Below are 113759 nucleotides of genomic sequence, written 5' to 3'. Positions count from 1 at the left end.
GATGCGGGCAGCCCGCACGAACGATTCGTCGAACACGACGGACCGGAATTCGTCCTCGTTGCCGGAACCGTCCCCGGGCGTGCCCTCAGGAGGCTCTCGCGGGTCACCCACACCACCAGGGTAGGCGGACACCAGCGCCGCCACGAGGGCCCGGACGCACATTCCCGGGAACGCTCCGTGACCACCGTCCCGGGGCGCCCGTGCCGGGACACGCGCTAACCCGCGGGCGCCGTGACCACCAGCGGGGGCTCGGCCGGGGCCTGCCCCGGTTCGACCCCGGCACTGCTGCTGCCGGACTCGGGGCGCCGGGGCGTGCCCGGGGAACCGCCCACGCCCTGGTAGACCGCCGCGACCGCGACCGCCACCAGGCTCACCCCCATGATCACGGCGAGCACCCAGGCCACCGGCCGGTGCCAGCGCTGCTGGGCCACGTACCGTCCGCAGGCGCGCACCGGATCGTAGCCGCGCCGCCGGCGCCGCCGGCCCCTGCGGTCGGCCGCCCGGCCCGGCCCCGACCAGGGATCGGGGTAGAGGTGGTCCGCGTCGAGTCCGGTCGGGTACGGGCGCAGCTCCAGCGGCAGCCCGTCTCCGGCCGGAACGTCACAGCCCCAGCCCGGACCCGCGGTCTCCGGCTCGAACCTGGCCTCGGCGGCGGCGAGTTGCCGCTCCTTGGCGGTCGGCTCGTGCACGGCGGCGGACCGGACGAAGGCCTCATCGAAGACCACGGTGGCGAACTCGTCGTCCGCACCACCGTGGTCGGCGCCGTCGGGGTACGGAAAGCCCCCCACATCCTCAGCCACGGATTCAGCGTATTACCGGCCGGGCGATTTGTCTGTGGCTCCCGGCAGTTGGTCCGTCGCACGTGTGACGGCCGGCCCCCGCCGGCGCGGTCAGCGGCCGTCCGCGTCCCCGCCCACGGTCTGCGTCGCCTCGCCCCGCACGTGCCCGTCACCAGTGACGATGTACTTGGTGCTGGTCAGCTCGGGCAGGCCCATCGGGCCGCGGGCGTGCAGCTTCTGGGTGGAGATGCCGATCTCCGCGCCGAAGCCGAACTCACCGCCGTCGGTGAAGCGGGTGGAGGCGTTGACGGCCACCGTGGTGGAGTCGACCAACCGGGTGAACCGGCGGGCGGCGGCCTGCGAGGTGGTGACGATCGCCTCGGTGTGGCCGGAGGACCAGCGGCGGATGTGCTCCACGGCGGCGTCCAGCGAGGGCACCACGGCGGCGGCCAGGTCGAGCGAGAGGTACTCGGCGCCCCAGTCCTCGTCGGTGGCCGGCACCACGGTGTCCGCGCCGCCCTCGGCGGCCTTCAGCACCGCCTCGTCGCCGTGCACGGTCACGCCGGCCTCGGCGAGCGCTGCCAGCGCGAGCGGCAGGAAGGCGTCCGCGACGTCCTGGTGGACCAGCAGCGTCTCGGCCGCGTTGCAGACGCTGACCCGCTGCGCCTTGGAGTTGAGCAGGATGCCGACGGCCATCGCCAGGTCGGTCTCGGCGTCCACGTAGACGTGGCAGTTGCCGGTGCCGGTCTCGATCACCGGGACGGTCGAGCCCTCCACCACGGTGCGGATCAGCGAGGCGCCGCCGCGCGGGATCAGCACGTCCACGTGGCCGCGGGCGCGCATCAGCTCCCGCACCGAGTCGCGGCTCTCCCCCGGCACCAGCTGGACCGCGTCGGCGGGCAGCCCGGCCCCGGCGACGGCGTCGCGCACCACGGCGACCAGCGCGGTGTTGGAGCGGTAGGCCGAGGCGGAGCCGCGCAGCAGCACCGCGTTGCCGGACTTGAGGCAGAGCGCGGCGGCGTCCGCGGTGACGTTCGGGCGGGCCTCGTAGATGATGCCGACCACGCCGAGCGGCACCCGGACCTGCCGCACGTCCAGGCCGTTGGGCAGGGTGTAGCCGCGCACCACCTCGCCGACCGGGTCGGGCAGCCCGGCCACGTCGCGCACGTCGGAGGCGATCGCGGCGATCCGCTCGGCGGTCAGGGTCAGCCGGTCGATCACCGACTCGGCCGTCCCGGCCGCGCGGGCCCGCGCCACGTCCTCGGCGTTGGCCGCGACGATCTCGGCGCCGCGGGCCACCAGGGCGTCCGCGACCGCCAGCAGCGCGGCGTCCTTCACGCCGCGCGGCAGCGGGGCGAGCGCGGCGGCGGCCTCCCTGGCTCGGCGCGCTACGGCGAGGACGGGGCTGTCGGCGGTGGCGAGGTCGCTGGTCATGCCGCCAAGGGTAGCGACTGGGTCCGTCCCGCCCGGGCGGCATTTCGCCCGGTGAGACGGCGCTCGCCAGGTCACGCCCGACGCCGCTCGCGCGAGCCCCCGGCGGCGCTCGCGCGATCGCCCTCGACGCCGCTCGCGCGGCCCTGGCCCGACGGGGCTGCCCGACCCGTCAGGACGGCTCAGTACGGGTACACCCCGCCCAGGTGCGACGGCGGATCGCCGAAGCCCTCCGCCACCCGTTTGTGGTACGTCGCCCGGTCGACGACCTCCAGCCCGACGATCTCCCAGGGCGGCAGGTTCGAGGTGACCTTGTGCTCGCCCCACAGCCGCAGCGCGATGGCCGCCGCGTCGTGCAGGTCCCTGGCCTGCTCCCAGTAGCGGATCTCGGCGTGGTCGGCCGCGTAGCGGGCGGTCAGGAAGAACGCGTGGTCGTGCGCCAGCTGCTCCAGTGAGGTGCGCAGCGAGGTCAGCGGGGTGACCTGCCCGGCCACGCTCAGCACCACGTGCCACAGCCGCGCCTGCTCGGGCACGGTGGGCGGCTGGTCCGCCCGGGTGCGTTCGGGCCGCAGCCTGCGCACCCCGCCGGGCCCCTGCGGCGGACCGGCCGGCTCGGCGGGCCCGTCCCCGCGTCCGCCGTCGATGCTGGTCAGCCGCCGGCCCGCCGTCCCTGCGGTCAGCGCTGCCTCGCGCCTGCGTTCCACCGGCGGCCTCCTGTTCGGCGATGTCGTGTCGTCCCCACCGGCCCCGTCGGCCCTCGGCCGACCGGTACGGCTGCGCCCCTCCCCGCCCGCGGCCGGACCGCTCCCGGTGCGGGGCGACCCGTCGGGCGCACTGCGCCGATCGGCCGGGCGGCCGGTGCCGGCCCGCCGGGCCGGTCAGCCGCGCAGAAGGACCAGGTCGTCGCGGTGGACGACCTCGCGCTCGTACGCGGCGCCGAACTCCTGGGCCAGGTCGCGGGTGGACCGGCCGAGCAGGCGGGGCAACTCCCTCGCATCAAAGTTGACCAGTCCGCGAGCCACGATGTGGCCGTTTTCGGCAAGAAGGTCCACCGGATCACCCGCGGCGAACTCCCCGTCGACCTTGGTGACCCCGGCGGGCAGCAGCGAGGCGCCGCCGGAGACGACCGCCGTGACGGCGCCCGCGTCCAGGTGCAGGGCCCCGCGCGGGCTGCTGGCGTGGGCCAGCCAGAGCATCCGGTCGGAGGTCCGGCTGCCGGTGCGCAGGAAGAGCGTGCCGGTGGGCCGGCCGGCCAGCGCGTCGGCGGCCTGGCTGGCGGCGGTGAGCACCACGGGGATGCCCGCGCCGGTGGCGATCCTGGCCGCCTCGACCTTGGTGACCATGCCGCCGGTGCCGACCCCGGCCTTGCCGGCGCTGCCGATCTCGACGCCGTCGAGGTCCTGCGGGCCGCGCACCTCGGTGATCCGGCTGGTGCCGGGGCGGGACGGGTCGCCGTCGTACAGGCCGTCCACGTCGGAGAGCAGCACCAGCAGGTCGGCCCGGACCAGGTGGGCGACCAGCGCGGCGAGCCGGTCGTTGTCGCCGAACTTGATTTCGGCGGTGGCGACGGTGTCGTTCTCGTTGACGATCGGCATCGCGCCCATCGCCAGCAGCTGGTCCAGGGTGCGGTAGGCGTTGCGGTAGTGGGCGCGCCGGCTGGCGTCCTCGGCGGTGAGCAGCACCTGGCCGACCCGGATGCCGTACCGGGCGAAGGAGGCGGTGTACCGGGCGACCAGCAGGCCCTGGCCGACGCTGGCGGCGGCCTGCTGGCGGGCCAGGTCCTTGGGCCGCCCGTCCAGACCGAGCGGGGCGAGGCCGGCGGCGATGGCCCCGGAGGAGACGAGCACGACCTCCGGCGGCTCCGGGCGGGCCCGGAGCTTGGCGAGCGCGTCCACCAGGGCGTCGACGCGGTCGGCGTCCAGGCCGCCGGCCGCCGTGGTCAGCGAGGAGGAGCCGACCTTGACGACGATCCGCCGCGCGGTCAGCACCTCCTCCCGCAGGGAGTCCTCGCTCATCTCGCTGTTCGCCCTTCCGGTGTGGTGCGGGTGCGGCGGGCCGGGACCGGCCGTCACCCCCGAAATCTACGCGATCCGCGCAGGTCGCCCGCAGGGTGTTTCACCGGCTGGACCCGGGCCGGTCACCGGCTCGTCACGGCCCGTCCACCACTTCGGATGGCTGGTATGGTCCCTGACCGCAAGCCAGATCGGGGGACGGCTTCTTGCCCGCTGTACCCATGTCGTCATCGACTCTTCCTGTCACGACGGGCGGCGCCGCACCGGGCAATGGCCGGCAACGGCCGCGGCCGCGCGCCCAGGAGAAATGCGCACCACGCGTTCGTACACCACCAAGCTGACCGTCGCCGCGCTCGCGGCGGCCACCGCCCTCTCGCTCGCGGCCTGCGGGCCGGAGAACACGGACACCCCGGCCGGCACCGGCGCGGCCCCGGACTCGAAGTTCGTCGTCTTCGACGCCACCGGCAAGAAGGCCCTCGACGTCCTGAGCGCCGCCACCCCGCTGCCCAAGTGCACCAGCGCGAAGTTCCAGGGCGTCGCCAAGGGCACCGAGGCCAAGGGCTGCACCATCATCTCCACCACCGGCTGAAGCTCCAGGCCTCCTGGACGAAGTGACGCCCCGTCACCGCCGAGCGCGCGAACGGCCCCCGCCACCTCGACGGGTGGCGGGGGCCGTTCGGCGCGGAGCACTCAGTGCTCCTCGTCGTCCTCGCTCTCGATGGCGGCCTGCCGGCTGCTGGAGAGCGCCTCGAAGGCGAGGAACTCGGCCTCGGCCGCGTCCCGGCCCTTCTGCTTCTCGCGGCGGCGGTCGACGGCCGGACGCGGGCTGTCCATGCGGTGGTCCTCACCGCGACGGCCGAGCATCTCGGCACCGGCGGCCATGGTCGGCTCCCAGTCGAAGACGACGGCGTTCTCCTCCGGGCCGATGATGACGGTGTCGCCCTCCTGCGCCCCGACCTTCCACAGCTTCTCCTCGACACCGAGGCGGGCCAGCCGGTCGGCGAGGTAGCCGACGGCCTCGTCGTTGCTGAAGTCGGTCTGCCGGACCCAGCGCTCCGGCTTGGTGCCGCGGATGTGGTAGGCGCCGTCCTCCTCGGTGATGGTGAAGCCCTCGTCGTCGACGGCCTTGGGCCGCAGCACGATCCGGGTGGACTCCTCGACCGGCTTGGCGGCGCGCGCCTCGGAGACGATCCCGGCCATCGCGAAGCTCAGCTCGCGCAGGCCCTTGCGGGAGGCCGCGGAGACCTCGAACACCCGGTAGCCGCGCTCCTCCAGGGAGGTGCGGGTCAGGTCGGCGATGTCCTGGCCGTCCGGGACGTCCACCTTGTTGAGCGCGACCAGGCGCGGGCGGTCTTCCAGGCCGCCGTACTCGGCGAGCTCGGCCTCGATCGTCTCCAGGTCGCTCAGCGGGTCGCGGCCGGGCTCCAGGGTGGCGCAGTCCAGCACGTGCACCAGCACCGAACAGCGCTCGACGTGCCGCAGGAACTCCAGGCCCAGGCCGCGGCCCTGGCTGGCGCCCGGGATCAGGCCGGGCACGTCGGCGATGGTGTAGACGGTCTCGCCCGCGGTGACCACGCCGAGGTTGGGGATCAGGGTGGTGAACGGGTAGTCCGCGATCTTCGGTTTGGCGGCGGAGAGCACCGAGATCAGCGAGGACTTGCCCGCGCTCGGGTAGCCCACCAGGGCCACGTCGGCGACGGACTTGAGCTCCATGACGATGTCGCCGGCCTCGCCGGGCTCGCCGAGCAGCGCGAAGCCGGGCGCCTTGCGGCGGGCCGAGGACAGCGCGGCGTTGCCGAGGCCGCCGCGGCCGCCCTGGGCGGCGACGAAGCTGGTGCCGTGCCCGACCAGGTCGGCCAGCACGTTGCCCTGGCGGTCCAGCACCACGGTGCCGTCCGGCACCATCAGGACGAGGTCCTCGCCGATCGCGCCGGTGCGGTTGCCGCCCGCGCCCGGCTTGCCGTTGGTGGCCTTGCGCTTGGGCGAGTGGTGGTACTCCAGCAGGGTGGTGACCTGCGCGTCCACGGTGAGGATGACGCTGCCGCCCTCACCGCCGTTGCCGCCGTCCGGGCCGCCGAGCGGCTTGAACTTCTCGCGGTGCACGGAGGCGCAGCCGTGGCCCCCGTTACCCGCGGCGACGTGAAGTTCGACGCGGTCCACGAAGGTGGTCATGGGTGTGCCTCCAGTGCGCGAGAGTCTGCATTGCTGCCTGAGTAAAACGTGAAGGGTGGACCGGAGAATTCCGGCCCACCCTTCACTGTGGGTCTTCTCAGACCCGGTGAGTCTTCTCAGACCCGGGAGTCCGCGGGGACTCAGGCCTCGACGGCCACGATGTTGACGACCTTGCGGCCGCGACGGTTGCCGAACTGCACCGCACCGGCGGTCAGCGCGAACAGGGTGTCGTCGCCACCGCGGCCGACACCGGCACCCGGGTGGAAGTGGGTGCCGCGCTGGCGGACGATGATCTCGCCGGCGGAGACGACCTGGCCACCGAAGCGCTTCACGCCGAGGCGCTGGGCGTTCGAGTCACGGCCGTTACGAGTAGAGCTTGCGCCCTTCTTGTGTGCCATTTTCCGCTATCCCCTTACTTGCTGACCGAGTCGATGCTGGTGATGCGCACCGCGGTGTGCTGCTGACGGTGACCCTGACGGCGGCGGTAGCCGGTCTTGTTCTTGTAGCGCAGGATGATGATCTTGTCACCCTTGGTCTGGTCGACCACCTCGGCGTGAGCCTTCACGCCGGCCAGGACCCACGGGTCGGAGGTGACAGCGTCACCGTCGACGACGAGGAGGGTCGAGAGCTCGACCGAGTCACCCGGCTTGGCCTCGATACGGTCGATCTCCAGCACGTCGCCGACGGCGACCTTGTGCTGGCGGCCGCCTGCGCGAACGATCGCGTACATGCGGTACCTGCTTTCCTTGCTCGGTCGGAACCCCCGACGCCAGCCACCTGGGTACGGACACAGGAGCCTCTCCCCGGCTCTCCGCGCGAACGCGGCGACCTCGGGAAGGTGATGTGCTCGGGAGCATGGCGTAGACACGCCGATGGTCAAGAATACGGACCGGCCGCCCGGGGGGCAAACCGGCCCGTACGGCCCGGGGCGGGATCGCTCCCGCCCCGGGCGTGGGCACTACTCGGCCGCCGTATCACCCTCGGCGGCCGCGGCCTTCTTGGCCGCCGCGCTCGTCCGCTTGGTGGCGGTCTTGCGGGCGGTGGTCTTCTTGGCCACCGTGGTGGTCTTCTTCGCGGCGGTCTTCCGGGCGGCCCGCTTCTTCGGCGCCGGCGCCTCCTCGGCCGGAGCCTCGGTGACGGCCTCGGCGGCCTCGGGGGCCTCCTCGACGACCGCGGCCTCGACGGCCACGACCGGCTCGCCCGGCGCCTCGGCGACGGCCTCGGCAGCGGCTTCCGCGGCAGCCGGGGCGGCGGCCTCCAGGGCCGCCTCCAGCGCCGCCTCGGCCTTGGCCTGGAGCACCACGATCTCGGCGGTGTCCGGGGACCCTGCCGGAGCGGTCGCCTTGCGCACCGCCCGGCGGCGCGGACGGCCCGCCGGAGCGGCCACCGGGGCCTCGACGGCCGGAGCGGCGGCGACCGGAGCCGTGACGACGGCCTCCTCGGCCGCGGCCTCGACGCCGGGGACCTCCAGGGCCAGCTGGCCCTCGATCTCCTCGCGCACCGGCTCGGCCGGCTCGGCGACGGCCTCGGTCACCGGCTCGGCCACCGCGGCCTCGACGGCCGGCAGCTCCTCGTGGGCCGCGCCGCCCTTGCCCCGGCGACGGCGCTTGCCGCCGGCCGAGCCGGCCTCGCCCACCGACACGGGGGCGTGGACGTGGGCGCTCGGCTGCTCCATGTGGACGATCACACCGCGGCCGTTGCAGTGCACGCACGGCTCGGAGAAGGACTCCAGCAGGCCCTGGCCGACCCGCTTGCGGGTCATCTGGACCAGGCCCAGCGAGGTGACCTCCGCCACCTGGTGCTTGGTCCGGTCCCGGCCCAGGCACTCCAGCAGACGGCGCAGTACCAGGTCGCGGTTGGACTCCAGCACCATGTCGATGAAGTCGATCACGATGATGCCGCCGAGGTCGCGCAGCCGCAGCTGGCGCACGATCTCCTCGGCCGCCTCGATGTTGTTCCGGGTGACCGTCTCCTCCAGGTTGCCGCCCTGGCCGACGAACTTCCCGGTGTTGACGTCGATGACGACCATCGCCTCGGTGCGGTCGATCACCAGCGAACCGCCGCTGGGCAGCCAGACCTTGCGGTCCAGCGCCTTCATCAGCTGCTCGTCGATCCGGTAGGTGGCGAACACGTCCACCTCGGAGGTCCACCGCTGGAGCCGCTCGGCGAGGTCGGGCGCCACGTTGGAGACGTACTCGTGGATGGTCTTCCACGCCTCGTCGCCGGAGACGATGACCTTGGTGAAGTCCTCGTTGAAGATGTCGCGGACGACCCGGACGGTCATGTCCGGCTCGCCGTACAGCAGCGCCGGGGCGTTGCCGGTCGCGGCCTTCTTCTGGATGTCCTCCCACTGCTGCTGGAGGCGCTGGACGTCGCGGGTCAGCTCCTCCTCGGAGGCGCCCTCGGCGGCGGTGCGCACGATGACGCCCGCGTCGTCCGGGACGATCTTCTTGAGGATCTGCTTCAGGCGCGCGCGCTCGTTCTCGGGGAGCTTGCGCGAGATGCCGGTCATCGAGCCCTCGGGCACGTACACCAGGTAGCGGCCGGGCAGCGAGATCTGGCTGGTCAGGCGGGCGCCCTTGTGGCCGATCGGGTCCTTGGAGACCTGCACCAGCACGGACTGGCCGGACTTCAGCACCGACTCGATCCGGCGCGGGCCGCCGTGGCCGCCCAGCGCGCCGAAGTTGACCTCACCGGCGTACAGCACCGCGTTGCGGCCCTTGCCGATGTCGACGAAGGCGGCCTCCATCGACGGCAGCACGTTCTGGACCTTGCCCAGGTAGACGTTGCCGACGTACGAGGTGGCCTGCTCCTTGTTGACGTAGTGCTCGACCAGCACGCCGTCCTCGAGGACACCGATCTGGGTCCGCTGGCCGCTCTGGCGCACCACCATGACGCGCTCGACCGACTCGCGGCGGGCCAGGAACTCGGCCTCGGTGATGATCGGCACCCGGCGGCGGCCCAGCTCGCGGCCCTCGCGGCGGCGCTGCTTCTTCGCCTCCAGACGGGTCGAGCCCTTGATGGACTGCACCTCGTCCGGGTCGAAGGACGGCTCGGTGGAACGGCGGCGCGGCTCGCGCACCTTCACCACCGTGCGGACGCCGTCCTCGGTGGTCTCGGCGGTCTCGACCGCACCGGTCTCACCGCTGCGGCGGCGACGGCGGCGACGACGGCGCGAGGAGGACAGGCCGGCGGCCAGCTCGTCGTCGTCCTCGTCCTCGTCCTCGACGGCCTCGGCCGGCTGCTGGGCGGCGGGCTGCTCGGCGGCGGGCTGCTCGGTCTCGACGGCCTCGGCGGCCTCGAACTCCTCGGCCTCGCCACGACGGCGGCGACGACCGCCCCGGCGGCGACGGCGCGACGGACGGCCGTCCTCCCACTCGTCCTCGGCCTCGGGACCGGCGGCGGGGGCCTCCACGACAGGGGCCTCGACAGCGGGGGCGGGGGCGGGGGCCTCGACGACGGGCGCGGCAACCGGCGCGGCGGCCTGTGCCTTGGCCTGCGCCCTCGCCTGGGCCTTCGTCTGGGCGGCCGACTTGCGACGGGTCGGCTCGACCCGGGTGCGGACCCGGCGGCGGCGGCCGACACCGCTGTACTCGAACTCGTCCTCCTCGCGCTCGGCCGCGGCCGGGGCCTCGGCCTGCGCCGGGGCGGCGGCGGGCTGCTGCGGTGCGGACGGCGCGGAAGGTGCGGACACCGCGGACGGCGCGGAGGCCGCGGACGGCGCGACGAAGGGGGCCGGCTCCTGGAACACGGGAGCCTGGAACACCGCGGTGGCCGGGCGGACCGCGCGGCGGCGCACCCGGTGGGGCGGCTCGGCCTCGGCGGGCGCAGGGGCGGCAGCCGGAGCGGCGGCGGGGGCCTCGGCAGCGGCCTCGGCGGCCTCCTCCTCGGGCTCCTCGGGCTCCTCGGCCTGCGGCTCCTCGGCGGCGGGCTCCTCGACCGGCGTCTCGACGACCGGCGCGGCCTCGACCACACGACGGCGGCGGGGGCGACGGGCCGGAGCGGCGGGAGCCTCCTCGGCCGCCGGCTCTGCGACGGCGACGGGGGCGGGGGCCTCGACGGCCGGCACCTCGACGGCCGGAGCGGCCTCGGCCTCGGCGGCGGGGGCACCGGCGGGCGCCTCGGCACGCTTGCGGGTACGGCGGGCCCGGGCGGGCTTCTCGGCGACCGGCTCGGCCGGTTCGGCCGGTTCGGCCTGCTCAGCCTTCTCAGCCTTCTCGGCCTTGGCGGTCTGCTCGGCCTTGGCGGTCTTGTCGGCCTTCGCGGCCCTGGGAGCCTTCGCGGGGGCCTTCCCGGCGACCGGCGCGGCCGGCTCGGCCTGCTCGGCCTGCTCGGCGGCCTGGGCCGCGGCGGCGTCCGGCGCGGTCACCACGATCGAGGTGGCCTCCGGCGCCCCGGCCGGGGCCTCGGCACGCTTGCGGGTACGGCGGGCCCGGACGGGCTTCTCGGCGACCGGCTCGGCCACCGGCTCAGCGGCCGGGGCCTCGGCCTTCGGCGTCTCGGCCGGCAGGACCGTCTCGGCCGCCTCGGCGGCCGCGCCCTGCGGGGTGCCCGCGGGGCGGGACACCGCGCGGCGACGACGGCGCGGCGGCGCGGCGGACGCGCCCTCGCCACCGGTCACGGCGGTCTCGTTCTGCTCCGTGGCCGCAGTCTGCTGCGGATCGGTGTTATCGAGCATGCGGGTGGATCTCCCGTCAGGCCCCCGGGCTCCGCATCCGGGCACGGCGCGGCACCGATGGGCGGCCGGCATCGAGACGATGCCAGGGCCTGACCCTTTGACGGTGCCGCCGCGCGGACGCGAGGCCGCACAGGGGCTCGTAGTCTCGCTCGGCGCCCCGCACTCGGCGGGGTGTCGAAAGTCTTCTGGTCTGACCAGTCTTCTGAGGTTTTCCCAAGCTGCGCCGTTCCCCAACCCCGGGTGGCTCCCGGAGGGGGTCCCGGACCGGCCGACCTTCCTGGTCGGCAGGCCCCGGGTGACAGGCCTGTGCTGCGACGACGCTCGCTCCCCTGGGGAGCCGCGGGAACCCTGGAGGACCTTCGGGCCCAGTGAGGCACTGGGCCCGGCCTCCCCCCGCTAGGCGGACGCGGTAGCGTGCGGCCCTGCGGCCGGCTCCGAGCCGGCAGGGGCCGCGGCGCGGTCGAGCGCCAGCGGGTCGGTCACCGTGCCGGCCTCCTCGTCTAGCGGCCCCTGCGCCAGCCTGGTCACCTCTGCGGGGACCGGCGGCGCCAGGTCGGCCGTCACACGGAGACCGGACAATACGTCGTCGGGTCGTACGGCGGGTGTGGCGTGTCGTACTACCAGGCGCAGTATCGCACAGGGACGGCCGGTCCGAACATCGCGGGCGGTTCCGGCCTCGGTGTCCTCACCTGCCTCGACCTGGGCGGGGACGGCTTCCAGCGCCGCCACCGCGCCCCGCGCGTCGAAGACCCGCAGGCCGTTCTTGGTACGGCGCTCGACCTCGACCCGCTCCTCGGCGAGGAAACGCGCGACCGCCTCGGCGGCCACGCCGGGCTCGACGCCGTCGAGCCGGAGCAGCCATTCGGAGGCCTCCAGGCGCTCCACGAAGTTCGACGTCCGCACCTCGACCGCGTCGATCACGTCGAGGCCCGGCGGCAGCGAACCGTCCAGCTGCGCCCGCAGCTCCTCGGGATCGCGGACGGCGGCCAAGCCGATCTCCAGGTACTCCGCCTCGCTCGCCACCCCGGTCGGGGCCGCGTTGGCGTAGGAGACCTTCGGGTGCGGGGTGAAGCCGGCCGAGTAGGCCATCGGAACGGCGGACCGGCGCAGAGCGCGCTCGAAGGCGCGCTGGAAGTCACGGTGGCTGGTGAAACGGAGCCGGCCGCGCTTGGTGTAGCGGAGACGAATCCGCTGCACCGTCGGCGCGGGCGGCGGACCGTCGGGCGTACGGCGTGCCAGGGTCGCTCAGTCCTTAGTCAGTTGTCCCCGTCCGGCGTGGCGTCTTCCCGCCACTGTCCGGACTCTGTCACCTCAAAGGGTACGCGCCCCGCCACCGCCCTCGCTCCGCCCCTGGTCAGCGCTGGTCCTCAGTCCAGCGACCCGGGCTCGGCCAGCCACCTGGCCTTCAGGTCGGCGTGCTTGGCGATCGTCTCGAAGTCCCGGTCGTAGTGCAGCACGGTCAGCCCGTGGTGCATCGCGGTGACGGCGACCATGAGATCGACCACGCCTGCGGACCGATGACAGCCGGATTCGGCGAGCCCGATCTGCAGGGACGAGACCTGAGGCCAGACGTCGTCCGGCACGACCCACCATGTGTACAACCGCTGGAACTGGGCCCTCATGGCCCGCAGTTCAGCCGCCGACCGAGCGGAATAGAGCACCTCCCCCTCGGTCGGGGCGCACATGCCGATCCTTCCGGCCGCGAGGGCCTCACCCCAGAGCGACAGCGCCGCAGGCCTGGTGATCAGCCGTGCCACCGCCGAGGTGTCGATCAGGAAGCCTTCCCAAGCTCCCATTCAGCCCCACCTTGCTCTCCGCGCCGGACCTCGTCCTTGAATCCCGGCTCCAGCAACTTGTCGAACGCGCCGTCCTCAGCGAGCCGCATCAGTTCCTGCAATGCGAGTTCCCTGCGTCGCCGCGCCCCTATCTCAGCGAGCGCAGCGTTGACGGTGTCCTTCTTCGTCGTGGTCCCGAGCACCTCGGCAGCCAGTGCCAGCGCCTCGTCATCAATATCGATCATCGTCTTTGACATACCCTAGGCCACCTCCCACGTATATATCAAAGTGCCATAAACAACCTCCAGATTGCAAGTTGTTTATGATGCAAAACGCCCTCGCCGGACACATCCGACGAGGGCTCTAGCGTTTATATGATTACTTGTTGACGACCGTCAGGGGGAGCATCTTCTTGCCGGTTGGGCCGATCTGGATCTGGGTGTCCATCTGGGGGCAGACGCCGCAGTCGAAGCACGGGGTCCAGCGGCAGTCGTCGACCTCGACCTCCTCCAGGGCGTCCTGCCAGTCCTCCCAGAGCCAGTCCTTGTCGAGGCCGCTGTCCAGGTGGTCCCAGGGCAGCACCTCCTCGTAGGAGCGCTCGCGGGTGGTGTACCAGTCGACGTCGACGCCGGTGCCGGCCAGGCCCTTCTCGGCGCAGGCCATCCAGCGGTCGTACGAGAAGTACTCGCGCCAGCCGTCGAAGCGGCCGCCGTCCTCGTAGACCGCGCGGATGACCGCGCCGACCCGGCGGTCGCCGCGGGAGAGCAGGCCCTCGACGATGCCCGGCTTGCCGTCGTGGTAGCGGTAGCCGATGTTCTTGCCGTACTTGCGGTCGCCGCGGATCGAGTCGCGCAGCTTGGCCAGGCGGGCGTCGGTGGCCTCGGCGGACAGCTGCGGGGCCCACTGGAACGGGGTGTGCGGCTTGGGCACGAACCCGCCGATGGAGACGGTGCAGCGGATGTCGTTCTGGCCGGTGACCTCGCGGCCCTTCTGGATGACGTTCTTCGCCATCTCGCCGATCTGGAGCACGTCCTCGTCGGTCTCGGTGGGCAGGCCGCACATGAAGTACAGCTTCACCTGGCGCCAACCGTTGCCGTAGGCGGTGGCGACGGTGCGGATCAGGTCCTCCTCCGACACCATCTTGTTGATCACCTTGCGCATGCGCTCGCTGCCGCCCTCGGGGGCGAAGGTGAGGCCCGAGCGGCGTCCGTTGCGGGACAGCTCGTTGGCGAGGTCGATGTTGAAGGCGTCGACCCGGGTGGACGGCAGCGACAGGCCGATCTTGTCCTCGGTGTAGCGGTCCGCCAGGCCCTTGGCGATGTCACCGATCTCGGTGTGGTCGGCGCTGGACAGCGACAGCAGGCCGACCTCCTCGAAGCCGGTCGCCTTCAGCCCGCGCTCCACCATCTCGCCGATGCCGGTGATGCTTCGCTCCCGCACGGGGCGCGTGATCATGCCGGCCTGGCAGAAGCGGCAGCCGCGGGTGCAGCCGCGGAAGATCTCCACGGACATCCGCTCGTGCACGGTCTCCGCGAGCGGGACCAGCGGCTGCTTCGGGTACGGCCACTCGTCCAGGTCCATCACGGTGTGCTTGGACACCCGCCACGGCACGCCGGGGGCGTTCGGCACGACGCGGCCGATCCGGCCGTCGGCCAGGTACTCCACGTCGTAGAACCGCGGGACGTACACCCCGCCGGTGCGCGCCAGGCGCAGCAGCACCTCGTCGCGGCCGCCCGGGCGGCCCTCGGCCTTCCAGGCGCGGATGATCTCGGTGATGTCGAGCACGGCCTGTTCGCCGTCGCCGACCACCGCGCAGTCGATGAAGTCCGCGATCGGTTCCGGGTTGAAGGCGGCGTGGCCGCCGGCCAGGACGATCGGGTCCTCGTCGGTGCGGTCCCCGGCCTCCAGCGGGATGCCGGCCAGGTCGAGCGCGGTCAGCATGTTGGTGTAGCCGAGCTCGGTGGAGAACGACAGGCCGAACACGTCGAAGGCCTTCACCGGGCGGTGGGCGTCCACCGTGAACTGCGGGACGTCGTGCTCGCGCATCAGCGCCTCGAGGTCCGGCCAGACGCTGTAGGTGCGCTCGGCGAGCACGCCCTCGCGCTCGTTCAGCACCTCGTAGAGGATCATGACGCCCTGGTTGGGCAGGCCCACCTCGTAGGCGTCGGGGTACATCAGCGCCCAGCGGACGTCGCAGGCGTCCCAGTCCTTGACGGTCGAGTTCAGCTCGCCGCCGACGTACTGGATCGGCTTCTGGACGTGCGGGAGGAGGGCCTCCAGGCGTGGGAAGACCGATTCGACAGTCATGTACTAGGAACCCTTACGACGTGATTCGGTGCCGCGGACCGGCACGGGAGGGGTGACCCTCAGCGGGGTGACCCTCAGGTGACCCTCAAGGGTAGCCCAATCCGGGGAACGGACCGGGTGCCCCGGATCACGGCCCCGGATCACGGCCCCGCGCTCGGCGCCTCCGCGCTCCGGCGCGACCCGGACGGCCGGTGCTCTCCCTTTCCCGCCCGCGCCCGCTGGGGCCCGCCCCGGCACGCGCGGTGCGCGCCCGCCGGCGGGCGCCGTCCGCCGTTGACACGCCAGGACGGGCCGTGCGGTACTGACAGGGCTCCGCCAAAGACATCTGCACCCCTTCCGGACACGGGAGTTGAGTCGTACGCTCGGCCCTCGTCGGTTTTCCGGCCGGCGCGCCCCTCCCTCCGCTCCACCACGGCTCCTCCCGCCCTGTCACGGCCCGGTCCGCCCCACCGGGCCCCTCCCGTCTCCGCACCGCCGCCGTCCCCGGCCCGCGGTGCCCGCCCCCGTCCCCCGCCCGCACGCCGTGCCCGGCGGCGCACCCGCACGCCTGCGCCCCGGCGGCCGTACGACCGGCGCAAGGAGAACCATGACCGACACCGGTCGGCGGATCCGTCCCCTCCGGCCCCTCGACACCCGGCCGGCCCGCTACCCCACGCCGGCCCAGGCCGAGTCCGCCGCACGGCGGCTCGCACTGCGGCACCCGGACCGCTGCCGGCTGCGCGAGGTGGGCCGTTCCAGGGCCGGGCGCCCGCTGCTGCTGCTCTCCGTGGACCGCGGGCCGCGCGCGGTGCTGGTGGTCGGCGGCCCGCACCCCAACGAGCCGATCGGCACCGCCGGGACCGTCCGGCTGGCCGAGGTGCTGCTGGACCGCCCCGCCTGCCCCGGGCTCTCCTGGCACCTGCTGCTCTGCCTGGACCCGGACGGCGCCGCGCTCAACGCCGGCTGGCTGGACGGCCCGCTCACCATGCGCCGCCACTACGAGCACTTCTTCCGCCCCTCCTTCGAGGAGCAGCCCGAACTGCTGCCCGCCCCCGGCTCCGGCCGCCCGCCGATGCCGGAGAGCCTGGCGCTGACCGAGCTGATCGACGAGCTGCGCCCCTTCCTCCAGTGCTCGCTGCACGGGGTGGACTTCGGCGGCGCGTTCGTCCAGCTCACCCGCCCGGTGCTGGGCCTGGCCGGGCGCTTCGCCCGGTCCGCGCAACGGGCCGGCGTCCCGCTCGACGTGGACTCCTACGACGCGATCGGCTGGGCCAGCCCTGACCCCGGCACCTATCTGATGCCGGCCCCGGGCGCCGGCGGCTCCCGGGCCCTGCCGGACGAGCCCGAGCTGTCCACCTGGTCGTACGCGGCCCGGTACGGCGCGGTCACCGCGGTACTGGAGGTCCCGATGTGGGCGGTCGACGCGGTCGGCGACGGCCGCCCCCACCCGGCCGGGGCCGGGGCCCTCGCGGCCGCCGCCCACGACCTCACCGCGCGTGCCGAGGAGCTCACCGCCCTGCTTCCGAGCGTCCCCGCGCACCGGCACGAGGCGTACGGCCACGAGGCGTACCGCTCGCTGCTGCGCACCGCCGAGTTCAGCCTGGCGGTCGCCCCGCGGGTGGCCGAGGAGTGGCTGGACCGCTGGGGCGCCGAGCCGCTCACCGCCTCCCGGGTGACCACCGCCGGGCTGGTCGCGGCGCGCGTGCCGCTGCGGGTCGCGTCGATCCTGCTGCGGCTGCTCGCCGACGTCCGCGGCCCCGGTGCGGAGGCCGCCCGTGACCGCGCCCGCGCCGTCGTCACCGACAGCCTGGACCGGCTGCGCCACCGCTTCGGTGCCCGCTGGGTGCCGGTGCAGGAGCAACTGGCCCACCAGACCCGGGCCGTGCTCACCACCGCCGACTGCCTCCTCTGACCCGCCCGCCCCCGCACGCGGCGGGGCACCCGTCGGGCGGTGTTCGCCGCGCGACGGGCCACCGGCGGAATCCGGCCGCCGGGTACCGGCGTTGGGGCCGGGGACGGGATACCGCGGTGAAGGGTGGGGCCGGTGGCGGGCAATTCGGGGGAGGCCGGGGGCCGTTCGGTGGCCGGGCGGGTGTTCGCGGTGCTGGAGGCCTTCGACGGGGAGCGGGAGTCGCTGCGGCTGGCCGAGATCGCGCGGCAGGCCGGGCTGCCGGCGCCCACCGCGCTGCGGATGGTGCGTGAGCTGGTCGCCTGGGGCGCGCTGGAGCGGCAGCGGGACGGCGGGTACCGGCTGGGGCGACGGCTGTGGGCGCTGGGGTCGCTGGCGCCGTGCCTGCGGCGGGTCAGGGAGTTGGCGCAGCCGGCCCTGCGGGACCTGCACGAGCGGACCGGGCAGACCGCGCTGGTGGCGGCGCTGGACGGCCGTTCGGCGCTGCTGCTGGACCGGTTGCCGGGTGCGGCCGCGCCGTCCTCGCCGTTCCGGGTGCGGGTGGGCGGGCGGATGGACCTGCATGCCACGGCGGTGGGCCGGGTGCTGCTGGCGCACGCGCCGGAGGCGCTGGTCAGGGAGGTGACGGCGGGTCTGTCCGCGGCGGGCGCGCGGCACACCAGGGACACGGTGGTGGCGCCCGGCCGGCTGGCCAGGGAGCTGGCGGCGGTGCGGCGCGGGGGCGTCGGGTACGCGCGCCGGGAGATGCAGCCGGTGTACGGGGCGGCGGCCGTGCCGGTGTTCCATCCGGACGGCTCGCTGCTGGCCGCGCTGGGCCTGGTGGTGGCCGCGCCCGTCGATCCGGCCCGGTTCGAGGCGCGGTTGCGCGAGGCGGGGCGGCTGATGACGGCCGGGGTGGCGCGTTCGGTGGCCGAGGAGGCCGGGCAGGCCGGGCAGGCCACGGGAAGCGCGAAGGGGACGGAGGGGACGGACCGCGCGCGTTCCACTGGGTGAAACCCCGTGGTGGCCAGGAACCGCCGCTACCGGGCACCCTGGTGCGCGATACGGGCGAACGCGCAGGCATCGGAGGCCGCAGTGCACAGCAGCGGTGGCAGGACCCCGGCCGTGCGGGGCGTCGCCCCGTCGGCGGGCGGTCCCGGCGGCCGCGGCCGATGTCGCGCCCTCGAAAGCGCTCTCGAAAGCGCCCTCGGCGGCGCCCGCGCCCCTGGCACCGCTGTGCCCGGTGCCCTGAGCCGCGCCTCGGTCTGACCCCGGCCCGGCAGCCGGGCCGAAGCCCGAGCCGACGCCCGTCCGGCCCCTGACCCGGATCCCGATCCAGCCCGGCCGACCGTCGGCCGACCGTCCGGCCGTCCGGCCGAAGGCCCGAACCCCGGCGCCCCCTCCCCCGCCCCGCCGCGCACACCCGTGCCCGGCGGCGGCCCCGTACGCCCTCCACCGGCACCACCAAGGAGTTCACGCATGCCCAGCAGACCCGTGCCCGCCACCCGTCCCACCCCCCGCCGCACCGCCCGCCGCACCGCCCGACCGTTCGCCGTCCCGACCGCCCTGCCCGCCGCCGGACTGGCGGCGGTGCTGCTCGCGGGCTGCTCCTCCGCCGGCCCGGCCGGGTCGGGGGCGGGCGCCGAAGGGGTTCCGGTGCGCGGCGGCACCCTGAAGTACGCGGTGGCGGTCGGCACGTCCTGCCTGGACCCGCACGTCAGCCCGGGCGACGTGACGGCGGTGATCCAGCGCAACGTCTTCGACTCGCTGGTGTACCTGGACGACAAGGGCGCCTTCCACCCGTGGCTGGCGAAGTCCTGGGAGGTCTCGCCGGACGCCAGGACGTACACCTTCCGGCTGCGCGAGGGCGTCACCTTCCACGACGGCACCGCCTTCGACGCCGCCGCGGTGAAGGCCAACCTGGACCACGTCAAGGACCCGAAGACCAAGTCGCTGTACGCGGCCAGCCTGCTCGGCCCCTACACCGGCGCCGAGGTGGTGGACCCGCTCACCGTCCGGGTCTCCTTCGCGGATCCGTACGTGCCGTTCCTCCAGGCGGCCGCCACCCCGTACCTGGGCATCGCCTCGCCCAGGTCGCTGGCGGAGAAGGCGGACCGGCTGTGCGCGGGCGGCGCGGACTCGGTGGGCACCGGGCCGTTCAAGGAGACCGAGTACGTCAAGAACGACCACGTCGAGTTCCGGCGCAACGACGCCTACGCCTGGGCGCCGGAGGGCGCCGCGAACCAGGGCGCGCCGTACCTGGACGGTCTGACGATCCGCTTCCTGCCCGAGGACTCGGTCCGGGCCGGCGCGCTGACCAGCCGCCAGGTGGACGCGGCCACGCTGCCGGTCACCGCGGTGCGCACCGCCCGGGCGGCCGACGGCATCGAGGTGAGCCGCACCCAGAACCCTGGCGTGGTCTACTCGCTGTTCCTGAACTCGACCCGCGGCGCGCTGCGGGACGAGCGGGTGCGCCAGGCCGTCCAGCGGGCGGTGGACGTGGAGGCGCTGGTCAGGAGCATCTACTTCGGCGAGTACGAGCGCGCCTGGAGCCCGCTCAGCCCGACCACCCCGGCGGCGTACGAGGCCGGGCTGAAGGACGCGCTCCCGCACGACGCCGCGGCGGCCGGCCGGCTGCTGGACGAGGCGGGCTGGAGCGCCAGGGACGGCGACGGCTACCGGGTGAAGGACGGCAAGCGGCTCACCCTGCACTGGCCGTACATCGCCTCGCTGGTGCGGGACCAGCGCGACACCCTGGCGGCGGGCATCCAGGCCGACCTGAAGAAGGCCGGGATCGAGCTGGTGCGCGACTCCATCGACAACGGCACCTACTTCAGGATCTACGCGAGCGGCGACTACGACCTGTGGGACAACTCCTGGGTGCGGGCCGACCCAGCGATCCTGGCGGGCTTCTACCTCTCCTCCAACACCCCGGCCGCGGGCGGCCAGAACGTCTCGCTGAGCAGCGACCCGGCGCTGGACGGCTGGCTGACGGCGGGCGCGGCGACCACCGATCCGGCCGCCCGCAAGGCGAACTACACCAAGGCCGAGCGGTGGGCGGTGGAGCACGGCACGGTGCTGCCGCTGTACGTGACCACCAATCTGATCGGGCACACCCAGGCCGTCCGGGGCCTGGCGTTCGACGCGAACGCGTGGCCGCAGTTCGCCGGCGTCTGGAAGACCAGGTGACACGGGTCGCGCGCGCGGTGCTGAACCGCCTGGGCGGCGCGGTCCTGGTGCTCTGGGGCGCCGCCACCCTGGGGTTCCTGGCACTGCACCTGGTGCCCGGCGACCCGGTGTCGACCCTGCTCGGCGGTTCGGTGACCACCGGCTCGGCGGCCGTCCGGGCCGAGATCACCCGGGAGTTCGGGCTGGACCGCCCGCTGTTCTCGCAGTACCTGACCTTCCTCGGCCGGCTGCTGGGCGGCGACCTCGGCCGCTCCTACCAGCAGCAGCAACCGGTGAGCCGGATCATCGGCGAGCAGCTCGGCCCCACCGCGGCGCTGGCGCTGACGGCGTTCGGGCTGATCCTGCTGTTCGCCCTGGTCTCCGCGGTGACCACGGCAGGGCGGGGGCGGGCGGTGCGCGGCGCGGCCTCCGGGGCGGAGCTGCTGGCGGTCTCCACCCCGCCGTTCTGGCTGGGTGTCCTGCTGCTCACGCTGTTCTCCTTCCACCTGCGGCTGTTCCCGGTCGCCGGGGCGGAGGGCTGGCAGTCGCTGGTGCTGCCGGCGGTCACCCTGGCGGTGCCGTTCGGCTCGCTGCTCTCGCAGGTGCTGCGGGAGGGGCTGGAGTCGGCGCTGCACGAGCCGTTCGCGCTGACCGCCCGTTCGCGCGGGATCGGTCCGCTGGCGCTGCGCGGCCGGCACGCGCTGCGGCACGCGCTGGTGCCTGCGGTCACGCTGGGCGGCTGGCTGGTGGGCGGGCTGCTGGGCGGGACGGTCCTGGTGGAGACGGTGTTCGCCCGGCCGGGTCTGGGCCGGGTGGCGCTGGACGCGGTCAGCGGGCACGACCTGCCGGTGGTGACCGGGCTGATCCTGCTGTCCGCGGCGGTCTACCTGGTGGTGAACACCGCGGTGGACGCGCTCTACCTGCTGATCGATCCCCGGCTGCGCGGTGCCGGTGCGGTGCGGGAGGTGGCGGCATGACCGGCTCCGTCGTGCCCGCCGCCGGGCCGGCCGCCCGGAAGGTCCGCTCGGCCGGCCGGCGGGCCGCCCGGGTGCGCCCCGGGGTGCTGCTCGCCGCCCTGGTCCTGGCGGCGGCGGTGCTCGCCTGCGCCTGGCCGGGGCTGCTCGCGCACGCCGACCCGACGGCGGCCGAGCCGGTCGCCGCGCTCACCCCGCCCGGCTCCGAACACTGGCTGGGCACCGACCAGTTGGGCCGGGACGTGTACGCCAGGGTGGTGCACGGCGCCCGCTACTCGCTGCTGATCGGGCTCGGCGCGACCGCACTGTCGGTGCTGGCCGGCCTGCTGGTCGGGCTGTCGGCCGCGCTGTCCGGCCGGATCGGCGACCAGGTCGCGATGCGCGCGGTGGACGTCCTGCTGGCCCTGCCGGAACTGCTGCTCGCGCTGCTGGTGATCGCGGTGGTGGGCCCGGGCACCGGCAACGCGCTGCTGGCCATCGCGATCGCGGCCACCCCCGGCTTCGCCCGGCTGGTGCGGGGGCGGGCGATGGTGGTGCGCGGTTCGGAGTACGTGCGCGCCGCGACGGCGCTCGGGGTGCCCAGGACGGCCGTGGTGCTGCGGCACGTGCTGCCGAACACGCTGGGGCCGCTGACCGTGCCCGCCACGCTGGCCGTCGGCAGCGCCGTGGTGTCGGGCTCGGCGCTCAGCTTCCTCGGGCTCGGCCCCAGGGCGCCCGCCCCCGAGTGGGGGGCGATGCTCTCGCAGGGCCGCGACTTCCTGTCCACCGCCTGGTGGATCGCGGTGTTCCCAGGGGCCGCCATCACCGCCGTGGTGGTCGCGATCACCGTGCTCGGCCGACAGTTGCACCGCCGCCTGGAAGGACGGACGCCATGAGCCCGATCGTCGAACTGGAGGGCCTGAACGTCGAGTTCGGCCACGGCAGACGGCGCACCACGGTGGTGGCCGGGGTGTCGCTGACACTGTCGGCGGGCGAGTGCCTGGCGCTGGTCGGCGAGTCCGGCTCGGGCAAGAGCGTCACGGCCAGGACGCTGGTCGGGCTGACCGCGCCCGGTGCCGCCGTACGGGCCGAGCGGTTCCTGGTCGAGGGCCGGGACGCCGCGGCCTTCGGCGAGCGGGAGTGGCGCCGGGTGCGCGGCCGGACGGTCGGGCTGGTGCTCCAGGACGCGCTGTCCGCGCTGGACCCGCTGCGCCGGGTGGGCGCCGAGGTGGCTGAGCCGCTGCTCGCCCACCGCGTCCTGCCGAAGGCCGACGTGCCCGGCCGGGTCGAGGAGTTGCTGGCCGCCGTCGGGGTGCCGGAGCCGGCCGAGCGGGCCCGGCAGTACCCGCACCAGCTGTCCGGCGGGCTGCGCCAGCGGGCGCTGATCGCCTCCGCGCTGGCGGCCGGTCCGCGGGTGCTGGTCGCGGACGAGCCGACCACCGCGCTGGACGTCACCGTGCAGGCCCAGGTGCTGGACCTGCTGGGCCGGTTGAAGGCCGAGGGGACGGCGCTGCTGCTGATCAGCCACGACCTGGCGGTGGTGGCCAGGCTGGCGGACCGGATCGCGGTGATGAAGGACGGCCGGATCGTGGAGAGCGGTCCGGCCGGGCGGGTGCTGGGCGCGCCGGAGCACCCGTACACCCGGATGCTGCTGGCGGCCGCCCCCGATCCGGACCGCCCGGCCCCGGCCCCGGCCCACTCCCCCGCCGAAGTCGCCGCCACCGCCACCGCCACGAAGGACGAACTCCTCACCGTCCGCGGCCTGGTGAAGCGCTACCGCACCCCGGACGGCGGCCTGCGGGAGGCGGTCGCCGAGGTGTCGTTCGGGCTCGCGCCCGGCGAGACCCTGGGCATCGTCGGCGAGTCGGGATCCGGCAAGAGCACCACCGCCCGGCTGGTGATGGGCATGCTGGCCCCGGACGCCGGCGAGGTGCTGCTGGACGGCCGGCCGTGGAGCGCGCTGCCCGAGCGCGAGCGCCGCCCGGCCAGGCCCGCGGTGCAGCTGGTCCACCAGGACCCGCTGGCCTCCTTCGATCCGCGCTTCACCGTCCGGCGGATCCTGGCCGAGGCGCTGGCGGTCGCCGGGGTGCCCCGCGGCGCGGCCAGGCGGGAGCGGGCGGTCGGACTGCTGACCCAGGTGGGCCTCGGCGAGCAGCACCTGGAGCGGCGGCCGCACGGGCTGTCCGGCGGGCAGCGCCAGCGGGTGGCGATCGCCCGGGCGCTGGCCACCGGGCCGCGGCTGCTGGTCTGCGACGAGCCGGTGTCCGCGCTGGACGTCTCGGTGCAGGCGCAGGTGCTGGAGCTGCTGGCCCGGCTGCGGGCCGAGCTGGGCCTGGCGATGCTGTTCATCTCGCACGACCTCGCGGTGGTGCGGCAGGTCAGTGACCGGGTGCTGGTGATGAAGGACGGCAGGGCGGTCGAGTACGGCCCGGTTGAACGGGTGTTCCGGTCGCCCGTACACCCGTACACCCGGCAGCTGCTGGCGGCGGTGCCCAGGCTGCCCGCGCGGGCCGCGGCGGCCTGACGGCCACCGGCACACGGCGGTGCCCCGACGGGAACGTCCCGTCGGGGCACCGCCGTACGCCCGGGGTTCAGCCGGGCAGCAGCCGCCGCAGGATCGGCGCGGCCCGGTCGGCCAGGTCGTGCTCGCCGTCCGGGGTCGGGTGCAGGCCGTCCGCGTACACCCGGTCGGCCTCGGCGACGGGCAGCACGTCCCGGCCGTCGATCAGGTGCAGCCGTCGGTCGCCGAGCCCCTGGAGCACCCGGACCGCCTCGCCGGTCAGCTCGCGGATGCCCTCCAGGGTGAGTCCGGCGGCGTTGACCGCCTTCTCCCGCTCCACCGAGGGCAGCGCGGTGATCACCGCGATCGGGGTGTCCGGGTGGCCGTCGCGGACGGTCTCGACGAACCCGCACACCGCCGAGCCCCAGCTGCGCGCGGTGAACACGCTGCGGATGTACGCGTTGGTGCCGATCTCCAGGGTGATCAGCTCGGCCGGGCTGTCCCTGAGCACCCGGGCGACCAGCGGGTCCAGGTACGCCTCCCCGGCGAAGCCGAGGTTGCGCAGCCGCCAGCCGTGCCGGACGGCCACCAGGGAGACCCAGCTCTCGGACGGGCCGTGCGGGAACATCGCGTGGGTGAGCGAGCTGCCGTAGGCGATCCAGCGCGGCCCCGGCCGTTCGACGGGCTCCAGCACCCGGTGGCCGCGCAGCGAGAGCCGGCCGATCCGGGTGCGGCTGAGGTGCGGCAGCCAGACCTCCACCTCGGCCGGGCCGTCCGCTCCCGCGGGCAGTGGCAGGGCCAGCCGGTGGCGCCCGGACACCGGGTGCCAGCGGTGGGCGACGACGCCGTCCACCACCACGTCCAGCGGTGCGCTGCCGGATTCGGCGTCCAGTTCCAGGACCAGTTCGACGGCGTCGGTGCGCAGGCCGAAGCGGGCGCCGGCCGGGAGCCGGGCGAGGCGGGCGAAGTCGGCGGAGAGCGTGGTCGCCACCCGGTCCAGCGGCAGGCGCAGCGGGATCCAGCGGTCCTCGTGGCGGGCCAGGCCGCTGATGCCGTCCCAGGAGATCCTGGGGTCGTCCGGGGTGAGCCGTTCGACGGCGGTGGCGGCGGGCCTGGTGGTGGTCACGCCCGCCCCTCCCGGAGGTTCGCGGCCAGGGTCTGCGCCTCTGCGGGCGCCGTGTCCGCGGCGGTGCCATCCGCCGGCGCCCCGTCAACTGCCGTTTCGTCCGGCGCTGCCCCGTCCGCCCCGCCCTTCGGCGCACCGAGCCCGAGGGCGGCGGCGACCAGTCCGACGGCCGAGAAGACTGCGGCCACCAGGAAGGCCCAGTGGTAGGCGGAGAGCGACGGCGAGGCGCCGCCGACGCCGGTGAGCACGGCCGCGCCGACCGCGACGCCGATGCCGCCGCCGAGCTGGAGGGCCGCGGTGACCAGCGCGGTGGCCAGGCCCTGGTCCTCGTTCTTCACGCCGCTGACGGCGGCGATGTTGAAGGCGAGGAAGCTGGTGCCGTTGCCGAGCCCGTGCACGATCAGCGCGGGCAGCAGGACGGCCGGGTAGCTGCTGTCGGTGCCGGTGCGCAGGAACAGCAGGATGCCGCCGCCCTGGAGGAGCAGGCCGAGGACCGCTGCCGGGCGCAGCCCGGAGCGGTTGATCAGCTTGGGCGCGAGGTTGACGGCGAGCAGGATCGCGGCGGCCATCGGGACGATCGCCAGGCCCGCCTGGAGGGCGCTGTAGCCGCGCACCTGCTGGAGGTAGAGCAGGGCGATGAACTGCCAGCCGATGGTGGCGCAGGCCCAGACCAGTCCGACGGTGTTGGCGGTGGACAGGGTGCGGGAGCGGAAGATCCGCAGTGGCAGCAGCGGGTCGGTGCGGCGCTGCTGGATGACCACGAAGGCGGCCAGCAGGACGACGGCGGCGATCAGTGAGCCGAGGGTGGCGGTGGAGCCCCAGCCGACCTCGGGGGCGCGGACGAGTCCGAGGACGAGCAGCAGGACGCCGGCGGTGGCGGTGAGCGCGCCGGCCGCGTCGAAGCCCGGCCGCTCGCCGGTGCGCGGCAGGTCGGGGGCGACGGCGCGGTTGGTGACGGCGAGGACGAGTGCGGCGACCACGAAGGGGACGAAGAAGACGAGCCGCCAGTGCAGTTCGGTCAGGACGCCGGAGAAGACCAGGCCGGCCGCGTAGCCGCTGGCGCCGGTGAGGGAGAAGATGCCCATCGCGCGGGTGCGCTCGGGGCCCTCCTTGAACGTGGTGGTGATGATCGACATCGCGGCGGGGGCGATGAAGGCCGCCGCGACGCCCTTGATGACGCGGCTGACGACCAGCAGGGTGCCGTCGGAGACGAGCCCGCCGCCGAGGCTGGCCAGGGCGAACACGGCGGTGGCCCAGAAGAACAGCCGGCGGCGGCCGAAGAGGTCGGCGGCGCGGCCGCCGAGCAGCAGGAAGCCGCCGTAGGCGACGGCGTAGCCGGAGATGATCCATTGCAGTGTCTGCGGCCCGAGGCCGAGGTCCTGCCTGATCTCCGGGAGGGCGACACCCATCAGGGAGACGTCCATCGAGTCGAGGAAGAGCTGGGCGCAGAGCACCAGGAGTGCCAACCCCTTGTGCGCGCCGAGGGTGCGGGGCGCCGTGTCCGGCATCGGCCCTCTCCCTATCCGTCTGGCAGACAATCGTCTGCATCTCAATCAAGTGGACCGAAAGTAGCAGCCAAATCATCTAGCGTCAAACAATCTCGGCACTACACGAACACCAACACCCCTTGCATCGCGCTGAGTTGACTTCCTATTGTTTGATAATTGCCGAACCTTAGAAATTTCGGCCCTTCGTACGGGGGAGTTGCCCACCCATGCCCGAATCCGTCAGACGTCCCCGCCTGCCCTCCCTCACCGGCATCAGGTTCCTGATCGTGGTCCCGGTCTTCGCCTTCCACGCCGACATGGAGAAGCCGTTCGGCGACGCGGGGGTCGCCGACGCCTACGCCTGGCTCGTCGCCAACGGCGCCTGGACGGCGATCAGCTGCTTCTTCGTCCTCAGCGGCTTCGTGATCACCTGGGGCTCCCGCCCAGGCCACGGCGCCCGCGGCTTCTGGCGCCGCCGGGCCGCGAAGATCTACCCGCTGCACGTGCTCACCTGGGCCGCCGCGCTGGTGCTGCTCGCCGCCGCGGGCACGGCCGCCACTGCCCGCCAGGCCGTTCCCAACCTGTTCCTGGTGCACACCTGGAACCCGGACCGCGAGGTCTTCTCCAGCCTCGACGACGTCAGCTGGTCGATCTCCTGCGAGATCTTCTTCTACGCCGCGTTCCCGCTGCTGGTGCGCTGGATCCGGCGGATCCGCCCCGAGCGGCTCTGGGCCTGGACGGCCGGGGTGATCGCCGCGGTCCTGCTCGTCCCGGCCGCCGCCGCCCTGCTGCCGGACCACCCTCCGCTGCCCTTCGGCTCCGGCTCGGTGTGGCAGTTCTGGTTCGTCTACGTGTTCCCGCCGGTGCGGCTGCTGGAGTTCGTGCTGGGCATCCTGCTCGCCCGGATCGTCCTCACCGGCCGACGGCTGCCGATCGGGGCGCTGCCCGCCGCGCTGCTCCTCGTACCGGCCCAACTCCTCGCCAAGCAGCTGCCGTTCCTGTGGGGCCTGACCACCCCCGCGATCCTCCCGATCGCCCTGCTGCTGCCCGCGCTCGCCGCCCGGGACGTGGCCGGCCGCCGCTCCTTCCTGACCTCCCGGCCGATGGTCACCCTCGGCAGCTGGACCTTCGCCTTCTACCTGGTCCACCGGCTGATCCTGGACCACGGCCACCGCGCCCTCGGCGCCGGACGAGCCTTCACCACCCCGGTCGCCGCCGCGCTGCTGCTCGGCGTGTTCACCGCCGCCTGGCTGCTCGCCGGGCTGCTGCACCGGTACGTCGAACTCCCGGCGGTACGGCTGCTCGGCACGCCCCGACGGCAGCGCCCCGGCAGCCGCACACCCCCCGACCCCGCCGCGGACCCGGCACCCGAGCCCGCGCCCTCGACCTCGACCTCATCCGACCTGGCCGCCACCACCTGAGCCGCCACCACCTGAGCCGCCACCGACCGCGACCACCACGACCACCACTGCGACCACCACGACCACCACCACTGCGACCACGACCCGACCCGACCCGACCGAGAGGCAGACCGATGACCGATCAGGACCTCACCGCCTACCCCCTCCCGCTCTCCCCCTACGGCGAGCCGCCCGCCGAGTTCGCCGAGCTGCGCGCCCAGTGCCCGGTCAGCCGGGTCCGGCTGCCCAGCGGCGACCAGGCCTGGCTGGTCACCGGCTACGACGAGGTCGTCTCCGCGCTCTCCGACCAGCGGCTCTCCCGGGCCGCGCTGCGCGAGCCGGGCGCGGTGCGCACCGTCTCCGGCGAGGACTTCTCCGACAACCCGTACAACCTGCTCAACCAGGAGGGCCCCGACCACGCCAGGCTGCGCCGGCTGATCTCCCCCGCCTTCACCCCGCGCAAGGCCGAGCGCTGGCGCTCCCGGGTGGTCGAGATCGCCGACGAGCTGATCGACCGCCTGCTCGAAGGTCCCCGGCCGGCCGACCTGCACCACGACTTCGCCGCCGTGCTGCCGGTCTGGGTGATCTGCGAGATGGTCGGCGCCCCGGTCGAGGACCGCCCGCTGCTCCAGCAGTGGACCGACCGGCTGGTCTCCATCACCGCCCACACCCCCGAGGAACGGCTCGCCGCCCGGCAGGAGTCCGCCGCGTACGTGGCCGGGCTGGTCGCCGAACGCCGCGCGAACCCCGGCGACGACCTGCTCTCCACCCTCATCTCGGCCCGCGACGACGAGGACCGCCTCGACGAGCGCGAACTGGTCTGGCTCGGCATCAACCTGCTGGTCGCCGGGCACGACACCACCGTCAGCGCGGTCTCCAGGGCGCTCTACCAGCTGCTGCGCCACCCCGACCAGTGGCGGCTGCTCACCGAGCGCCCCGAGCTGCTGGAGAACGCGACCGAGGAACTGCTGCGCTACGCCCCGCCGTCCGAGATCGGCTTCATGCGGATCGCCACCGAGGACCTGGAGCTGGCCGGCACCCCGGTCGCCAGGGGCGAGGGCGTCATCCCGGTGATGCACGCGGCCGGCCGCGACGTCCGCCGGGTGGACGACCCGGAGCGGCTCGACCTCACCCGCACCGACCCCAGGCACGTCGCCTTCGGCCACGGCGCCCACTACTGCCCCGGCGCGGGCGTCGCCCGGATGGAGCTCCAGGTGGCCTTCGGCACCCTGGCCCGCCGGCTGCCCTCGCTGCGGCTCGCGGTGCCGGCCGACGAGGTCGAGTGGCTCGGCGGCCTGCTGACGCTGCGTCCGAAGGCGCTGCCCGTCGAGTGGTGACCGCGTCCGGCACCCACGACCCGGCCCGACGGCCCGTCCGTTGGGCCGGGTCCCCGGTCGCCGCCCGGCCGTTGGGACGGGCTCCGGTCCGTACCGATGCCCGAAGACGGAACACCCGTGCGATCCCGAGACTTGGGGCCAGCCGGTACACCGTCCCGCACCGACCGGACCGACCGGACCGCCCGCTCCGCCCAGGAACGAGGACCCCATGCCCGCCACGCCCGCCCTGGCCCTGACCGGCCACGACCTGACCCTCACCGACATCGTCTCCGTCGCCCGGGCCCGCCCCAACGCCCCCGGACCGGTCCTCGCCCCCGCCGCCACCGGTCGGATGACCGCCTCCGTCGCCCTCAAGGAGGACTGGCTGGCGCGCGGCATCCCGCTCTACGGCATCACCACCGGCTTCGGCGACTCGGTCGCGCACCAGATCTCCGCCGACCGGGCCGCCGCGCTCCAGCGGAACCTGGTCACCTACCACCTCAACGGCACCGGCCCGACCGCCGCGCCCGAAGTCGCCCGCGCCGCCCAGCTGATCCGCGCCAACTGCCTGGGCCGCGGCCCCTCCGCGATCCGCCCCGCCGTCGTCGACACCCTGCTGCGCCACCTGGCCGCCGACCTCCTGCCGCTCATCCCCGAACGCGGCTCGCTCGGCGCCAGCGGCGACCTCGTCCCGCTCTGCTACCTGGCGCACGCCCTGCTCGGCGAGGGCGAGGTGCTGCACCGCGGCCGGGTCCGCCCGGCCGCCGAGGCACTCGCCGAGGAGGGCATCGAACCGGTCGTGCTCACCGCCAAGGAGGGGCTGGCGCTGATCAACGGCACCGCCTTCACCTCCGCCTTCGCCGTCCTGGCCGCGCACGACGCGGCCGAACTCGCCGCCGCCGCCGACATCGCCACCGCCCTCGCCGTGGAGGCGCTGCACGGCAACGCCTCGCACTTCCACCCGTTCCCGCACCGCCAGAAGCCGCACGCCGGCCAGCTCACCTCCGCCGCCACGATCCGCGCCCTGCTCGACGGCTCCGAACTCGCCACCGACTACCAGGGCATCCTCGACCGCCAGGAGCGCCTGGGCGACCGCGGCTTCCTCACCCACGAGCACCGCATCCAGGACCCGTACTCGCTGCGCTGCGCCCCGCACGTCACCGGCGTGCTGCGGGACACCCTGGACTGGGTGCGGCCCTGGCTGGAGACCGAGGTCAACTCCTCCACCGACAACCCGCTGTTCGACACCGAGGAGGGACTGCTGCACCACGGCGGCAACTTCTACGCCGGCCACGTCGGCCAGGCCATGGACAGCCTCAAGACCGCCGTCGCCAACATCGCCGACCTGCTCGACCGCCAGCTCGCCCTGGTGGTCGACCCCAGGTTCAGCCGCGGCCTGCCGCCCAACCTGACCGCCCCCGCCGCCGACACCGACACCCACGCCGGACTGCACCACGGCTTCAAGGGCATGCAGATCGCCGCCTCCGCGATCACCGCGGAGGCGCTCAAGACCGCCGCCCCCGCCTCGCTGTTCTCCCGCTCCACCGAGGCGCACAACCAGGACAAGGTGAGCATGGGCACGATCGCCGCCCGCGACGCCCGTACGGTCGTCGAGCTCGCCCGCGACGTCACCGCGATCCACCTGCTCGCCGTCGCCCAGGCGGTCGAGCTGCGCGGCCTGCCCAAGGCCTCGCCCACCCTCCAGAAGGTGCACGGCCTGATCCGCGAGCACGCCCCCTTCACCGACCGCGACCGGCGGATGGACGGCGACATCGCCGCCGTGGCCGGCCTCGTCCTGGACGGCTCGCTGCGCCGCGCCGCCGGGCTCCCCGAGCCCTTCGCCGCACGCTGAGCCCTGCCCCCCCGGGCCTGCTCCCCCGCGCGTCCCCACATCCCGTCCGGCATTCCGTCACGCATCCCGTCACGCTTCCAGCCCCCGCACCGGCACGTCCCCGACCGTGACTCCCCACAACCCGAGGAGCAATCGAAGATGTTGCTACTGCGCGACCGCGCACTGCGCCAGGACGCCGCCGAGCGCCTGGACTCCCACACCGCCCTGATCCACCGCACCTGGCAGGGCCAGGACCCGGCCGACCGCTACGGCGCCAAGCTCGCCGCCACCCTGGCCGCCGCGGTGCGCTCCCCGATGTACGCCGGCACCCTCGACGGCGAACTCGGCGAGCGGCTGCGCTCGGACACCCCGCTGACCGCCGGCGAGGCCCTGGAGGTCTTCGCCGCGCTGCCCTTCCTCGGCAAGAAGGAACTCGGCGGCCACGGCGCCGGCGCCTTCACCCGCCCGCTGTCCGAGTTCCTGCACTACTACGAGTCCTCCGGCACCACCGGCGACCCGGCCCCCGCCCCCAAGGCGGTGGACGACCTGCTGATCAACACCCTCAACATCGGCGAGATGTGGGGCCGGCTGCTGCGGCCCGCCGACGTCGCCCTGATCCTCATCAACGCCCCGTTCGCGCCCGCCGCCTACCAGTTCGAGAAGGTACTGGAGTACCTCGGGGTGATGTCCTTCCGCCCCTGGGTGGACAACATCACCGGCGACTACACCCGGGTGCTGCGGCTGATCTCCGAACTCGGCGCCAACGTCTACGTCGGACCGCCCTCCCGGCTGCTGGAGCTGGCCCAGTTCTCCCAGCGCAACGGCCTGCCGCTGCCCCGCTTCGACCGGCTGCTGCTGATGGCCGAACAGACCGGCCCCAGTTTCGTGCGCCACCTCGAACGCCTCACCGGCGCCACCGCGTACGTCGGCTCGTACGGCTCCTCGGAGACCGGCACCCTCGCCGTCACCTGCGAACACCGCAGGCTGCACCTCCAGTTGCAGAGCTACCTGCTGGAGATCGACGACGGCGAGCGCACCACCGTGCTCGACCCGGACGGCGACCCGGTGCAGGGCGAGCTGGTCGTCACCACCCTGGACATCCCCTCCCGGCCGCTGCTGCGCTACCGCACCGGCGACCTGGTCGGGATCGAGACCGACCCGTGCGACTGCGGCATCCGGCTGCCCGTCCTGCGCACCCTCGGCCGGGCCCAGGACGTCCTGCTGCTCGCCGAGAACAACATCCGCCAGGACGACCTGGAGGAGGCGCTGTGGGCCGAGGCCCTGCCGGGCGCCTCGGTGTTCAACTACATGCTGGTGCTGCGCGGCAGGAGCCTCGTCTGCCTGGTCACCACCGACGGCAGCCCGGACGGCTCCTGGTCGCGGGTGCTGGAACAGCGCCTCGCCCCGCTGTTCGAGGAGTACACGGTGACCGTCCACCCGGTGGAGAAGCTGCCCCCGCTGGCCTCGCTCGGCCAGTACCTGGGCTGGAAGCTCTCCCGGGTCCTCGACCTCAACGAGGAGGCCAACTGGGGCCGGCTGCCCGCCCCGCTCACCTCGCTGGTGCGCGAGTCGCTGGCGCAGGTCGCCGAAGCCACGGGAGGGAAGGCATGAGCGGGCGAAGCGGGCTCGTCATCGAAAGGTGCGCGTCGCGCGAAGCGCTCGCCGAGCACGGCGAGGTGGGCGCATGAGCGAGCGAAGCGAACTCATCATCGAAAGGTGCGCGTTGCGCGAAGCGCTCGCCGAGCACGGCGAGGTGGGCGCATGAGCGAGCGAAGCGAACTCATCATCGAAAGGTGCGCGTTGCGCGAAGCGCTCGCCGAGCACGGCGAGGTGGGCGCATGAGCGGGCTCGCCGGGCTGGTGTCGCGCACCGGGGATGTGCGCGAACAGGCCGATCTCGTACGGGAGTCGACCGACACCCTGACCCACCGCGGCCCACGCGGCGGCGACACCTGGCTGGCCAGGCACGCCGGCCTCGGCCACCGCCGGTTCCACACCGGGCCCCGCAACGACGTGCCGCAGCCCTGGTTCCCGCCCGAGCTGGACCCGGCGCCGGCCGTCATCGCCTTCTCCGGCGAACTGCTCAACCCGGGCCCGCTGCACACCGCGCTGACCGCCCGCGGCCACCGCATCCGCAACGGCTCGGACGCCGAACTCGCCCTGCGCGCCTACCTGGAGTGGGGCGCCGACGCCGCCGAGCGGCTGATCGGCGGCTACGCGGTGGCGATCTGGGACACCCGCACCGAGGAGCTGGTGCTGATCCGCGACCGGCTCGGCGTCGAACCGCTCTACTGGGCCGAACTCCCGGACGGCTCCCTCGCGTTCGGCTCCGAGCCGAAGGCCCTGCTGGCCGCCGGGCTGCCCGCCGAGGTGGACGCGGACGGCCTGGTGGACGTCCTCACCGTCGCGCTCAAGCGCCCCGGCGACGCCGTCTACCGCGGCCTGCACGAGGTCCGCCCTGGATGGCTGCTGGTGGCGGGGCCGAACGGCGTACGCCACCGGCGCTACTGGGCACCGGAGGCCGCCGAGCACACCGACGACGAGCGGACCACCGTCCGCCGGGTGCGCGAGCTGCTCGCCGACACCGTGCGCCGGCAGTCCGCCGACACCGGCGTCAAGCCCGGCGCCCTGCTCTCCGGCGGACTGGACTCCAGCGCCATCGTCGCCCTGGCCGCGGCCGGCGGCGACAAGGTCTCCACCTACTCGGTCGACTTCGCCGGCAGCGAGACCGACTTCAAGGCGGACGCCCTGCACGTCAGCCGGGACGCCCCGTACGTGCGCGCGGTGGTCGACCACGTGGGCACCAGGCACACCGACTTCCTGCTGGACGCCCCCTCGCTGCTCGACCACCTGGGCGCCACCCTGCGCGCCCGCGACCTGCCCGGCGTCGGCGACCTCGACGTCTCGCTGCACCTGCTCTTCCGCGAGGTGCGCGGCCACGCCGAGGTGGTGCTCTCCGGCGAGGGCGCGGACGACGTCTTCGGCGGCTTCCCCTGGTTCGCCGCCGAGGCCGCGAACCCGACCGCCAACTTCCCCTGGTCGGCCGGGATCTCCGACCGCAGCGGGATGCTCTCCGCCGACCTGCGCCGCCATCTGGACGTGGACGCCGCGGTGGCCGCCCGCTACGCCGAGGCGATCGCCGAGGTCCCCCGGCTGGCGGGCGAGTCGGGCGCGGACCTCCGGCTGCGCGAGGCCTTCCACCTCCAGCTGACCCGCTTCCTGCCGTTCCTGCTGGACCGCAAGGACCGGATGAGCTTCGCGGCCGGCCTGCTGGTCCGGCTGCCGTTCGCCGACCACCGGCTGGTCGAGTACGTGGGGAACGTCCCGTGGGCGCTCAAGCGGGTCGGCGGCCAGGAGAAGGGCCTGCTGCGCGAGGCGGTCGCCGACCTGCTGCCCGCCGAGGTGGTGCGGCGGCAGAAGAGCGGCTTCCCGTTCGGGCAGAGCCCGGAGTACCTGGCGGCGGTCCGCGAGGCCGTCCGCGCCCTGCTCGCCGACCGGGACTCGCCCGCGCTGCCGCTGCTGAACACCGACGCGCTGCGCGCCCAGGTGGACGGCGGCGACTGGCACACCGGCACCTTCACCCCGCCGCCCTGGCTGCCGCGCGCCCTGCTGCTGGACGCCTGGCTGCGGACGTACGGAGTCCGCGTGGTGTTCTGACCCTCCGACCGCACGCGGCGGCGCCGCCCGTACCCCTGGTCCACCGGGGTACGGGCGGCGCCGCCGTTTCCCCCGGCCGCACCGCGGGAGAACGCCGGCGGGCCGGCCGCCCCCGGAAGGGGTGACCGGCCCGCCGGCGGGTGCGGGGGCGTCAGACCCGCTTCCCCCAGGCGGTGAAGACCGCGAGGGAGAGGTCCCTGAACTCCGGGTCGGCCAGCTCCCGGTAGGCCGCCTCGAAGTCCTCGTCGGTGGCGAGCCCGGCGGCCAGCACGGCGGGGCGGGTCTGCTCCAGGGTGAGCCGCCACCACTCGGCCTCGTCGTCCCCGCCGGCGACCGGCTGGAAGCGAGCGTCGAGGCCGAGGCCGCTCAGCCCCTTGCCCTCCAGCGGCACCGGCAGGCTGCGCGCCCACTCGGTGTCGGTGCCCACCGCGGTCTCCAGGTGGCGGCGGAAGGCCCGCAGCACGGTCCGGTAGCCGGGGTGCGGCGAGTCCTTGATCGGGAAGAAGGCGGGCTCCTCCAGCACCAGCGTCCCGCCCGGGGCCAGCCACTCGACGAGCCGCTCCACCGCCTTCTCCGGGTCGGGCAGGTGGATCACCACGTACCGGGCGTGGATGAAGTCGAAGGAGCCGGGCGGGAAGTCGTCGGTGTAGACGTCGTGGCGCAGCACCCGCACGCCGTCGGCGGCGAGTTCGTCCAGGAAGGTGGTGTCGAGGTCGGTGACGGTCACCTCGGCGCCCTGGCCGGCCAGCCAGCGGGCGACCGAGCCGCCGCCCCCGCCGACCTCCAGCACCCGGTGCCCGGCGTGCAGGCCGAGCGCCAGGAAGCGGTCGCGGGTGTGCGCGTCCAGGACGGACTCCAGCAGCCGCAGCCGGTGCAGTTCGGTGCCGACGGCGTGGCTGAACACCCCGTCGCGGTAGCGCTCCTCGTTCCACTCCCAGCGTTCGCCGGTGGCCCCGGCGAAGACGGATTCCGAGCCGGTCTGTACGGTCATGGGCTTCTCCTGTGCTCGCGGGTCGGTCGGTGCGGACGGCGGCCGTCGGTCCGGACGGCGGCTGTCCGCCGGGCGGAGGCCGTCGGTGTCAGACGAAGGCGAGGACGCGGACCGGGCCGCCGGTCCCGCCGAGGTGCTTGGGCGCGCCGACCACGACGACGGCGCCGAGGTCGGGCACGGTGTCGAGCCCGGCGAGGCACTCGATGGCGTACTTGCCGGCCGGCAGCAGCACCCGGTGGGTGTCCGGGTCGGCCGGGCGGGTGCCCGGGTCGAGGCTGATCGAGTCGGTGCCGACGCCGACCACCGAACGCTCGGTGACCAGGAACTGCGCGGCCTCCACCGAGATCCCGGGGAAGCGGTAGAGCCCCTCGGCCGGGTCGAGGTTGAGGAAGGCGCCGGGGGTGTCGATCCGGTGCGCCCAGTCGTTGTCGACGGCGAGCAGCGCTCCGTCGGGGATGCGGCCGTGCCGGCTCTCCCACCCGAGCAGGTCGTCGACGGTCAGTTCGGTGACGTGGTCACGGGCGGCGCGCTCGCCGATCCGGACCACGGCCAGCGGCGCGACCAGGGTGTCGGCCGGGATCTGGTGGGTGGCCAGGCCGTCGTCGTCGAAGTGCGAGGGCGCGTCGAGGTGGGTGCCGATGTGCTCGTTGTAGGTGAGCTCGAAGGCGTTGTACTCGTGCTCGGCGAGGTTGGCGAGCCGCTTGATCTCCATCGGTCTGACGTACAGCTCGAAGACCGGCCAGTCCGGGCCGACCACGTGGGTGAGGTCCCGGACGGCGCCGCGCGGCAGGCTGATCGGGTCCCTGGCCCGCAGCGGCGCCGAGACCTCCGCGGGCCCGGCGGCAGCGGGATCGGCGCCGGCGGGACCGGTGGCAGGACCGGTGGCGGCGTGGCCGGTGGCGGCGTGGCCGGTGGCGCCCGCCACCGTCTCCGGTGAGCACATGGCATTCCCCTTCCTGGAGAACATCTATGGAAAAACAATCTCCTGAACGCGTTATGCTGGTGGCCCCGCCCGCAGAAGGAGTTCCGATGGCCACCGTCCCGCGGACGCCCCGCCTCGCCTCGCCCAGCCGGACGGAGGACGGGGGCGAGCGCCGCCAGTACTTCGCGACCCTCACCCGGGAACGCCCCGACATCGCGCTCTGCCGGGCCACCACCGTGGTCGCCCGGGCGATCGACGAGGAGCTGACCGGCGCCCGGCTGACGGTGGCCCAGCACCTGGTGCTGAAGATGCTGGACGCGGTCGGGGCCTGCTCCCAGCAGGAGTTGAGCGAGCAGCTGCGGATCGACCGCAGCGTCATGGTCGGCTGCATCGACGGCCTGGAGAGCTCGGGGCTGGTGGTCCGCGAACGCCACCCCCGCGACCGCCGCGCCTACGCCGTCACCATGACCGAGGCCGGGTCGCGGGCCCTGGCCGAGGCGGAGGCGGGCATCGCCCCGATGATGGACCGGGTGTTCGCCGCGCTCACCGCCGAGGAGCGCGAGACGCTGATCCGGCTGACCCGCAAGCTCCTCACCGTCCAGCCGGGCGGGTGAACCGCTTAGCCGACCAGCGCCTGGTTGACCAACTGCCGCAGACGTCCGTGCAGTTGGTGCGCGCTGGAGGGCATCAGCTGGGTCAGGAACAGCACCGTCAGCCGCTCCACCGGGTCCACCCAGAAGATGGTGGACGCGGCACTGTGCCAGCCGTACTCCCCCGCGCTGGCCGGCACCCCGGCGGCCGCCGGGTCCTGCACCACCGCGAAGCCGAGCCCGAAGCCGACCCCGGCGGTGGGCATCTCGGAGAACACCGGCCGCCCGACGCTCTTCAGGTCTCCGCCGCCGGGCAGGTGGTTGCGCAGCGCGTGCCGCAGCGTGTGCCGGCCGAGCACCCGTACGCCCTGGTACTCGCCCTCGCCGAGCAGCATCTGGCTGAACCGGTGGTAGTCGGCGAGCGTGGTGACCAGCCCGGAGCTGCCGGACAGGCAGTCCGGCTCGCGCAGCACGTCGCCGCCGAAGGCGTCGTTGCGCACGGCCTTCCCGCTCGCCGGGTCGACGACGTAGAAGGCGGCCAGCCGGTCTGCCTTGTCGGCCGGGACGTGGAAGCCGGTGTCGGCCATGCCGAGCGGGCCGAGCACCCGCTCGGCCAGGAACTCGTCCAGCCGCCGGCCGGAGGCGACCTCGATCACCCGCCCGAGCACGTCGCTGGAGGCGCCGTAGTTCCACGCGGTGCCGGGCTCGAAGAGCAGCGGGAAGGAGGCCCACTTCGCCACGCACGCGGCGAGGTCGAGGCCGGGCGCGGTGGTCCACTCGAAGCCGTTGGCGGTGTAGATCTCGTCCACCGGGTGCGCCCGATGGAAGCCGTAGGTCAGGCCGGAGGTGTGGGTGAGCAGGTGCACGATCCGGATCGGCTCGGCGGCCGGGACGGTGACCGGCCTGGAGGCCGGCCCGCGCTGGTACACCCGGACGTCGGCGAACTCCGGCAGGTAGCGGGAGACCGGGTCCTGGAGGCCGATCGCGCCCTCCTCCAGCAGCACCAGCGCGGCCACCGAGGTGACGGGCTTGGTCATCGACCAGGACCGGTAGATGGTGTCCGGGGTCTGCGGCAGGCCCTTCTCGACGTCGCGGTGCCCGTACCCGGCGAGGTGGGCGACCCTGCCGCCACGGGTCACGGCGAGCTGCCAGCCGGGCAGCCGGCCGTCGTCCACGTAGGCCCTGAGGTACTCGTCGATCCGGCGCAGCCGTGCGGGATCCAGGCCCGCCTCGGCCGGCTCGACGTCGACTTTGATCTGCGACATGGCGTCCTCTCGCGGTCGAGCGATCTCGTCATGTTTCGAATGTTCGAAGATAGTGGAAGCATAGGAACAATCAACTCCACACACAAGAGCGGAACTTGAGATCCCGTGAGGTCCACCCATTGGACTTCGAATGTTGCGCAAGTTTCGAACAATAAATAGGATCCGGAAGGATTCGCCCCCCTCTTCCGACCCGACCGGAGCTGGAGCACATGCCGCCCCTCGCGCTTTCCATCGACGAACTCCTCACCACCACCCGGGCGGTGCGCAAGCGACTGAACCTCACCCGCCCGGTGGAGCGCGAACTGATCGAGGAGTGCCTGGCCCTGGCCACCCAGGCCCCCACCGGCCGCAACCGCCAGCGCTGGGACTTCATGATCGTCACCGACCCGTCCAAGCGCGCCGCCATCGCCGACCTCTACCGGCTCGGCCTGGTCCGCCCGCGCCAGCAGGTGGTCGGCACCGGCGTGGACCGCACCACCGGCGACCAGCTGCGCCGGCTGCGCCTGGCCGAGAGCGCCCAGCACCTCTTCGACCACCTCCACGAGGTCCCGGTGCTGGTGATCCCGTGCGTCCGGATCGAGGGCCGGCACGAGGTCGACTCCTTCGTCGGCCAGGCCAACACCTGGGGCTCGATCATCCCGGCCACCTGGCAGTTCATGCTCGCCGCCCGCTCCCGCGGCCTCGGCACCGCCTGGACCACCCCGCACCTGCACTACGAGCGCGAGGCCGCCCAGATCCTCGGCATCCCCTACGAGACCGTCCTCCAGGCCGCGCTGATCCCGCTGGCCCACACCATCGGCACCGACTTCCGCCCCGGCCCCCGGGTCGGCACCGAGCAGATCGCCCACTGGGACGCCTGGTAGGCCCCGGCCCCGCACGGACACCCCTCCGGTGGTTCCGGACCCCGGAGGATCCTTGACCGCCGATCAGGCCGATCTTTAGGATGGCTGCCATGTTCCGGGAACGTCGAGTCAACGGCCTTGCCGCCGAGGTGACTTCCGACTGCGCGACGCACCGCTGCCGCTGTCGCCCCTGAACCCTCCTCCCGCTCCCGCGCACCGATCCGACGCCGGAGCGGGATCTCCTCTCATCATCACGGTTCCGCCCCGCGGCCGGTGTCCCCACGCACCCCGCCGGTCCCGGCTGCCCGGAGTGCCGGAATCTCGACGGCAAGGAGAACGAACATGAGCCTGTCCCTCTACCGGTCCGCCGATCCCACCAGCCCCGCCGGCCCCGCCGGCCCCACCGTCCGGGTGCTCATCTGCGCCGCCTCACCCCTGCTGCGCACCGGGCTGCGCACCATCCTGCAACGCTCACCCGGGCTGCAACCGCTGACCGAACTGTCCACCACCGCGAGGATCGCCCAGGCCTGCGCCGCCAAACGGCCGGACGTGGTGGTCATCGACGCCGACATGCCCGGCATGGAGGCCTGCGAGGTCAAGAAGCTCACCAGCGACCGGGAGACCGGGCAGCCGGGCACCATCCTGCTGGTCCGCCCCGGCGACCCGGACCGGATGCTCGACTACCTCAGAGCCGGCGCCCGCGGCCTGGTCCTGCGGGACGGCCCCGAGTCCGACATGGTGCAAGCGGTCCGGGCGGTCGCCGCCGGGAACGCGCTGATCTCCCCGCCGATCACCGCCGAGGTGGTCACCGAGATGGCCCGCCGGCTGCCGGGGCCGCCGCTGCACACCCCGCCGCTGCTGCGCCTGCTCACCCCGCGCGAGCAGGAGGTGCTCACCCTGATCGCGGGCGGGCTGTCCAACGCCGAGATGGCCACCGAGCTCCACCTCAGCGAGAAGACCGTCAAGTTCCACGTCTCCAACGTCCTCGGCAAGCTGCGCGTGCGCAGCCGGGCCCAGGCGATGGTCTACGCCCGGTCCGGGCAGCGGGCGGCCGGCTGAGCCGCCGGCCGCCGGCGCGGCGTCACGTCTGCGGGGCCAGGGCCCGCAGCGTGTCGCGCATCCCCTCCGGTCCGGCGCCGAACTCCGGCACCGGAATCACCGCCAGCAGCGGCGTGTCCACGCCCGCCGCGACGAACTCCGCCACCCGCTCCCGGCACTCCCCAGGGGAGCCGTGGATCAGCAGCGCGTCGACCAGGTGCCCGGGCACCGCCGCGCAGGCGCCGTGGTAGTCGCCCGCCGCCCACGCGGCGTGCGAGGCGGCCAGCTCCTCGCCGCGCCCCAGCCAGTCGTGGAAGCCGCCGTACGTCCGGGCGTTGAGGATCGGTCCGAGCAACTGCCGCCCCTGCCAGCGGGCGTGGTCGCGGTCCCTGGTCGGGCAGACGAACAGCCGGGCCACCACCTCCTTGGCGCGGCCCGCCTCCCCCATCGCGGCCCGCACCCGCGGCACGTCCGCGGCCGCCAGGAAGTTGGTCACCAGCCCGTCCGCCTCCCGCCCGGCCAGCCGCAGCATCTGCGGGCCGAGCGCGCCCATCATCACCGGCGGCACCGGGTCGGGCCGCAGCGCCGGGGTGTACCGCTCGATGGCGAAGGAGTCGAACCCGCCCTGCACCGTCCGTCCGGCCAGGGCCTGCTTCAGGAACCGCACGGTGTCACGGACCCGGCGGTACGGGTGCTCGAACGGGATGCCGTTGATCCGGGTGACGAACGGCGGCCCCGAGGAGCCGACGCCGACCACCACCCGGCCGGGCGCGGCCTCGGCCAGCGAGGCGACCGTCATGGCGAGCAGCGCGGGGCCCCGGGTCTGCACCGGCACCACGCCGGTGCCCAGCCGCAGTGCCGGCGCCCAGGCCGCGGCGAGTGCGAGCGGGGTGAACCCGTCGTAGCCCGCGGCCTCGCCGGTCCACACGTCGGTGTAGCCCAGGTCGGGCAGCTCCTCGACCAGTGCGCGGTGCCGGTGCAGTGGGACCCCGCGCAGCGGGAGCGTCAGGCCGTAGCGGCCCACGGGCACCTCCCGGCGGTTCGCTCGCGGCGTTCGCTCATCGGGTGTCCTTCCGCGGGAACGGCGGTGCGGGCCGGCCCCATTGCCTAAGATTGGATAGTACGCAAAAGTTCGAACAATCCATCAGCGCCCAGGACGACCAAGGAGCCGCCATGCGGACCCCGAGCCACCCGGCCACCGACTCCATCCAGCTCACCGGCATCTTCCACGCCCTCAGCGACCCGGCCCGCCTCTCCATCGTGGCCGGCCTGTCCGAGGTCGAGGAGCGGTGTTGCAGCGACCTGGACGTCCCCCTCTCCAAGTCGACCCTCTCGCACCACCTCAAGGTGCTGCGCGAGGCCGGCGTCACCGCCACCCGGGTCGAGGGCACCCGGCGGCTGATGTCGCTGCGCCGGGACGACCTCGACCTGCGCTTCCCCGGCCTGCTGGACGCCGTGCTGCACGCCGCGGCCCATGAGCCCGACGACGCCCACTGATTCTCCCCGACACTCCCGGGGCCGCTCTTCGGCCGTACGACCGGTCTGTGCCCCGGCCTTTGGACCTGAATCGGCCCCGCCCGTCCCCACCGGGCGCGCCGATGGCCCAGGCTGAGGCGTCCCCGCCGCCCACAGCCCGTACCGGAGGCCGCCGTGCCCGTCGAAACCCGTGCCCACGAGACCGCCGCCCGCGCCGCCCTCGACGCCTTCCTCGACGCCCTCAACAGCCGCGACCTCGCGGCCTGGGCCGAGACCCTGCACTACCCCCACGTCCGGGTGCACGAGGGCGAGGTGACGGTCTGGGAGGACCGGGACGGCTACGTCGAGCGCTCCGCCCCCGAACTGGAGCAGCTGGTCGGCTCCGGCTGGGCCCGCAGCGGCTGGGAGAGCGTCGAGCTGAGCCAGTCCTCCCCCGACCAGGTGCACGCCCTGGTCCGCTTCGCCCGGTACGACACGGCCGGGGAGCACACCGGCTCCTTCGACTCGGTCTACGTGCTCACCCGGCGCTCCGACCGCTGGGGCGTGCTCGCCAGGATCGGCTTCCGGACGGTCTGACCCGCCCGCCACGGCCGCCGGGGCACCCCGGACACGGCGGCGGGGCCGGCCCGGGAAGTCCCGGACCGGCCCCGCCGCACCGCTCGCTCAGGCCGCTATCGGCCGCTGGCTCCGCACCGCCTGGAGCAGCCCGATCGCCAGCCAGTTCGCGAACATCGAGGAGCCGCCGTACGAGACGAACGGCAGCGGGATGCCCGCGACCGGCATGATGCCCAGGCACATCCCTATGTTCTCGAAGGCCTGGAAGGACAGCCAGGCGATGATCCCGGCCGACACGATCGTCCCGTACAGGTCGGTCGCCTGCCGGGCGATCCGGCAGGCCCGCCACAGGATCACGCCGACCAGCGCGATGATCGCCAGCGCCCCGATGAAGCCGAGCTCCTCGCCCGCCACGGTGAACACGAAGTCGGTCTGCTGCTCCGGCACGAACTGCCCGACGGTCTGGGTGCCGTGGAACAGCCCCTTGCCGGTCAGCCCGCCCGAACCGATCGCGATCCGGGCCTGCGCGGTGTTGTAGCCGACGCCGTTCGGGTCCAGCTGCGGGTTGGCGAAGGCCGCGAAGCGGTCGATCTGGTACTGGCTCAGCAGCCCGAACTTCCAGATCGCCACGCACCCGGCGGTACCCGCGACCAGCAGGCCGAGCACCCAGCGGTTCGCCGCACCCGAGCCGAGCAGGATGCCCAGCACGATCGCGGCCATCACCATCACCGAGCCGGCGTCCGGCATCAGCATCACTATGGCCATCGGCAGCCCGGCCCAGAGCAGGCCCCGGAACACCGCCCGGTGTGAGGGGAACTCCCGCTCCCCCGCGTCCACCTGGTCCGACAGCACGACCGCCATCGCCAGCACGATCGCGAGCTTCGCGAACTCGGCCGGCTGGATCGAGAAGCCGCCGCCGAGCTGGATCCACGAGTGCGCGCCGTTGATCGTCGAGCCCAGCGGGCTGAGCGTCGCCAGCAGCATCGCGATCACGCCGACGTACAGGAACGGCACGATGGTGCGGAAGCGCCGGCTCCCTATCGCTATCACCACGGCGCACAGCACCAGCCCGACCACGAAGTTGGTCAGGTGCCGGTACAGGAAGTACTGCGGGTCCCCGTGGGTCAGCGAGTCGCGCCCGCGGGTGGCCGACCAGACCAGCAGCGAGCTGCCGGTCGAGAGGGCCAGCGCGGCCAGCAGCAGTATCCAGTCCAGCCGCCACAGCGGGGAGTCCTTGGCCAGGGCCTTGGAGACCCCGTTGCGCTGCGGGGCCAGCCGCAGCTGCCGGTACGAGCCGTAGGAGGTCATGCCCGTCCCCTTCCCGGTCCGCGCGTGGGTTCGAGCGCGGCGTCGGCCGCGGTGTGCGACGCCGGCTGGTCGGCCGGCGGCACCTGGTCGAGGAAGGCCGCCGCGGGGGCCGCCGGGGCCGGGGCGAGCGGCACCGGGGCCGGCGCGACGGCCGTGCCCTGGGTGCCCGGCACCTGGCCGGCGCCGTACGAGACCGGCTTGATGATCGCGGTGCCGTCCGGGTTGAACTTCGGCAGCTCGGTCTGCGGGGCGGGCAGCAGCGCCTTGCCGTTGTCGATGGTGCCCTTGTCGTCCACGCCGTACAGCGCCTGGTAGATCCGGCGGATGGCGTCACCGGAACCGCCGGAGCCGGTGCCGCCCTGGCTGATCGTCATGACGACCGCGTAGTCCTTGCTGTACGTGGTCAGCCAGGAGGTGGTCTGCTTGCCCTCGACCTCGGCGGTGCCGGTCTTGGCGTGCAGCGCGATCTTGTCCTGCGGCCAGCCGTTGAACTTCCAGGCCGCGGTACCGGTCTTGACGACGCCCTCGGTGGCCTGGTTGATGTAGCTGAGCAGCTTCTCGTCGCCGGGGAACTTGGCGTCCTCGTGCGGGGCGATCTCGTGGACGAGCTCCCCGCCCGGGCTTATCACGGCCTTGGCGACGGTCGGCCGGTAGAAGGTGCCGCCGTTGGCCAGCGCCGAGTAGATCCGGGCCATCTGGACCGGGGTGACGAGCGTGTCGCCCTGGCCGATCGCGAAGTTGACGGCGTCACCGGCGCGCATCTGGTAGCCGTCGACGCAGTTCTCCTTGGCGATCTGGTCGGAGAAGCTGGTGCCGCCCTTCTGCGCCTGCGCGCACCAGGCGTCCTTGTTGTTGTCGTAGAAGCTCTGCTTCCACTGCCGGTCCGGCACCCGTCCCGGCACCTCGGACGGCAGGTCGATGCCGGTCTTCGCGCCGAGGCCGAACTGGTGGGCGGTCTTGGTGAACCAGTCGCCCGGGTCCTTCTTCGGCTTGATGCCGCCGTCCTTCAGCCACTGGTCGTACGCGAGGCCGTAGAAGACGGTGTCGCAGGAGACCTCCAGCGCCTTCTCCAGGGAGATCTGGCCGAAGTTCTCGCTCTCGAAGTTCTTGAACTCACGGCCGCCGATGGTCAGGCTCTTCGGGCAGTCGTAGTGGCCGTCCAGCGAGTAGCCGGCCTGCACGGCGGCGGTGGTGGAGATGACCTTGAAGGTCGAGCCGGGGGCGGACTGACCCTGTATGGCCCGGTTCAGCAGCGGGAAGTTGGACTCCTTGCTGGTCAGCGACTGGTAGTCCTTGCCGCTGATGCCGCCCACCCAGAGGTTCGGGTCGTAGGTCGGGGCGCTCGCCATCGCGACGATCCGCCCGGTGTGCACGTCCATCACCACGGCGGCGCCGGAGTCGGCCTCGTAGTTGCGGCTGGTGACCTTGTCGTACGTCTTCCTGGCGTCGGCCATGGCCTGCGCCAGGTTGTCCTCGACCACCTTCTGCACCCGGGCGTCGATGCTGGTGACCAGGTTGGCGCCGGTCTGCGGGGCGACGGTGCCGGCGGTGCCGATCACCCGGCCGAGGTTGTCCACCTCCAGCTTGGTGATGCCCGCGGTGCCGCGCAGGTCGCGGTCGTACACCGACTCCAGGCCGGCCCGGCCGATCTGGTCGGCCGGCAGGTAGCGGTCCAGGCCGGTCTTGTCGGCGGTCTTGCCGACCTCCTCGTCCGTGACCGGCGAGAGGTAGCCGAGCACCTGGGCCAGGTTGGCGCCCTCGGCGCCGGTGTAGCGGCGCACGGCGGTGGGCTGCGCGGTGACTCCGGGGAAGTCCTCGCGGCGCTCCATTATCTGCATCGCCTGCTGGGTGGTCGCCTCCTTGGTGACCGGGATCGGCTGGTACGGCGAACCGTTCCAGCAGGGCTGCGAGGTCTTGGCGTCGCAGAGCCGCACCTTCTCCTGCACGTCCTTGGCCGGGATCCCCAGCACCTCGGCCAGCCGGGACAGCACCGCCTTGCCGCCGTCCTTCTGCTGGAGCAGCGAGGTGCGGCTGACCGACACCACCAACCGGGTCTCGTTGCCGGCCAGCACCCGTCCCGAGGCGTCCAGGATCTCGCCGCGGACGGCCGGCTCGACCACCTCGCGGATGTGGTTGCCGGTCGCCTTGGCGGTGTACTCCTTGGCGTTGCGGATCTGCAGGTACCACAGCCGTCCGCCGAGGGTGGCGAGCAGCGACAGCACCAGGATCTGCAACACCACCAGACGGATCGTCACCCGCCGGGTGCGGCCGGTCTCGGGGATGTTGCTCACGTCTCGTGCACTCCAGGATGCGGGGAGGTCGGGAGGTCTGGGCCTGACCGGTTACGGGCGGCGGGCGAAGCCGGGCACTTACGGGCGGCGGGCGAAGCCGGGCACGCGCCGCTTCTTGTACGACGGACCCATCGAGCCCTCGCGGGTGGTGCGGTAGCGGGCGAGGGTGCCCAGGCCGGAGCCGCCCTCGTCGTCGTCGGCGGCGGCCACCGGGTCACGCCCGAAGCGGCGGCCGAGGTACATCACCAGCGGCACCACGAAGGGCGCCAGCAGCAGGTCGTAGAGCAGGGCGCTGATCACCAGGCCGCCGAGGCCGACGTGCCGGGCCGCGGTGTCGCCGACCAGGGCGCCGACCATCGCGTACAGCAGGGTGGAGGCGATCGCCGCGACGCCGACCACCACCAGCGAGCCGGCGACCGAGCGCTGGCGGCCGTGGTCCGGGCGCAGCAGGCCGGCGGCGTAGCCCATCAGGCAGAGCACCAGCGCGTAGCGGCCGATGGCGTGGTCGGAGGGCGGCGCGAGGTCGGCCAGCAGGCCGCCCCCGAAGCCGACCAGGCAGCCGCCGGTGGGCCCGTAGACCATGGCCAGGCCGACCACGACGAGCAGCAGTATGTCCGGGGTGGCTCCCGGGAGCTGGAGCCGGCCGAAGACGCTGACCTGGAGGATCAGGCCGAACAGGACGAGGCCGGCGGAGACGGGGATGCGGGCGAGGCGCATGGCTCAGTTCCCCCCAGTGGGCTTGGCGGGCAGGGCGGCGGGCGCGGCGGCCGGGGTCTGGGCGGACGCCTCGGCCGGCTGGCCGGCGGCGGGGGCCGGCGGCAGCACGGCGTCGCGCGGGTCGGTGCGCGGCGGCACGACCACCACGCCGACCAGGTCCAGCCGGGTGAACTGGACGAAGGGCTCGACCAGGACGGTCTTGGTCAGCTGCCCGGCGTTGGCCTGGACCTCGGTCACCTTGCCGACGGGGACGCCGGGGACGAACGGGCGGCCGCTCTGCGAGCCGAAGGTGACCAGCCGGTCGCCGGCCTTGACCTGGGCCTTGCCGTTGAGCAGCGAGACCTTCATCGGGCTGTCGCCGCCGCCGGAGGCGAAGCCGATCTCGCCGGTGCCCTCCAGCCGGGTGCCGGCCGAGAAGCCGGGGTCGGAGGCGAGCAGCACGGTGGCGGTGGTCGGGGCGACGGTGGTGATCCGGCCGACCAGGCCCTGGCCGTTGACCACGGTCATGTCGCGGGTGAGGCCGTCGTCGCTGCCGGCGTCGATGGTGATGGTCCAGGAGAAGCCCTGGGCCGGGCCGATCGCGATGACCTGGGCGGCCTTGACGGTGTAGCCGCCGGCGCCGGCGGTGCGCAGCAGGTCGTCCAGCTGCTTGGTGCGCCCGGTGGCCGTGTCGGAGGAGGCGAGCTTCTGCCGCAGTTCGGTGTTCTCGCGGGCGAGCTGGTCGGTGCGGCCGCTGTCGGTGGCGGCGTCCCGGAAGGCGCGGACGGTGTCGGCGACCGGGTCCACCACGGTGGCGGCGCCGCGCTCGACCGGTCCGAGGACGCTGGCGGCGGCGTGCCTGGCCGGGCCGAGCGGGGAGTCCTCACCGCCCTTGATGTCCACGGTGATCAGCGCGAAGGCGACGGCCACCAGCAGGATCAGCAGCAGCCGGCTCTCTCGTGTGTCCCTCACGGTGCTGGTACTGCCCCTTCGTACCTGGCCGCCGCCCGGGGCCGTGGGGCCCGGGCGGCGGCCCGTTCAGTCAGTGTCGGATGTGCCGCGTGGTGCCGGAGGTGCGGCGGCCTGTCAACGACGCGGCGAAGCGTCGAGTACCTGCTGGAGCGCCTCGAACTCCTCGACGCACTTGCCGGAGCCGAGTGCGACGGAGTCGAGCGGGTTCTCCGCGATGTGGATCGGCATGCCGGTCTCGCGGCGCAGCCGCTCGTCCAGGCCGCGCAGCAGGGCGCCGCCGCCGGTGAGCACGATGCCCCGGTCCATGACGTCGCCGGCCAGCTCGGGCGGGCACTGGTCGAGGGTGGTCTTGACCGCGTCGATGATCGAGTTGACCGGCTCGTCGATGGCCTCGCGGACCTCGGCGGCGGAGATGACCACGGTCTTGGGCAGGCCGCTGACCAGGTCGCGGCCGCGGATCTCGGCGTGCTCGTCCTTCTCGCCCTCCAGGCCGAAGGCGCTGCCGATGCTCATCTTGATCTGCTCGGCGCTGCGCTCGCCCAGGAGCAGCGAGTACTCCTTCTTGATGTGCTGGACGATCGCGTTGTCCAGCTCGTCGCCGGCCACCCGGATGGACTGGGCGGTGACGATGCCGCCGAGGGAGATCACGGCGACCTCGGTGGTACCGCCGCCGATGTCGACGACCATGTTGCCGGTCGCCTCGTGGACGGGCAGGCCGGCCCCGATCGCGGCGGCCATCGGCTCCTCGATGATGTGCACCTGGCGGGCGCCGGCCTGCGAGGAGGCCTCGATGACGGCGCGGCGCTCGACTCCGGTGATGCCGGAGGGCACGCAGACCACGACGCGGGGGCGGGCCAGGTAGCGGCGGCGGTGGATCTTGAGGATGAAGTACCGCAGCATCCGCTCGGTGATCTCGAAGTCGGCGATCACGCCGTCCTTGAGCGGGCGGATGGCCACGATGTTGCCCGGCGTGCGGCCGATCATCTTCTTGGCCTCGGCGCCGACCGCGAGGATGCCGCCGGTGTTGGTGTTCACCGCGACGACGGACGGCTCGTTCAGGACGATGCCCTTACCCCTGACGTACACCAGCGTGTTGGCTGTTCCGAGGTCGATCGCCAAGTCGCGGCCGATGAACGACAGGTTGCTCGCCATGGGGTGTGGGTGCCTTCCCGGGCTCGGAGTTTCATGAGAGGTGGACGAATGCGCGCCCACGCTTGGGCGGAGACCAGCTGAGCTGCCTTACCGGGCCCTTGAGTCGCGTCCATCGTAGTCACGCCGTGCGGTGGGGACGTCGACGTGGGGCATACCGTCCATTGTCCGGGGCGTGCTCGCATCTCCGAGGATTGGGACGCCGTGTCGGCGCCGCCAGTTCCCTATTTCACGATAAGAATGCCCCGGCCGGGCCAATGGTCCCGACCGGGGCGGTACGAACGTCCCCCGGGCGTGTCGCCCCGTTCCCGCCGGGCGTGTCGCCCGGTCGGGGTCAGGCGTGCGCCGGGAAGAAGATCTTGATCTCGCGCTCGGCGGACTCCGGGGAGTCGGAGGCGTGGATCAGGTTCTCGCGGGTGATCGTCGCGTAGTCGCCGCGGATGGTGCCGGCCCCGGCCTCCAGCGGGTTGGTGGCGCCGGCCAACATCCGGATGCCCTTCACGACCTCCTCGCCCTCGACGATCAGCGCGATCGACGGGCCGGAGGTCATGAACTCCAGCAGCGGCTCGTAGAACGGGCGGCCGACGTGCTCCGCGTAGTGCTGCTCCAGCGTCGCCCGGTCGAAGGTGCGCAGCTCGATGGCGGCGAACCGCCAGCCGGCCTTGCGCTCGAAGCGGCTGATGATCTCGCCGGCCAGGCCACGGCGGACGGCGTCGGGCTTGAGCAGGACGAGAGTGCGCTGGGACACGGTGCGTCTCCTGGGGATTCGGTTCGGCAGACAGTCGGGTCGACAGACGGTGCCGACCAGGCAGAGGTTACCTTGCGTAAACGGCGTGTCGTCGCGCCGGTCCCGGCCTCAGACCTGTACGGCGGCGGCCTCGGCGGCGGCCCTGGCGGCCTTGAAGTCGTCGACCTTGCGGCCGTAGTGCACGGAGCACCACCACAGGCCGGCGAAGACCACGCCGAGGCCGAACATGGTCGGCAGGACGAAGCCGGCGGCGATCAGGCCGATCTGCAATGCCCAGCCGACCTGCACCGCGCCGGGGCGGTTGATCATGCCGCAGAGCAGGATGCACAGGGCCATCGCGATGCCGCTGACCGTCCAGATCTCCCCGTTGGAGACGTCGGAGAGCCGCATCGCGACCAGCGCCGCGAACATGATCAGCAGTGCTTCGCCGATCAGTGTCGAGGAGCAGAGCGTCCTCATGTCACTTCCTCCCGAGCAGCAGGCGGGCCTCGCCCACCGTGATGACCGAACCGGTGACCAGCACCCCGGCGCCGCCGAGGTCGCCCTCCTCCTCGGCGAGGGTGACGGCGGCGGAGATGGCGTCGTCGAGCCGGGGCTCGACCTGGACGCGGTCCTCGCCGAAGACCTCGACCGCCAGGGCGGCGAGCGCGTCGACGTCCATCGCGCGGTGGGTGGAGTTCTGGGTGATGACGACCTCGGCCAGGATCGGCTCGAAGGCCTCCAGCACCCCGGCCACGTCCTTGTCCCCGGAGGTGCCGATCACGCCGACGAGCCGGGTGAAGCCGAAGGACTCGGTGAGGGCGGCGACGGTGGCGCGGGCGCCGTGCGGGTTGTGCGCGGCGTCCAGGAGGATCGTGGGGCTGCGGCGGACGACCTCCAGGCGGCCCGGCGAGGAGACACCGGAGAAGGCCTGGCGGATCTTGTCCACGTCGAGCTGCCCGCCGCGGGCGCCGCCGACGCCGAAGAAGGCCTCGACCGCGGCCAGCGCCAGGGCCGCGTTCTGCGCCTGGTACTCGCCGTGCAGCGGGATGAAGACGTCCTCGTACTCCTCGCCGCCGAGTCCGCGCAGCGTCACCAGCTGGCCGCCGACGGCGAGTTCACGGCGGATCACGCCGAACTCCATGCCCTCGCGGGCGACCGTGGCGTCCACCTCGACGGCGCGCCGCAGGATGGTCTGGGCGGCGTCCAGCTGCTGCTGGGCGACGACCGCGACGGAGCCGGACTTGATGATCCCGGACTTCTCGCCCGCGATCTCGCCGGTGGTCTCGCCGAGCTTGTCGGTGTGGTCCAGCCCTATCGGGGTGATCACGGCGACGGGGGCGTCGATGACGTTGGTGGCGTCCCAGGAGCCGCCCATGCCGACCTCGACCACCGCGACGTCCACCGGGGCGTCGGCGAAGGCCGCGTAGGCCATGCCGGTCAGCACCTCGAAGAAGGACATCGGCACCGGCTGCGCCGCGTCGACCATCTGCACGTAGGGCTCGATGTCGCGGTAGACCTCGACGAAGCGCTCCGGGGTGATCGGGGCGCCGTCCAGGCTGATCCGCTCGGTGACGGACTCCACGTGCGGGCTGGTGTAGCGGCCGGTGCGCAGCTCGAAGGTGTTGAGCAGCTGCTCGATCATCCGGGCGGTGGAGGTCTTGCCGTTGGTGCCGGTGATGTGGATGGAGGGGAAGGACCGCTGGGGCTGGCCCAGGATGTCCATCAGCGCCTCGATCCGGTCGAGCGAGGGCTCCAGTTTGTTCTCCGGCCAGCGCTTGGAGAGCTCCACCTCGACGTCGCGCAGGGCGTCGCCGGTGCCGCCGTCGGCGGGGCGGATGGTGTACGGGTTCGGGTCGGCCTTGTCGCTCACGACCACAGTCTACGGAGCGCTGGCGGGTCCTCCTCACGGGGTGAGAACGACCACTTTGCGCCCTCTTTACCCCGATCATCCGATTTCCTCCCTTTACTATTGATTCAGCGATCTGAACCGCAATGAAGCATCGATTCGCAACCGACAGGAGCCTTCGGCCTTTGATCATGAGGAGCGCTGCGTCATGCCCGATGCCCTGCACGAGTGGATCGTGCTGCGCCAGGAAGCCGTCGTCCAGGTCGCAGGACTGATCTCCCTGGCGCTCGTCGCCTACATGGCCCTGGTCTTCGGACGCTTCCTCGTGTACTGGGCCGGCTCCCGCCACGCCTTCCGGCACAGCCGCCCCGCCGAGCCCGGCGACCCCGCCTCGCTCCGGTGGCACCTGGTGATCCCCTGCCGCGACGAGGAGTCCGTCGTCACCCAGACCCTGGACGGCCTGCGGACCAGCGCGCCCGAGGCCCACCTGTGGGTCATCGACGACGACAGCGAGGACGCCACCCGCGAGCTGGTGCTCGCCGCCGCGGCCCGCGACCCGCGGATCCACCTGGTCCAGCGCCGCCGCCCGCACGCCCGGATCGGCAAGGGCGCCGCCCTCAACGCCGCCTACCGGGAGATCTCCGCCTGGCTGCCCGAGGACACCGACCGCTCCCTGGTGGTGATCGGCGTGGTCGACGCCGACGGGCAGCTCGACCCCGGCACCCTCGCCCACGTCTGCAACGCCAAGGCACTCGGCCGGCCCGACACCGGCGCCGTCCAGATCGGCGTCCGGATGCGCAACGCCGACGACGAGCTGCCGCTGCCCGGCCGCGGCCGGGCCGCCAACGCCCTGGCCCGCGCCCTGGTGCGGATGCAGGACGTCGAGTTCCAGGCCAACAACGCCGGCATGCAGCTGCTGCGCCGCCGCACCGGCAGCGTCGGCCTCGGCGGCAACGGCCAGTTCGTCCGGCTCACCGCCCTCGACTCGCTGACCGCCGAGGAGGGCCGGGCCGGCCGCCCGTGGCCGGAGCGCGCCCTGCTGGAGGACTACGAGTCCGGCCTCGACCTGCGACTGGCCGGCTGGCGGCTCACCCACGTCACCGAGGCCCAGGTCTCCCAGGAGGGCCTGATCTCGCTGCGCCGCTTCCTCACCCAGCGCACCCGCTGGGCCCAGGGCAACATGCAGTGCCTGCGCTACACCGGCCGGGTGCTGCGCTCGCCGCACTACCCGCCGTCCGGCAAGGCCGAGGTGCTGTACACCTTCCTCCAGCCGGTGGTCTGCGTGCTGCTGGTGCTGCTCCTCCCGCTCTCGCTCGGGATCACCGGCGCCGGGATGGTGCTCTTCCCCGAGGAGACCGCCGAGTTCCAGCTCCGGTTCGGCCCGTGGATGCTGCTCGTCCTCGTGCTCGCCACGCTGCCGATGGTGTTCTGGGGCGTCGCCTACCGCAGGCTCGTCCACCCCGACCGCAGCCGGCTGACCGGCCTGCTCTGGGGCGTCCTGGTCTGGCTCTACGCCTACCACCTGTTCGTGGTCGCCACCCGGGCCGCCGTCCGGATGCTGCTCGGCCGCAACGGCTGGGCCAAGACCCGCCGCAACGCCGAGAAGGTCGCGGTCGGCTCGCCCACCGCGCTCGAGTCCTGAGCCGCTCCCACCCCCACGCCCCCTCCCCTGCCCTTCCGCCCCCGCCGGTCCACGGAGTCCCCCGCATGAGCATGTGCCTGCCCCCGTCCAGCGTCGCCGTCGTCCTCGGCACCCGCCCCGAACTGGTCAAGCTCGCCCCGCTGATCCACGAACTGGGCGACGCGACCCGGCTGGTGCACACCGGGCAGCACTGGGACGAGTCGATGTCCGGCCGCTTCCTGCGCGACCTCGACCTGCCCGAGCCCGAGCTGCTCACCGGTGTCGGCGGCCGCCCCAGGGCCGGCCAGATCGCCCAGTCGCTGGGCCAGCTGGACGCCGCCTTCGCCGAGGACCGCCCTGTCGCCGTGGTCGTCCAGGGCGACACCAACGCCACCCTGGCCGGGGCGCTGGCCGCCAACGCCCGGGAGATCCCGCTGGTCCACGTCGAGGCCGGGCTGCGCAGCTTCGACCGGGCGATGCCCGAGGAGCACAACCGGGTGATGGTCGACCACGTCTCCGACCTGCTCTGCGCCGCCACCGGCGACAACGTCGCCAACCTGCGCGCCGAGTCGCTGGCCGAGGCCCGGATCGAGCTCACCGGCAACACCGTCGTCGAGGTGGTCCGCCGTCAGCTGCCGGACGGCGCCGCCCGCGCCGCGCTGCTCGCCGCGCACGGGCTGCGCCCGGACGGGTACGTGCTGGCCACCGTGCACCGCCCGGAGAACACCGACACCGCCGAGGCGCTCGGCGCGGTGCTGGCGGAGCTGGACCGGATCGCCCGGGCCGGCACCCCGGTGCTGTTCCCGATGCACCCGCGCACCCGGGCCGCCGTCGAGCGCTTCGGCCTGGACGGCCTGCTGGAGCGCCTGGCCGTCACCGGTCCGGTCGGCTACGGCGACTTCCTGGGCCTGGCGAGCCACGCCGCCCTGCTGGTCTCCGACTCCGGCGGCGTGCAGGAGGAGTGCACCGTGCTGGGCCGCCCGCTGCTGGTGGTGCGCCGCTCCACCGAACGCCCGGAGACGGTGGCGGCCGGCTTCGCCGCGCTGGTGCGGCCCGGCGAGGAGCTGGGCGCCCTGGCGGCGGCCTGGCTCTCCGACACCCCCGAGCGGCTCGCCCGGCTGGCGGCCACCCCGAGCCCGTACGGCGACGGCCTGGCCTCGGCCCGGATCGCCGCGCTGACCGCGGCCGTCGCCGAGTCGGCCGAGGCCGGGCCCCCGGCCGCCTAGGCGCTCTTGACAGTCGGATTGGTCTACTCCACCTTGTGAGGCAAGTCTCCGTTCCCGACCGGGACTTGAGTTGTCGGTAGCTCCCGCACGTGCACATCGACACCCCGGACGGCGTTCCTCCCCCACGAGGCGCCGCCGGGTTTCCCCCCACTGGAGATGACGTCATGCCACCTGCCCGACACCGGCGCCCGCGCGCCGTCCACTCGCTGTTCGCCGGAGCGAGCGCCCTGGTCATCGGCCTGGGCGGACTCGTCCTGGCCGGCGGCACCGGCGCCCACGCCGCCGACACCGACCTGATCGCCAACGGCGGCTTCGAGACCGGGACCCTGTCCGGCTGGACCTGTTCGAACGGCACGGTCCAGGGCACCACCACCCACTCAGGCACCCACGCCCTGCAGTCCACCCCGGCCGGGAGCGACACCGGCGAGTGCACCCAGACCGTCGCGGTGAAGCCCTCCTCCTCGTACACCCTGAGCGCCTGGGTGCAGGGCTCGTACGTCTACCTGGGCGCCCGCGGCACCGGCGGCACCGATCCGAGCACCTGGACCCCGGGCGGCGCCGCCTGGTCCCAGCTGAGCACCACCTTCACCACCGGCCCCGGCACCACCAGCGTCACCGTCTACCTGCACGGCTGGTACGGGCAGCCGGCCTTCGCCGCCGACGACGTCTCGCTGCTCGGGCCCGGCGGCCAGCCGTCCCCGAGCCCGACCCCCACCCCCACCGACACCGCCTCGCCGAGCCCGACGGCCACCGCCACGGACACCGGCAGCTCCTCCCCGACCGCGACCCCGACCAAGCCCCAGGGCCTGCCCAAGCACATCCTCACCGGCTACTGGCAGAACTTCGACAACGGCGCCACCGTCCAGCGGATCAGCGACGTCCCGGCCGCCTACGACATCATCGCGGTCTCCTTCGCGGACGCCACCGCCACCCGCGGCGGCCTGAGCTTCACCCTCGACCCCAAGCTCTCCTCCCGCCTCGGCGGCTACACCGACGCCCAGTTCAAGGCCGACATCGCGGCCAAACGGGCGGCCGGGAAGCGGGTGGTGCTCTCGATCGGCGGGCAGAACGGCACGGTCTGGGTGGGCGACTCCTCCTCCGCCTCGAACTTCACCAGCACCGCCTGGGCGCTGATGCAGAGCTACGGCTTCGACGGGATCGACATCGACCTGGAGAACGGCATCAGCTCCACCTACATGGGGCAGGCCCTGCACGCCCTCGCCGCCAAGGCGGGGAGCGGATTCATCCTCACCATGGCGCCGCAGACGATCGACATGCAGTCGACCGGCATGGAGTACTTCAAGCTGGCGCTGAACGTGAAGGACATCCTCACCATCGTCAACATGCAGTACTACAACTCCGGCGCGATGAACGGCTGCGACGGGAACGTCTACTCGCAGGGCACCGAGAACTTCCTCACCGCGCTGGCCTGCATCCAGCTCAAGGGCGGGCTGCGGCCCGACCAGGTGGGCCTCGGGGTGCCGGCCTCCACCAGCGCCGCGGGCGGCGGGTACGTCGCCGCCGCCACCGTCAACAACGCGCTGGACTGCCTGGCCTCCGGCACCAACTGCGGCAGCTACAAGCCGGACACCAAGTGGCCCGGCATCGGCGGCGCGATGACCTGGTCGACCAACTGGGACGCCCAGGCGGGCGGTCCGGTCGCCAACACCATCGGCTCGCACCTGCACGCCATGCCGTAACCGGCACCGGCAGCCTGTCGGAGGCCCGGGTTCAGACCCCGGCCCGGGCCTCCGGCACGTGCGCGGCGCCGCCGTGCCGACGGCGCAACTCGGCGGTGATCTCGGCCAGTTCGCCCTCGGGCAGCAGCGGCAGCATCATCGCGACGCCCTGCAGCAGGCCGCCGAGCAGGAAGGTGGTGTCCGGCGTCGCCGCCACCAGGCCGCGGACCTCGGCCACCCGGCCGTCCGCCACCGCCTCGATCAGCTGGGCGGCGTTCGAGGTCTCCTCGTCCACGTCGACCGCGCCGGTGTCGTCCGGCGCCCGCCTGGCCATCGCCCGCAGCACCTTGTCACCGACCTCGGGGGCGTACGCCTTGCGGACGGCCTCGGCGGCGATCCAGGTGAGCAGGGTGGTCACCTCGCGCTCGGCGTGCTCGGTGAGCAGCAGGTCCAGCTCCTGGTCGAACGCGAGCTGGTTCCCGTGCCGGAAGGCGAGCAGCAGGGTCGCCGCCCTGGCCTTGGCCTCCTCGACCGCCTCGGCAGGCAGTTCGTCGGCCAACTCCTGGGTCACCACCACGCCATGCCCTCCCGTCCGTCGCTCAGCAGGAACGCTCAGCGGAAACGCCCATTCGGAAACTCCGTGCACACGGTACACAGCGGACCTGAAAACTTCCGCGAACGCGCGCGGGCAAGACCTGAATCAATTCGCTCGGAATAGGGCCTCACCCGGTCGCAGGATGATAATTCGCCGGAAGGGAGCAATGTCGCTGGGCTATTAGGCGTAGCGAAAGCGCCCCCCTGAAGCAACGCCCGGAAGCCGTACCGGAAAACGCCGAGGGGCCGCACCCCGCGCGTCGCGGCGTACGGCCCCTCCGGTCGGTCCGGCGGATCAGCCCTGCGGCAGCGCCGCGAGCTGGGCGGTGATCCGGGCGATGTCGGCCTCGGCGGCCTCCTGGCGGCCGCGGATCTTGGCGACCACCTCGTCCGGCGCCTTGGCGAGGAACGCCTCGTTGCCGAGCTTGGCGGTGGTCTGGGTCTTCTCCTTCTCGGCGGCCGCGAGGTCCTTGGCCAGGCGCTTGCGCTCGGCCGCGACGTCGATGGTGCCGGAGAGGTCCAGCGAGACGGTGGCACCGGCGACCGGCAGCGAGGCGGTGGCCGCGAAGCCCTCCTCCGGGGTGGTCAGCCGCAGCAGCGACCGGATCGCGTCCTCGTGGACGGCGAGCACGGTGCCGGTCAGCTCCAGCCGGGCCGGGACGCGCTGCGCGGGCTGGAGGCCCTGGTCCGAACGGAACCGGCGGACCTCGGTGACCACCTGCTGGAGCGTGGCGATCTCCGACTCGGCGGCCGCGTCACGGTAGCCGCTGTCCTTCGGCCACTCGGCCACGACCAGCGACTCGGCGCCGGTGAGCGTGGTCCACAGCGCCTCGGTGACGAACGGGACGACCGGGTGCAGCAGGCGCAGCGTGACGTCCAGGACCTCGCCGAGCACCCGGCGCGAGGCGTCCGCCTGCGGGCCGCCCTTGGCCAGGGTGGTCTTGGAGAGCTCGACGTACCAGTCGAAGACCTCGTCCCAGGCGAAGTGGTACAGCGCGTCCGTGGCCTTGGCGAACTGGAAGTCGTCGTACAGCGCGTCCACCTTGGCGACGGTGGCGTTCAGCCGCGACAGGATCCAGCGGTCGACCGCGGTCATGTCCTCCGGCGCGGGCAGCGGGCCCGCGGCGGTGGCGCCGTTCATCAGCGCGAAGCGGGTCGCGTTCCAGATCTTGTTGCAGAAGTTGCGCGAGCCCTTGACCCAGTCCTCGCCGATCGGCACGTCGGCGCCCGGGTTGGCACCGCCGGCCAGGGTGAAGCGGACGGCGTCGGCGCCGTAGGCGTCCATCCAGTCCAGCGGGTCCACCGCGGTGCCGGAGGACTTCGACATCTTCTTGCCGAACTCGTCGCGCACCAGACCGGTCAGGGCGACGGTCTTGAACGGCGCCTCGCCGTCCATCGCGTACAGGCCGAACATCATCATCCGGGCGACCCAGAAGAAGATGATGTCGTGGCCGGTCACCAGGACGTCGGTCGGGTAGAACTTCTCCAGGTCGGCGGTCTTCTCCGGCCAGCCGAGCGTGGAGAACGGCCACAGGCCGGAGGAGAACCAGGTGTCCAGGACGTCCGGGTCCTGGACCCAGCCCTCGCCGGTCGGCGGCTGCTCGTCCGGTCCGACGCAGACGACCTCGCCCTCCGGGCCGTACCAGACCGGGATCCGGTGGCCCCACCAGAGCTGGCGCGAGATGCACCAGTCGTACATGTTGTCGACCCAGTCGAAGTAGCGGCGCTCCAGCTCCTTCGGGTGGATCTCCACCTTGCCGTCGCGGACGGCGTCGCCGGCGGCCCTGGCCAGCGGCTCGACCTTGACCCACCACTGGAGCGACAGCCGCGGCTCGACCACGGTGTGGCAGCGCGAGCAGTGGCCCACGGCGTGCATGTACGGGCGCTTCTCGGCGACGATCCGGCCCTGCTCGCGCAGCGCGCCGACGACGGCCGAGCGGGCCTCCAGTCGGTCCATGCCGAGGAAGGGACCGTGCACGGTGATCGCACCGCGATCGTCCATCACGGTCAGGTTGGGCAGGTCGTGGCGCTGGCCGATGGCGAAGTCGTTCGGGTCGTGCGCGGGCGTCACCTTGACGGCGCCGGTGCCGAACTCCGGGTCGACGTGCTCGTCCGCGACGACCGGGATCTCGCGGTCGGTCAGCGGCAGCTTGATGGTGCGGCCGACCAGGTGACGGTAGCGCTCGTCCTCCGGGTGGACGGCCACCGCGGTGTCGCCCAGCATCGTCTCGGCCCGGGTGGTGGCGACGATGATCGAGTCGTCGCCCTCGCCGTAACGGATCGAGACCAGCTCGCCCGGCGTCTCCTCGTGCTCCACCTCGATGTCGGACAGCGCGGTGAGGCAGCGCGGGCACCAGTTGATGATGCGCTCGGCGCGGTAGATCAGGCCGTCGTCGAAGAGCCGCTTGAAGATGGTCTGGACGGACTGGGAGAGGCCCTCGTCCATGGTGAAGCGCTCGCGGGACCAGTCCACGCCGTCGCCGAGGCGGCGCATCTGGCCGAGGATGCGGCCGCCGTAGCTCTTCTTCCACTCCCAGACCTTCTCGACGAAGGCCTCGCGGCCCAGGTCGTGCCGGGACAGGCCGGACTCGGCGAGCTGCTGCTCGACCTTGTTCTGGGTGGCGATGCCGGCGTGGTCCATGCCCGGCAGCCAAAGCGTCTCGTAGCCCTGCATGCGCTTGCGGCGGGTCAGCGCGTCCATCAGCGTGTGCTGGAAGGCGTGGCCCAGGTGCAGGGCGCCGGTGACGTTCGGCGGCGGGATGACGATGGTGTAGGCGGGCTTGTCGCTCTTCGCGTCCGCCGTGAAGTAGCCACGGTCCACCCAGCGCTCGTACAGCTCGCCCTCTACGTCCGCGGGGGTGTAGGTCGTCGGGAGGGTTGCTGCTTCGTCCCCGGCAAAGGTGCTCACGGGGCGCTGGTTCGTCGTGTCGGTCACGACGCACAGTTTACGTAACCGGAGGACCGGGTCACGAACGGCTTTCGGCCCGCGGAGCCGCCACGCCCGGCCGGGCCCGCACCGGGCACCGTGCGGTAGCGTGCCCGGGCACTCGTCCGGCGGACCGGACGGGCACCGAACGACTCGACACACCACAGGCCGCGGGTGCGGCGGGGAGCACGGAGGCAGATGTACGGCCAGGGACAGCAGTATCCGCAGGGACAGGCAGCAGCCGCACGGGGGCCCGCCACCGCACTACGGCCAGCCGCAGCAGCCCTACGGGGCGCCCCAGCCGCAGTACGGCCAACCCCAGTACGGCCAGCCGCCGCCTCCTCGGGCCGGCTCTCCTGCGGCGTCTACTCGCTGCTGTCCGGCAAGACCCAGTCCACGGTCTGCGTCTGGGCGGACAAGTCGACCTACGCCCGGGTGACCTTCACCAAGGTCAGCGTCACGGCGGGCGGTGTCGGCGGCTCGGCCCTCACCCCCGCCCAGGCCGCCGAGAAGACCCGGGCGATCCGCGACACCACGAAGACCGCCAAGTAGCCGACCCTGGCTCCCGGCCGCGCACGCGGGAGGGCCTCGCACCGGATCGGTGCGAGGCCCTCCCGCGTGCGAAGCCCAGGGTCAGGCGCTCTTCTCCCGGCGCTCGCGCTTGATCATGTCGCGCGGCACCAGGGTGGGGATGGCGTGCTTGGAGACCACGTCCCCGGTGACCACCACGCGGGCGACGTCCTGACGCGAGGGCACCTCGTACATCACGGACATCAGCACCTCCTCCATGATGGCCCGCAGCCCGCGCGCGCCGGTGCCGCGCAGGATCGCCTGGTCGGCGATCGCCTCCAGCGCGTCCCGGGAGAACTCCAGCTCCACGCCGTCCAGTTCGAACAGCTTGCGGTACTGCTTGACCAGCGCGTTGCGCGGCTCGGTGAGGATCTGGAGCAGCGCCTCGCGGTCCAGGTTGTGGACGCTGGTGATCACCGGCAGACGGCCGATGAACTCGGGGATCATGCCGAACTTCACCAGGTCCTCGGGCATCACCTGGCGGAAGTGGTCGCTGGCGTCCGACTCCCGCTTGGAGCGGATGTTGGCGCCGAAACCGATGCCCTTGGCACCCGCGCGGCCCTCGATGATCCGCTCCAGGCCGGCGAACGCGCCGCCGACGATGAACAGCACGTTGGTGGTGTCGATCTGGATGAACTCCTGGTGCGGGTGCTTGCGCCCGCCCTGCGGCGGCACCGAGGCGGTGGTGCCCTCCAGGATCTTCAGCAGGGCCTGCTGCACACCCTCGCCGGAGACGTCCCGGGTGATCGACGGGTTCTCGCTCTTGCGCGCGACCTTGTCGATCTCGTCGATGTAGATGATCCCGGTCTCGGCCTTCTTGACGTCGTAGTCGGCCGCCTGGATCAGCTTGAGCAGGATGTTCTCGACGTCCTCGCCGACGTAGCCGGCCTCGGTCAGCGCGGTGGCGTCCGCGATCGCGAACGGCACGTTGAGCATCCGGGCCAGGGTCTGCGCCAGCAGCGTCTTGCCGGAGCCGGTGGGGCCCAGCAGCAGGATGTTGGACTTGGCCAGCTCGATGGCGTCCTCGCGGCCGTTTCCGCCGCTGCGGCCCGCCTCACCCGCCTGGACACGCTTGTAGTGGTTGTAGACGGCCACCGACAGCGCCTTCTTGGCGAGGTCCTGGCCGACCACGTACTGGTCCAGGAACTCGTAGATCTCGCGCGGCTTCGGGAGTTCCTCGAAGCGCACCTCGGAGGTCTCGGCGAGTTCCTCCTCGATGATCTCGTTGCACAGGTCGATGCACTCGTCGCAGATGTACACGCCTGGGCCGGCGATCAGCTTCTTCACCTGCTTCTGCGACTTGCCGCAGAACGAGCACTTGAGCAGGTCGCCACCGTCTCCGATGCGTGCCACGAGGTGCTTCCCCTTCGCCAGGGGCCCCGCAGGGTTCCGGGGCCTGGTGCTGTGGACCGTCAACGCCGAGGGCGCTCGGTCTCGGTATCCGACGGTACTCTGTCGGGCCCGTGATTCCGTCCTCTTCGCCAGGTCTGCCCTACGCCCTGGGCGAATTGATACCGAACAGATGCCGTCGCACGGACCCGCCCACGGGCCGGGGCGGGGTGCGCACCCGGGTGCGCACCCCGCCCCGATGGGCCCCTCCGGTCCGATGACGGGCCGGGAGGGAGCCGGCCTCAGGAGGTCAGCGAGGTCTTGCGGGTGGAGATGATCTGGTCGACCAGGCCGTACTCGGCGGCCTCGTCGGCGGTCAGGATCTTGTCGCGCTCGATGTCCTCGCGCACCTGCTCCACCGACTTGTTGGAGTGCTTGGAGAGCATCTGCTCCAGTTGCTCGCGCATCCGGAAGATCTCCTTGGCCTGGATCTCCAGGTCGGACACCTGACCGCGGCCGGTCTCGGTGTACGGCTGGTGGATCAGGATCCGGGCGTTCGGCAGCGCCATCCGCTTGCCGGGGGTGCCGGCGGCGAGCAGCACGGCCGCGGCGGAGGCCGCCTGGCCCATGCAGACCGTGGTGATGTCCGGCTTCACGTACTGCATGGTGTCGTAGATGGCCGTCAGGGCCGTGAACGAGCCGCCGGGCGAGTTGATGTACATCTGGATCTCGCGGTCCGGGTCCATCGACTCCAGGCACAGCAGCTGCGCCATGATGTCGTTCGCCGAGACGTCGTCCACCTGCGAGCCGAGGAAGATGATGCGCTCCTCGAACAGCTTGGCGTACGGGTCGTACTCGCGGATGCCCTGCGTGGTGCGCTCGACGAAGCGCGGGACGATGTAACGGCCCTCGGCGCGCATGTCCTCGACGCGGGCCTTGGCGGCCGACAGGCTGGGGATGTTCATGGGGGTCCTTGTCCTCCGGGGCGTTGGGGCTGTGGTCTGGCGGGCCGGGGCTCAGGCAGCGCCCGTGCCGCCGCCGCCGGGGACGTCCGCGGCGCTGTGCATGATCGCGTCGATGAGGCCGTACTCCAGGGCCTCCTCCGGGGTGAACCAGCGGTCGCGGTCCGAGTCCCTGGTGATCTGCTCGAAGGACTGGCCGCTGTGGTGGGCGATCAGCTCGGACATCCGCTTCTTGGTACGGAGCAGCTGCTCGGCCTGGATCCGGATGTCGGTGGCGGAGCCGCCCAGGCCCGCGGAGGGCTGGTGCATCAGGATGTTGGCGTTCGGCAGCGAGAAGCGCTTGCCCTTGGCGCCCGCGGTCAGCAGGAACTGGCCCATCGAGGCGGCCATGCCCATCGCGATGGTGACGACGTCGTTCTTGATGTACTGCATGGTGTCGTAGATCGCCATGCCCGCGGAGATCGAGCCACCCGGAGAGTTGATGTAAAGGAAGATGTCCTTGTCCGGGTCCGCGGCCAGCAGGAGCAGCTGGGCGGTGATCTTGTTGGCGATGTCGTCGTCGACCTGCTGGCCGAGGAAGATGATCCGCTCGTTGAGCAGCCGGTTGTAGACCTGGTCGCCAAGACCGCCGAGCACGTCACCAGCGGCGGCGTGCGGCGCCATCGGGCCAGGCATCTGCATCTGCGGGAACGTCACTTAGCCACCTGCTCAGTCGATTTGGAGGGCCGTTCCGCGGCTCTCACGATGTCGCACAGCTTCCGGGTATCACGTCGTGATTGGTGCTGTCCAAGGACCCTAACGCGCAGGCCGGGCCGCAGAATCCCTCACGCAGAACTGTTCGCTGTGAGCGCAGGGTCGCGGCGGGCCCGGAGGGGACGACAGCGGGCCCGGACACCGTACGGCGTCCGGGCCCGCTGGGTTGCCTCAGGGGGCTACCGGGGCACTCAGGCCTCGGTCTTCTCCTCGGCGGCCTCGTCGGCGGCGGCCTCGACGGTCTCGCCCGTCTCGTCCTCGTCGTCGAAGCTGACCTCGTTGCCCTCGGTGTCGACGACCTTGGCGGCCTCGACCACGGTGGCCAGCGCCTTGCCGCGGGCGACCTCGCCGACCAGCAGCGGAACCTGGCCGCCCTGGACGACCTGCTGGGCGAACTGGTCCGGGGTGAGGCCCGAGCCGGCGGCGCGGCGGATGAGGTGCTCGGTGAGCTCCTCCTGGTTCACACCCAGCTCCTCGTTCGCGACGATCTGGTCCAGGACGAACTGGGTCTTGATGCCCTTCTTCGCCTGCTCCTCGATCTCCGCGTCCCACTCCTCGTGGGTCTTGCCCTGGGTCTCCAGGTAGGCGTCGATGGTGAGGCCCATCGGCTGGAGCTGGTGGTGCTCCACGTTGTGCTTGCGGGTCTCGACCTCGTCCTTGAGAAGCTTCTCGGGGTACTCGATCTCAACCAGCGTGAGCAGCGCGTCCAGGACCTTCTCCTGGGCCTGGGTGGCCTGGTCGTACTCCTTCATGCGCTCGAGGCGCTTGCGGGAGTCGGCGCGCAGGTCCTCCAGGGAGTCGAACTCGCTGGCCAGCTGGGCGAACTCGTCGTCCAGCTCCGGCAGCTCCTTCTCCTGGACGGCGGTGACGGTGACGGTGACCTCGGAGGTCTTGCCCGCCTGGGTGCCACCCTTGAGCTCGGTCTCGAAGGTCTTCTCGTCGCCGGCCGACAGGCCGAGAACGGCCTCGTCGATGCCGTCGATCAGACGGCCCGAGCCGATCTCGTAGCTGACGCCGTTGGCGGTGCCGTCCTCCGGCACCTCGCCGTCGACCTTGGCAACCAGGTCCACGACGACGATGTCGCCTTCGGCGGCCGCGCGCTCGACGTCCTTGACCGAGGAGAAGCGCTCGCGCAGCTGCTCCAGCGACTTCTCGATGTCCTCGTCGGAGACCGCGATCGGGTCGACGGTCACCTCGATGGAGGAGAACTCCGGCAGGGTGACCTCCGGACGGACGTCCACCTCGGCGGTGAACTTCAGGTCACCGCCGTCGGCGATCTTCTCGACACCCTCGATGTTGGTGATGTCGGGCTGGCCGAGGACCTCGATCTTGACCTCGTCGACGGCCTGCGTGTAGAAGCGCGGCAGGGCGTCGTTGACGGCCTCCTCCAGCACGGCACCACGGCCGAAGCGCTGGTCGATGACCCGGTTCGGGATCTTGCCCTTGCGGAAGCCCGGGACCGAGACCTGCTGGTTGATCTTCTTGTACGCCGCGTCGAGGCTGGGCTTGAGCTCCTCGAAGGGCACCTCGACGGTGAGTCGAACCCGGGTCGGGTTCAGAGTCTCGACGGCGCTCTTCACGGTTAGGTCTCCTAGGGGCTTGCGGTCAGGTTGTCTCCGCCCGTCCCCATCGCCCGGCCGGAGCCGGAAGGGGGGTCGGACGAGACGGGCGATGGGCGGTTGGAGCTGCATCTCCCGTGGGGTGGACGGTGAGCTTGACTCCTCGCCCTCGTGCGGTTGACCTGGGTTGACGCCACAGGGACTACCGCCAGCGCTCCATCCTACCGGTACCACCAAAGGCGGACGCCAGGCGCCACCGTACCGCCATGACGGGGCTCCCACACAGAACAGGGCCCCGCCCCGGTGGGCGAGACCCTGCCGCACTGTCGGGGTGACCGGATTCGAACCGACGGCCTTCCGCTCCCAAAGCGGACGCGCTACCAAACTGCGCCACACCCCGTGGTGCCGAGAGGAAGCGTACACGCCGGGCCTGCACGGCTCGCCGCCAGTTTCCGCGCGGGCGCGACCGCGACATACACCGCGCGGGCGCGCAGGGGGTGTGCGGGATCCGGGGTGCGCTCCGGCGGTCGGACCAGGTAGGCTGTCCCCCGAACTTCCGGCCGGTGACGGCTGGGAGCGTCGTGCGGGCGTAGCTCAATGGTAGAGCCCTAGTCTTCCAAACTAGTCACGCGAGTTCGATTCTCGTCGCCCGCTCTTCGGTCCGGCCCCGGTGTGCCCAGCGCACCGGGGCCGTCGACGTTTCCGGGGCCGCCGGCGACTGCGCACCCTCAGAGGCCGAGCCGGGCGGCCCGGGCGGCGGCCCGGTCCAGCAGCTGGTGGATGTCGCCCTCCCGGGTGGTCGGGCGGTCGTTGAACTCGTCCGGGGAGCGCGCCGGGCGGCCGGTGGCGTGCAGCACCTCCATCAGCTGGACCCTGGCGGTGCGGACGGTGGCCGGGGTGCCGTAGCCGTGGGCCAGGACGGCGGCCTGCGCGCCGAGCAGGCAGACCCGGCCGGCCTCGTCCCACATCGCGCCCTGGAGCCAGCCGTACGCCCCGATGTAGCGGGAGGCGAGCCCGAGGTGGCCGGCCGCGGTGACCGGGACGGGGCGGGCGGGCCGGCCCAGCGCCCGGTCGAGCAGGGTGACCCGGGGCGCCGGGTGGTCGGCGTGCCAGGGCCGCGGGGTGCTGCCGTACGGGCAGACGTACGGCGCCGGGGTGCGCGCGGGGGCGGGCAGCGAGGCGAGGTAGGCCTCGATCTCGGCGACCAGGCCGGTGCCGGCGGGGCCGTGCCCGAGCGGGGTCGGGGCGGGGGCGAGGAGGGCGGGCGGGGTCGGGGCGGTGCTGCGGGGCATGCGGGTCTCCGGGCGGACGGCCTTCAGGTTCCGCTGCCCAAAGTGGGGCATACACGACATTTCCGCGACCGGAGGACCGTGCTGTCCGACTGGTTTCCCGGCGGGCTGTCGGGCCGATAGCCTCGGCGGCGTTCGAGCGCAGTTCGAGCGCGACCTCAGCCGCCGCGCTCCCCAGATGGAGGAGTCCCGGTGGGTCCGCAGGAGCGACTGGCCGTCATACAGCGCTGCGTGGTCCTGGAGATGGCGCGCCTCGGCCAGGTCTTCCACCCGGACGGCGAGGTGGTCCGCGGCCCCGGAACCACGGCGGTGGCGGTGCGCGAGCACCCCGGGGACGACGGCGCCGGGCACGTGGACCTCGGCTTCGTGCTGCACCTGGGCCGGGCGGACGCCCCGGTGGTGTGGGACTGCGCGGCCGGCCTCGGCAAGACCGAGGAGGAGAAGCTCGCCAACGCCGTGCGGATGTGGGCGACCACCACCGCCTCGGTGCTGGTCGAGCCGCCGGAGCGCCGCGAGGCGCGGGCCGGCCACGAGGACCTGCCCGGGCTCCCCGGTTGGCACGCGGTGCAGGGGCCGGCCGCGGTGTTCGGCTTCGGCAACGAGCACCTGGCGCGCTGGCTGGCCGGGCACCGGGTGCTGCCGGCCCTGGCGCCCGCGCTGCGCGCGGAGTTGACCGGGCCGGGCCCGGTGGGCGTCAAGCTCTTCCTGGGCGGGAAGGCGGGGGACGACGTCGCCGAGGTCAGGGTGGGCGGCGAGGTGTCGGAGGCGGCGTCGGCGGCGCTGCGCGCGCTGGACTGGCCCCGGGGCGAACGACTGTGCTGGGCACGCCTGTTCGTCCTGTTGACGACCGAGCCGACGGCACCGGAGCAGGCCGCGGCGGCGGGCGCCGGGGCACCCGCGCCGACGCGTGTCCCGCCCCCGGCGGCGGCACGCCCCCGGGGACTGTTCGCTCGCTGGCGGGAAGCCAGACGGACCGGCCGGTGACCCCCTCGGCGGGGGCACGGACGGCCCGCCCGGTCAGCCGCCGGTGATGCTGGAGATGCTGTGCGCGAGGTTGGACAGCAGGGAGTTGATGGAACCGGCGACGGTGGTCTCGTGCAGCATGAAGCCGAACAGGGCGGCGACGATGCCGTGCGCGATCTTCAGCTGCTTGTTGCGGATGAAGATGATGCACAGGATCGCGAACAGGACCAGAGCGGAGACGGAGAGTGCCACCCGGACTCACTTCCTCGTTTTCATAGCGGGGTGCCGCCGCCCGGCGGCACCTGCGAAAGCCGGACCCCGGCCTGTCCGACGGTCCCGAGGCGGAATCGCGGACCGTCCGGCACACCAGCCGGTGAGGGAGCCCACGGTCGACCGCTGTCTGTCGTGCCGCACGTGACGCCCCCCATCCCCCGAATCCTGAACAGTCCCGCCCGGACTCAGTGTGGTCGACCGTGCCGATTGCGTAAAGGTCTGACAGTCAGCCCAACGCCGATATCCTGCGATGCGAGACGAGTTTCCGCCGACCGGGACGATAGCGGAGCCGTCCTGACGAATCGTCGGCGGGGCGTGCTGAGCGGCCGGGAAGCGGTCGGGGGCGGGTAACGGAAGCCACTGGTCCGGTCAGTCGACGGGGCATCCGATTTGGCTGAAGATCAGCTGCCAGGCTTGACAGTTGCGGCTGCCTGCGGCATGTGCCCCCGAACCGGGCCGGCGGGCGTCAGTCGCGCCAGAGCAGCAGCACCGCCCGGTCGTCGTTGATGTCCCTGGCGACCGTCTCGATCAGTCCGGCCGCGGCGCCCACTCCGGTGCCGGGGCCACCGCCGGGGACCAGCCGGTCCGCCTCCCCCATCAGCCGGTCCATGCCCTCCGCGAGGTCCCGGCCCGGCGCCTCGACCATGCCGTCGGTGCACAGCATCAGCACGTCGCCCCGGTTCAGCCGGCCGCGCACGCCCTCGAACTTGGCGCCGTCGTAGATCCCGAGCAGCGGGCCCTCGGCCTCCTTGACCTCCCAGCGCCCCTCCCCCGCCAGCCGCTGCATGCCCGGCAGGTGGCCGGCCGAGAGCAGCTCGTACTCGCCGGTGTCCAGGTCCAGCACCAGGTGGACGGCGGTGGCGAAGCCCTCCTCCCAGGACTGGCGCAGCAGGTAGCCGTTGGCGGCGGGCAGGAAGTCGTGCGCGGGCAGCGAGCCGACCAGGCCGCCGAAGGCCCCGGAGAGCAGCAGGGCCCGTGAGCCGGCGTCCATGCCCTTGCCGGAGACGTCCGCGAGGACCACCTCCAGCAGCCGCCGGCCGGGGCCGGTGCGGGCGGCGACCACGAAGTCCCCGGAGAAGGACTGGCCGCCGGCCGGGCGCAGCGCCATGTCCGCGTGCCAGCCGTCCGGCAGTTCGGGCACCCGGCTCTGCACCCGCAGCCGCTCGCGCAGGTCGAACAGCATGGTGGAGCCGCCCCACCAGGGCACGCCGACCCTGGCCCGGAACTGGGCGAGCAGCAGGCCGCCCACCCCGGCGGCGCCGACCACCAGGGCCGCGCCCGGGGTCACGCCGTAGGTGTAGGCCTCGGGGTTGTCGCTGGCGACCCGCTGGCCGGTGTGGATCACGGACTCGGAGGAGAGGCCGAGCGCGGCCAGCGCGTAGAGCACCACCAGGCTGCCGGGGCGCAGCAGCAGGGCGCCGGCCAGGATCGGCAGGACCAGGGAGGTGGGCGGGGCCCAGCCGGGGATCCAGATGTTGAGCAGGATCAGCATCGGGACGAGCAGGGCGAGCGCGCAGAGCACCGGCCAGTCGGCGGCGCCGCCGCGGAAGTAGTCCACCCCGGCTGTGCGCAGCCTTCGGCGGACCCGGCGGACCCTCTTGCGCAACCGGGCCGTCACGGACTCGGACGCCGGGGCGGCGCCGGGCCTCGTCGCAGTCGTCTGGGGCGGTGTGCCCGGCGCTCTGCCAGCCATGGGGTCCGACCATATCCACGGGTACCGCCCGGCGTCGACGGGCCGGGGGCGGACAGCCGTGCCCGGGCGCGGGGCGTCCAGCGGGTTTCGGCCGATCGGCGCGGGTGCGGTCGTGCCGTCAGGAGGCGTACCCGGGTTGGGCGTACGCAGCGTGCGGTCGACGCGTGCGCCCCGCGCGCGGGGGTGTCCGGACGCCGGGGCCTGTGGCCGATCCCACAGGCGCGGGGCGGCTGTTCCGCGCCCTCCGCGCGGCGCGCCGGGGCCGCCCGGACACGACGGCGGCCGGTCGCACGGGGTGTGCGGCCGGCCGTCGGGGAGGGTGGGTGGCGGGATCAGCCCTGCGGGTGGTGGGCCGGGATCGGCGGGAGTTCGCCGGTGGTCTCGTACTCGCTCAGCATCTCGATCCGGCGGGTGTGCCGGGGCTCGCCGCTGTACGGGGTCTTGAGGAAGACCTCGACGAACTCGGTGGCCTCCTCCTGCGTGTGCATGCGGCCGCCGATGGAGATCACGTTGGCGTTGTTGTGCTGGCGGCCGAGCTCGGCGGTCTGCACGCTCCAGGCCAGCGCGGCCCGGACGCCCTTGACCTTGTTGGCGGCGATCGCCTCGCCGTTGCCCGAGCCGCCGATCACGATGCCCAGGGCGTCCTCGTCGGCGGCGGTGCGCTCGGCGGCCCGCAGGCAGAACGGCGGGTAGTCGTCCTCGGCGTCGTAGATGTGCGGCCCGCAGTCGACCGGCTCGTGGCCGGCCCCCTTCAGCCACTCGACGAGGTGGTTCTTCAGATCGAATCCGGCATGGTCGGAGCCCAGGTACACGCGCATGCGGATGAGTGTGGCATGCGCGTGCGCCCGGACTCCACAGGCGGCGCGCTCAGCGCCGGCCGAGCAGCTTCCAGGCCAGCGGCAGGGCGCCGGCCGCGAAGGCGGCCTTGAGGGCGTCGCCGACCAGGTACGGGTAGAGGCCGAGTTCGGCGGCGCGGGCGAGCGACACGTGCAGCGTCGCGGCCAGGTACGGGACGCCGACCGCGTAGACGGCGAGGCTGCCGAGGACCATGGTGACGGCGGTGTGGACCGGGGTGCGGTCGGCCCCGCGGCGGGCCAGCGCGCCGGTCAGGGCGGCGGCGAGGACGAAGCCGAGCACGTAGCCGAAGGAGGGCATCGCCCAGCCCGAGGTGCCCTCGGCGAACCAGGGCAGGCCCGCCATGCCGGCCAGCAGGTAGAGCGCGAGCGCGGCGACGCCGCGGCGGGCCCCGAGCGCGGTGCCGACCAGCAGGGCGGCGAAGGTCTGGCCGGTGACCGGCACCGGCGAGCCGGGGACGTTCACCGAGAGCTGGGCGGCCACGCCGGTCAGCGCGGCGCCGCCGGCCACCAGGGCCAGGTCGCGGGCCTGGGCGCCGAGGCGGGTGGAGGCGGCGGGCAGCAGGTCGGCGAGGACGGCGCGACGCGGTATCGGGGTGGTGGCAGTGGCCATCGGGGTTTCCTCCGGGAGGTCCAGGTGAGTGAACACCTGTGAACCTACGCGGTGATCCACTGCGCGAACGCCGCGGATTCAGACAAACCCCCACCCTCGGACGTTGTCGGAACCGGCCCGTCGCCACACTCGGTCACGATCTGGTCGCGATGGGTTCCGTTCCGGTCCGCATGGTGGTCCGGGGTCGGTCATTATTGGCATGGACAGGGGGGTCGCCGGATATTGGACAGCTCATGTCGCATTCCGCAAAGTCTGGATCCACCCCTATGGCCCCCACCTCCGCGCCTCCGGCGACCGGGACCCCCGACGACACGGCCGCAGAACCGGCGTCGGGTGGCCAGCAGCTCACCCACGGCCTGAAGCAGCGCCACCTGTCCATGATCGCCCTCGGCGGGGTGATCGGCGCGGGCCTCTTCGTGGGCTCCGGCGCCGGCATCGCGGCCGCCGGCCCGGCGATCATCCTGGCGTTCACGCTCTCCGGCCTCCTGGTCATGCTGATCATGCGGATGCTCGGAGAGATGTCCGCCGCCCGCCCCGCCTCCGGCTCGTTCTCGGTGCACGCCGAGAAGGAGATCGGCCCCTGGGCCGGGATCACGGCCGGCTGGATGTACTGGGTGATGCTCTGCTGCGGCGTCGCCGCCGAGGCCACCGCCGCCGGGAAGATCGTCAACGGCTGGGTGCCCGGCGTCTCCGCCTGGGTCTGGGTCGGCCTCTTCATGGTCTTCTTCTGCGTCAGCAACCTCACCGCGGTGAAGAACTTCGGCGAGTTCGAGTTCTGGTTCGCCGCGATCAAGATCGCCGCGATCATCGCCTTCCTGGTCCTCGGCGGGCTCGGCATCGCCGGCGTGATCGGCCCCGGCGCCCCCGGCACCGAGAACCTGACCGGCCACGGCGGCTTCCTGCCCACCGGCGTCAGCGGGCTGATCGTCGGCCTGCTCGCCTCGGTCTTCGCGTACGGCGGTCTGGAGACCGTGACCATCGCCGCCGCCGAGTCCGACGACCCCAAGAAGAACGTCGCCAACGCCGTGCGCACCGCGGTGTGGCGGATCGCGATCTTCTACATCGGCTCGATGGCCCTGGTCGTCACCCTGGTCTCCTGGAAGGACCCGGCGGTCGTCGCCGACGGCCCGTACGTCACCGTGCTGCGCCACCTCGGGGTGGCCGGCGCCGGGACGATCATGCAGGTGGTGGTGCTGGTCGCGCTGCTGTCCGCGATGAACGCCAACATCTACGGCGCCTCCCGGATGGCGTACTCGCTGGTCGGCCGCGGCCAGGGCCCCAGGGCGCTGGCCAAGGTCAGCGGCGGGGTGCCGCGCAGGGCCGTGCTGGCCTCCTGCCTGTTCGGCTTCGGCGCCGTGCTGGCCGCGAAGTTCTGGCCGGAGACGGTGTTCACCTGGCTGATGAACACCACCGGCGTGGCGATCCTGGTGGTCTGGCTGTTCATCTGCGTGGTCCAGCTGCGGATGCGCCGCCGGCTGGAGCACGAGGAGCCCGAGCTGCTCACCGTGAAGATGTGGGGCTACCCGTACCTGACCTGGATCGCGATGGCCGCCGTGGCGGGCATCCTGGCCCTGATGACCACCACCGAGGGCAACCGCCAGCAGCTGTACGCGGCCGGCGTGCTGGTCGCGCTGCTCACCGCCGCCGGGCTGCTCAAGCAGCGCCGGGACGCCGCGCCGCGCTGACCGTCCGGACGCACGGCAGGGTGAGGGCCCGGCACCTGAGGGTGCCGGGCCCTGCCGCGTCCGCGGGGCCGCTTCCGGGGGGCCGCTTCCGGGGCTACTCGAAGGACGGGCCGGCCGTGCGGGTGCGCTTGATCTCGTAGAAGCCCGGGGTGGAGGCCACCAGCAGGGTGCCGTCCCACAGGCGGGCCGCGGCCTCGCCCTTCGGGGCCGGGGTGACCACCGGGCCGAAGAACGCGACCCGCTCGCCGTCCGCGCCCTCGACCGCGATCACCGGGGTGCCGACGTCCTCGCCGACCAGGGTGATGCCCTCCTGGTGCGAGGCGCGCAGGGCCTCGTCGTACGCGTCCGTGCCGGCCGCGTCGGCCAGCTCGACGGGCAGGCCCGCGGCCACCAGGGCGGCCTCGATGGTCTCGCGGTTCTGCGGCAGGCCCTGGTTGTGGAAGCGCAGGCCCAGCTCGGTGTAGAGCCGGCCGAGCACCTCGGGCCCGTGCCGCTCGGCGGCGGCGGTGCAGACCCGCACCGCGGCCCAGGCGTTGTCCAGCAGCTCCCGGTAGCTCTCCGGCAGGTCCCGGTGCTCGTTGAGCACCGACAGGCTCATCACGTGCCAGCGCACGTCCACCGGACGCAGTCGCTGGACCTCGATCAGCCAGCGGGAGGTCATCCACGCCCAGGGGCAGGCCGGGTCGAACCAGAAGTCGGCGGTCTTGCGCTCAGCGGCAGTCACTGGGTGTCGTCCTTCATGAGGTGATCCGAGGCAGGAAGGTGTTCCGTCCCGGAACGCCAACGCCCGCCCGGGGCCGCTGATTCCGCTGATGACGCGGCGATCTGTGCAATGGTACTGACGGCGCGGGGCGTGAAAGGATGGCTCCGCGCGCGCGGAGCACACCCCCGCGCCGAGACCGCAGCACCACCACCCAGCGCACCACCGTGCGAGCCGGACAAAGGAGTACCGCCGTGCCGGGCAAGAACCTAAGCCGCGACGAGGCCCAGCAGCGCGCCAGCATCCTGGCTGTGGACGGCTACCGGGTCCGGCTGGACGTGACCTCGGCCCCGGACCGGACGGCCGCCACCTTCCGTTCCACCACCACCGTCACCTTCCGCTGCTCCCAGCCCGGTGCGGGCACCTTCCTCGACCTGCTCGCCCCCGCCGTCCGCGCGGTCACCCTCAACGGCCGCGCCCTCGACCCGGCCACCGCCTACGACGGCGCCCGGGTGCACGTCGACGGCCTGGCCGCCGAGAACGTGCTGACCGTCGAGGCGGACTGCGCCTACAGCCGCACCGGCGAGGGCCTGCACCGCTTCGTCGACCCGGTGGACGGCGAGACCTACCTCTACACCCACTACGAGCCGGCCGACGCCCGGCGGGTGTTCGCGAACTTCGAGCAGCCCGACCTGAAGGCCCCGTTCACCTTCACCGTGACCGCCCCGGCCGACTGGGACGTCCGGTCCAACGCCCCGCACGAGAGCGTCACCGGGCAGGACGCCGCCGGGCAGGACAGCGCCGGGCAGGACGCCGCGGGCAGCCGCACCTGGGAGTTCGCGCCGACCAGGCCGATCTCCACCTACCTCACCGCCGTCGTCGCCGGCCCGTACCACGTCGTCCGCGACCACTACAGCCGCGAGCTGGCCGACGGCAGCACGCTGGAGATCCCGCTCTCCGCGATGTGCCGCAAGTCGCTGGCCCCGTACTTCGACGCGGACGAGATCCTCGGCGTCACCAAGCTCGGACTCGACTTCTTCCACGAGGCGTTCGACTACCCGTACCCCTTCGGCAAGTACGACCAGGCCTTCGTCCCCGAGTACAACATCGGCGCGATGGAGAACCCCGGCTGCGTCACCTTCCGCGAGGAGTTCGTCTTCCGCTCGAAGGTCACCGACGCCGCGTACGAGGGCCGGGCCAACGTCATCCTGCACGAGATGGCGCACATGTGGTTCGGCGACCTGGTCACCATGCGCTGGTGGGACGACCTGTGGCTGAAGGAGTCCTTCGCCGACTTCATGGGCTCCTACGGCCTGATCGGCGCCCGCACCCGCTACTCCTCGGCCTGGGTCACCTTCGCCAACCAGCGCAAGGCCTGGGCGTACCGACAGGACCAGTTCCCCACCACCCACCCGATCACCGCGGACATCCGGGACCTGGAGGACGCCAAGCTCAACTTCGACGGCATCACCTACGCCAAGGGCGCCTCGGTCCTCAAGCAGCTGGTGGCGTACGTCGGTTCGGAGGCCTTCTTCGAGGGCGCCCGCCGCTACTTCAAGCGCCACGCCTTCGGGAACACCGAACTCGGCGACCTGCTGGAGGTGCTGGAGGAGACCAGCGGCCGCGACCTCAAGGCCTGGTCCGCCGCCTGGCTGGAGACCTCCGGGGTCAACGCGCTCACCCCGCAGGTCACCACCGACGCCGAGGGCCGGATCACCGAGCTGGCCGTGCTCCAGGACGCCGCGGACGATCCCGCGACTCCGTCGGGTGGCGTGCTGCGCCCGCACCGGATCGCGGTCGGCCTGTACGACCGGGACACCGACGGCGCCCTGGCGCGCACCCGCCGGATCGAACTGGACGTCACCGGCGCCAGGACCGTGGTCACCGAGGCCACCGGCCTCCCCCGCCCGGCGCTGGTGCTGCTCAACGACGACGACCTGACCTACTGCAAGATCCGCTTCGACGAGGAGTCGCTGGAGACCCTGCGCACCGGCCTCGGCGACATCCACGACGACCTGACGCGCGCCCTCGCCTGGTCCGCGGTCTGGAACCTCACCCGGGACGGCCTGATGCCGGCCCGCGACTACGTCGCCCTGGTGCTGCGCTTCGGCGGCCGGGAGGGCAACATCGGCGTGCTCCAGTCGCTGCACGCCCAGTCCAAGACCGCCGTCGACCTGTACGCCGACCCGGCCTGGCGCGGCGAGGGCGGCCGGCTGCTCGCCGACGGCGCCCTGCGCGAGCTGCGCGAGGCCGTCCCCGGCAGCGACCACCAGCTGGCCTGGGCCCGGTTCCTCGCCCAGACCGCGGGCGGCGCCGAGCACCTCGGCCTGGTCCGCGGCCTGCTGTCCGGCAGCGCCAGGATCGACGGCCTGGACGTCGACCAGGACCTGCGCTGGTCGCTCTGGCTGGCCCTGGCCGCGGCCGGCCAGGCCGCCGACGAGGAGCTCGCCGACGAGCTGGCCGCCGACAACACCGCGAGCGGCAAGCGGCACCACACCCAGTGCCTGGCCGCCCGGCCCACCGCGGAGGCCAAGGCCGCCGCCTGGTCGGCCGTGATCGACTCGGACGAGCTGCCGAGCGCCCTCGTCGAGGCCAACACCGGGGGCTTCTCGATCCCCTCCCAGCGCGACCTGACCTCCCTCTACGCGGCGCCGTACTTCAAGCTGCTGGAGCGGGTCTGGGCCGACCGGAGCATCGAGATCGCGATGCGGATCGTCGGCGGCTTCTTCCCGATCGCCCAGACCGACGGGCAGACCCTGGCCGAGGCCGACGCCTGGCTGTCCGGCCACCCGCAGGCCGCTCCGGCGCTGCGCCGCCTGGTGCTGGAGCGCCGGGACGACCTGGCCCGGGCGCTGCGGGCGCAGGCCTGCGACCGGGTCTGACGGACCGTACGCCGCGAACGGCCGTGGGCCCCCGCCCACGGCCGTTCGCCGTGTGCTCAGGCCTCCACGGAGACCGGGCGGCTGGGGTGCACCTCGCGCTCGACCCGCGGCAGGACGTCCGGGACGTAGACCTTCCGGATCGCCTCGCCGTCACCGTGCGCCTCCCAGGCCTCCCTGGTCGCCCAGCGCTCCACCAGGACGAAGCGGGCCGGGTCGTCCTGCGAGTGGTACGCCTCCCAGCCGACGCAGCCGTCCTCGGCGAGGCACAGCGGCCGCATCCGGGCCAGGGCGTCGGCGACCACCGGGACGCCGTCCGGCTCGGTGACCCTGACGATGACGATGAGGTCGAACATCACTGCTCCTTGACGGTGGTGGGACGGGCCCGGCGGCGGCGGGGGTGAACCGGCGGCCACCCGGGGCGGCCCGGGCGGGGAACCCCGCCGGCAACGCGACGGGCCCGCCACAGTACGTCCGTGGCGGGCCCTGCGTCAGGTGGTGCGGGTCGGTCAGCCGCGGCGCAGGCCGCGGTCCAGCGCGGCGATCGCGCTGCCCTGGGCGTCGTCGCCGTCCAGCGACCAGACCATCACGCCGGCCAGGTCGTTCCAGCGCGTGTACTGCGCCTTCTGGGTGAGCACCTCGGCGGTGTCGTAGCTGTAGAAGGTGGTGCCGTCGTACTTCCAGGAAGCGCCGTGGTCGCGGTCCAGGTAGACCTTGCCCGGCAGCGCGTTGATCTCCTGGTACGAGTGGTCGGGCGCGGAGGCGGTGGCGCTCTGGAACAGGCCGCCGCGCTTGCCGGGGGCGACGCCCGTCCAGCCGTGGCCGTACAGCGGGGCTCCGAGGACGAGCTGCTCGGAGGGCAGGCCGCGCTCCTGGTAGTGGTTGACGGCCTTGTCGGCGCTGCGCTGGCGCGGGTCCGGGTCGTACGGGTCGGAGTACAGCGGGGCCTGGTGGTTGGCCGGGCCCTTGCCCTCCCACGGGCCGTGCAGGTCGTAGGTCATCACGTTCAGCCAGTCCACCGACTCGCTCAGCTCGGGCAGTTCGAGCCGGTCGGCGACGTTCTCGTTGGCGGCGACGGCGGCGGTCAGCAGGTACTTCTTGCCATTCTTGCCGCTCAGCGCGTCCAGCTGGTCGCGGAACTCCTGCATCAGCAGGGTGAAGTTGCGGCCGTCCTCGGGGCGCACCACGTTGCCCTCGTCCCCGCCGCCGCCCGGGTACTCCCAGTCGATGTCGATGCCGTCGAAGACGCCGGCGGCCGCGCCCTTGCCGCCCTCCGGGGAGTCGGCCAGGACCGGCACGTCGCCCTTGACGTAGAGGTCGATGCAGGAGGAGACGAACTTCTTGCGGGCCTCGTCGGTGGCGGCCGCGTCGGAGAAGTACTTGGACCAGGACCAGCCGCCCAGCGAGATGACCGTGCGCAGCTGGGGGTTCTTCGCCTTGAGCTTGCGCAGCTGGTTGAAGTGGCCCTTCAGCTGCTGGCCCGGGGCGTCGGCCACGCCGTCCACCGACTCGGCGGCGGAGAAGGAGCGCTGGTAGTCGTTGCGGGCGTCGCTCTGGCCCGCCTCGTTGCTCTCGAAGCAGGTGCCCTCGGCGGAGACGTTGCCGAAGGCGTAGTTGATGACGGTGAGCTTGGCCGCCTGGCCGGACTCCTGGACCCGCTTGGCGGAGCTGTCGGCGCCCCACTGGGTGAAGTAGCCGACCCGCTGGCCCTTCAGCTTCGGGCCGTGCCTCCCGTCGTCGGCGACGGCGGTGGCGGGGGCGGCGAGCAGCGCGGCTGCGGTGGCGGCGGCGAGCAGGGCTGAGGCGCGAGTGGGCATACCGGACCTGTTCTCTGAAGCGGCGTCAAATGGTCTGGACCAGATTGCACAGAGGTTTAGTCCATCCGCCGTTCACCGCACAAGAGGGCGACCGCAACCGGCGCAGCATGCAAAAAGGGCCGGACCGCATGGTGCGGTCCGGCCCCTTCAGGCGCTATGCGCCGGTTCTGCCATCGTGTCCGGTCAGCCGATCAGCGAACGCAGCACGTACTGCAGGATGCCGCCGTTGCGGTAGTAGTCCGCCTCACCGGGGGTGTCGATGCGGACGACCGCGTCGAACTCCTTGGCGGTGCCGTCCGCGCCGACCGCCTTGACCTTGACGGTCTTCGGGGTGCGACCCTCGTTGAGCTCGGTCACGCCGGTGAAGGAGAAGGTCTCCTCGCCGGTCAGGCCGAGGGAGTCGGCGTTCTCGCCCTCCGGGAACTGGAGCGGCAGGACGCCCATGCCGATCAGGTTCGAGCGGTGGATGCGCTCGTAGGACTCGGCGATGACGGCCTTGACGCCCAGCAGCGCGGTGCCCTTGGCGGCCCAGTCGCGGGACGAGCCGGAGCCGTACTCCTTGCCGGCCAGGACGACCAGCGGGGTGCCGGCGGCCTGGTAGTTCTGCGAGGCGTCGTAGATGAACGACACCGGCGCGTCCGCCTGGGTGAAGTCGCGGGTGTAGCCGCCCTCGGTGCCCGGCGCGATCTGGTTGCGCAGGCGGATGTTGGCGAAGGTGCCGCGGATCATCACCTCGTGGTTGCCACGACGGGAACCGTAGGAGTTGAAGTCGCGCTTCTCGACACCGTTGGCGGTCAGGTACTGCGCCGCCGGGGTGCCCGGCTTGATGTTGCCGGCCGGGGAGATGTGGTCGGTGGTGACCGAGTCGCCCAGCTTGGCCAGGACGCGGGCGCCGGCGATGTCGGTCACCGGGCTCGGGGTCTTGGCCATGCCCTCGAAGTACGGGGGCTTGCGGACGTAGGTGGACTCGGCGTCCCACTCGAAGGTGTTGCCGGTCGGGACCGGGAGCGACTGCCAGCGGTGGTCACCGGCGAAGACGTCCTGGTAGCCCTTGTCGAACATGGCCTCGTCGATGGAGCCGGCGACGGTGTCGGCGACCTCCTGCTCCGAGGGCCAGATGTCGGCGAGGAAGACGTCGTTGCCGTCGGCGTCCTGGCCCAGGGCGTCCCGGGTGATGTCGATGTTCATGTTGCCGGCGAGGGCGTAGGCGACCACCAGCGGCGGGGAGGCCAGGTAGTTCATCTTGACGTCGGGGTTGATCCGGCCCTCGAAGTTGCGGTTGCCGGAGAGCACCGAGACGACCGCGAGGTCGGCCTCGTTGACGGCGGCCGAGACCTCCTCGGGCAGCGGGCCCGAGTTGCCGATGCAGGTGACGCAGCCGTAGCCGACCAGGTTGAAGCCCAGCTTCTCCATGTACGGGAGCAGGCCGGCCTTCTCGTAGTAGTCCATGACGACCTTGGAGCCGGGCGCCAGGGTGGTCTTGACCCAGGGCTTGACGTGCAGGCCCTTCTCCACGGCCTTCTTCGCCAGCAGGGCGGCGCCCAGCATGACGGAGGGGTTGGAGGTGTTGGTGCAGGAGGTGATCGAGGCGATCACGACCGCGCCGTTGTCGATCTCGTAGGCCGAGCCGTCGGGGGCGGTGACGGCGGTCGGCTTCGAGGCCTCGGCGGAGTAGGTCGGCAGCGCCTCGGCGAACCGCTGGGCGGCCTCGGCCAGGACGACGCGGTCCTGCGGGCGCTTCGGGCCGGAGATCGACGGGACGACGGTGGAGACGTCCAGCTCCAGGTACTCGGAGTAGACCGGCTCGTGCGACGGGTCGTGCCAGAGGCCCTGCTCCTTGGCGTAGGCCTCGACGAGGGCGAGCTGCTGCTCGTCACGGCCGGTCAGGCGCAGGTAGTTGATGGTCTCGGTGTCGATCGGGAAGATCGCGCAGGTCGAGCCGAACTCCGGCGACATGTTGCCGATGGTGGCGCGGTTGGCCAGCGGGATGGAGCCGATGCCGTCGCCGTAGAACTCGACGAACTTGCCGACCACACCGTGCTTGCGCAGCATCTCGGTGATGGTGAGCACCAGGTCGGTGGCGGTGGTGCCGGCCGGCAGCTCGCCGGTCAGCTTGAAGCCGACGACGCGCGGGATCAGCATGGAGACCGGCTGGCCGAGCATCGCGGCCTCGGCCTCGATGCCGCCGACGCCCCAGCCCAGCACGCCCAGGCCGTTGACCATGGTGGTGTGCGAGTCGGTGCCGACGCAGGTGTCGGGGTAGGCCTGGCCGCCGCGGACCATGACGGTGCGGGCCAGGTGCTCGATGTTCACCTGGTGGACGATGCCGGTGCCCGGCGGGACGACCTTGAACTCGTCGAAAGCGGTCTGGCCCCAGCGCAGGAACTGGTAGCGCTCCTTGTTGCGGCCGTACTCGATCTCGACGTTCTGGGTGAACGCGTCCTTGGTGCCGAACTTGTCGGCGATGACCGAGTGGTCGATGACCAGCTCGGCCGGGGCCAGCGGGTTGATCTTGGCCGGGTCGCCGCCGAGCTCCTTGACGGCCTCGCGCATGGTGGCGAGGTCGACCACGCACGGCACGCCGGTGAAGTCCTGCATGATCACACGGGCCGGGGTGAACTGGATCTCCTGGCTCGGCTGGGCGTCGGCGTCCCAGTTGCCGAGGGCGCGGATGTGGTCGGCGGTGATGTTCGCGCCGTCCTCCGTGCGGAGCAGGTTCTCCAGCAGCACCTTGAGGCTGTACGGCAGCCGCTCGGAACCCTCGACGGCGGAGAGCTTGAAGATCTCGTACGACTCGTCGCCCACCTGCAGCGGGCTGCGGGCGTCGAAGCTGTTCGCGGACACGACTGACTCCTTCTGGGTGCTTCGCGCGGTATCCGGCCGTCACGCGGTGGTAAGGTCAGCCTTACTTAGGCTTGCCTTGCCCGCATCGCCGGCGAGCGCCTCTCGGCAGGTATCTTGATGTCGAGATATATCGTAAGGGGCAGTTATCTCGATGTCGAGATAAACCATAGTGCATGCCGTGCCGCACCGGTCGGCCGGGCCGCACCGCCTGCGCTCCGGCCCGATCGGCCGGACCGCACCGGCCACGACCACCGTCGCCATCGGCAGCGCCACCACCACAAGCTCACCACCGGAACCGCCGGTCGGCGAGGGGGACGGTACCGGCCGGCGGCCCGGCACGGGCGACCGACCGGGGTGTCCTCGGGGCTCCGGCCGCGTTAGCAGGGCGACCGTCGCCCGCCCGTGGAAGGCCCGCCCCGATGCCCGCTCCGCTCGCCGCCGCCCTGCTGCCGCTGGCCCTGCTCGCCCCCGCCGCCTCGCCGGTCTCCGTCGTCGAGGCCGACTTCGACCCCGCCACCGCCTTCGTCCCGCCGGCCGCCGTCAGCTACGCGACCGACCTGGTGCCGTACGGCTCGCACGCCACGATCGTCACCGACCGCTCGGTGCCCGGGCGGACCGTGCTCACCCTGCGGGCCTCCGGACTCGCCCCCGGCCACGAGTTCCCGGTGCACCTGCACACCGGCAGCTGCGGGGCCGACCCGGCCTCCTCGGGGCCGCACTACCAGGACGCGGCCGACCCGGTGCAGCCGTCCACCGACCCGGCGTACGCCAACGAGCGCAACGAGCTGCGCCTGGTGCTGCGCACCGACGAGCAGGGCGGGGGCACCGCCACCGCCGTGGTGGGCTGGCAGCCGCGGCCGGGCGAGGCGCGCTCGCTGGTGCTGCACGCGGGCACCCCGGCCGGCCCGCACGCGGCGGGCGACCGGGTGGCCTGCGTCAAGCTGGACGACTGAGGCCGGAGCCCCGGGGAGGCGTCCGAAGTCGGCGGACCCGGTCAGGAGCCGAGGGTCGCGACCAGGACCGCCTTGATGGTGTGCAGCCGGTTCTCGGCCTGGTCGAACACGATGGAGTGCGCCGACTCGAACAGCTCGTCGGTGCACTCCAGCTCGGTCATGCCGGTCGCCTCGTGCATCTGCCGCCCGAGCACCGTGCCGAGGTCGTGGAAGGCGGGCAGGCAGTGCAGGAACTTCACGGCCGGGTTGCCGGTGGCCCGGACGGTGTCCATGGAGACCTGGTACGGCTTGAGCAGCTCGATCCGCTCGGCCCAGACCTCCTTGGGCTCGCCCATCGAGACCCAGACGTCGGTGTAGAGGAAGTCGGCACCGGCCACGCCCTCGGCCACGTCCTCGGTGAGGGTGATCCGGGCACCGGTCGTCGCGGCCAGGTCCTGCGCCGACTTCCGCACCTCCTCGGCCGGCCAGAGCTCGCGCGGGGCGACGATCCGGATGTCCATGCCGAGCAGGGCGCCGGTGACCAGCAGCGAGTTGCCCATGTTGGAGCGGGCGTCGCCGAGGTAGGCGAGGGTGACGTCGGCGAGCGGCTTGGCGGTGTGCTCGGTGACGGTGAGCACGTCGGCCAGCATCTGGGTGGGGTGCCACTCGTCGGTCAGGCCGTTCCAGACCGGGACGCCGGAGTACTCCGCGAGCTCCTCGACCACCTCCTGGCCGTGGCCGCGGTACTCGATGCCGTCGAACATCCGGCCGAGCACCCGGGCGGTGTCCTTGATGGACTCCTTGTGGCCGATCTGCGAGGCCGCGGGGTCCAGGTAGGTGGTGGTGGCACCCTGGTCGTGGGCGGCCACCTCGAAGGCGCAGCGGGTGCGGGTGGAGGTCTTCTCGAAGATCAGCGCGATGTTCTTGCCACGCAGCCGGGGCTGCTCGGTGCCCGCGTACTTCGCCGCCTTGAGCCCGGCGGCGAGGTCCACCAGGAAGCGGAACTCCTGGGGCGTGAAGTCGAGCTCCTTGAGGAAGTGCCTGTTCCGGAGGTTGAAGGCCATGCCGGGCTCCTGTGGTGACGGGACGGGGGAAGGGAGCGGCAAGTCTATACGATACTCGGAATTTCTATACAGAGACGGGGCGGGTGAGGGGAGTCCGCGGGGGACTCCCGTCACCCGGCGCCACCGCTACAGCCGCGGATCGACCGGCTCCGACTCCAGCGCGAGCACCGCGAACACCGGCTCGTGCACTCGCCACAGCGGCTCCCCCGCCGCCAGCCGGTCCAGCGCCTCCAGGCCCAGCGCGTACTCGCGCAGCGCCAGCGAGCGCTTGTGGCCCAGCGCCCGCAGCCGCAGCCGGTCGAGGTGCTCGGTGTAGTCCGGGCCGTAGATGATCCGCAGGTACTCCCGGCCGCGCACCTTCACCCCGGGCTGCACCAGGCCGCCCGGGCGGCCCTCGCCGCGCGCGGTCCGCACCAGCGAGGCCAGCGGCTTGACCACCATGCCCTCGCCGCCCTCGCCCGTCAGCTCCTCCCACCAGGCGGTGGCGGCGGCCGTCGAGGCCTCGTCCTCGGTGTCCACCAGGATCCGGCGGGTGCGGTGCAGCACCGGCTCCTTCCGATCGGCGGCGTCGGTGTCGTTGGTGTCGGCGGTGTCGTCGGCGGCGTTGGTGTCGGCGGCCACCAGGCGGTCGATCAGGTCCAGGTGCTCGTCGTGCGGGCGCACCGCGAGGTTCGCCCCCTCGGCCGCCAGCAGCTGGAACGGCGCGAGCCGGATGCCCGACAGGCCCTCGGTCGGCCAGCAGTAGCGCCGGTACGCCTCGGTGAACGCCCGCGCGTCGACCGCCCGCTGCCGCTGGCGGGCGGTCAGGTGGGCCAGGTCCAGGCCTCGCCCGGCCGCCCGCTCCAGCGCGGACAGCACCTCCGGCAGGGCGGCGCCCGCCGCCGCACCGACCGCCGCGTACTGGCGGCGCAGCAGTTCCACCGCCTTCAGCGACCACGGCATCAGCTCGGCGTCCAGCAGCAGCCAGTCGGTGGCCAGCTCCTCGAACAGCCCGGCTCGCTCGGCGGCCGCCCGGACCCGCTCCAGCACCGCGCCGGTCAGCTCCTCGTCGGCGAGGAAGGCCCGGCCGGTACGGGTCCAGATCGCGCCGGGCCCGGCCACGCCGAAGCGGCGCTCCAGCGCGGCCCCGTCCCTGGCGACCAGCAGCACCGCGCGCGAGCCCATGTGCTTCTCCTCGCAGACCAGGTGCCGCACACCGTCCGCGCGGTAGCCGAGGAACGCCTCCTCCGGGTGCTCCAGGTAGCCGTCCCGGCGGGAGGTGGCGCTCGGCGCCATGGTCGGCGGCAGGTAGGCGAGCAGCCGCGGATCCAGCGCGAAGCGGCTCATCACCTCCAGCGCCGCCGCCGCGTTCTCCTCCCGGACGGCGACCCGCCCGTGCAGACGGGTCTCGACGATCCGGCGCCCCGCCACGTCGGTGAGGTCCAGCGGCCGGCCCTCCCGGGCGCCGGGCGCGTCCGTGATCAGCGGGCGTGCCGGGGCGTACCACTCGCGCTCGGCCTCGACGCCCACCAGCTCGCGCTCCGGGTAGCGCAGCGCGGTCAGGCTGCCGCCGAAGACGCAGCCGGTGTCCAGGCAGACGGTGTTGTTGACGAAGCTCGCGGTCGGCACCGGGGTGTGGCCGTAGACCACCAGCGCCCGGCCCCGGTACTCCTCCGCCCACGGGTAGCGCACCGGCAGGCCGTACTCGTCGGTCTCGCCGGTGGTCTCCCCGTACAGCGCGTGCGAGCGGACCCGGCCCGAGTTGCGGCCGTGGTACCTCTCCGGCAGCCCGGCGTGGCAGACCACCAGGGCGCCGCCGTCCAGCAGGTAGTGGCTGACCAGGCCTCGCATGAACGCCCGGACCTCGGCCCGGAACTCCTCGCTCTCCCCGGCCAGCTGGTCCAGCGACTCCTGGAGGCCGTAGGCGACGGTGACCTTCTTGCCGTCCATCGCCCGGCCGAGCTTGTTCTCGTGGTTGCCCGGCACGCAGAGCGCGTGACCGGCCGCCACCATGCCCATCACCAGGCGCAGCACGCCCGGGGTGTCGGGGCCCCGGTCGACCAGGTCGCCGACGAAGACGGCGGTGCGGCCCGCGGGGTGCGCGGCGTCCACCGGGCGGCCCTCGGCGTCCCTGGCCAGTGTGTAGCCGAGCCGGGTCAGCAGGGTCTCCAGCTCGGAGCGGCAGCCGTGGATGTCGCCGACGATGTCGAACGGGCCGGTGAGGTGGCGCAGGTCGTTGTACCGCTTCTCCAGCTCGATCTCCGCGGCCGCCACCTCGGCCTCGCCGCGCAGGACGTGCACCTTGCGGAAGCCCTCGCGCTCCAGGCCCCGGAGGGAGTGGCGCAGCTCGCGGTTCTGCCGGGGGACCACGTGGGCCGGCAGCTGCCGGTCCGGGCGGGAGCGGTTGCGCTCGGCGCACACCCCCGGCGGGACGTCCAGGACGATCGCGATCGGCAGCACGTCGTGCTCGCGGGCGATCGCGACCAGCTGCCGGCGGGCCTCTGGCTGGACGTTGGTGGCGTCCACGACGGTCAGCCGGCCGGCCGCCAGCCGCTTGCCGACGATGTGGTGCAGGACCTCGAAGGCCGCGGCGGAGGCGGACTGGTCGTTCTCGTCGTCGGCGACCAGGCCGCGGCAGAAGTCGGAGGAGACCACCTGGGTGGGCAGGAAGTGGCGGCGGGCGAAGGTGGACTTGCCCGCGCCGCTGGTGCCGATCAGGACGACGAGGGAGACGTCGGTGACGGGGAGGCGGCGGGGCGCGGTGGGGCACTCGGTCCGTGCCTGGTCCTGGCTGTCGTCGGGTGCCGCGCTCTCGGTCGCGTCGTCGGTCATCGGGGCTCGCCTCCTTCGGGCGTCGCGGGTGTGGTCGCCGTCGCGGGTGTGGTCGCCGTCTCGGTCGTCTCGGTCGTGGTGGGTGCGGTCGTGGTGGGTGCGGTCGTGGTGAACAGGGCCAGCTGGGTCGGGGCGCCGGCCTCCGCGTCCTCCGGGCCGACCGGGCGCAGCTCGACGGCGTAGCCGTACGCGGCGGCGACCTTCCCGGCCCAGGCACGGAACTCGGCCCGGGACCACTCGAAGCGGTGGTCGGCGTGCCGGACGGCGCCCGCAGGCAGGCTCTCCCAGCGGACGTTGTACTCGGCGTTCGGCGTGGTGACCACGACCGCCCTCGGGCGGGCGGCGCCGAACACCACGTACTCCAGCGCGGGCAGCCGCGGAAGGTCCAGATGCTCGATCACCTCGCACAGCACAGCCGCGTCGAAGCCCTTCAGCCTGGCATCGGTGTAGGTGAGCGCTCCCTGGACCAGCGCCACCCGGGCCGCCTGACGCTCCGGCAGCCGTTCCAGGCCCAGCTTACGACTCGCCACCCGCAGCGCCCTCACGGAGACGTCCACCCCGAGGATCGCGGTGAACCGGGCGTCCTTGAGCAGCTCGCCGATCAACTCGCCCTGACCGCAGCCGAGATCGGCGACCCGGGCGGCACCGGTCTCGCGCAGTGCGGCGAGGATCGCGGTGCGGCGCCGCTCGGCGAGCGAGGGCCCGCGGGGCCGCTCCGGTGCCCGGCCGGTTCCGTCACCGCTGCTCGCGGCGCCGGGCTCACCGGGGCGCGCCGTGCCGGGCTCCTCGCTGCCGGACTCCTCGCTGCCGGACTCCTCGGTGCCGGGCTCCTTCTCGGGCCGGTCGTCCACCGCGTTGTCGATCTCCTCGACCTCGCGGTCGTCCGCCTCCGCCAGCCGGGCCAGCTCCAGGCGCTCCATCGCGGCCCGGGCCAGCGACCAGCGCCGGGACAGGTAGCGGCGGGCGATCAGGGCGCGCTCCGGGTGGGCGGCCAGCCAGCCCTGACCGGCGGCGAGCAGCTTGTCCACCTCGTCCGGGGCGACCCAGTAGTGCTTGGCGCCGTCCAGCACCGGCAGCAGCACGTACAGCTGCTGGAGCGCGTCGGCGAGCCGTACCGTCCCTGAGGCGAGCACGAGCCGCACGTAGCGGGACTCACCCCACTCGGGGAACGCCTCGTCCAGCGGGATCGCCGTCGCCTCGACCTGCCAGCCCAGCGGCTCGAACAGCCGGGCCACCAGGGCCGGACCGCCCTCCTCCCCCGCGCCGTTCGCGGGCACGGCGGGCAGCTCGATCCGCAGCGGGCGGATCCGGCCGGGCAGCTCGGGGCGGGCCGGGCAGTCGCCCTTCATCGCGGACCGGAACACCGTCCGCAGCGCCACCGCGAGCAGCGAGGAGGCCGCGTACGGGCGGTCGTTGACGTACTGGGCGAGCGCGAAGTCGGGCGAGCCGCCGCGTCCCCTGCCGTCGCCCCGGCCCTTGCGGACCAGTGCGACCGGGTCCACGTCCAGCAGCAGCGCGGCCGTGCAGACCTCGTCCTCCGCCTCGGGGTAGAAGACGTGGGCCTCGCCGTGCGACGTCGCGAACCGCTGGACCTTGCCGGGGTGCTTGTGCAGCAGGAACCCGAGATCCGTGGCCGGGCTCTCGGCGCTGCCGGTGGTGGAGATCGACATGAACACCCGCTGAAGTATTGCCCAGTGCCGAGGCCGTGAGCACCGGGTTTTCCCGCCCCGCGCCCCGCCGACCGGCCCGTCCGGCGGGTGTGTCCGTCCGGTGGGCGTGTTCGGCAGCGGGGCCCCGCATTGGTTAACGTGCACGGTGTGACTGCTGAATCCACCTCGCCCGAATCCACCTCCCCGGCGAACGGTGCCGTGGCCGCCGGCCTGGCCACCATCGCCGCCGACGGCACCGTCCTCGACACCTGGTTCCCCACCCCCGTGCTGACCGCCGAGCCCGGCCCGGCCGGCACCGTCCGGCTGACCGCCGAGCAGGCCGAGGCCGAGCTCGGCGCCGGTGCGGCCGAGGCGCTGCGCGCCGACGCGCGCCGCGGCGTCGAGGTGGTCGCCGTGCGCACCACCATCGCCTCGCTGGACGAGAAGCCGCTCGACACCCACGACGTGTACCTGCGCCTGCACCTGCTCAGCCACCGCCTGGTCAGGCCGCACGGCCAGAACCTGGACGGCGTCTTCGGCCTGCTGGCCAACGTCGCGTGGACCAGCATCGGCCCCGTCCCGGTGGACAAGGTCGAGCAGGCCCGCCTCGCCGTCCGCGCCCAGGGCGGCCAGCTGGCCGTGTACGGGATCGACAAGTTCCCGCGGATGACCGACTACGTCGCCCCGACCGGTGTGCGCATCGCCCACGCCGACCGCGTCCGGCTCGGCGCCCACCTGGCCGTGGGCACCACCGTGATGCACGAGGGCTTCGTCAACTTCAACGCCGGCACGCTGGGCACCTCCATGGTCGAGGGCCGGATCAGCGCGGGCGTCGTCGTCGGCGACCACAGCGACATCGGCGGCGGCGCCTCGATCATGGGCACCCTGTCCGGCGGCGGCAAGCAGGTCGTCTCGGTCGGCGAGCGCTGCCTGCTCGGCGCCAACGCGGGCATCGGCATCTCGCTCGGCAGCGACTGCGTGGTCGAGGCCGGCCTGTACGTCACCGCCGGCACCCGGGTCACCACCCCGGACGGCACGGTGGCCAAGGCCGTCGAGCTGTCCGGCCAGGACAACCTGCTGTTCCGCCGCAACTCGCAGAGCGGTGCGGTCGAGGTCATCGCCCGCTCCGGCTCCTGGGGCGGCCTGAACGCCGACCTGCACGCCCACAACTGACCTGCGGGCAGAGGCCGTCGCGGGGTCCGGTGCCGAACGGCGCCGGGCCCCGCTCGCCACTCCGGGCCTGGGCGGGGCGCGGGGCGGGGGCGGGGGCGCTCGCGGGGCTCCGTCCGCCCGGCTCCGTCCGCCCGCCCGGCTCGAGCCCGTTCGCCCGGGTCGCGGCCGTCGGCGCCGTTCACGACCCGGACCCGACCGCTGTGGCGCAGGGCCCGCGGAGCCTCAGGGCTTGCGGTGGCGCCCCGGCGCCTTCCTCGGCCGCCGCGCCGGGCGCACGGGCCACCGCGCTCCCGCGCCCTCGGTCCCGTACAGGATCCGCTGGGCGGCGGCGTAGTCCTCGGCCACCGTCTCCGGCAGCCACTGGTACCCGTCCCAGCGTACGATCAGCCTCGGTTCACCCGGCGCCACGTGGGCGCCGCGCTGCCGCCCGCCCGTGAGCCGTACGGCCCTCAACTGCCCTACCGGCCGCAGCCGTTGCTCCCGTCTGGCCGCCCACGACGCCAGCGGTTCCTCCTCGTCCATCGCCCCAGTCTGGCCTCCCGGCGCCGTCCTCCGACACCCGCGTCACCCGACCGGGCGACGCGCGTTCCAGCCCCTCCGCTCCCTCCTTCCGCGCCTCGCTCCGGTCGCCCTCTCCGCGCTCTCCTTCCGCACGCCTTCCGTCCTCACGAACTCCTGAGGACCACCAGCCGCTGGGTCGCCCTGGTCATCGCGACGTATCGGTCGACCGCTCCCTCGACGCCCCCGCCGAACGCCTCAGGGTCGACCAGGACGACCAGGTCGAACTCAAGGCCCTTGGACAGCTCCGGGGTCAGCGACCGGACCCGCGGCCGCGCCGCGAAGCCGGGGGCGCCGATCACGCAGGCGGTCCCCTCGGCGTGCTCGGCGAGCCACCCGTCCAGGACGGCGTCCAGCTCCGCCACGGACCCGTGCGTGACCGGGATGCCACTGCTGCGCACGGAGGTCGGGACGTTGGCGTCCGGCAGCGCCGCCCGGATCGCCGGCTCGGCCTCGGCCATGACCTCCTCCGGTGTCCGGTAGTTGATGCTCAGCGAGGCCACCATGGCCCGGTCGAGCCCGATCCGCTCCAGCCGCTCCGGCCAGGACTCCGTGAAGCCGTGCCTGGCCTGCGCCCGGTCCCCGACGATGGTGAAGCTGCGGGACGGGCAGCGCAGCAGCAGCATCTGCCACTCCGCGTCGGTCAGCTCCTGGGCCTCGTCCACCACGATGTGCGCGAACGGCCCGGCGAGCGGCTCCGGGTCGGCCACGGGCAGCGCCGTCTCGTCGACCAGGGTGTCCTGGAGGTCGCTCCCGCGCAGCATCGTCACCGCGCCCTCGCCGTCGTCGTCGGCCTGGAGCAGGTCGCCGATGACGTCGGCCATGCGGGCGCGCTCGGCGGCCGTCGCGGCCTCCCGCCGGCGGCGGCGCCGCTCCGCCTCCGGATCGCCGAGCCGCTGCCGGGCGGCGTCCAGGAGCGGCAGGTCGGAGACCGTCCAGGCGTGCGGCGCGTCCTTGCGCTGGAGCGTGCGGACCTCCTCCGGTCCGAGCCAGGGCGCGCACATCCGCAGGTAGGCGGGCACCGACCAGAGGTCGCCGACCAGATCGGCGGGGTCGAGCAGCGGCCACGCGCGGTTGAGCGTCCCGGCCAGCTCCCGGTCCTGCCGCAGCGACCGGCGGAACAGCTCGGGCGAGACCTCCGCGTCCTCGTCCAGCCTGTCCATCAGGATCGTGGCCAGTTCCTCCCAGATCTGCTCGCGGGCCTCGTTGTGCGGGGTGCCCGGGTCCGGCGCGTCGAACGCGTCGGACCAGTCCTCGGCGCTCACCCACAGGTCGGCCCAGTGGGTGCTGACCTCCATGCCCTCCGTGGGCGGCTCCTCGTAGAACCGGACGGCCTTCTCGATGGCCCCCACCATGTCGGCGGAGGACTTCAGCCGGGCCGCCTCCGGGTCGCTCTCGACCCCGGCCTTCGCCCCCTCGGCGACGAGGTCCCGCACGGTGCAGGTGCGCACCCCCTCCTCGCCGAGGCTGGGCAGCACGTCGGCGACGTAGGCCAGGTACGGCTGGTGCGGGCCGACGAACAGCACGCCGCCGCGCCGGTGGCCGAGCCGGGGGTCGGAGTAGAGCAGGTACGCGGAGCGGTGCAGTGCGACGACGGTCTTGCCGGTGCCGGGGCCGCCGTCGACCACCAGGGCACCCCTGGACCCCGCCCGGATGATGGCGTCCTGGTCGGCCTGGATGGTGGCCAGCACGTCCCGCATCCGGGCGGACCGGTTGCCGCCCAGGCCGGCGATGAACGCTGACTGGTCGTCCAGCGCGGCGTGCCCCTCCAGGGCCTCGGCGGTGAACACCTCGTCCCAGTAGTCGCCGATCCGGCCGCCGGTCCAGCGGTACCTGCGCCGGCTGGCCAGGCTCATCGGGTCGGCGTGGGTGGCCGCGAAGAACGGCTCGGCCGCGGGCGAGCGCCAGTCGACCAGCAGTCGACGCCCCTCACTGTCGGTGAGGCCGAGCCGCCCGACGTACACCGGCTCCGGGTCGTCCGCGTGGACGACCCGCCCGAGGCACAGGTCCAGGCCGAAGCGCCGCAGGGCGCGCAGCCGACCGGTCAGCCTGTGCACCTCGATGTCCCGGTCCATCGCCTCCCGGCCCAGACCGCCCGGGGCGCGGAGCAGCGCGTCGAGGCGGTCGGACAGCTCGGCGATCGACTGCTCCAGGCTCTCCGCGATCGCCGCGAAGTGCCGCTCGTCCTCGCCGATCAGCACCGGGTCGGCCTTGGCGGCGAGACGGGTGGGAAGGTCGAACGCGCTGGTCGTCGGGCGGTTCATGGCATCAACTCCGATCTGAGGCCTGCGATTGTGCGCCACCACGGGGGCCTTGCCGCAAGGCCCCCCATGCGCTATATGTTGAGAGTGGCAAGGGGTGGGTTCTCCCCCGGCGCCATCTCCACCTCCCCTCCGGCTCCGTTCCCGGCATGTCCGACGACGCCCCGCGTCGCCGACGACCGCCCGACGCCGCCGACGACCACCCCGGCCCGCTCCGCGCCTAGCCGAGGCCGTACCGCGACGGCAACCCCGGCTCACCCGGGAGGCTTACCGACCAGCCGAGTTGGACCGCATCGGGTGGTGTCCGGGTGACGGCCTCCGGCACGGTTCGTTGGGTGTACGGCGAGGGTGGGTGCCCCGGTGGCGGGCAATTGCCGCCTCCCGCCGTGCGGCCCGAGCCACCGTCGGCCGCTCCGCACCGCGCCACCGATCCGAAGGGGTCCTGTCATGTCCGAACCATCTGCCACGCCGCAGTTCCCGAACAGCCCGACGGGCTCGGCCGACGGCACCTCGGCCGGACCCGCCACTCCCAAGAGCCTGCTGGAGCAGATGCAGGAACTGCTCGCCTCCGTCACCGCGGACCTTGCCGAACTCCAGGGTTCCGGCCCCGGGAGCGCCGGCCCCACCGCCTATCCGGCCGGCACGGACACCTCCGAAGCCTCGGAGGTGCCGGGCCCCAGGTAACCCGCCACCCGTTCGCCACCGGCCGGCCCGCCCTTCCCGGGCGGGCCACCGCCGTCCGGCGGGCCGCTGCCGAAGGGCGGGCCACCGGCAGTCGGCGCACCGCCCGGCGGACCGGCTCCGCCTGGCGGATCGAGCCGGACCACCAGTAACGGCGCCCCGTCACCCGCCCGCGCCCGCGCCGCCCCGCCGAGCGCCGCGGGCTCCGCCTCCCCGGCCCGGACCGCCGCCTCGCGCAGCCGCCCGGTCAGGTCCTTGCACTCGGACACCGCGTCCACACCGTCGATGCAGGTCCAGTAGAGGCTCTCGGTGTCAGCCCCGCAGGCCAGCACCACCAGAGTCTCGCCGACCTCCCGGAGCAGCCCGTCCAGCGCCCCCAGGGCCGGCGCCAGGTCCCCCAGGTCGGTGAGCCGCGCGGCCCGACCACCGCTCACCAGGGCGGCCCGGAGGACGGAGCGGTCCAGGCAGACCGCCGCGTGCGCCCCCGCCTCGGACAGCTGCTGCCCCAGCCCGGTGAGCTCGTCGTCCTCCGACTCCGCCAGCCTGGCGCCCACCGCCTCGGTGAGCAGCGCGGCCTGCCGCGCCTCGGCCAGCACGTCCGGTACGTGCCTGGCCTCGGCCAGGGCGTGCCGGGCCGTCTTGATCAGTCGCAGCGCCTCCATGGCCACCGCTCCCCTCGCTCGCTGTCGCCGTCGACCCGGACCGCCGGGAGGGGCGGTCCGAGTGGTGACGGCTGGTCACGGCGAAAGCGTGCGAGGAAGAGCGCGGACGCGCATCCGCGTTGTCAGAAGCTGTGGAAAAGTCGGGGGTTGTGGATAACTTCCGTCCCTCACAAGGGTTGGTCGTCCACATCCGAGTTGACGTCGGTCACACTTTCGGGAGCCCCGGCCACGCCCTCGTCGATGCCGACCGCACCCCCGTCGGTGCCCGCCGAGCCCTCGTCGGCGCCGACCGCGTCCGCCGGCACCGGGAAGCGCAGCTCGTTCCGCTCGATCTTGGCCGCCAGGGCCTCCAGCGGATCCACCCCGACTGCCGTACAGAACTGCAACAGGTACGCCAGCACATCCGCGACCTCGTCACGCACCCGGTGCCCGCGCTCCGGGTCGGACATCACCGCGGCCGCCTGCTCGGGCGTCAGCCACTGGAAGATCTCCAGCAGTTCCCCCGCCTCCACGCTCAACGCCGCCGCCAGGTTCTTCGGCGTGTGGAAGGGCTCCCACCGCCGGGCCGCCGCGAAGTCCGCCAACCGCTGCCGCAAGGCCTCCACGGTGGGCTCCGCCGGCCCCGTCATTCGTTCGCTCACCCCTCCAGGTCTACCGCATCGCGGCCTGCCACCCCACCGTCGTCCGGAGAAGCCCCGCCCTCCGCGGGAGCCCCGGCTTCCGGAGCAGCCCCACTCACCGGAGCAGCCCCGCCCGTCGGGGGAACCCCGCCGCCGCTCCCGGATCCGGCCGGGCCCTCCCCCGTCGGGGGAACCCCACCCGCCCCCTCCCCGCGCCCGCACTGGACCGGCACCCGCGCCGTCTCCGGCCGCAGCACGGTGAACCCCGAGTCCGGGTCCCGCCTGCACTCGACCAGCACCACCCCGCCTCCGGACGCGTCGCCCAGCGCCTCCCGCGCCGCCGCCGGCTCCTGCAGCGCCGCGACCACCCGCAGCTGGCTGCGCTCCGCCATGTCCCGCGCCAGCCGCAGCAGCGTGGCGGCCTGCTCGACGGAGAGCCCGGCGCCCAGGTCCTCGGCCAGCACCGTGAGCTGCCGGTGCGCCCAGGGCACCTCGGCGGCCACGTCGAGGTCGAGCACCCCGGCCCCGGTCAGCAGCACCGCGGCGAAGGCGAGGTGGCGCAGCATGCCGTCGGAGGCCTGGTCGGCCCCGGTGCGCCCGAGGACGCCCTCGTCGAAGACGGCGAGGACCCGCCGCACTCCCCCGCTCTCGCGCTCGGCCAGGGTGAGCCCGAGCAGCGGGTGCGGCGCGGCGGACTGTACGGCGCGCAGCAGTTGCCCGTACCGGCGCGGGCACTCGTTGCTCAGCCGGGCGATGACGGCGGAGACGTTGGCGGCGTTGCTGCGCAGCCTGGCCTGCGGGTCGGCCCTGGCCCAGCCGCGCATCAGCGCGGGGACGGGGTGCAGCGCGAAGACCTCGCGCAGCGCGGTGAGCAGGTCCTCGGTGGCGGCGAGGACGAGGCATTCGCCGGCCGACGAGCCCGCGACCCGCAGCGGCAGCTGCGCGGTGATCATCGTGCCGCTGGGGAACGGTGCCCGGATGTCGCCCTGGCGGGTGTCGTTGTGCCAGCAGACGTTGACCCGCCGGTGGCGGACGTCCTGCTCGCCGGTGTCCATCAGGGTCCGGCCGTCGAGGGTGAGCGACTCCCTGGCGATCCGGACCGGACCGTCGGTGCGGATCACGACGTCGAGCCTGATCAGGCCGTGCGGCGAGCGGACGGTGCAGCCGAGGATGATCGCGTCCCGGCCGTGCGGGACGCACCCGTCCAGGCCGCCGCGGACGGGGGCGGCGAGCGGGCCGGCTCGCTCGGGCAGCCCGTCCAGCGAGTCGGCGATCTCCTCGCCGAGGGCCAGCCGGGACAGCACGGCCAGCGCGTCGAGGGCGTTGGACTTGCCGACCCCGGCGGGCCCGTGCAGCACGGTGAGGGGCGCGAGCGGCAGGACCGCCCGCCGGTAGGACTTGAACGAGGTGAGCCGGAGCTCCTCGACGGTGGGGCGCGGCACGGGCGGTCGGCCCGGCCCCGGGGCGCCCGGTCGGAGGTGGGCCGGCTCTGCGGTCCTGGTGGCGTCGCGGTTCACCCGTCGGACGTTAGCCGCAGGCCGACCGGCAGAAACGTGCCTGCGCGGCAGATTCATCCCAACGTGGCGCTCAGCGCCGGTACGTGGCCACCGTCACCGAGGCCGTCACCTCGACCGGCTCGGGCAGCCCCGCGAGCGCCGCGCCGAGCCGCTCCGGGTCGGTGTGCCAGGCACTCGGCCCCATGCCGACGACGGTGCGCACGTCCTGCGGGCCGAGCCGCAGGGTGAACTCGACCTCCTGCCGCTCCACGGGTTCCAGGTACGGCCCGAGCTTCTCGTCGATCCGCCGCTGCTTCTCCTCGTCCACCGACAACAGCCCCAGTGCGACGACGAGTTCGCGGAGGTGGCGGGCGGTCGGCGAGACCAGCAGCAGGGTGCCGCCGGGGCGCAGCACCCGGCGGATCTCGGGTCCGTTGCGCGGGGCGAAGACGTTGAGCATCAGCTCGGCCGAGGCGTCCCGCAGCGGCAGTGGCCGCCAGGCGTCGCACACCACGGCACCGATCCTGGGGTGTGCCCTGGCGGCGCGGCGCAGCGCGTACTTGGAGATGTCGAGGGCGGCGCCGGCCGCTCCGGGCAGGGCGTCCAGGACGTGCGCCAGGTAGTGGCCGGTGCCGGCGCCGAGGTCCACGACCAGGCCGTGGGACTCACCGGAGACGGCCGCGGCACCCTCCGCCAGCGCCTCGGCGATCGGCCGGTAGTGCCCGGCGGCGAGGAAGTCCGCGCGGGCGGCGACCATCTCGGCGGTGTCCCCGGTGCCGGTGTGGGCGTCGCCGGCGAGGAGGCTGACGTAGCCCTGCTTGGCGAGGTCGAAGCTGTGCCCGGCCGGGCAGCGCAGGCTGCGGTCGTGCCGGGTGAGGGCCTGCGCGCAGTGCGGGCAGGCCAGGTAGCGCTCGATGTCCTGGAGCAAGGTTCCGTCTTCTCTCGCCGTACGCCCCGGCCGGTCGGGGCGCCAGCCAGCCTAACGACCCCGGCGGACCCGACGCCCCGACCCGCCCCGGCTGGCCCCGACCCGCCCGTCCTGCCCCGGGCCCGCCGTCCCGGCGCACCCGCAACCCCGCCCGACGGCCCCTACCGAGCGCCCCCGGCGAGCCCGGACCCCGCGAGGCCCGGCTCCACGAGCCCCCGCCCCCGCCCCCGCTCCGCCCCGACCCGCAGCGCCAGCGCCACGAGCGCCTCCGGCGCGCCGGGCCGCCCGCGGACCCCGGGGAAGGCGTTGACGTCCACGATGACCGGCTCGGCGGGCCCGTCGAGCAGGTCGACCCCGTACACGTCGAGCCCGAACACCTCGCCGACGCGCAGTGCGAGCGCGGCCCGCGCGGCCGGCGGCTCCCAGTCCTCCGCCCGCCCCGACTTCCCGGTGCCGGTGGCGAGTTCGGAGCGCCGCCGGGCCGCGAACACCTGCCCGTCGACCACCCACAGCTTCTGGTCCCAGCCGGTCCCGGGGACGAACGGCTGGGTGACGACCGGCTCCTCGGCCCAGTGCCCGGCGAGTTCGCGCAGCCGGTCCGGCCCGTCCACCCTGGCGACCAGGTCGTGCCGCCTGCTGTGCCGGCTCTTGACCACGAACGGGTAGGCCGGACCGGCGAGTCCGCCCAGCGGCCCGGCGGCGGCCGTGTCCGCGAAGGGCAGCCCGGCGGCGCGCGCCAGGTCGGCCATCCTCACCCGGTCCTGGCAGAGCTCGGTGGCCGCCGCCGAGTTGACCACCGGAGCCCCGCACCGCTCCAGCTCCGCCGCCAGCGCCAGCGCCTGCGGCGTGCGGGCCTTGAGCAGGTAGACGTCGGCCGGCCCGGCCACCGGACCTGCGGGCGGCACGGCCACCACCTCGTGCCCCCGCCTCACCAGCAGCCCGGCGGCCGCCGCCAGCACCGGATGCCCCGGGTCTCCGGTGATCAGCCCGACCCTCACAGCAGTTCCCCCTCACCGAAACCGAGTTGCCCGTACGGGTCGCCGCCGGCCGCCACCAGCGCGGCGGCCGGCCCGCCGGGCACCGACACCGCCGTCCCGCTGCGCGCGAGCCGCAGCACCGCCCGGGCGACCCTGGCCACCGCGTCCGGCACCTGCCGGAAGCTCGGGAAGTCGTTGACGTCCACCACCACCGGCCCGTCCGGCCCGAGCAGCACGTCGACCCCGTACAGGTCCAGCCCGAACACCTCGCCGACCTGTGCCACGATCCGCGCGACGCTGCCCGGCAGCGGCACCTGCCGCTCGCGCACGCCCTGCCCGGGGTGCAGCGGGGAGGAGCGTTCCGTCGCGAAGAGCTCGCCGTCGACGCAGTACACCTTGAGGTCGGTGCCCGGGTTGGGCACGTACGGCTGCGCGATCAGCAGCCCCTCCCCGGCCAGCTCCGGCCCGACCTCCAGCAGCTGGTCGGGGCTGCGCACCAGCCGGACGGCGCGCCCCGAGCTGCCGTCGGCGGGCTTGACCACCAACGGGTACTCGGCGGCCGGGATCTCCGCCAGCCGTTCCCAGCGCGCGGCCGCGTACGTCACCGGGACGGGCAGGCCGCGGGTGCGGCCGATGACCGCGGCGATCGCCTTGTCCCGGACCCCCCGGATCGAACGCACGTCGTTCACCGTGGTGAGACCGACGGCGGCGGCCGACTCCAGCAGGGTCAGCCCGGGCCCGCCGGAGACGGTCTTGAGCACCCAGGCGTCGTGGCTGCCGGCCCGGACCTCCTCGGAGATCGCCAGCAGCGAGTCCCCGGGGCGCAGCACGTCCACCCGGTGCCCCCACGCGGTGAGTTGGCGTGCCACGTCGAGTGGCATGCCGTCGTGCCGGTAGTGTTCCTCCACCAGAAAGCAGAGCCTCATGGGCCTGTCTTCTCCCCTTGCCTCGCCTCGTGCAGACGTCCGCCGTCCCCCTCGGCAGAGCTGTAAAGGCATCAGCATGCACGCCGCGCCCGCACAAGATCGCTGCGAGCGGGTAAGCGTTCGGCAACAATCGCCCCCCGCGGGCGCGACCGGCGGGTCGGACCGCGCGCGAAAACGGGTGGCACCCCGCACCCGCCGCTGCTTGGATGCACGCTGTGACCCCTGCCGATCATGCCCCTGACCACGCCCTACTCGACGAGATCGAGCGCTACTACGACGCCGTGCCGCGCAGCGCCGCCCGCACCGAGGACTTCGGACCGCTGACCCTGTTCGTCCGCGACGGGGCCGGCTGGCCGTACTACGCCCGCCCGGCCCTCGGCCACACCGGCCCTGCCGCCACCGCCGAGGACGTCCGCCGGGTGCTGGAGCGGCAGCGGGAGCTGGGCGCGCCGGAGGCCTTCGAGTGGGTGGCCGAGCGGAACCCGGAGCTGCGCGCGGCGGTCGAGGCGGCGGGACTGACGGTGCACGAGCACCCGCTGCTGGTGCTGGGCCCGCAGGACGAACCGGCACCGGCGCCCGAGCTGCCGGGGCGGGTGGAGGTCCGGGTGCTGGCGCCGGACGCGCCGGAGCTGGCGGCCGCCGTCGCCGTGCCGCACCTGGCCTTCGCCGATCCCGGCACCGCCATCGGCCCGGCCTGTGCGGCCGAACTCGCGGAGAGCGCGGCGGCGTTGACGGCCGACGGCACGGCCGGGCAGGTCTCCCTGCGGGTCGCCGCCGGCACCACCGTGCTGGCCGCGGCCTTCGAGGACGGCACGGCCCTGTGCGCGGGCCAGCACAACCCGGTGGGCGCGGTCACCGAGGTGGCCGGCGTGGGCACGCTCCCGTCCGCGCGCCGCCGCGGGCTGGGCCTGGCGGTCACCGCGGCCCTGGTCGGGCACGCCCGGGCGAACGGGGTGCGGACGGTGTTCCTGTCCGCCGCCGACGAGGACGTCGCCCGGATCTACCGCCGGGCCGGCTTCCGCACCTTCGCGACGGCCCTGATCGCGGAGCCCGCCGCCGAACAGCAGCCGGCCGAACAGCAGCCGGCCGAGCAGTAGCCCGCCGAGCGGGAGCAGCCGGCCCGGAAACCCCCGGCGGACCTCTACGGACCCCCGCCACCCCCGCCGGGGTCGGCGCCGGTCAGTCGTCGTCCTCGTCCTCCTCGTCCGCCCCGGTGACGCCCTCCCCCTCCGCCTCGTCCACCACCCAGGCCGCCAGCCGCTCGGCGACGCCCGACACCCCCAGCCGCCCCTCGCGGATGGCGCGGGAGAGGCTGCGCACCTCACGGGCGGTGGTGGCGACGGTGCATCCGCTGGCGACCAGGTAGGCGTAGGCGACGGCGGTCGCGAAGAGTTCGTTGGTCTTCTCCAGCGCGGGCACCCGGATCAGCTGGTGCATCAGCGCGGCGGCGCGGTCCTGCGGTTCGGGGTAGACGGCGATGTCGAATATCTCGGCCTGGTGGCGGGTGACGGCAGCGAGCAGCGAGCCGTAGTCGGTGACCTGCGGGTCACCGGGCGTGTACTGCTCGGCGGTCATGAGCAGCCACGAGAGGTCCACCTCCAGCTTCAACGGCGCACGTCCTGGAGGTCGCCCGGCTCCCCGAACTCGGCGAGGAAGGCCGTCTCGTACTCCTTCATGAACTGCGCTGCCGCGTCCACGAAGGCCCGTCCGGACTCGCCCATGTCCTGTTGGACCAGGCGCTCGATGTACTGGTTCATGCTGATCCCCTGTTGCTCCGCCCGCTCCCGGGCCATCTCGGCGGTCGTGGCGTCGACCCGCACGTTCAGCTGCTTCTTACCCATGCCGTTCAAGCTAGCGCTCAAGTGCTAGCACAACAAGGGCGCACGCACACCGCCCGCACACCTGCCGCACGCCCCGGCGCAACCCGGCCGTCACCGGAACGCCGCGAAGACGACGGACGGCCGGGCCCGCGGCTGCTGCCACGGACCCGGCCCGCGCCGGTGGGGGGGCGGATCAGAACTGGGTGCTGACGGTCACCCCGCTGAAGTCGGTGTTGGCGTAGAGGCTCACGTAGCGGTAGCCGGCCGTCGGGTTGGTCACCGTGATGCTCTGGGTGGTGCCCGGATTGGTGGACGCCGCGGTGTGGGCGCTCGGCGAGGCCCAGGTGCTGTCGTTGTAGTACAGGTAGGCGGTGCCGGTGCCCCCGGAGGTGGTGATCTTCAGGGTGCTGGTGCCGGCCGGCAGGTAGACGTACAGGTAGTCCAGGCTGCCGGCGGCGGCCGACTGGTTGGCGCGCGAGCAGTTCTTGCCGAGCGCGTCGGTGCGCGGGTCGGTGCAGGCCGGCGGGGTGGTGGGGCCGCCGCCTCCGCCGGTGGTCACGGTGACGGAGGCCGGGGTGCTGGCGGTCTTGCCGCTGCCGTCGGTGGCGGTCAGCGCGACGGTGTAGGTGCCGGCGGCGGCGTAGGTGTGGGACGGGTTCCGCTCGTCGGAGGAGCTGCCGTCACCGAAGGTCCAGTGCCAGCCGGTGATCCGGCCGGGGCCGGTCTGGACGGACTTGTCGGTCAGCGTGACGGTCGCGCCGGAGACGGACTGGCCGAACAGCGCGGTCGGGCCGGCCGCGTAGCAGGCGCCGCCGGCGCAGGCGTCGAGCCAGGCGTCGAAGTCGGCGTCGTAGCCGGTGCCGATGCCGTTGTAGACCGCGTAGCCGCCCTGGTAGTCGCCGGTGCGGAAGTGCGCGAGCATGGCGTCGATGTCGGCCGGGTGCTTCTCGAACATGTACCGGACCGCCAGGTAGCCCCACGGGTAGGTCCGCACGGTGTCCGAATTGCCGTACGTGTTCTGGAAGACGGTGCTCAGCTTGTACGTGTGCTTGGCGGCCTCGGCCATCGCCTGGGTGTCGGTGGTCCCGCGGTAGGCGTAGGACTGGTACTCGGCGACGCCCTCGATCCACCAGATGTCCGGGACGGAGATCTCGGTGGAGAAGTTGCCCTTGAGGTCGTGGATGTTGTCCAGGTAGTGGGTGTACTCGTGGTTGAGGTTCCACACGTTGGCGGTGAAGCCGTCGTTCCAGGACTTCTGGTACATCACGCACACGGCCCGGTTGTTCGGGTCGGTCGGGTCCATGACGGTCTGTCCGCCGTTGTCGGTGGAGTTGTTGAAGATCGCCCAGGAGTACGTCAGGTAGTCCGCCTGGTTGGCGAAGACCGCGAGGGTGAGCTCCTTGTCGTACTGGCCGGGGATCGGGCCGTTGTCCTTCACCAGCTTGTGGAAGAAGGTGTCCTCGCCCCGCAGGCTGGCGCAGACGGCGGCGAGGTCGGCGGGTGACAGGGTCTCGGTCTTGATGGTGCGGTTGTCACAGACCAGCTGGTTCGGCAGCACCGCTGCGGTCAGCTTCGCCGGCAGGTCGCAGATGCCGTAGTACGAACACTGGCCGCCGTCGTAGTAGTTGGCCTGGAAGGCGGTGTGGACGTACAGCGGGCCGGTGACGCCGGTGATCTGCACGCCGTCGAGGACGGCCTTGACCTTGTCCTTGACCGCGGCCTCGACCGCCGGGCCGTCGCCGGCCATCCGGCCGAGGTCGTTGCCCGCGTTGACGTCCAGGTAGGCGTTGGCCGTGCCCAGCAGGTCCTTGTGGTTCAGCGCGAAGTCGCCCAGGGTGGCGCCGATGCTCGGGTCGGCGCCGACCGCCTTGACGAAGTCGGGGTTCCAGTTGCCCCGCCACAGCGGCGCGGAGAGCACCGCGTTGACCGCCTTGAGCATCTTCGGGTAGGCGTTGTACGAGTTGTCGTAGCCGTTCAGCACCTGCTTGTAGACGCCCAGGTAGCTGCCCTGGAGGTTGGCGCTGTCGGTGAGCACCAGCACCTCGTTGAGCACGGTGCCGTTGCCGTCGCTGACGTCGGTGCGGTGCGGCGCCGCGAAGAACGCGTCGAGGGCGGCCTTGGAGGCGCTGGTCAGGGCCCCGTCGTACGGGCCGACCGCGTCCGGGTTGTACGACTGCACGTACCAGCCGGCCCGCTGGAAGAGCACGAGTTGCAGGATGGCGGTCGAGTTGTCGCCGGTGTAGCCGCCCGCCATGGCCTGGAAGGCGTTGGTGACGGCCAGCATCTTCGATTCCTTGAAGATGCTGCCCGCGTCGGTGCCGGTGACGTTGAACAGCGTGTTGACGCAGTCCGTGGTCGAGCTCTCGATGAAGGAGACCAGGTCGGCCCCGCTGCGGCTGCCGAAGTCGGCCGGGGTGCAGCTCTGCGCGGCGGCGGTCGCACCGGCGGCGCCGCGCGCGGCCGGGGCCTGCTTGGCCGGGGCGGGCTTCGCCGCGGCCGGGCGCGGCGTGGTCTGCACGGCGGTGCCGGCCGGCTGGCCCATCACGACCTGGCCGAGCAGCGCCGGAGGCAGCGGCTTGGCCACGGGGGCGAGGTCCTCGGCCGCCCGGGACTGCTCGGCCGGGTCGACCGTGAGGAACGCGCCGAGCGGCTTCGGCAGGACGGAGGCCGGGTCGGCGGCCGGGGCTCCGGCCGTGGACCGGTCGGCCGCACCGGAAACGGCGGAGGCGGCGGCGGAAGCGGCGGACGCCGTGGCCGGCACCAACGTGGCGGCGGCGCAGCAGCCGGCGACGAGGCCGGCCAGCAGGGTGGGGAGTGATATCCGTGGGCGCACTGGTGGGGTCCTTCTCCTGTGGGGGAGGCGCTGGGAGGACTGCCGGGGCGTGGGGGAACGCGGCATGATCCTGCCAGCCCCCGGAGGGTGGAACAATGTCACAGGTCATATGACATTGCTGGACCCGGCCATAACATCCGGCCGTCACACCCCGCAGTCACACCCCGCAGTCGCACCCCACCGGCCGGGAACCCTGCCCAGCCCCGGCCCCGGCCCCGGCCCCGGCCCGCCCTACGGCCGGCTCGGCCGGCCCGGCCGGTACGTCCGCGCGGCCCACGCCTGGAAGCCCGGCGCGGCCGCGATGAGGTCCCGGCAGGCCGCGGCCGCCGCCCCGAACAGCGTCTCCACCACCTCCCCGCCCACCCCCGCCGACCGCCAGACCAGCAGCTGTCGGACCCAGATCGGGGTCCCCGCGAGCGGTTTGACCACCACGTCGGCGAGCGGCCGGGTGGTGGCCTGGACGACGGAGACGCCGAGCCCGGCGGCGATCATCTCCTGGAGTTCCAGCCGGCCGCCGAGGAACTCGTGGACGGTCGCCGGGGTGAACCCGGCCGCGGCGCAGGCCCCGTGGAACACGCCGTGCCAGCCGGCCCCGTCGTCGGGTGTCAGGAACCACTCCTCCCCCGCGAGGTCCGCCAGGGCCACCTCGGTGCGGTGCCTCAGCCGGTGGCCGGCCGGCAGCGCGACGAACACGGGCTCGGTGACGATGCCGCGGTGCGCGACGGCCGGCGAGTGGCGCAGCTCCCGGCCCGGGTAGTCCACGGCCACCGCGGCGTCCGCCTCGCCCTGCTCCAGCAGCTCGACGATGTCCGAGGAGCGGTACACGGACGTCACGGTGAAGCGCTGCCCGGGCCGCTGGTGCCGGGCCCGGGTGACCAGCCCCGGCAGGATCGGCGAGTTGGTCGCCGCGAGCCGCAGCGCTCGCGGGGCGGGCCCGGCGAGGGCGTCCGGGCGGCGGCCCAGGCAGTCGGCGCGGGTGAGCAGTTCCCGGGCGGCGGCCACCACCTCGGCCCCGAAGCCGGTCGGCGCGACACCGACCGTGGTGCGCTCGAACAACGGGGCGCCCAGGTGGCGTTCGATCCGGCGCAGCTGGGTGCTGGTCGCCGGCTGCGAGGCGCCGAGCAGGACGGCGGCCCGGCCGACGCTCCCGGTGTCGGCGATGGCACACAGCACGCGGAGGTGCCGCAGCTCCAGCTCCATGACGCTCCCCCTCCCGCACCGGCCGCCCCCGGCCGACGGCGTCGGGAGGCTGCCGCCCGAGGGGGTGGTGCAACAGCACACATGACATGCCAGCGGCTTACCTTCGCCCCCGTGAATTGCCTCGTCAAGCCCCCTCCCGGGGCAGGACCCCGCCACCCGCGCCATCTTTTACCAGCGCATTGCCACCGCCTGACCCTCCGCCGGGCAGCGGGCCCCGTCCCGCGTCTGCCGGGGCCCCGGCAGGCGGAGCGGGACTTGTCGGGTCCCCCGCCGTCAGGGACTCTGAAACTCCCCCCGCGTTTCCCCCGAGCGGGCGCCGACCGGTGCGGAGGCCGACCGATGACAGCCATGTTCGACCAGGAGCTGCGCGAGCAGCTCGCCCAGGCCCGCCGGGACCTCGCGGCGGCCCGGGCCGAAGGGGACGCCGACGGCGTCCAGGCGTACGAGGGCCGGGTCGCCTCGCTCCTGCGGCTCGCCGCCCAGCACGGCATCGACCTGCCGCACAGCGCCGACGAGGAGGAGCACAACCAGTAGCCGGCCCGGACGCGACGGAGGCGGCCACCCCGACCGGGTGACCGCCTCCGCCGTGACTGCCGGGTGCCGGGATCACTCCCCGGCGGGCTCCAGGATCGCCACGCACTCGAAGTGGTGCGTCATCGGGAACAGGTCGAAGGCCCGCAGCGACACCAGCCGGTAGCCGCCCTCGCGGAAGAACTTCAGGTCCCGGGCGAGCGCCGCCGGGTCGCAGGCCACGTACGCGATCCGGCGCGCCTCCAGGCCCACCAGGTGGGCGACGGTCTCGCGGCCGGCGCCCGAGCGCGGCGGGTCCAGCACGATCAGGTCGGTGGCGGTGATGCCGGTGCGCGGCAGCAGCGTCTCGACCCGGTCGCACTCGATCTGCACGTTGTCCAGCGCGGCCAGGTTGTGCCGGGCGTCGGCCACGGCCTGCTTGGAGGACTCGATGCCGAGCACCGCGCCGTCCTCGCCGACCCGGTCGGCCAGCGCGCCCGCGAACAGGCCGACGCCGCAGTACAGGTCGAGCGCGTTCTCGCCCCACTGCGGGTCCAGCCCGTCCAGCACCGCGTCGACCAGGGTGTCCGGCGCCTCCGGGTGGATCTGCCAGAAGCCGCCGTTGCTGACCCGCCAGGTCCGCCCGGCCGCCCGCTCGCGCACGAAGCCGCGCCCGTGCACCTTGTGCACGTCGCCCTGCTCGTCCACCCGGGCGATCGACACCGGCTTGTCCAGCTCGACCAGCGGCAGCTGGGCGCCCTCGCGCGGGGTGAGCACCACCTGGCGGTCCGAGGAGCCGGTCGCGGCGATCGCCTCGACGCTCGCCACGGCCGGCCAGGTCCTGGCCTCGATGCCCAGCTCGGTGACGCCCTCGGCGGCGATCAGGCAGCGGTCCACCGGCTGCACCTCGTGCGAGCGGTGCTTGCGCAGCCCGACCTTCCCGGTCGCGGCGTCCACCGCGTACTGCACCCGGGTGCGCCAGGCCGGCACCTGCCCGGCCGGCAGCTTGCCGCCGACCGGTTCGACGCTGCCGTCCCAGCCGGCCTCCTCCGGGGTCAGCCCGGCCAGCTTGGCCAGCTGCTCGGTCAGCACCGCCCCCTTGAGCTTGCGCTGCCCGCCCGGGGTGACGTGCTGCCAGTCGCAGCCGCCGCACTTGCCGGGACCGGCGAACGGGCAGGGCGCCTCGATCCGCTCCTTGGCGGGCTCCAGCACCTCCACCGCGTCGGCCCGCAGGAAGCGCGAGGTGGAGGTCCCGTCGGTCACCATCGCGATGACCTTCTCGCCGGGCAGCGCGTGCCGCACGAACAGCACCCGCCCCTCGTGCCGGGCCACGCAGTGCCCGCCGCCGTGCGCGACCGGGCCGACCTCGACCTCGTAGCGCTGCCCGGCCAGCGGCTCCCCGGTGGGGGCCTCCGGCCGCGACGGGCGCGCGGCGGCGGTGCGCAGCGCCTTGGGCGGCCGCACCGCCTGCTTGCGCGGCGCCTTCCGGCCGGCACCCGCGGCCCCCTTGGGCGCGTCCTGGCCGGCCCCCTTGCCCCGGCCCGCGTCCTTGCCCGCAGCCTTGCCCGGGGCCTTGCCGACGGCCTTCCCCCCGGCGGTCTTGCCCGCGCCCTTGCCCTTCCCGGCCGGGGGCCCTGCGGGCTCCCGGTCCTCCCGCTCCCCCGGAACGATCGGCGCGGTGCGAGCGGTGAGGCCGTCGCGGTCGGTGGCCTCCGGACGGGCCGGCCGGCCCCAGCGCGGCCGGGAGACCTGCCCGGGCTGGGAGCCGCCCCGGCGGGCGCCCTTGCCGGAGGAGCCCGAGGAACGGGGCGGAGTGTTGCGGGTCACTGGGAGGAGTCCTTGCTGCGGTCGGGGGTGTCACCGGTGTTCCCACCGGTGAAGTCGGAATCCTTCGACTTTACGGCCTTCGGCGCCCGGGGCTCGCCACGCCGGACGGCACCCGGCGCCGACCAGGCCTTCTGCGGCTTGCGCCGCTCCGAGGACTCCAGCTGCCACGGCACCGAGGTGACCATCACCCCGGGCTTGAACAGCAGCCGTCCCTTGAGCCGCAGCGCGCTCTGGTTGTGCAGCAGGTGCTCGTACCAGTGGCCGACCACGTACTCCGGGATGTAGACCGAGACCACGTCCCGCGGGCTGCTGCGCCGCAGGTTCTTCACGTAGTCCAGGACCGGCCCGGTGATCTCGCGGTACGGCGAGTCCAGGACCTTGAGCGGCACCTCGATGCCGCGCTCGTCCCACTCCCGCCGCAGCGCCGCCGTGTCCTCCGGGTCGACGTTGACCGAGACCGCCTCCAGCGTGTGCGCCCGGGCCAGCCGGGCGTAGGCCAGCGCGCGCAGCGCCGGCTTGTGCAGCTTGGAGACCAGGACGATGGCGTGCACCCGGGTGGGCAGCACCACGTCGTCCGGCGCCTCGGCGGCGATGAGCTCCTCGGAGACCCGGTCGTAGTGGCGCCGGATGCCCTTCATCATCACGAACAGCACGGCCATCGCGGCGATCGCGATCCAGGCGTGGCTGATCTTGGTGACCAGGACGACGATCAGCACGGCCATCGTCATCACCAGGCCGAAGGCGTTGATCGCCCGGCTGCGCTGCATGTGGCGGCGCTTGGCCGGGTCGGTCTCGGTGCGCAGCAGCCGGGTCCAGTGCCGGATCATGCCGGACTGGCTCATGTTGAAGGCGACGAAGACGCCGACGATGTAGAGCTGGATCAGCCGGTTCGGGTCGGCGTTGAAGGCGAGGATCAGCAGGATCGCGGCGATCGCCAGCAGGATGATGCCGTTGGAGAAGGCCAGCCGGTCGCCGCGGGTGTGCAGCTGGCGCGGCAGGTAGCGGTCCTGGGCGAGGATCGAGCCGAGCACCGGGAAGCCGTTGAAGGCGGTGTTGGCGGCGAGCACCAGGATCAGACCGGTGACGGCCGCGACGAAGTAGAAGCCGGGCGTGAAGTTGTTGAACACGGCCTCGCTGATCTGCGCCAGCGCGGTCTTCTGGTGGTAGTCCGGCGAGGTGCCGACCAGCTGCTCGGTCGGGTTCTCGGCCATCTGGACACCGGTCAGCCTGGCCAGCCAGATGATGCCCATGAACATCACGACGGCGATGCTCGCCATCATCAGCAGCGTGGTGGCGGCGTTCTTGCTCTTCGGCTTGCGGAAGGCCGGCACGCCGTTGGAGATCGCCTCCACACCGGTGAGCGCGGCGCAGCCGGAGGAGAAGGACCTCAGCAGCAGGAAGACCAGCGCGAAGCCGGCCAGCGAGTCGTTGCCCGGAGTCGCGGCGAGGTGGAAACCGGAGCTCTCGGCGGGCATGTCCTGGCCGAGCGCGAAGTGCCGGAACACCCCGTAGCCGACCATCCCGATCACGCCGACCATGAAGGCGTAGGTGGGCACGGCGAAGGCGCTTCCGGACTCGCGCACGCCGCGCAGGTTCATCCCCATCAGCACCACGACCACGACCACCGACAGGACCGGTTCGTGGCCGCGCAGCGCGGGCACCGCGGAGACGACGTTGGCGACGCCCGAGGTGGTGGACACGGCCACGGTGAGCACGTAGTCCACCATCAGCGCGCTGGCGACCACCAGGCCGGCGGCCGGCCCGTGGTTGACGGTCGCGACCTCGTAGTCGCCGCCGCCGCTGGGGTAGGCGTGCACGTTCTGCCGGTACGAGGCCACCACGGCGAGCATCACGACCGCCACGACGAGGCCGATCTGCCAGGAGAAGTGGATCGCCGAGGCGCCCGCGATGGAGAGGGTGAGCAGGATCTCCTCGGGGGCGTACGCGACCGAGGAGAGCGCGTCCGAGGCGAACACGGGCAGCGCGATCCGCTTGGGCAGCAGCGTCTCGCCCAGCTTGTCGCTGCGTAGGGCGCGCCCGATCAGGATGCGTTTCGGAAGGTCAGTCGGCATAGGCACGTTAAGGAATCGTAGGGGCTCCCCGGTCGGGGCTCCGCCGTTTGTCCCCCCCTTCGTCGCGACTGCGTTCGGTGGACCGGCTAGCGTGTCGGATACGAGTCGGCGGGCAACACTCTGGTTGTCGAGCGTTGCCGGGTCGGCGCCCCCACGAGGACCCTCGTCCCGGACGACCGGGCGGGAAACGGAGATGAACGGTGTTTGCGCAGGTCAAGACCCCTTCAGGACGGGTGAGGTAAGCGCCGGTGCACATCGTCATCATGGGCTGCGGCCGCGTGGGCTCGGCCCTCGCCAGAGCTCTGGAGAAACAGGGCCACTCGGTGGCCGTGGTCGACCAGGACCCGACCGCTTTCCGTCGGCTGGGCGCCGGGTTCAACGGGCGCCGGGTGACCGGCGTCGGCTTCGACCAGGACACCCTGCGCGAGGCGGGCATCGAGGAGGCGGGCGCCTTCGCCGCGGTCTCCAGCGGTGACAACTCCAACATCATCGCCGCACGGGTGGCCCGGGAGAACTTCGGCGTCGAGAACGTCGCCGCCCGGATCTACGACCCCCGTCGCGCCGAGGTGTACCAGCGCCTGGGCATCCCCACCGTGGCCACGGTCCGCTGGACCGCCGACCAGATGCTGCGCCGGCTGCTGCCGAGCGGCGCCGAGCCGCTGTGGCAGGACCCGAGCGGTGGCGTGCAGCTCGCCGAGGTCGCGTACGACCCGCGCTGGCTCGGCCACCGGATCAGCAAGCTGGAGGAGGCCTCCGGCGCCCGGGTGGCGTTCGTCACCCGGCTCGGCGAGGGGATGCTCCCCTCGCCGCAGATGGTGGTGCAGGAGGGCGACCTGGTGCACGTGATGCTGCGCCGGACCGACCTGACGGCGGTCGAGGCCGCGTTCGCGCAGGGGCCGAAGGAGGAGGGTCACTGATGCGGGTCGCCATTGCCGGGGCCGGTGCCGTGGGCCGCTCGATCGCGGGCGAGCTGCTGGAGAACGGCCACGAGGTCCTGCTCATAGACAAGAACCCGAACTCCATCTCGGTGGAGCGGGTCCCGATGGCGGAGTGGCTGCTGGCCGACGCCTGCGAGATCACCTCGCTGGACGAGGCCGCGCTCCAGCGCTGCCACGTGGTGATCGCCGCGACCGGTGACGACAAGGTCAACCTGGTCGTCTCGCTGCTCGCCAAGACCGAGTACGCGGTGCCGCGGGTGGTCGCCCGGGTGAACAACCCCAAGAACGAGTGGCTCTTCAACGAGTCCTGGGGCGTGGACGTGGCCGTGTCCACCCCGCGTCTGATGTCCGCGCTGGTCGAGGAGGCCGTCAGTGTCGGCGACCTGGTCCGCCTGATGCGCTTCAGCCAGGGCAACGCCAACCTGGTCGAGCTGACCCTGGCCTCCGACACCGAACTGGTCGGCATCCGGGTCGGCGACGTCGCCTGGCCGCAGGACACCGCGCTGGTGACCATCATCCGCGAGGGCCGGGTGCTGGTACCGGGCAAGGACGACACCCTGGAGGGCGGCGACGAGCTGCTCTTCGTCGCCGCGCAGGAGCGCGAGGAGGAGCTGGAGGAGCTGCTGTCGGCCACCTCGGGCGCCCAGTAGGACGGTTGACAGCGGAAGGGCCCGTACCCCCTCGCCGGGGTACGGGCCCTTCCGCTGTTCCGCGGGGGCCGGCTACTTCGCCGGCTCCTCCTCGTCGTCCAGTTGCGCCTTGATCGGCGGCGGCGCCTTCAGCAGGATCTGCCAGGTGACGTACATCGCCAGCAGCAGCGGCGGGATGCCGAGGGCGACCTTCAGCCAGCCCAGCAGGTTGACGTTGTGGGTGAAGTAGAGCGGGAAGAGGATCAACGGCTTGGCGCCCATGATCACCACCCAGGCCCAGGTCGCCTTGGTGTAGGCGGCCAGGCGGCCCGGGTTCTCCTTGCGCCAGGTGAACATCTCGCCGGTGATCGGGCCGAGCATCACCCCGATCATCGGCCAGCGCGCCAGGGCGGAGGTCGCCAGGGCGACGCAGTAGCCGACGTTCCAGAGCAGGCCGGGCAGGTAGAAGTCCTCGGCCTTGCCGCTCTTCATCGAGATCCAGGCGCCCAGGGCGACGCCGAACACCCCGCTGAAGGCGTGCTGAATGGTCTCCCGCCGCGCCAGCCGGGCCACCACGAGCAGGGCGCTCAGGCCGAGCGCGGCCCAGGCCGAGGTGCTGACCTGGTGGGTCAGGTTGTAGGTGACGATGAAGACCAGGCCTGGCAGCGTCATGTCGATCATGCCGCGGACGCCGCCGAAGGCCTGGAGCACCGTGTCGGCGGCCTCCTTGGAGGCGGCCCTGCGGGCGGCCTCCGCGTCGGCGGGGTCGACGGCGGGGTCGAGCTGGGCGGCGGCCTCGCCGCCGGGGTGGTTGCTCACGCTCATTCGCTCCCGTGTCCGACCGGACGCAGCTCGTAGCGGGGGTTGAACAGCACGCGGCGCCCGCGTGCGTGACCGATCCGGCCGCTGGCGACCAGCCGTCGACCGGGCTCTATCCCCGCGATCGAGCGACGACCGAGCCAGACCACGTCCAACGCCTCGGTGCCGTCGAAGAGTTCGGCCTCCAGCGCGGGCACCCCCGCCCTGGGGCGGAGCGTCACCGTGCGCAGCGTGCCCGCGACGGTGACCAGCTCGCGGTCCCCGCAGCCGGCGATCGGCGTGCAGCCGGACTCCGCGGCGCTCTCCTGACGCAGCTCCTCGGCGTCCAGCTCCTCGGCCGAAGAGGTCAGCCGGCTGAGCATGCGGCGGAACCGCCCCTGCGGCTGGCCGCTGCTGTTGTCACCACTCATGCCGGAAGGGTACCGGGTTCCGGCCCCCTGGCGGCAGGTCGTACGGCCGCCGGGGGCAGCGGCGGTCAGCTCTCGAAGCGGTATCCCATGCCCGGTTCGGTGATGAAGTGGCGCGGGTGCGAGGGGTCGCGCTCCAGCTTCCGGCGCAGCTGGGCGAGGTAGACCCGCAGGTAGTTGGTCTCGGTGCGGTAGGCCGGGCCCCACACCTCCTGGAGCAGCTGGGTCTGGCTGACCAGCCTCCCGGCGTTGCGGACCAGGACCTCGAGCAGGTGCCACTCCGTCGGAGTGAGGCGTACGTCGACGCCGTCCCGGTTGACTTTCTTGGCCGCCAGGTCGACGGTGAAGGACTCGGTCACCACCAGCGAGTCGGCCTCCCCGGCCACCGGCTCGGCCCGCCGCACCGCGGCCCGCATCCGGGCGAGCAGCTCGTCCATGCCGAACGGCTTGGTGACGTAGTCGTCGGCACCGGCGTCCAGCGCCTCGACCTTCTCGTCCGAGGCGTGCCGGGCCGACAGCACGATGATCGGCACCCGGGTCCAGCCGCGCAGGCCGCGGATCACCTCGACGCCGTCCATGTCGGGCAGGCCCAGGTCGAGGACGACCACGTCGGGATGGCGGGCCGCGGCCAGCTCCAGGGCACTCGCGCCGTCATGGGCCGCGTCCACCTCGTACTTGCGGGCCTTGAGGTTGATCACCAGCGCGCGGACGATCTGCGGTTCGTCGTCCACGACGAGGACCCGGGTCATTTACGGGCTCCGCCTTTCAGGGCTGTCTGACTTACGGACTGGGGGACTGCTCCACGGCGTTCGCCGCCGCGTACGGCGCCGGAGGGGGTGACGGGCCCGGCCGGTGAACCGCCGGTTCTCAGGTGATCAGCTCCGCGAGCGGATCGCCACCCTCGCCGCCCGGCTCCCCCGTGTCGGGCGGCCGTTCGACCACCGGCAGGCTGACGACCATGGTCAGGCCGCCGCCCGGAGTGTCCTCGGCGGTGACGGTACCGTCCATCGCCTCGACGAAACCGCGCGCCACCGCGAGCCCGAGGCCCACCCCGGCGCCGCGCGGCGCGTCGCCGTAGCGCTGGAACGGCGCGAAGATCTTCTCCTTGGCGTCTTCGGGGACGCCGGGACCGCGGTCCACGATCCGCAGCTCGACCCTGGACGGAACCCCCGGCTGCCGCAGCTCGTCGGCCTTGACCAGCACCCTGACGCCGTCCGGGCTGTACTTGACGGCGTTCTCGACCAGGTTGGCCAGCGAACGCTCCAGCAGCCCGCCATCCGCCCGGACCATCGGCAGCGTCTCCGGCACCTCCAGCCGGACGGACTCCGGCGGCACCCCGCCGAGCGCGTAGGGCACCACCTCGTCCAGGTCGGTCTCCTGGATCAGCGGGGTGACGGTACCGGTCTGGAGGCGGCTCATGTCGAGCAGGTTGTTGATCAGGTGGTCCAGCCGGTCGGCTCCGGCCTCGATGCCGGCCAGCAGCTCGGCCTCGTCCGCCGGGTCCCAGTCGACGTCGGCCGAACGCAGCGAGCTCACCGAGGCCTTGATCCCCGCCAGCGGGGTGCGCAGGTCGTGCGAGACCGCGGCCAGCAGGGCCGTCCGGATCCGGTTGCCCTCGGCCTCCCGGCGGGCCTCGGCGGCCTCCCGGGACAGCCGGCGGCGCTCCAGCACCACGGCGGCCTGCGCGGCGAACGCCCCGAGCAGACGGCGGTCCGCCCCGGGCAGCACCCGGCCTCGCAGCACCAGCGCCAGGCTCTCGCCGACCGGGACGTCCACGTCGGCCTCCTCCGGCCGCTGCGGCGGGCGCGGCCCGGCGCCGGCCACCGCCACCCAGGCGGAGAGCGGATCGGGCCGCTCCAGCAGCGCGGCGCTCTCCTGCCCGAAGGTCTCCCTGACCTGCTCCATCAGTGCGGTCAGCACCCCGTCGCCGTTCGGCGCGCCGCGCAGCACCGTGCCGGCCAGCGCGCTGAGCGTCTGCGCCTCGGTCTGACTGCGGGCCGCCTGCTGGGTGCGCCGGGCCGCGAGGTCCACCACCGACGACACCGAGATGCCGACGATGGTGAATATCGCCACCGCCATGATGTTCTGCGGCTCGTTGATGGTGAAGGTGTGCAGCGGAGGGGTGAAGTAGAAGTTCAGCACCGAGGAGCCGACCAGCGCCGAACCGATCGCCGGCAGCAGCCCGCCGACCAGCGCCGCGCACACCGTCAGCGACAGGAACAGCAGCATGTCGGTGGAGAGTCCCAGCCCGCCGATCGCGGTCAGCACGATCGCCATCAGCGGCGGGCCGACCAGCCCGATCAACCAGCCGGCGACGGTCCTGGTGCGACCGAGGTCGGTGATCCGGCGGACGGGTATCTTGCCGCGCCGGCCGTGCCCGGCGTGCTCGTGGGTGACCATGTGGATGTCGATGTCCCCGGCCTCCCGGGTCACCGTGGTGCCGACGCCCGGCCCGTACAGGTACTGCCAGGCGGGCCGCCGACTGGTGCCCAGCACGATCTGGGTGGCGTTCACGCCCCGGGCGAAGTCCAGCAGCCCGGCGGCCGGGTCGTCGCCCAGCACCGCGTGGAAGGAGCCGCCGAGGCTCTCCACCAGGACGCGCTGCTCGATCAGCGTCTGCGGCGAGCCGGAGCCCACCAGCCCGTCCGAGCGGGAGATGTGCACGGCGAGCAGTTCACCGCCGGAGACCCGAGCCGCGATCCTGGCCGCCCGGCGGATCAGCGTGGCTCCCTCGGGCCCGCCGGTCAGGCCCACCACGATCCGCTCCCTGGCCTGCCAGGTGCCCTCGATGCCCTGCTCGGCCCGGTACTTCTGGAGGTACTCGTCCACCCGGTCGGCGGTCCACAGCAACGCCAGCTCGCGCAGCGCGGTCAGGTTGCCCGGGCGGAAGTAGTTGGCGAGGGCGGCGTCGATCTTCTCCGGCGCGTACACGTTGCCGTGCGCCAGCCGCCGTCGCAGCGCCTGCGGGGACATGTCCACCAGCTCGATCTGGTCGGCCCGCCGGACCACCTCGTCCGGGACGGTCTCGCGCTGGCGCACCCCGGTGATGCCCTCGACGGCGTCGCCGAGCGACTCCAGGTGCTGCACGTTGACGGTGGAGATCACGTCGATCCCGGCCGCCAGCAGCTCCTCGACGTCCTGCCAGCGCTTGTCGTTGCGGCAGCCCGGGACGTTGGTGTGCGCCAGCTCGTCGACCAGGACCACCTGCGGCCGGCGGGCGAGGACGGCGTCCAGGTCCATCTCGGAGAACCGGGCGCCCCGGTGCACCACCTGCTGCCGCAGCACCAGTTCCAGCCCTGCGACCATGTCCGAAGTCCGCCGGCGGCCGTGGTCCTCCACGAACGCCACCACGACGTCCGTGCCACGCTCCTGCCGCCGGTGCGCCTCGGCGAGCATGGCGTACGTCTTGCCGACCCCGGGGGCCGCCCCGAGGTAGATGCGCAGCCTGCCTCGTCCCATGAGCACCATTCTTGATCCGGCCCGGCCCGGGCAACACCCCGGACACCTGTTCCCATCACCTTCGAGACTACGGCGTGCAACCGGACTTTCCGCTGATCAGTGCGCTGATCAGACGGTTTTAGCGGCATATTGACGGTGGACCAGCCACTCGGCGGGGGTCGATCGGGAGGCGCCCAGAGGTGTCGGACCTGCCCGAAAACGCCCCGGAAACGCGAAGAACCCCCATCCGGGATTCCCGGATGGGGGTTCTTCAGAAGAATTGTTCGGCGGCGTCCTACTCTCCCACAGGGTCCCCCCTGCAGTACCATCGGCGCTGTAAGGCTTAGCTTCCGGGTTCGGAATGTAACCGGGCGTTTCCCTCACGCTATGACCACCGAAACACTATGAAACTGTCAACCAGACACCCGAAATCGGGCGGGTCGTTGTTTCAGAACAACACAGTGGACGCGAGCAACTGAGGACAAGCCCTCGGCCTATTAGTACCGGTCAACTCCACCCCTCACAGGGCTTCCATATCCGGCCTATCAACCCAGTCGTCTACTGGGAGCC

Annotated in this window: 94 protein-coding genes, 2 tRNA genes and 2 rRNA genes (1 of these 98 running past the window's edge); 32 read left to right on the top strand and 66 right to left on the bottom strand. The window is 73.1% G+C overall.

The window, feature by feature from the left end; all coding sequences use genetic code 11:
• The 5 genes from ACIQOW_RS00490 to proB form a co-directional block, all read right to left on the bottom strand.
• On the bottom strand, positions 1-111 hold the start of the coding sequence (locus ACIQOW_RS00490) for a hypothetical protein (protein ID WP_401077967.1). The gene continues 951 nt to the left of window position 1, outside the view; the window shows 111 of its 1062 coding nt (coding positions 1-111); the start codon lies at positions 109-111; the stop codon falls past the left edge of the window.
• Positions 112-215: 104 nt separating this feature from the next.
• Entirely contained in the window at positions 216-800 is a 585-nt protein-coding gene (locus ACIQOW_RS00485) for a hypothetical protein (protein ID WP_401077964.1), read from the bottom strand.
• A gap of 90 nt (positions 801-890) precedes the next feature.
• A complete protein-coding gene (locus ACIQOW_RS00480) occupies positions 891-2213 on the bottom strand; it encodes a glutamate-5-semialdehyde dehydrogenase (RefSeq protein WP_401077962.1) in 1323 nt (440 codons plus the stop codon).
• A gap of 179 nt (positions 2214-2392) precedes the next feature.
• The gene (locus ACIQOW_RS00475) at positions 2393-2914 is read right to left on the bottom strand and encodes a hypothetical protein (RefSeq protein ID WP_401077959.1); all 522 of its coding nucleotides are present in this window, start codon (positions 2912-2914) and stop codon (positions 2393-2395) included.
• A 174-nt stretch (positions 2915-3088) separates the two neighbouring features.
• On the bottom strand, positions 3089-4225 hold the full coding sequence (gene proB, locus ACIQOW_RS00470; RefSeq protein WP_401077957.1) for a glutamate 5-kinase: 1137 nt from the start codon (positions 4223-4225) through the stop codon (positions 3089-3091).
• A gap of 304 nt (positions 4226-4529) precedes the next feature.
• Here proB and ACIQOW_RS00465 point away from each other — a divergent pair, with 304 nt between their 5' ends.
• Entirely contained in the window at positions 4530-4811 is a 282-nt protein-coding gene (locus ACIQOW_RS00465) for a hypothetical protein (protein WP_401077954.1), read from the top strand.
• 101 nt (positions 4812-4912) lie between these two features.
• On the opposite strand, the gene obgE is transcribed toward ACIQOW_RS00465, so the two are convergent.
• From obgE to ACIQOW_RS00425, 8 genes are all read right to left on the bottom strand, one after another.
• Entirely contained in the window at positions 4913-6394 is a 1482-nt protein-coding gene (obgE, locus tag ACIQOW_RS00460) for a GTPase ObgE (RefSeq protein ID WP_401077951.1), read from the bottom strand.
• Positions 6395-6534: 140 nt separating this feature from the next.
• On the bottom strand, positions 6535-6792 hold the full coding sequence (gene rpmA, locus ACIQOW_RS00455) for a 50S ribosomal protein L27 (protein ID WP_030233756.1): 258 nt from the start codon (positions 6790-6792) through the stop codon (positions 6535-6537).
• A 14-nt stretch (positions 6793-6806) separates the two neighbouring features.
• The gene (gene rplU / locus ACIQOW_RS00450; RefSeq protein ID WP_188295972.1) at positions 6807-7124 is read right to left on the bottom strand and encodes a 50S ribosomal protein L21; all 318 of its coding nucleotides are present in this window, start codon (positions 7122-7124) and stop codon (positions 6807-6809) included.
• 228 nt (positions 7125-7352) lie between these two features.
• A complete protein-coding gene (locus ACIQOW_RS00445; protein WP_401077947.1) occupies positions 7353-11072 on the bottom strand; it encodes a ribonuclease E/G in 3720 nt (1239 codons plus the stop codon).
• Between the two features lie 396 nt (positions 11073-11468).
• Entirely contained in the window at positions 11469-12269 is an 801-nt protein-coding gene (locus tag ACIQOW_RS00440; RefSeq protein ID WP_401077945.1) for a TIGR03936 family radical SAM-associated protein, read from the bottom strand.
• Between the two features lie 170 nt (positions 12270-12439).
• On the bottom strand, positions 12440-12868 hold the full coding sequence (locus tag ACIQOW_RS00435) for a PIN domain nuclease (RefSeq protein ID WP_401077942.1): 429 nt from the start codon (positions 12866-12868) through the stop codon (positions 12440-12442).
• Entirely contained in the window at positions 12844-13104 is a 261-nt protein-coding gene (locus ACIQOW_RS00430; RefSeq protein ID WP_401077940.1) for a type II toxin-antitoxin system VapB family antitoxin, read from the bottom strand. The genes ACIQOW_RS00435 and ACIQOW_RS00430 overlap by 25 nt, the downstream gene beginning before the upstream one ends.
• Positions 13105-13225: 121 nt before the next feature.
• On the bottom strand, positions 13226-15154 hold the full coding sequence (locus tag ACIQOW_RS00425; RefSeq protein ID WP_401077937.1) for a TIGR03960 family B12-binding radical SAM protein: 1929 nt from the start codon (positions 15152-15154) through the stop codon (positions 13226-13228).
• A 586-nt stretch (positions 15155-15740) separates the two neighbouring features.
• Between ACIQOW_RS00425 and ACIQOW_RS00420 the strand changes: the two genes are divergently transcribed.
• The 6 genes from ACIQOW_RS00420 (at position 15741) to ACIQOW_RS00395 (ending at position 23666) form a co-directional block, all read left to right on the top strand.
• Positions 15741-17045 carry a M14 family zinc carboxypeptidase gene (locus ACIQOW_RS00420; protein WP_401077934.1) on the top strand — a complete coding sequence of 435 codons (1305 nt, stop codon included), beginning with the start codon at positions 15741-15743 and terminating at the stop codon, positions 17043-17045.
• 132 nt (positions 17046-17177) lie between these two features.
• Positions 17178-18035 (top strand): IclR family transcriptional regulator, encoded by an 858-nt coding sequence (locus tag ACIQOW_RS00415; protein WP_401077931.1) that lies wholly within the window; start codon positions 17178-17180, stop codon positions 18033-18035.
• 465 nt (positions 18036-18500) lie between these two features.
• Entirely contained in the window at positions 18501-20210 is a 1710-nt protein-coding gene (locus ACIQOW_RS00410; protein WP_401077928.1) for an ABC transporter substrate-binding protein, read from the top strand.
• The gene (locus ACIQOW_RS00405) at positions 20207-21166 is read left to right on the top strand and encodes an ABC transporter permease (protein ID WP_401077925.1); all 960 of its coding nucleotides are present in this window, start codon (positions 20207-20209) and stop codon (positions 21164-21166) included. Before ACIQOW_RS00410 ends, ACIQOW_RS00405 begins: the two co-directional genes overlap by 4 nt.
• Positions 21163-22038: an ABC transporter permease gene (locus ACIQOW_RS00400; protein WP_401077922.1), complete on the top strand. Its 876-nt coding sequence runs from the start codon at positions 21163-21165 to the stop codon at positions 22036-22038. Before ACIQOW_RS00405 ends, ACIQOW_RS00400 begins: the two co-directional genes overlap by 4 nt.
• Complete coding sequence (locus ACIQOW_RS00395; RefSeq protein ID WP_401077919.1) at positions 22035-23666, top strand: dipeptide ABC transporter ATP-binding protein; 1632 nt, start codon at positions 22035-22037, stop codon at positions 23664-23666. Before ACIQOW_RS00400 ends, ACIQOW_RS00395 begins: the two co-directional genes overlap by 4 nt.
• 67 nt (positions 23667-23733) lie before the next feature.
• On the opposite strand, the gene ACIQOW_RS00390 is transcribed toward ACIQOW_RS00395, so the two are convergent.
• Together ACIQOW_RS00390 and ACIQOW_RS00385 are read right to left on the bottom strand one after the other, a co-directional pair.
• Positions 23734-24768 (bottom strand): GDSL-type esterase/lipase family protein, encoded by a 1035-nt coding sequence (locus tag ACIQOW_RS00390; RefSeq protein WP_401077917.1) that lies wholly within the window; start codon positions 24766-24768, stop codon positions 23734-23736.
• On the bottom strand, positions 24765-26276 hold the full coding sequence (locus ACIQOW_RS00385; protein ID WP_401077914.1) for an MFS transporter: 1512 nt from the start codon (positions 26274-26276) through the stop codon (positions 24765-24767). Before ACIQOW_RS00385 ends, ACIQOW_RS00390 begins: the two co-directional genes overlap by 4 nt.
• Positions 26277-26482: 206 nt before the next feature.
• Here ACIQOW_RS00385 and ACIQOW_RS00380 point away from each other — a divergent pair, with 206 nt between their 5' ends.
• From ACIQOW_RS00380 to asnB, 5 genes are all read left to right on the top strand, one after another.
• A complete protein-coding gene (locus ACIQOW_RS00380) occupies positions 26483-27676 on the top strand; it encodes an acyltransferase family protein (protein WP_401077911.1) in 1194 nt (397 codons plus the stop codon).
• 113 nt (positions 27677-27789) lie between these two features.
• Positions 27790-28992, top strand: coding sequence for a cytochrome P450 (locus tag ACIQOW_RS00375; protein WP_188301126.1), 1203 nt, complete (start codon positions 27790-27792; stop codon positions 28990-28992).
• A 208-nt stretch (positions 28993-29200) separates the two neighbouring features.
• The gene (locus ACIQOW_RS00370) at positions 29201-30823 is read left to right on the top strand and encodes an aromatic amino acid lyase (protein ID WP_401077908.1); all 1623 of its coding nucleotides are present in this window, start codon (positions 29201-29203) and stop codon (positions 30821-30823) included.
• Between the two features lie 138 nt (positions 30824-30961).
• Positions 30962-32413, top strand: coding sequence for a phenylacetate--CoA ligase family protein (locus ACIQOW_RS00365; RefSeq protein WP_401077905.1), 1452 nt, complete (start codon positions 30962-30964; stop codon positions 32411-32413).
• A 227-nt stretch (positions 32414-32640) separates the two neighbouring features.
• Positions 32641-34458, top strand: coding sequence for an asparagine synthase (glutamine-hydrolyzing) (gene asnB, locus ACIQOW_RS00360; protein ID WP_401077902.1), 1818 nt, complete (start codon positions 32641-32643; stop codon positions 34456-34458).
• 151 nt (positions 34459-34609) lie between these two features.
• Here asnB and ACIQOW_RS00355 read toward each other — a convergent pair whose 3' ends face one another.
• Together ACIQOW_RS00355 and ACIQOW_RS00350 are read right to left on the bottom strand one after the other, a co-directional pair.
• Positions 34610-35449 carry a class I SAM-dependent methyltransferase gene (locus tag ACIQOW_RS00355; protein WP_401077899.1) on the bottom strand — a complete coding sequence of 280 codons (840 nt, stop codon included), beginning with the start codon at positions 35447-35449 and terminating at the stop codon, positions 34610-34612.
• An 88-nt stretch (positions 35450-35537) separates the two neighbouring features.
• Positions 35538-36392, bottom strand: a complete 855-nt coding sequence (locus ACIQOW_RS00350) for a cyclase family protein (RefSeq protein ID WP_401077896.1) — start codon at positions 36390-36392, stop codon at positions 35538-35540.
• A gap of 86 nt (positions 36393-36478) precedes the next feature.
• Here ACIQOW_RS00350 and ACIQOW_RS00345 point away from each other — a divergent pair, with 86 nt between their 5' ends.
• A complete protein-coding gene (locus ACIQOW_RS00345; RefSeq protein WP_188301132.1) occupies positions 36479-36985 on the top strand; it encodes a MarR family winged helix-turn-helix transcriptional regulator in 507 nt (168 codons plus the stop codon).
• A 5-nt stretch (positions 36986-36990) separates the two neighbouring features.
• Here the strand turns inward: ACIQOW_RS00345 and ACIQOW_RS00340 are convergent, their stop codons facing one another.
• Positions 36991-38226, bottom strand: a complete 1236-nt coding sequence (locus tag ACIQOW_RS00340) for a serine hydrolase (protein ID WP_188301133.1) — start codon at positions 38224-38226, stop codon at positions 36991-36993.
• Positions 38227-38435: 209 nt separating this feature from the next.
• On the opposite strand from ACIQOW_RS00340, the gene ACIQOW_RS00335 reads away from it, so the two are divergent.
• The gene (locus ACIQOW_RS00335; protein ID WP_401077892.1) at positions 38436-39089 is read left to right on the top strand and encodes a nitroreductase family protein; all 654 of its coding nucleotides are present in this window, start codon (positions 38436-38438) and stop codon (positions 39087-39089) included.
• A 321-nt stretch (positions 39090-39410) separates the two neighbouring features.
• A complete protein-coding gene (locus ACIQOW_RS00330) occupies positions 39411-40127 on the top strand; it encodes a LuxR C-terminal-related transcriptional regulator (protein ID WP_401077889.1) in 717 nt (238 codons plus the stop codon).
• 22 nt (positions 40128-40149) lie between these two features.
• Here the strand turns inward: ACIQOW_RS00330 and ACIQOW_RS00325 are convergent, their stop codons facing one another.
• Complete coding sequence (locus tag ACIQOW_RS00325) at positions 40150-41130, bottom strand: LLM class F420-dependent oxidoreductase (RefSeq protein WP_188301136.1); 981 nt, start codon at positions 41128-41130, stop codon at positions 40150-40152.
• A gap of 149 nt (positions 41131-41279) precedes the next feature.
• Between ACIQOW_RS00325 and ACIQOW_RS00320 the strand changes: the two genes are divergently transcribed.
• Both ACIQOW_RS00320 and ACIQOW_RS00315 read left to right on the top strand, forming a co-directional pair.
• Positions 41280-41603 carry an ArsR/SmtB family transcription factor gene (locus ACIQOW_RS00320; RefSeq protein WP_401077886.1) on the top strand — a complete coding sequence of 108 codons (324 nt, stop codon included), beginning with the start codon at positions 41280-41282 and terminating at the stop codon, positions 41601-41603.
• A gap of 153 nt (positions 41604-41756) precedes the next feature.
• Complete coding sequence (locus ACIQOW_RS00315; protein WP_401077883.1) at positions 41757-42158, top strand: hypothetical protein; 402 nt, start codon at positions 41757-41759, stop codon at positions 42156-42158.
• 87 nt (positions 42159-42245) lie between these two features.
• Here ACIQOW_RS00315 and rodA read toward each other — a convergent pair whose 3' ends face one another.
• The 8 genes from rodA to ACIQOW_RS00275 all read right to left on the bottom strand — a co-directional run bounded on the left by rodA (position 42246) and on the right by ACIQOW_RS00275 (position 51153).
• A complete protein-coding gene (rodA, locus tag ACIQOW_RS00310) occupies positions 42246-43445 on the bottom strand; it encodes a rod shape-determining protein RodA (RefSeq protein ID WP_401077880.1) in 1200 nt (399 codons plus the stop codon).
• Positions 43442-45736 (bottom strand): penicillin-binding protein 2, encoded by a 2295-nt coding sequence (mrdA, locus tag ACIQOW_RS00305; protein ID WP_401077878.1) that lies wholly within the window; start codon positions 45734-45736, stop codon positions 43442-43444. The genes rodA and mrdA overlap by 4 nt, the downstream gene beginning before the upstream one ends.
• 78 nt (positions 45737-45814) lie before the next feature.
• Positions 45815-46453, bottom strand: coding sequence for a rod shape-determining protein MreD (mreD, locus tag ACIQOW_RS00300; RefSeq protein WP_401077875.1), 639 nt, complete (start codon positions 46451-46453; stop codon positions 45815-45817).
• A gap of 3 nt (positions 46454-46456) precedes the next feature.
• Entirely contained in the window at positions 46457-47404 is a 948-nt protein-coding gene (gene mreC / locus ACIQOW_RS00295; RefSeq protein ID WP_401077872.1) for a rod shape-determining protein MreC, read from the bottom strand.
• 114 nt (positions 47405-47518) lie between these two features.
• A complete protein-coding gene (locus ACIQOW_RS00290) occupies positions 47519-48544 on the bottom strand; it encodes a rod shape-determining protein (protein WP_031076009.1) in 1026 nt (341 codons plus the stop codon).
• A 343-nt stretch (positions 48545-48887) separates the two neighbouring features.
• On the bottom strand, positions 48888-49301 hold the full coding sequence (ndk, locus tag ACIQOW_RS00285; RefSeq protein WP_188301144.1) for a nucleoside-diphosphate kinase: 414 nt from the start codon (positions 49299-49301) through the stop codon (positions 48888-48890).
• A 108-nt stretch (positions 49302-49409) separates the two neighbouring features.
• Positions 49410-49760, bottom strand: a complete 351-nt coding sequence (locus tag ACIQOW_RS00280) for a DUF4233 domain-containing protein (RefSeq protein ID WP_188301145.1) — start codon at positions 49758-49760, stop codon at positions 49410-49412.
• A 1-nt stretch (position 49761) separates the two neighbouring features.
• Positions 49762-51153, bottom strand: coding sequence for a bifunctional folylpolyglutamate synthase/dihydrofolate synthase (locus ACIQOW_RS00275; protein ID WP_401077867.1), 1392 nt, complete (start codon positions 51151-51153; stop codon positions 49762-49764).
• A 184-nt stretch (positions 51154-51337) separates the two neighbouring features.
• On the opposite strand from ACIQOW_RS00275, the gene ACIQOW_RS00270 reads away from it, so the two are divergent.
• The 3 genes from ACIQOW_RS00270 to ACIQOW_RS00260 all read left to right on the top strand — a co-directional run bounded on the left by ACIQOW_RS00270 (position 51338) and on the right by ACIQOW_RS00260 (position 55676).
• On the top strand, positions 51338-52771 hold the full coding sequence (locus ACIQOW_RS00270; protein ID WP_401077865.1) for a glycosyltransferase family 2 protein: 1434 nt from the start codon (positions 51338-51340) through the stop codon (positions 52769-52771).
• A 71-nt stretch (positions 52772-52842) separates the two neighbouring features.
• Positions 52843-53976, top strand: a complete 1134-nt coding sequence (gene wecB, locus ACIQOW_RS00265; protein WP_401079743.1) for a non-hydrolyzing UDP-N-acetylglucosamine 2-epimerase — start codon at positions 52843-52845, stop codon at positions 53974-53976.
• A gap of 164 nt (positions 53977-54140) precedes the next feature.
• Positions 54141-55676 carry a chitinase gene (locus ACIQOW_RS00260; protein ID WP_401077863.1) on the top strand — a complete coding sequence of 512 codons (1536 nt, stop codon included), beginning with the start codon at positions 54141-54143 and terminating at the stop codon, positions 55674-55676.
• A 31-nt stretch (positions 55677-55707) separates the two neighbouring features.
• Here ACIQOW_RS00260 and ACIQOW_RS00255 read toward each other — a convergent pair whose 3' ends face one another.
• On the bottom strand, positions 55708-56232 hold the full coding sequence (locus ACIQOW_RS00255; RefSeq protein ID WP_401077861.1) for a hypothetical protein: 525 nt from the start codon (positions 56230-56232) through the stop codon (positions 55708-55710).
• A gap of 312 nt (positions 56233-56544) precedes the next feature.
• Entirely contained in the window at positions 56545-59184 is a 2640-nt protein-coding gene (locus ACIQOW_RS00250; RefSeq protein WP_401077858.1) for a valine--tRNA ligase, read from the bottom strand.
• Positions 59185-59373: 189 nt separating this feature from the next.
• Between ACIQOW_RS00250 and ACIQOW_RS00245 the strand changes: the two genes are divergently transcribed.
• Positions 59374-59727 (top strand): hypothetical protein, encoded by a 354-nt coding sequence (locus tag ACIQOW_RS00245; RefSeq protein ID WP_401077855.1) that lies wholly within the window; start codon positions 59374-59376, stop codon positions 59725-59727.
• Positions 59728-59808: 81 nt separating this feature from the next.
• Here ACIQOW_RS00245 and clpX read toward each other — a convergent pair whose 3' ends face one another.
• The 5 genes from clpX to ACIQOW_RS00220 all read right to left on the bottom strand — a co-directional run bounded on the left by clpX (position 59809) and on the right by ACIQOW_RS00220 (position 64748).
• Positions 59809-61098 (bottom strand): ATP-dependent Clp protease ATP-binding subunit ClpX, encoded by a 1290-nt coding sequence (clpX, locus tag ACIQOW_RS00240; protein WP_045696864.1) that lies wholly within the window; start codon positions 61096-61098, stop codon positions 59809-59811.
• Between the two features lie 278 nt (positions 61099-61376).
• The gene (locus ACIQOW_RS00235) at positions 61377-62039 is read right to left on the bottom strand and encodes an ATP-dependent Clp protease proteolytic subunit (RefSeq protein WP_188296577.1); all 663 of its coding nucleotides are present in this window, start codon (positions 62037-62039) and stop codon (positions 61377-61379) included.
• Between the two features lie 51 nt (positions 62040-62090).
• Entirely contained in the window at positions 62091-62711 is a 621-nt protein-coding gene (locus tag ACIQOW_RS00230; RefSeq protein WP_401079741.1) for an ATP-dependent Clp protease proteolytic subunit, read from the bottom strand.
• Positions 62712-62980: 269 nt separating this feature from the next.
• The gene (gene tig / locus ACIQOW_RS00225) at positions 62981-64369 is read right to left on the bottom strand and encodes a trigger factor (protein WP_401077852.1); all 1389 of its coding nucleotides are present in this window, start codon (positions 64367-64369) and stop codon (positions 62981-62983) included.
• A gap of 305 nt (positions 64370-64674) precedes the next feature.
• Positions 64675-64748 (bottom strand) — tRNA-Pro (locus ACIQOW_RS00220).
• Positions 64749-64931: 183 nt separating this feature from the next.
• Between ACIQOW_RS00220 and ACIQOW_RS00215 the strand changes: the two genes are divergently transcribed.
• Positions 64932-65002: transfer RNA gene (locus ACIQOW_RS00215), tRNA-Gly, on the top strand.
• Between the two features lie 74 nt (positions 65003-65076).
• Here ACIQOW_RS00215 and ACIQOW_RS00210 read toward each other — a convergent pair.
• Positions 65077-65640 carry a hypothetical protein gene (locus ACIQOW_RS00210; RefSeq protein ID WP_401077849.1) on the bottom strand — a complete coding sequence of 188 codons (564 nt, stop codon included), beginning with the start codon at positions 65638-65640 and terminating at the stop codon, positions 65077-65079.
• Between the two features lie 189 nt (positions 65641-65829).
• Here ACIQOW_RS00210 and ACIQOW_RS00205 point away from each other — a divergent pair, with 189 nt between their 5' ends.
• On the top strand, positions 65830-66621 hold the full coding sequence (locus ACIQOW_RS00205) for a DUF6348 family protein (RefSeq protein WP_401077846.1): 792 nt from the start codon (positions 65830-65832) through the stop codon (positions 66619-66621).
• Between the two features lie 33 nt (positions 66622-66654).
• Here ACIQOW_RS00205 and ACIQOW_RS00200 read toward each other — a convergent pair whose 3' ends face one another.
• The 4 genes from ACIQOW_RS00200 to ACIQOW_RS00185 form a co-directional block, all read right to left on the bottom strand.
• Positions 66655-66852: a hypothetical protein gene (locus ACIQOW_RS00200; RefSeq protein ID WP_188296581.1), complete on the bottom strand. Its 198-nt coding sequence runs from the start codon at positions 66850-66852 to the stop codon at positions 66655-66657.
• Between the two features lie 487 nt (positions 66853-67339).
• On the bottom strand, positions 67340-68566 hold the full coding sequence (locus ACIQOW_RS00195; RefSeq protein ID WP_401077842.1) for a PP2C family protein-serine/threonine phosphatase: 1227 nt from the start codon (positions 68564-68566) through the stop codon (positions 67340-67342).
• A gap of 332 nt (positions 68567-68898) precedes the next feature.
• Positions 68899-69384, bottom strand: a complete 486-nt coding sequence (locus ACIQOW_RS00190; protein ID WP_188296583.1) for a ribose-5-phosphate isomerase — start codon at positions 69382-69384, stop codon at positions 68899-68901.
• A gap of 49 nt (positions 69385-69433) precedes the next feature.
• Positions 69434-70033 (bottom strand): biotin transporter BioY, encoded by a 600-nt coding sequence (locus ACIQOW_RS00185; protein WP_401077839.1) that lies wholly within the window; start codon positions 70031-70033, stop codon positions 69434-69436.
• Between the two features lie 266 nt (positions 70034-70299).
• On the opposite strand from ACIQOW_RS00185, the gene ACIQOW_RS00180 reads away from it, so the two are divergent.
• Positions 70300-71718, top strand: a complete 1419-nt coding sequence (locus tag ACIQOW_RS00180) for an amino acid permease (RefSeq protein ID WP_401077837.1) — start codon at positions 70300-70302, stop codon at positions 71716-71718.
• A 94-nt stretch (positions 71719-71812) separates the two neighbouring features.
• Here the strand turns inward: ACIQOW_RS00180 and ACIQOW_RS00175 are convergent, their stop codons facing one another.
• Complete coding sequence (locus tag ACIQOW_RS00175; RefSeq protein ID WP_401077834.1) at positions 71813-72442, bottom strand: DsbA family protein; 630 nt, start codon at positions 72440-72442, stop codon at positions 71813-71815.
• A gap of 230 nt (positions 72443-72672) precedes the next feature.
• On the opposite strand from ACIQOW_RS00175, the gene pepN reads away from it, so the two are divergent.
• Positions 72673-75300, top strand: coding sequence for an aminopeptidase N (gene pepN, locus ACIQOW_RS00170; protein ID WP_401077832.1), 2628 nt, complete (start codon positions 72673-72675; stop codon positions 75298-75300).
• Between the two features lie 56 nt (positions 75301-75356).
• On the opposite strand, the gene ACIQOW_RS00165 is transcribed toward pepN, so the two are convergent.
• The 3 genes from ACIQOW_RS00165 to acnA all read right to left on the bottom strand — a co-directional run bounded on the left by ACIQOW_RS00165 (position 75357) and on the right by acnA (position 79958).
• On the bottom strand, positions 75357-75653 hold the full coding sequence (locus ACIQOW_RS00165; protein WP_401077829.1) for a putative quinol monooxygenase: 297 nt from the start codon (positions 75651-75653) through the stop codon (positions 75357-75359).
• Positions 75654-75806: 153 nt separating this feature from the next.
• Positions 75807-77114 (bottom strand): glycoside hydrolase family 18 protein, encoded by a 1308-nt coding sequence (locus tag ACIQOW_RS00160; RefSeq protein ID WP_401077826.1) that lies wholly within the window; start codon positions 77112-77114, stop codon positions 75807-75809.
• 183 nt (positions 77115-77297) lie between these two features.
• Positions 77298-79958 (bottom strand): aconitate hydratase AcnA, encoded by a 2661-nt coding sequence (gene acnA, locus ACIQOW_RS00155; RefSeq protein ID WP_188296588.1) that lies wholly within the window; start codon positions 79956-79958, stop codon positions 77298-77300.
• 419 nt (positions 79959-80377) lie between these two features.
• On the opposite strand from acnA, the gene ACIQOW_RS00150 reads away from it, so the two are divergent.
• Positions 80378-80911: a superoxide dismutase family protein gene (locus ACIQOW_RS00150; protein ID WP_401077823.1), complete on the top strand. Its 534-nt coding sequence runs from the start codon at positions 80378-80380 to the stop codon at positions 80909-80911.
• A gap of 41 nt (positions 80912-80952) precedes the next feature.
• Here ACIQOW_RS00150 and argF read toward each other — a convergent pair whose 3' ends face one another.
• The 3 genes from argF to ACIQOW_RS00135 all read right to left on the bottom strand — a co-directional run bounded on the left by argF (position 80953) and on the right by ACIQOW_RS00135 (position 86441).
• Positions 80953-81954, bottom strand: coding sequence for an ornithine carbamoyltransferase (argF, locus tag ACIQOW_RS00145; RefSeq protein ID WP_188296590.1), 1002 nt, complete (start codon positions 81952-81954; stop codon positions 80953-80955).
• Positions 81955-82080: 126 nt separating this feature from the next.
• Positions 82081-84765, bottom strand: a complete 2685-nt coding sequence (locus ACIQOW_RS00140) for a polynucleotide kinase-phosphatase (RefSeq protein ID WP_401077819.1) — start codon at positions 84763-84765, stop codon at positions 82081-82083.
• On the bottom strand, positions 84762-86441 hold the full coding sequence (locus tag ACIQOW_RS00135) for a 3' terminal RNA ribose 2'-O-methyltransferase Hen1 (RefSeq protein WP_401077816.1): 1680 nt from the start codon (positions 86439-86441) through the stop codon (positions 84762-84764). Before ACIQOW_RS00135 ends, ACIQOW_RS00140 begins: the two co-directional genes overlap by 4 nt.
• A gap of 141 nt (positions 86442-86582) precedes the next feature.
• Between ACIQOW_RS00135 and dapD the strand changes: the two genes are divergently transcribed.
• Entirely contained in the window at positions 86583-87587 is a 1005-nt protein-coding gene (gene dapD, locus ACIQOW_RS00130) for a 2,3,4,5-tetrahydropyridine-2,6-dicarboxylate N-succinyltransferase (protein ID WP_401077813.1), read from the top strand.
• Positions 87588-87809: 222 nt separating this feature from the next.
• Here dapD and ACIQOW_RS00125 read toward each other — a convergent pair whose 3' ends face one another.
• Together ACIQOW_RS00125 and helR are read right to left on the bottom strand one after the other, a co-directional pair.
• Positions 87810-88109 carry a DUF6087 family protein gene (locus ACIQOW_RS00125; protein ID WP_188299676.1) on the bottom strand — a complete coding sequence of 100 codons (300 nt, stop codon included), beginning with the start codon at positions 88107-88109 and terminating at the stop codon, positions 87810-87812.
• Positions 88110-88252: 143 nt separating this feature from the next.
• Positions 88253-90409, bottom strand: a complete 2157-nt coding sequence (gene helR, locus ACIQOW_RS00120; protein ID WP_401077809.1) for an RNA polymerase recycling motor ATPase HelR — start codon at positions 90407-90409, stop codon at positions 88253-88255.
• Positions 90410-90853: 444 nt separating this feature from the next.
• Here helR and ACIQOW_RS00115 point away from each other — a divergent pair, with 444 nt between their 5' ends.
• Complete coding sequence (locus ACIQOW_RS00115; RefSeq protein ID WP_401077807.1) at positions 90854-91090, top strand: hypothetical protein; 237 nt, start codon at positions 90854-90856, stop codon at positions 91088-91090.
• Here the strand turns inward: ACIQOW_RS00115 and ACIQOW_RS00110 are convergent.
• The 6 genes from ACIQOW_RS00110 to ACIQOW_RS00085 form a co-directional block, all read right to left on the bottom strand.
• Entirely contained in the window at positions 91036-91749 is a 714-nt protein-coding gene (locus tag ACIQOW_RS00110; protein ID WP_401077805.1) for a DUF6099 family protein, read from the bottom strand. The genes ACIQOW_RS00115 and ACIQOW_RS00110 overlap by 55 nt on opposite strands.
• A 167-nt stretch (positions 91750-91916) precedes the next feature.
• The gene (locus ACIQOW_RS00105; protein WP_401079739.1) at positions 91917-92378 is read right to left on the bottom strand and encodes a nucleotide pyrophosphohydrolase; all 462 of its coding nucleotides are present in this window, start codon (positions 92376-92378) and stop codon (positions 91917-91919) included.
• Between the two features lie 8 nt (positions 92379-92386).
• Complete coding sequence (locus ACIQOW_RS00100; RefSeq protein WP_401077802.1) at positions 92387-93886, bottom strand: AAA family ATPase; 1500 nt, start codon at positions 93884-93886, stop codon at positions 92387-92389.
• 70 nt (positions 93887-93956) lie between these two features.
• Positions 93957-94793, bottom strand: coding sequence for a putative RNA methyltransferase (locus ACIQOW_RS00095; RefSeq protein WP_401077799.1), 837 nt, complete (start codon positions 94791-94793; stop codon positions 93957-93959).
• A 161-nt stretch (positions 94794-94954) separates the two neighbouring features.
• Positions 94955-95791: a RimK family alpha-L-glutamate ligase gene (locus ACIQOW_RS00090; protein ID WP_401077796.1), complete on the bottom strand. Its 837-nt coding sequence runs from the start codon at positions 95789-95791 to the stop codon at positions 94955-94957.
• The gene (locus ACIQOW_RS00085) at positions 95788-96696 is read right to left on the bottom strand and encodes a RimK family alpha-L-glutamate ligase (protein WP_401077793.1); all 909 of its coding nucleotides are present in this window, start codon (positions 96694-96696) and stop codon (positions 95788-95790) included. The genes ACIQOW_RS00090 and ACIQOW_RS00085 overlap by 4 nt, the downstream gene beginning before the upstream one ends.
• Before the next feature lie 206 nt (positions 96697-96902).
• Between ACIQOW_RS00085 and ACIQOW_RS00080 the strand changes: the two genes are divergently transcribed.
• The gene (locus ACIQOW_RS00080; RefSeq protein WP_401077790.1) at positions 96903-97793 is read left to right on the top strand and encodes a GNAT family N-acetyltransferase; all 891 of its coding nucleotides are present in this window, start codon (positions 96903-96905) and stop codon (positions 97791-97793) included.
• An 82-nt stretch (positions 97794-97875) separates the two neighbouring features.
• Here ACIQOW_RS00080 and ACIQOW_RS00075 read toward each other — a convergent pair whose 3' ends face one another.
• The 4 genes from ACIQOW_RS00075 to ACIQOW_RS00060 form a co-directional block, all read right to left on the bottom strand.
• Entirely contained in the window at positions 97876-98304 is a 429-nt protein-coding gene (locus ACIQOW_RS00075; RefSeq protein WP_224284003.1) for a fic family toxin-antitoxin system, toxin component, read from the bottom strand.
• Positions 98301-98537 carry a toxin-antitoxin system HicB family antitoxin gene (locus ACIQOW_RS00070; protein WP_045703875.1) on the bottom strand — a complete coding sequence of 79 codons (237 nt, stop codon included), beginning with the start codon at positions 98535-98537 and terminating at the stop codon, positions 98301-98303. Before ACIQOW_RS00070 ends, ACIQOW_RS00075 begins: the two co-directional genes overlap by 4 nt.
• A 172-nt stretch (positions 98538-98709) precedes the next feature.
• On the bottom strand, positions 98710-101349 hold the full coding sequence (locus ACIQOW_RS00065) for a collagenase (RefSeq protein WP_401077785.1): 2640 nt from the start codon (positions 101347-101349) through the stop codon (positions 98710-98712).
• A gap of 231 nt (positions 101350-101580) precedes the next feature.
• On the bottom strand, positions 101581-102549 hold the full coding sequence (locus ACIQOW_RS00060; RefSeq protein WP_401077783.1) for a LysR family transcriptional regulator: 969 nt from the start codon (positions 102547-102549) through the stop codon (positions 101581-101583).
• Positions 102550-102888: 339 nt separating this feature from the next.
• Here ACIQOW_RS00060 and ACIQOW_RS00055 point away from each other — a divergent pair, with 339 nt between their 5' ends.
• Positions 102889-103083, top strand: coding sequence for a hypothetical protein (locus ACIQOW_RS00055; protein WP_401077780.1), 195 nt, complete (start codon positions 102889-102891; stop codon positions 103081-103083).
• Between the two features lie 72 nt (positions 103084-103155).
• Here ACIQOW_RS00055 and ACIQOW_RS00050 read toward each other — a convergent pair whose 3' ends face one another.
• Together ACIQOW_RS00050 and ACIQOW_RS00045 are read right to left on the bottom strand one after the other, a co-directional pair.
• Complete coding sequence (locus ACIQOW_RS00050) at positions 103156-104451, bottom strand: class I SAM-dependent RNA methyltransferase (RefSeq protein ID WP_401079737.1); 1296 nt, start codon at positions 104449-104451, stop codon at positions 103156-103158.
• Between the two features lie 431 nt (positions 104452-104882).
• The gene (locus tag ACIQOW_RS00045; RefSeq protein WP_401077777.1) at positions 104883-106958 is read right to left on the bottom strand and encodes an APC family permease; all 2076 of its coding nucleotides are present in this window, start codon (positions 106956-106958) and stop codon (positions 104883-104885) included.
• A 248-nt stretch (positions 106959-107206) separates the two neighbouring features.
• On the opposite strand from ACIQOW_RS00045, the gene ACIQOW_RS00040 reads away from it, so the two are divergent.
• Positions 107207-107875 (top strand): TrkA family potassium uptake protein, encoded by a 669-nt coding sequence (locus ACIQOW_RS00040; protein ID WP_188300847.1) that lies wholly within the window; start codon positions 107207-107209, stop codon positions 107873-107875.
• Positions 107875-108546, top strand: a complete 672-nt coding sequence (locus ACIQOW_RS00035) for a TrkA family potassium uptake protein (protein WP_188300848.1) — start codon at positions 107875-107877, stop codon at positions 108544-108546. Before ACIQOW_RS00040 ends, ACIQOW_RS00035 begins: the two co-directional genes overlap by 1 nt.
• A gap of 72 nt (positions 108547-108618) precedes the next feature.
• Here the strand turns inward: ACIQOW_RS00035 and ACIQOW_RS00030 are convergent, their stop codons facing one another.
• From ACIQOW_RS00030 to ACIQOW_RS00005, 6 genes are all read right to left on the bottom strand, one after another.
• On the bottom strand, positions 108619-109344 hold the full coding sequence (locus ACIQOW_RS00030; protein ID WP_401077773.1) for a DUF3159 domain-containing protein: 726 nt from the start codon (positions 109342-109344) through the stop codon (positions 108619-108621).
• A gap of 2 nt (positions 109345-109346) precedes the next feature.
• On the bottom strand, positions 109347-109754 hold the full coding sequence (locus ACIQOW_RS00025; protein ID WP_188300850.1) for an OB-fold nucleic acid binding domain-containing protein: 408 nt from the start codon (positions 109752-109754) through the stop codon (positions 109347-109349).
• Positions 109755-109819: 65 nt separating this feature from the next.
• Entirely contained in the window at positions 109820-110500 is a 681-nt protein-coding gene (locus ACIQOW_RS00020) for a response regulator (protein WP_316521557.1), read from the bottom strand.
• 118 nt (positions 110501-110618) lie between these two features.
• Positions 110619-113210: a sensor histidine kinase KdpD gene (locus tag ACIQOW_RS00015; protein ID WP_188300852.1), complete on the bottom strand. Its 2592-nt coding sequence runs from the start codon at positions 113208-113210 to the stop codon at positions 110619-110621.
• Positions 113211-113471: 261 nt separating this feature from the next.
• Positions 113472-113588, bottom strand: a 5S ribosomal RNA gene (gene rrf, locus ACIQOW_RS00010).
• A 78-nt stretch (positions 113589-113666) separates the two neighbouring features.
• Positions 113667-113759: ribosomal RNA gene (locus tag ACIQOW_RS00005) — 23S ribosomal RNA — on the bottom strand; the annotation flags it as partial.

The sequence above is a fragment of the Kitasatospora sp. NPDC091335 genome (assembly GCF_044757205.1).
Classification (GTDB): domain Bacteria; phylum Actinomycetota; class Actinomycetes; order Streptomycetales; family Streptomycetaceae; genus Kitasatospora.
This window is presented reverse-complemented; position numbering and strand designations above follow the sequence as displayed.

What these genes read in the sequence shown, in the direction of transcription:
- ACIQOW_RS00480 (WP_401077962.1), bottom strand. Translation starts at nt 2,213, where the DNA reads ATGACCAGCGACCTCGCCACCGCCGACAGCCCCGTCCTCGCCGTAGCG.
- proB (WP_401077957.1), bottom strand. Translation starts at nt 4,225, where the DNA reads ATGAGCGAGGACTCCCTGCGGGAGGAGGTGCTGACCGCGCGGCGGATC.
- ACIQOW_RS00465 (WP_401077954.1), top strand. Translation starts at nt 4,530, where the DNA reads ATGCGCACCACGCGTTCGTACACCACCAAGCTGACCGTCGCCGCGCTC.
- obgE (WP_401077951.1), bottom strand. Translation starts at nt 6,394, where the DNA reads ATGACCACCTTCGTGGACCGCGTCGAACTTCACGTCGCCGCGGGTAAC.
- rpmA (WP_030233756.1), bottom strand. Translation starts at nt 6,792, where the DNA reads ATGGCACACAAGAAGGGCGCAAGCTCTACTCGTAACGGCCGTGACTCG.
- rplU (WP_188295972.1), bottom strand. Translation starts at nt 7,124, where the DNA reads ATGTACGCGATCGTTCGCGCAGGCGGCCGCCAGCACAAGGTCGCCGTC.
- ACIQOW_RS00445 (WP_401077947.1), bottom strand. Translation starts at nt 11,072, where the DNA reads ATGCTCGATAACACCGATCCGCAGCAGACTGCGGCCACGGAGCAGAAC.
- ACIQOW_RS00435 (WP_401077942.1), bottom strand. Translation starts at nt 12,868, where the DNA reads ATGGGAGCTTGGGAAGGCTTCCTGATCGACACCTCGGCGGTGGCACGG.
- ACIQOW_RS00430 (WP_401077940.1), bottom strand. Translation starts at nt 13,104, where the DNA reads ATGTCAAAGACGATGATCGATATTGATGACGAGGCGCTGGCACTGGCT.
- ACIQOW_RS00425 (WP_401077937.1), bottom strand. Translation starts at nt 15,154, where the DNA reads ATGACTGTCGAATCGGTCTTCCCACGCCTGGAGGCCCTCCTCCCGCAC.
- ACIQOW_RS00420 (WP_401077934.1), top strand. Translation starts at nt 15,741, where the DNA reads ATGACCGACACCGGTCGGCGGATCCGTCCCCTCCGGCCCCTCGACACC.
- ACIQOW_RS00410 (WP_401077928.1), top strand. Translation starts at nt 18,501, where the DNA reads ATGCCCAGCAGACCCGTGCCCGCCACCCGTCCCACCCCCCGCCGCACC.
- ACIQOW_RS00400 (WP_401077922.1), top strand. Translation starts at nt 21,163, where the DNA reads ATGACCGGCTCCGTCGTGCCCGCCGCCGGGCCGGCCGCCCGGAAGGTC.
- ACIQOW_RS00395 (WP_401077919.1), top strand. Translation starts at nt 22,035, where the DNA reads ATGAGCCCGATCGTCGAACTGGAGGGCCTGAACGTCGAGTTCGGCCAC.
- ACIQOW_RS00385 (WP_401077914.1), bottom strand. Translation starts at nt 26,276, where the DNA reads ATGCCGGACACGGCGCCCCGCACCCTCGGCGCGCACAAGGGGTTGGCA.
- ACIQOW_RS00380 (WP_401077911.1), top strand. Translation starts at nt 26,483, where the DNA reads ATGCCCGAATCCGTCAGACGTCCCCGCCTGCCCTCCCTCACCGGCATC.
- ACIQOW_RS00375 (WP_188301126.1), top strand. Translation starts at nt 27,790, where the DNA reads ATGACCGATCAGGACCTCACCGCCTACCCCCTCCCGCTCTCCCCCTAC.
- ACIQOW_RS00370 (WP_401077908.1), top strand. Translation starts at nt 29,201, where the DNA reads ATGCCCGCCACGCCCGCCCTGGCCCTGACCGGCCACGACCTGACCCTC.
- ACIQOW_RS00365 (WP_401077905.1), top strand. Translation starts at nt 30,962, where the DNA reads ATGTTGCTACTGCGCGACCGCGCACTGCGCCAGGACGCCGCCGAGCGC.
- asnB (WP_401077902.1), top strand. Translation starts at nt 32,641, where the DNA reads ATGAGCGGGCTCGCCGGGCTGGTGTCGCGCACCGGGGATGTGCGCGAA.
- ACIQOW_RS00355 (WP_401077899.1), bottom strand. Translation starts at nt 35,449, where the DNA reads ATGACCGTACAGACCGGCTCGGAATCCGTCTTCGCCGGGGCCACCGGC.
- ACIQOW_RS00350 (WP_401077896.1), bottom strand. Translation starts at nt 36,392, where the DNA reads ATGTGCTCACCGGAGACGGTGGCGGGCGCCACCGGCCACGCCGCCACC.
- ACIQOW_RS00345 (WP_188301132.1), top strand. Translation starts at nt 36,479, where the DNA reads ATGGCCACCGTCCCGCGGACGCCCCGCCTCGCCTCGCCCAGCCGGACG.
- ACIQOW_RS00340 (WP_188301133.1), bottom strand. Translation starts at nt 38,226, where the DNA reads ATGTCGCAGATCAAAGTCGACGTCGAGCCGGCCGAGGCGGGCCTGGAT.
- ACIQOW_RS00335 (WP_401077892.1), top strand. Translation starts at nt 38,436, where the DNA reads ATGCCGCCCCTCGCGCTTTCCATCGACGAACTCCTCACCACCACCCGG.
- ACIQOW_RS00330 (WP_401077889.1), top strand. Translation starts at nt 39,411, where the DNA reads ATGAGCCTGTCCCTCTACCGGTCCGCCGATCCCACCAGCCCCGCCGGC.
- ACIQOW_RS00320 (WP_401077886.1), top strand. Translation starts at nt 41,280, where the DNA reads ATGCGGACCCCGAGCCACCCGGCCACCGACTCCATCCAGCTCACCGGC.
- rodA (WP_401077880.1), bottom strand. Translation starts at nt 43,445, where the DNA reads ATGACCTCCTACGGCTCGTACCGGCAGCTGCGGCTGGCCCCGCAGCGC.
- mreD (WP_401077875.1), bottom strand. Translation starts at nt 46,453, where the DNA reads ATGCGCCTCGCCCGCATCCCCGTCTCCGCCGGCCTCGTCCTGTTCGGC.
- ACIQOW_RS00280 (WP_188301145.1), bottom strand. Translation starts at nt 49,760, where the DNA reads ATGAGGACGCTCTGCTCCTCGACACTGATCGGCGAAGCACTGCTGATC.
- ACIQOW_RS00270 (WP_401077865.1), top strand. Translation starts at nt 51,338, where the DNA reads ATGCCCGATGCCCTGCACGAGTGGATCGTGCTGCGCCAGGAAGCCGTC.
- wecB (WP_401079743.1), top strand. Translation starts at nt 52,843, where the DNA reads ATGTGCCTGCCCCCGTCCAGCGTCGCCGTCGTCCTCGGCACCCGCCCC.
- ACIQOW_RS00260 (WP_401077863.1), top strand. Translation starts at nt 54,141, where the DNA reads ATGCCACCTGCCCGACACCGGCGCCCGCGCGCCGTCCACTCGCTGTTC.
- ACIQOW_RS00245 (WP_401077855.1), top strand. Translation starts at nt 59,374, where the DNA reads ATGTACGGCCAGGGACAGCAGTATCCGCAGGGACAGGCAGCAGCCGCA.
- ACIQOW_RS00235 (WP_188296577.1), bottom strand. Translation starts at nt 62,039, where the DNA reads ATGAACATCCCCAGCCTGTCGGCCGCCAAGGCCCGCGTCGAGGACATG.
- ACIQOW_RS00230 (WP_401079741.1), bottom strand. Translation starts at nt 62,711, where the DNA reads ATGCCTGGCCCGATGGCGCCGCACGCCGCCGCTGGTGACGTGCTCGGC.
- ACIQOW_RS00210 (WP_401077849.1), bottom strand. Translation starts at nt 65,640, where the DNA reads ATGCCCCGCAGCACCGCCCCGACCCCGCCCGCCCTCCTCGCCCCCGCC.
- ACIQOW_RS00195 (WP_401077842.1), bottom strand. Translation starts at nt 68,566, where the DNA reads ATGGCTGGCAGAGCGCCGGGCACACCGCCCCAGACGACTGCGACGAGG.
- ACIQOW_RS00190 (WP_188296583.1), bottom strand. Translation starts at nt 69,384, where the DNA reads ATGCGCGTGTACCTGGGCTCCGACCATGCCGGATTCGATCTGAAGAAC.
- ACIQOW_RS00185 (WP_401077839.1), bottom strand. Translation starts at nt 70,033, where the DNA reads ATGGCCACTGCCACCACCCCGATACCGCGTCGCGCCGTCCTCGCCGAC.
- ACIQOW_RS00180 (WP_401077837.1), top strand. Translation starts at nt 70,300, where the DNA reads ATGGCCCCCACCTCCGCGCCTCCGGCGACCGGGACCCCCGACGACACG.
- ACIQOW_RS00165 (WP_401077829.1), bottom strand. Translation starts at nt 75,653, where the DNA reads ATGTTCGACCTCATCGTCATCGTCAGGGTCACCGAGCCGGACGGCGTC.
- ACIQOW_RS00160 (WP_401077826.1), bottom strand. Translation starts at nt 77,114, where the DNA reads ATGCCCACTCGCGCCTCAGCCCTGCTCGCCGCCGCCACCGCAGCCGCG.
- ACIQOW_RS00150 (WP_401077823.1), top strand. Translation starts at nt 80,378, where the DNA reads ATGCCCGCTCCGCTCGCCGCCGCCCTGCTGCCGCTGGCCCTGCTCGCC.
- argF (WP_188296590.1), bottom strand. Translation starts at nt 81,954, where the DNA reads ATGGCCTTCAACCTCCGGAACAGGCACTTCCTCAAGGAGCTCGACTTC.
- ACIQOW_RS00140 (WP_401077819.1), bottom strand. Translation starts at nt 84,765, where the DNA reads ATGACCGACGACGCGACCGAGAGCGCGGCACCCGACGACAGCCAGGAC.
- ACIQOW_RS00125 (WP_188299676.1), bottom strand. Translation starts at nt 88,109, where the DNA reads ATGGACGAGGAGGAACCGCTGGCGTCGTGGGCGGCCAGACGGGAGCAA.
- helR (WP_401077809.1), bottom strand. Translation starts at nt 90,409, where the DNA reads ATGAACCGCCCGACGACCAGCGCGTTCGACCTTCCCACCCGTCTCGCC.
- ACIQOW_RS00115 (WP_401077807.1), top strand. Translation starts at nt 90,854, where the DNA reads ATGTCCGAACCATCTGCCACGCCGCAGTTCCCGAACAGCCCGACGGGC.
- ACIQOW_RS00110 (WP_401077805.1), bottom strand. Translation starts at nt 91,749, where the DNA reads ATGGAGGCGCTGCGACTGATCAAGACGGCCCGGCACGCCCTGGCCGAG.
- ACIQOW_RS00105 (WP_401079739.1), bottom strand. Translation starts at nt 92,378, where the DNA reads ATGACGGGGCCGGCGGAGCCCACCGTGGAGGCCTTGCGGCAGCGGTTG.
- ACIQOW_RS00085 (WP_401077793.1), bottom strand. Translation starts at nt 96,696, where the DNA reads ATGAGGCTCTGCTTTCTGGTGGAGGAACACTACCGGCACGACGGCATG.
- ACIQOW_RS00080 (WP_401077790.1), top strand. Translation starts at nt 96,903, where the DNA reads ATGCACGCTGTGACCCCTGCCGATCATGCCCCTGACCACGCCCTACTC.
- ACIQOW_RS00070 (WP_045703875.1), bottom strand. Translation starts at nt 98,537, where the DNA reads ATGGGTAAGAAGCAGCTGAACGTGCGGGTCGACGCCACGACCGCCGAG.
- ACIQOW_RS00060 (WP_401077783.1), bottom strand. Translation starts at nt 102,549, where the DNA reads ATGGAGCTGGAGCTGCGGCACCTCCGCGTGCTGTGTGCCATCGCCGAC.
- ACIQOW_RS00055 (WP_401077780.1), top strand. Translation starts at nt 102,889, where the DNA reads ATGACAGCCATGTTCGACCAGGAGCTGCGCGAGCAGCTCGCCCAGGCC.
- ACIQOW_RS00045 (WP_401077777.1), bottom strand. Translation starts at nt 106,958, where the DNA reads ATGCCGACTGACCTTCCGAAACGCATCCTGATCGGGCGCGCCCTACGC.
- ACIQOW_RS00035 (WP_188300848.1), top strand. Translation starts at nt 107,875, where the DNA reads ATGCGGGTCGCCATTGCCGGGGCCGGTGCCGTGGGCCGCTCGATCGCG.
- ACIQOW_RS00025 (WP_188300850.1), bottom strand. Translation starts at nt 109,754, where the DNA reads ATGAGTGGTGACAACAGCAGCGGCCAGCCGCAGGGGCGGTTCCGCCGC.
- ACIQOW_RS00020 (WP_316521557.1), bottom strand. Translation starts at nt 110,500, where the DNA reads ATGACCCGGGTCCTCGTCGTGGACGACGAACCGCAGATCGTCCGCGCG.
- ACIQOW_RS00015 (WP_188300852.1), bottom strand. Translation starts at nt 113,210, where the DNA reads ATGGGACGAGGCAGGCTGCGCATCTACCTCGGGGCGGCCCCCGGGGTC.